Here is a 115,343-nt window from a genome sequence, read left to right as displayed (position 1 = left end):
GGTTACATGGCCCGCGTCGCCTTCATCATGGACCGCGTGTTCCGCCGCTTTGGCCTGTCCGGTAAGTCCTTTATCCCCATGCTCGTGTCCTCGGGCTGCGGCGTCCCCGGCGTCATGGCTACCAAGACCATCGAGAACGAGAAGGACCGCCGCATGACGGTCATGACCACCACGTTCATCCCTTGCGGCGCCAAGCTGCCGATCATCGCCCTACTTATGGGTTCCATCATTGGCGACTCTTCTACCACCGCTGCGTGGATCAGCCCGCTCTTCTACTTCCTGGGCGTCTTTGCCGTCATTGCCTCGGGCCTCATGCTCAAGAAGACCAAGCTCTTCGCCGGCCGCCCGACGCCGTTTGTTATGGAGCTTCCTGCCTACCACTTCCCGGCGATCCGCTCTTGGGCGCTGCACGTGTGGGAGCGCTGCTTCGCCTTTATCAAGAAGGCCGGCACGGTCATCTTTGCGTCCACCGTCGTCGTTTGGTTCCTCTCCAACTTTGGTAGCTACAACGGCGCCTTTGGCTACCTGCCTTCCATGGAGGGCATCCCCGAGGAGTTCATGGATTACTCCGTGCTTGCCATGTTCGGCAACCTGGTCGCTTGGATCTTCGCCCCGCTCGGCTTTAGCACCTGGCAGGCCACCGCACTGACCGTCTCGGGTCTCGTTGCCAAGGAGAACGTTGTCGCCACCGCCGGCTCGCTGCTGTCCGTTGCCGACGCCGGCGAGACCGACCCGAGCCTGTGGACCGCGTTTGCGGCTATGTTCCCGACCATGGGCGCTTGCGTCGCCTTTGGTGCCTTCAACCTGCTGTGCGCTCCGTGCTTTGCCGCTATCGGCACCATCCGTAACCAGATGAACTCCGGTAAGTGGACCGCGATTGCCATCGGCTACGAGTGTGCCTTTGCTTGGGTCATCGGCCTGTTCATCAACCAGTTCTATAACCTGCTTGTTCTTGGGCAGTTTGGTATCTGGACGGTTGTGGCCATCGTGCTGCTGGCTGCGATGCTCTTCCAGATCTTCCGTCCCATGCCCAAGCATGCATGGACCGACGAGGACGAGACCAACACCGCTTCTGCCACGGTTTCCGCCTAAGTCCGAATAAGGATTAGCCCCTTTTCACGAGCCCGGGTGTCCCAGCGACACTCGGGCTTTTTGGTGAGGGAGATGTGGCGTTTCCGCAGATAAAACCGACCAAAATAAACCTGCCCCTTTTTGGTAGGTGGAGAATGGGGTAAAGTAAGTGATGGTTAACTAGAGGAGGCTTGCTATGGCACCTATCGATATTGTTGTACTGGCTGTTATCGGCATTGCGTTTGTCGCCGTGTGCGTGCGCATTTATCGTAAGGGCACTTGCGCCGACTGCGCTCAAGGTGGCGTTTGCACAGGACATTGCTCCAACAAAAAGACCTGCGCCGCACTTAAGGGCGTAGACAAAATCGCCGAAGACTTGGGCCGCGGTATCAAGTAAGGTCCGTCATCCAAGCGCCCCGCGAGCATCCGTTCGCGGGGCGCTTTGCACATTTGGGGGAGAGCGCGGCGAGTTGAAGAGTGATTTTGGGGTATCGTTACCTGTACTGTTAATTGGCAACTTATCTATAACGGAGTAACCCCATGAGCGCTCGCGTAACCATGAAGGACATAGCCGCCGAGCTTGGCGTTTCCATCAATACCGTGCATAAGGCCCTGACGGGCAAGGCCGGCGTGAGCGAATCCGTGCGTGCCAAGGTGAATGCCAAGGCCGAGGCCATGGGCTACCATCGCAACACAAGTGCCTCAAGCCTGCGGCGCAAGGATATCAACCTGGTGTTTTGCCTGCCCCGCGCATCGCGCGAGGGGGCGTACTTTTTCCGTTACCTTTGGGAAGGCTGCAACCGCTTTGAGCAGGAGGTCATCGATCAGGGCATTACGGTTGAGCGCGTAGAATTTGGCGTGGGCGGCTACGCCGATGCGCTCGAGCAGATTGATGAGCGTCTGCAGGTAGGCGAGAAGATTGACGGTCTGCTTGCCTATGTTCCGGGCGATGACCGCGCAACCGAACTCTTGAGGCAGATTGCCGAGGCGGGTGTGGCGATCGAGCTCGTCGACGGCGACCGACCGCACCTCGATCGCCTGGGTGCCAGTCTGGCGGACTATTCCGCGGCGGGCAGTCTTATGGCAGAGCAGGCGGCTAACCTGGTCCACGCTTCTGGGGCTGACGCCCGCGTGCTCCTGTTGGCGGGCGACCCTTATACCGACTCGCACTATCTGACCGCCCGCGCCTTTCATAATTACCTGCGCGAGCACGATATTCCATGGCGGGTTGAGGACCTTGCCGGTGCCCATGCGCAAGTCAAACAGCTCGAGCGCGAGCTTGAGCAGCGCTTGAGTGCGCCGGATGCTCCCGAGCTCATCTGTAGCGTTTTTGCCGTTGGTTCCGAGGTGGTCGCTGACGCGCTTGTTTCGAGCGGCAAGGCCGGCAAGGTCATGGTAATCGGCAACGACCTGTTCCCCGAGAGCGCCCTGGCCTTACGCCGTGGCATTTTTACCAATATCGTCTATAAGGACCCGGTGAGCTTGGCCTACCGTGGTGCCAAGACCTTGGGCGAGTATTTGCTGTGGGGTAAAACTCCGGCGGAGCCCGTGCAGAAGGGTGCTGTGGAGATGGTGTTTGCCAGCAACGTCGACCGCTACTGCGAGCTTGCGGGAATTTAGCCGTTTGGTCAGGTACCCCCTCTTGCGACGTGCATTTTTTGGAGTATTCAGCAATGGCGTGTTCCGAAAGAGGCTCAGAACGACTGTTTTAAGTGCCTCCGATGGCGTAAATCGCCATCGGAGGCACTTTTTTATGCCGATCGGGCGCGATATGCGCATCAAATAGGGCGTCGAGGACGGTGCGCAGTACGCCCCGATGCTGAATATTCCCAAAAATGTACGCCGAGACATGACCCACCTGAGCAAAAACGCCCAGGTTCGGTGTTCGGGGACGTTAGTCCATCCGCAATGCATGCGTGTCACGGCTCCAACAACCGTTGAACGGACAAAATCGACCGTTCACCCCATGGTGGTTAGGTGAACGTTCACCTTTTAAGTCGCAATGAATTAGTATAGTGAACGTTCACCTAGAGGATAACGAGCGCATCGTGCGCCCGCTCCGCCAACAAAGGGGTTGTTTGATGAAAAACTTCATGGACGATCAGGATTTCCTGCTGAGCACCAAGACCGGCGAGGAGCTGTTCCACAACTTTGCCGAGGGCATGCCCATCGTCGACTACCACTGCCACATTTCTCCCAAGGAGATCTGGGACGACAAGCGTTTTGAGAACATCACCGAGGTTTGGCTGGGCGGTGACCACTACAAGTGGCGCCTGATGCGTGCCAACGGCGTCGACGAGCGCTTCATTACCGGCGATGCCCCTGCTCGCGAGAAGTTCCAGAAGTGGGCCGAGACCCTGGGCCGTTGCGTGGGCAACCCCGTCTTTGAGTGGAGCCACCTGGAGCTTAAGCGTTACTTTGGCTACGAGGGTGTCCTGAACGGCAAAACCGCTCAGGAGGTCTGGGACCTTGCCAACGCCAAGCTCGCTGAGGCTAGCTTTACCTGCCGCAACCTGATCAAGCAGTCCAACGTCCGCATGATCTGCACTACCGATGACCCCGCCGACAGCTTTGAGTGGCACAAGAAGATTGCCGCCGACGACAGTTTTGACGTTCAGGTCGTTCCTGCCATGCGCCCCGATGCCGCCCTGCGCATCGAACGTGGCCAGGAGTTCGCCGACTACTGCAAGCATCTCTCCGAGGTTGCTGGCGTTGAGATCAGCGACTTCGAGGGCATGAAGGCCGCCATCTCCAAGCGCTACGACGTTGCCCACGAGCTGGGCTGCCGCGCTTCCGACCACGCGCTCGACTACGTTATGTACGTTCCGGCTACCGCCGACGAGATCGAGACTATCTTTGCCAAGGGCCTTGCCGCCGAGCCGCTTGCCGAGGACGAGATCCTCAAGTACAAGACGGCCTTTATGCGGTTCGTCGCCGGCGAGTATGTCCGCCTTGGCTGGGCCATGCAGCTGCACTTTGGCTGCAAGCGTGACAACAACCGCGCTATGTTCGCCAAGCTCGGTCCCGACACCGGCTACGACTGCATCTCCAACTACACGCCGTCCGACCAGCTGGCCGATTTCCTCAACTCCATCCAGGAGTCCACGGGTCTGCCCAAAACCATCCTGTATAGCCTGAACCCCATTGACAACACCATGATCGATACCGTGATGGGCTGCTTCCAGGAGGCTCCGACCGCCGGCAAGATCCAGAACGGCTCTGCCTGGTGGTTCAACGACAACGAGGTCGGTATGCGCGAGCAGCTCACGGCTCTGGCTAACGAGGGCGTGCTGGGCAACTTTGTGGGCATGCTTACCGATTCGCGCTCCTTCCTGTCCTACCCGCGTCACGAGTACTTCCGTCGCGTGCTGTGCGGCGTGATCGGCGAGTGGGTCGAGCAGGGCAAGTATCCGGCCGACATGGAGCTGCTGGGCGACATCGTGCGCGACATCAGCTACAACAACGCAGTCCGCTACTTTGGCTTTGACCTGGATACCGTCGAGGCTTAAACCCGCATCGAATCACACCGAACTCGGGAGCGCCGTTGCCACACGCGGCGCCCCCGTTTTGCCTGCACGCTAACAGCAATCTAAGGAGAGACATCGATGGAGAACATCAGCTACGAGACGCTCGAGAAGATCGGCTACAAGGGCTACCTGCTGCCCAAGGACGCGCCCGAGAAGGTTCTGCAGTTTGGCGAGGGCAATTTCCTGCGCGCCTTTGTCGACCGCTTCTTTGACATGGGCAACGAGGCAACCGGCTGGAACGGCAAGGTTGTCATGGTCCAGCCCATCAGCGGTGCCTTTGGCTTTGCCGACGGCATTAACGCTCAGGATGACCTGTACACCGTGCTGGTGCGCGGCAAGGAGAACGGCAACACGGTCGACGAGTCTCGTGTGATCAGCGCCTGCAGCCGCTGCCTCAATCCGTATCGCGAGGACGACTACCGTGCCATGATGGAGGTCGCCGTCTCCGACGATTTGGAGATTATCGTCTCCAACACCACCGAGGCCGGCATTGCCTACGATCCGTCTTGCAAGGCCGACGACATGCCGCCCGCGAGCTTCCCCGCTAAGCTTGCCCAGGTGCTCCACACCCGCTGGGCCGCCGGCAAGCCGGGCGTCATCGTGCTCGCCTGTGAGCTCATCGATCACAACGGCGAGGAGCTGCTGCGCATCATGAACCAGTACGTGAGCGACTGGGGCTGGGAGGACGAGTTTGCGCAGTGGATGGCCAACGACTGCACCGTCTGCACCACGCTCGTCGACACTATCGTCCCCGGCCGTATCCGCGACCCCAAGGAGGCCGCTGCCGTGGCCGAGCGCCTGGGCTACGAGGATCCCTTCCTGGCCGTGCGCGAGCCCTTCCAGATGTGGGGTATCCAGGGCGATGAGTCGCTCAAGGAGCGTCTGCCCTTCGTGAAGGCCGGCCTGCCGGGTGTCTTTGTGACCCCCGATGTCACCCCGTACAAGAAGCGCAAGGTCCGCATCCTCAACGGCGCCCACACTGCCTTTGTTCCGGGCTCCTGGGTTGCCGGCTTTGACATCGTGCGCGATTGCATGCACGACGAGACCGTTCGTGGCTTCATGAACACCATGCTCTACGACGAGGTCATCCCGACGCTTGCCGCCGATCTTGATGTCGAGGACTGCAAGGCCTTCGCCGCCGCCGTCGAGAACCGCTTCGACAACCCGTTTATCGACCACGCGCTGCTCTCCATTTGCCTCAACTCAACCGCCAAATGGCGCGCTCGCGACCTGCCCACGCTCAAGGACTATGTTGCCGAGACCGGCAGCCTGCCCAAGTGCCTGGCGACGAGCCTCGCTACGCTCATTGCCTTCTATACGCAGGAGCTCGTTGCTCGCGAGGGCGATGGCCTGCACCTGCGCCGCGCCGACGGCACCGAGTACACCGCTCAGGACGATGCCTTCGTGCTCGACTTCTACGCCGCCCACGCCGGTGCAGACGATGCCGAGCTGGTGCACGACGTGCTCAGCAACGAGCAGATGTGGGGCGAGGACCTTACGCAGATTGCCAGCCTTGAGGAGTTTGTCGTCAACGCGCTTGCCGTCGTGCGCGTCGAGGGCGCCAAGCAGGCCTTCGCCAACGCCCAGGCCTAAATCCTTCTGTGCGCCCGCCGGGCAACTGGCGGGCGCCCGCTGACTTCTGCTCAACCTGTAGGGTTAGGACTCTTTGTAATGAATACTATCCAGATCAATCCGGCCGACAACGTGATCGTCGCGCTGTCGCCGCTTGCCAAGGGCACCGCCGTCGCGGTTCCCGGGGTGGGCGAGGTCGTTGCCGCGGAGGATATTCCGCAGGGCCACAAGATGGCCGTGCGTGCCATTGCGGCGGGGGAGGACGTCGTCAAGTACGGTCTTCCTATCGGTCACGTGACGGGCGACATCCAGCCCGGTCAGTGGCTTCATACGCATAACGTCAAGACCAACCTTTCGGGCGAGGTCGAGTACGCTTACAACCCGACGCATCCGGTCGTTGAACCGGTTGAGCCCGAGACCTTTATGGGCTTCCGCCGCGCTGACGGCCGCGCCGCCACGCGCAACGAGCTGTGGATCATCCCCACGGTCGGCTGCGTCAACGAGGTCGCACGTGCCATGTGCGAGCAGGCTCAGGATCTGGTCGAGGGCTCGCTGGAGGGCGTTTACTACTTCCCGCATCCCTTTGGCTGCTCGCAGACCGGTGCCGACCATGCCCAGACGCGCCGTCTGCTGGTGGCGCTCTCGCGTCACGCAAACGCTGCGGGTGTGCTGTTCCTGTCCCTCGGTTGCGAAAACTGCACGCACCAGCAGGTACTCGACGAGCTCGGTGACTTCGATCGCGAGCGCGTTCGATTCCTCGCCTGCCAGGATGTAGCCGACGAGCAGGTCGAGGGTCACAAGATCCTGTCCGAGCTTGCCGACCTGGCCAAGCAGGCCAAGCGTGAGCCCATTCCTGCCTCCGAGCTGGTCATTGGCCTTAAGTGCGGCGGCTCTGACGGTCTTTCGGGCATTACCGCCAACCCCACGATCGGTCGCGTGAGCGATATGGTTGTCGCCCGCGGCGGCACGTCGGTGCTCACCGAGGTTCCCGAGATGTTTGGCGCGGAGAGCATTCTGCTCGATCGCTGTGAGAGCCAGGACGTCTTTAACGCAGCTGCCGACATGCTCAACGGCTTTAAGGACTACTTTATCAGCCACGGCGAGGTCGTCTATGAGAACCCGAGCCCCGGCAACAAGGACGGCGGCATTACCACGCTCGAGGACAAGAGCTGCGGCTGCGTGCAAAAGGGCGGATCTGCCCCCATCGTCGACGTACTGCCGTATGCCGGTCAGGCTACCAAGCATGGCCTGAACATGCTGTGCGGTCCGGGCAACGACATGGTATCCACCACGGCCCTGACGGCTGCCGGCTGCCACGTAATCCTGTTCTCGACCGGCCGCGGCACGCCGTTTGGCGCACCGGCGCCTACCCTCAAGGTGTTCACCAACCAGCGTCTGTGCGACCACAAGGCCAACTGGATGGACTTTAACGCCGGCGTGGTGGCTACGGGCGAGCGCACGCTCGATGAGGCTGCCGACGACCTGTATCAGATGGTGCTGGACACGGCGAGCGGCAAGCTTACGAGTGCCGAGCGTCGCGGCTGTCACGAGATCAGCATCTGGAAGGATGGCGTCTGCCTGTAGCGGTAAATGGGTTCGCATAGGGCGCTATTGACCATGGCCCCGTCGGGAGTGTTCCCGGCGGGGCCATGTTTGTTCTGTCTGTTCGGGCGTGTCTTTCTGAGAGTACGGGAGCGGCGAAAACAATAAACGTTCACCTAATCGACCTCAAATTTAAACCCACTCAATACCCATGTAATCGTGATTTTTTTCAAGTCAGATGTCCGTTTAACGGCAAAAAACGACCGTTCAAGGATAATATACAAGTGAACGTTCACCTATCATATTCAATCGCGCATAATCTAGCTAAACGTTCACCCTACGAGTGGGCGATATGCAGACAGACATCGGTATGGACTCCAATGTCTTGTTACAAGACAATCGAGAAAAGAGAGGGAGCTCGATGACTAACAAGATCGGTAAAAAGCGCAAGATCACATTCTGGACGCGCTTGGGCTTTGGTATGGGCGGCATGCTCAACTCCGGTGCCCTGAGCTTTACGCACAGCTACATGGTGCTGTTCCTGTCCACGGAGTGCGGTCTGTCCGCAGGCGAGGCTGCGCTGATCAGCTCGTTCGCCATCTATCTCAACGCCATTCTGTGCCCGCTCATGGGCTTTGTGGCCGATAACTTCTACGCTACTAAGATCGGCCGCATCTTTGGCCGCCGCCGTTTCTGGATCTTGCTGGCTATCCCGATGATGGTCGCCGAGCCGCTCATCTTTGTGGCTACGCCGTTTGGTTTCCCGTACTACTTTGTGTTGTACCTGATCTACAACGTCGCGTACACGTTCTGCACCGCCAACCTGTCGCCGCTTACCATCGAGATGACCGATGACTTCAAGGAGCGTACGTACCTCACCGGCTACAAGCACCTCTTTGGTAACGCCGCCGGCTTCCTGATGGCAGCACTCGTCGGCTTTGGCTTTGGCACCTTCGGCGAGACCAACCCGTTCAGCTACTTCATTATTGCTACGATTAACGCTTCGGTCATGGCAATCTCGCTGCTCTGCGTGTACCTGTCTACGTGGGAGCACACCCCCGAGGAGGTCGCTCAGGAGAAGATCGAGAGCGTCGGCGAGGGTATCAAGAAGTTTTTCATCGACGTTATCTCTACCTTCCGCAACAAGTCCTTCCGCAAGGTCCTGTATGCGCAGGTCTCCACGAAGCTCGCCGCTGCCTGCTGGTCTGCGTGCCTGTCCTTCTTCATCGTCTACTGTCTGCAGATTCCTAAGTCCTACGAGTCCGTGATGGAGATGCCCGGCAAGGTCGTCGCTATCGTCTGCACCGCCATCTGGGTCGCCCTCATGGCCAAGAAGGGCTTCCACAAGTCTTGGTACCTGGCAAACGTCGGTTGCGCCGCGTGCATCATCGCCTACAACTACTTCGCCTTTGGTCAGATCAACGGCACCTCCACGGTCGCCATCGCCATGATCGCCTACCCCATCATCTTCGCCATCTGGAAGTTCTTCTACGTTGGCTTCCAGTATCTGCCCGATGTTCTGCTCAACTACATCCCCGATGTCGATGAGCTCATCACCCTGCGTCGTCGCGAGGGCATCTACAGCTCCGCACAGCAGCTCTGCCAGCAGATCGCCCAGGCTGTTGCCGTCAACGTATGGGCTATCGTCCTTGCTGCCTCCGGCTTCATTCAGACCGCCGGCAACAGCGACGCCGTGACCCAGCCCGCCACCGTGCCTCTGTACATCTGCGGCTACATGCTCATCGGCTGCGCCGGCTTCTTCCTGCTCGCGGCCGTCCTTGCCCGCGGCATCAAGATCGACAAGGAGCAGTGCGACATCCTTTGCGACGAGATCCACCGTGTCAAGGAGGGTGGCAAGATGGCCGACGTCAAGCCCGAGGTCAAGGCGCTTTGCGAGGAGCTCTCCGGCTTTAAATACGAGGACTGCTTCGCCCACAACAATGTTGGCTTCCAGGACGGCAGCGTAATTCCCGCCGAGTAGGGCAGGCGCATCGTCCAAACCACAGGGCCGTGCCACCGGAGATCCACCGGCGGGTACGGCCCTTTTTTAAAAACGACTAGTATGAACTTCTGATTACATTTGAGGGAGAGACCCATGGAGACGAACGTTATCTGGCGCAATGCCCGCGCGGCCGTTATCGAGCTCGACGATGGCGGCTACTTTACCTGTGCCGATACGTGGGAGATCTTTGTCAACGATGAGCCCGCCGGTACCACGAATACGGTCGAGACCTATGTCGATGGCCTGACTCCCGGCAAGCGCAACCTGATCCGCTTTGTCTGCGGCGAGCGCGAGTTGAGCGTAGGCGTCACCACGCCGGCGGAGCCCTTTACCATCAACGTTCGCGACTGCGGAGCCAAGGGCGATGCCGAGCACGATGACACCACCAACATTCAGGCTGCCATCATGGCCTGCTCCAAGGGCGGGCGCGTGCTGATCCCCGCCGGCAACTACCGCATCAAGTCCCTCCTCCTTAAGAGCAATATCAACATCGAGCTTGCCGAGGGCGCGGTGCTGCTGGCCCGTCACGACCGCGCGGCGCTTGCCTACATTCCGGGCACGGTCACGGGCGACGAGGGCGCCGGGTATGCCGGCACCGACATGCTGCCCCTGGGCCGCTGGGAAGGCGAGAGCTTTTCGACCTACTGTTCGACCTTTACGGGCCTGAGCGTGCACGACGTGTGCATCTATGGCCGCGGCGCCATCGACGGCCAGACCGATTTTGCCGAGGACAACTGGTGGAACAAGGACTTTAAGAACATCTTCCGTCCCGAGGAGGGCCGCGAGGTCGCCCGCCCGCGCATGATTTTCCTGTCCGAGTGCGAAAACGTGAGCCTTGCCGGCTTTACCGTGCGCAACAGCCCGTCGTGGAATATCCATCCCATTCTGTGCGAGCACGTCGATGCCCTGTGCCTGTCCATCGAGGGTCCCAAGAACTCCCACAACACCGACGGTTTCGATCCCGAGAGCTGCGGTTTTGTCCGCATCCTTGGCTGTCAGTTCTCGGTGGGGGACGACTGCATCGCCATCAAGAGCGGCAAACTGGGCATTGAACCCGAGCTCCGTCCCGCCACGCACGACGTGCTGATCTCGCACTGCTACATGCACGACGGCCACGGCGCCGTGGTGCTGGGATCCGAGGCCGCCGGCGGCATCAAGGACCTCACCGTGAGCAAGTGCCTCTTTGAGCGCACCGACCGCGGCCTGCGCGTCAAGACACGCCGCGGACGCGGCAAGGACGCCGTCAACGAGGGCATCACCTTCGAGCACATTCGCATGGATAAGGTGCTCACGCCCTTCGTGGTCAACTCGTTCTACTTCTGCGACAAGGACGGCAAGACCGACTACGTGCAGTCTCGCGAGGCGCTGCCCGTCGACGACCGTACGCCCGGCTTTGGCGCCACGACGTTTTGCGATATCGAGGCCACCAACTGCCATGCGGCCGCGGCCTATATCACGGGCCTTCCCGAGAGCAAGGTGACGCGCCTGACGTTCCAGGATGTCCATGTGACCTTTGCCGCCGATGCCGAGCCCTTTGTGCCGGCCATGGCCTGCGGCGTGGAGCCCATGGTGCGCCAGGGCATCATCGCGCAGAACGTGAAAGTCCTCGACCTGCAGAACGTGCGCATCGAGGGTCAGGATGGCGACGAGCTGCAGCTGCAAAACGTCGACAAGGTTATCCGCGCGTAGGGTAGTGCTCCTGCACAAGTGAATACGGCATGTTGAGGCGTGCGACGGTCGGGTCTGCCCGGCTGTCGCACGCAATCTATAGGTGCCGGTACTGCACGGTGGGTGTTCTGTGACAGAAAGCGTAATGACAGATGAGTGGTAAAGAACAGCTCTTTGAGGTATCGCTCGAACGCGAAGGCGCGTATCGCAGCATTTCGGCGGCGCTCGAGGCGGCGGAGCGGTGTGTGCCCGATGTGACCGTGCCGGTGCGAGTGCTGGTGGCGCCGGGCGAGTATCGCGAGCAGGTCGAAATTCGTCGTCCGTATGTGACGCTCGAGGGCGAGACGGCCGACAGCGTGCGTATCGTGGGAGGCCTGGGTGCCAAGATGCCTTCGGAAGATGGTAGCGGCCAGGATGGAAGACTCGGCACCTTCCGTACGTACACGGTGCTGGTCGATGCCGACGACGTGACGCTTGCGGGTCTAACAATCGAAAACAACGCCGGTGATGGGCGCGAGGTCGGCCAGGCGATTGCCCTGTATGCCGATGGTGACCGCCTGGTTGTCGATGCCTGCTGCATTAAGGGACACCAGGACACGCTCTTTTTGGGGCCGCTGCCGCCGCGCGAGGCCAAGCCGGGCGGCTTTATAGGCCCCAAGCAGTTCGCCCCGCGCCGCGTGGGGCGGCAGTATTTTCGACGTTGCCGGATCGAGGGCGATGTCGACTTTATCTTTGGCGGCGCGCGTGCTTACTTTGAGGGGTGTGAGATTCGCTCGCTCAACCGCGATATGGATGTCAACGGGTATGTAACGGCAGCCTCCACGCCTCAGGGCGAGCCGTACGGATTTGTGTTTCATGGCTGTTCGTTTACAGCCGATGAGGGCATTGCCCCCGGATCGGTCTATCTGGGTCGTCCATGGCGCGAGTGGGCCCAGACCGTTTTGCTCGAATGCTGGCTGGGCCCCCATATTTCACTCGAGGGTTGGTGGGATTGGAATAAGCCAGCGGCACATGACGGCACCCTGTATGCCGGCGGTGCCCTGTTTGGCCCGGTGGGTGATACTGCCGCTTGGGTGCCGTGGGCGCATTGCCTGACCGGTCAGGATTCCGAACGCTATGCGCGTGACCAAGTGCTTGCCGGCACGGATGGTTGGGATCCCGAGGGCGGCGACGGTGATGCGGTAGAGACGGCCGGGCTATCTGCCAATGGCCGCACCGTGCACATCGAGACGTACTACGAGGACGAACCTGCGCTGCGCGCCCGACTGAAGCGCGAGGGGCGCTCGGCCGCATTTACGGGCAAGACTCCCACAGACTTTGAGGCATGGAAGGCTGCGACCAGGACTCGTCTGTACGATATTTTGGGTCTTTCGCTTATGGACCGCGCCCCAATTGAGATTCGTGAGCTCAATCGCGTACGGGTTGCCGGCAGCATCGTGCGTACTCATGCGGTGTTGCAGGTTGAGCACGATGTGTGGATGCCGTTTTACCTGTTGGAGCCGTCCCGCCCCAAGCTTGACGAGCGGGGACTCAAGCGCTGCTATATCTGCCCGCATGGTCACCAGGGGGCGGGTGCTGCAAGCATAGCCGGCGTTGCGGGCGTGCCGGCGGTCGACGATGCCGTGCGTAAGTTCAATTACGACTACGGTCTGCGTTTGGCGCGCATGGGTTACGTGACCGTCTGCCCCGATGCGCGTGGTTGGGGATACCGTCGTGACTGGAAGGGTCAGGGCGACGACGAGAACAGCTACCTGCGCGGTACGTGTCTGAATCAAGCACGTATGGCCGAGCCGCTGGGTCTTACGGTCGCGGGCCTCAACGCCTGGGACAACATGCGCTTGATTGATTACTTGGAGACACGCGGTGACATTGCCATGGGCGACCTGGGCTGCTTTGGTTTTTCGGGCGGCGGTTACATGACGTTGTACCTGTCCGCGCTCGACCCGCGCGTGCGCAAGGCGTTTGTCTCGGGCTATCTGTACGGCGTTGATGATTCGCTACTGCACCTCAACGGCAATTGCAGCTGCAATTACACGCCTGGACTCTGGCGTCTACTCGACATGGGCGACATTGCATCGCTTGTTGCGCCACGGCCGCTCTTGGTTCAGAGCTGCGAGAAAGACCATCTCAACGGCGCCCGCGGGCTTGCGAACGTAGACGAGCAGCTCGATATCGTTCGCGACGCCTACGCGCTGCTGGGCAAGGACGAAAACCTTCTGCACGAGGTCTGCCCGGGTGGACACCACCTGGGCGTGGCGCATCTTGCCGAGGATATCGAATGGCTCGATTCGCAAGTTGCGGAATGCGCCCACGCATAGCCCCTCGGATGTTGCGAATGAACGGTATGTACCTGTATGACCGCCGGTGTGCGGGTGAGGAGAAGAATATGGAAACGAAAAACTTGAGCGAATCGACCATCTGCTGCTTTGGCGATTCGACCACCTGGGGCGATAACGGATGCGGCGGGGGAGGCAACGATATCTCCTGGACTTCGCACCTGGGTGCGCTGCTGGGCGGCGCTACGATCGAGAACTTTGGTATTAAGGGTTCGCGTATTGCCGTCAAGGCCGACCGTAGCGATTCGTTTGTCGAGCGCTTGGACGGCATCGATCACACGGCAGATATCTGCATCGTCTTTGGCGGCGTTAACGACTTTAGCCGTAACGTGCCGCTGGGAGAGCTGGGCAGCACGGACGTGCACGAGTTCTACGGTGCGCTCGACTACCTGATCCGCACCATCACGGCGCGCTCGCCTCAGGCAAAGCTGGTGTTTATGACGCCGTGCAAGACGAGCGGCAAACACGAGAAGGATATTCCGGCAAGCAACGAGGCCAACCATCTGGGCCTGACGCAAGACGCCTATGTGCGCGCGATGCTGGAGGTCTGCGATCGCTACTCGGTGCCGGTGATCGACCTGTATGCGCAAAGCGGCATCAGCCCGTTTTTGCCGGAGCACCGCGAGCTCTACATGCCGGACGGTCTGCATTACAGCCCTGCCGGCTATGAGCGCCTGGCGCATCGCATCGCTGCGGGCCTCACCGCCGTTTGCCGTTAAAAGTTTGCCGTTCGCGGGGATTATAGGGTTAACGTTCACCCTATAATCCCCGTTCGCGTTACACTAGGGGAAACGTTCACCCATCAATAACGTCAGAGGGGACAGCAATGGGTTGCAATCAGATTCTGGACCGTTATATCGAGCAGTTGATCGAGACCTCTACGCCTCAGGCACCGGCCTGGAATATCGAAAAGCTTCGCGCCGGCAAGGAGAACACCTGGAATTACATTGACGGCTGCATGATCAAGGCACTCATCGAGCTGTACGAGATCACCGGCGAGCAGCGTTACCTGACCTTCGCCGACGACTATATCGACTTCTTTGTCCAGGATGACGGCACCATCAAGCATTACGATCCCCAGGAGTACAACCTCGATAACGTCAACGCGGGCAAAACCCTCTACAAACTCTATGACCTGGTGGGCAAGCCCAAGTACCGTGCCGCCATGGATACCATCTATCGTCAGCTCGAAACCCAGCCGCGTACCAAAGAGGGTGTGTTTTGGCACAGGGCCGTCTACCCCAACCAGATCTGGCTCGACGGCATGTACATGGCGCAGCCGTTCTACATGCAGTACGAGCTGAGCTTCCACAACCGCCGTGCCTGCTCGGATAGCTTCCATATGTTCCAGGTCGTGCATGACCTGATGCGCAACCCCCTCAACGGCCTGTACTATCACGCTTACGACGCGAGCCGCAAGCAGTTCTGGTGCGATCCCGTCACCGGCCTTTCGGCCAACTTCTGGCTGCGCGCCGAGGGCTGGTTTGCCATGGCGCTCATCGATACCTGGGAGCTCATGCCGCCTTCGATGTCGGCCGAGAAGGACGAGATCCGCAAGATGTTCCACGACCTGATCGACGCCATGCTGCCGTATCAGGACGAGAAGACCGGCATGTGGCACCAGGTCATCAACCTGCCCAATATCGCCCCCAACTATCTGGAGGAGTCGGGCAGCGCCATCTTTGCCAACGCCATCATGAAGGGCGTGCGCCTGGGCGTGCTGGGCGAGCGCTACTACCAGTACGGCCGTCGCGCTTTTGATGGCATCTGCGACACGTGCCTGTCCGAGCGCGACGGGCAGTTGGCGCTTGACAATATCTGTCTGGTGGCGGGCCTTGGCAACACCGCGCACCGCGAGGGCACGTTTGGCTACTACATGAGTGAGCCCGTCGTCAAAAACGACGCGAAGGGCGTGGCGCCGCTGGTGCTCGCCTATATCGAGACCATGCATCATGACAAGCTTGCCGGTAAGCGCGATCCGCTTGCCCCTTCGGGCGTGTGCTCCATCGACGACCCGTTTGGCGGCTACACGCCGGGCATCAATGCTCATAAGGGGCGTGAATAGCGTGGGGGCCATTACTCCGGGCGTGCGTTTACACGACCTTCCGCAGGGGACCGTCGAGGAACGCATTCGCATGGCAGGAGAGCTGGGCTTTTCGTGCATTCAGCTGCCGAGCAAGGTGCTCTATGCATCAATGGGAATCGATCGATGCGGTCTGACCCGCGAGCTCGCCGACCATTTGCGTGCGGTGCTCGATGAGGCGGGCGTTTCGGTCGCCGTGCTCGGCTGTTATAAGAATCTGGCGACGCCCGATCGACAACAGCTCACGGATAACTTTGCCGAGTACGAGGCGTGCTTGAACTTTGCTCAGATGCTCGGCGGCTGTCCGGTTGGCACCGAGACCGGTCGTCCCAATGCGCAGAACCGCGTTGCTGACGACCGTATGACCGACGAGGCACTCGATGCGTTTATGGATGGACTCGCGCGCGTCTGCGAGTGCGCCGAGGCCGTGGGTGGGCAAATACTGATCGAGCCCGGCTGGAACGAGACGGTCAACACGCCAGATCGCTGCCGTGAGGTGCTGGAGCGCGTCCCGAGTCCGGCGCTCGGCGTGATCTACGACCCGGTGTCGCTGCTGCATCCCAGCGTCGTTGGCGAGGCGCAGGAAATCACCGCGCGTATGCTCTACTTATGCGGCAGTAAGATTCGCGTGCTGCACGCCAAGGATTTTGAGGTCGTCGACAACGAGGACGAAGCCGGCTGGTGCGACGGTACGGGTTCTCGCCTGGTGTGCCACGGCGTGGGCGAGACGGGCCGCTATGACTTTGAGCCCGTGGTGGCCTGGGCGGCTGCCGCCTGTTCGGGGATTCCTTGCGTGGTCGAGAACAGCGTGCCGGCGACGGCGGCTAGCTGCCTGGCGACACTCGAGCGCATGTCCGCTCGCTGCGGGGCTCCGCATCGCGAGATATAGCATTGGCTTTTGCCGTGGCGGCATATTGAGTTTGCTTGACTGGGGGCGGCGGTGAAGGGTTTTTATCGTCGCCTCATTGGATTACATCAAAAAGGGGAGTTGCGTGGCTATCCACATTATCGAAGAGGCGAACCGTTGCCTTGGGTGCAAGAAGGCGTTCTGCCAGCTTAAAGGCTGCCCGGTGCAGACGCCTATTCCGCAGGTCATTGACTTGTTCAAGCAGCGTCGTCTGGAAGAGGCAGGTGAGCTGCTGTTCCAGAACAACCCCATGAGCGCGGTCTGCTCCATGATCTGCAACTATTCGGGCCAGTGCGAGGGCGCGTGCATTCAGGGCCGCAAGGGCGCACCGGTGCATTTTTCGAGTATCGAGAACTATATCTCGACGGCATATTTGGACCGTAAGGAGTGGAAGCCCGCGCCGTCGTGCGGCAAGCAGGTTGCCGTGGTCGGTTCCGGTCCTGCCGGCATTACCGTGGCCATTAAGATGGCCCAGCTGGGCTGTGCCGTCACGGTGTTTGAGCAACGCCCCGAGATCGGCGGCGTGCTGGAGTACGGCATCCCCGAGTTTCGCCTGCCCCGTGCTCTCGTGCAAAAGTACCGTCACGTGATGTGCTCGCTTGGCGTACGCGTCCGTCCCTCGACCACCATTGGCGGCGCGCTGCATATCGACGACCTGTTGCGCGACGGCTACGATGCGGTCTTTGTCGGTACCGGTACCTGGCGCGCCCGCAAGCTGGGTATTCCCGGCGAGTCGCGTGGTAACGTACTGTTTGGTATCGATTACCTGGTCGATCCCACGAGCGTGGCGATCGGTCAGAACGTGGCGGTTATCGGCGCCGGCAACGTGGCCATGGATGTTGCCCGCACGGCTCTGCGCTCGGGCGCTCGCAAGGTTACCGTGTATGCCCGATCGCGCCATATCTCGGCCATCGATGACGAGGTGGAGCTGACCGAGCTTGACGGTGCCGAGATCGTGCGCGGCAAGGCGATTTGCGCCATCGACGATAACGGTCCGGTTTTCGAGACGGCTATCTTTGACGAGGACGACAACGTGGTGGGCTACGAGGAAGAACTTGACCATGTGCCCGCCGACACGGTTGTGATTGCGGCCTCGCAGGTGCCCAAGGACAAACTGGTGCTTACGACGGGCGGTCTGGAGACCGACCATCGCGGTCTTCTTTCGGTCGATGAGTGCGGCATGACCACCGTGCCTGGCGTCTTTGCCGCCGGCGACGTGGTCAACGGCCCGCTCACCGTGGTCCATGCCGTAGCCGGCGCCAAGCTCGCCGTCGAAGGCATGACCAGCTATCTGGGCCTCTAACCCACCCCGCCCATCAGTTGCGGTGGAATACGGACTGTTTTGGCTGTCAAAGGCCTTATCTACTCCGTATTCCACCGCAACTTTTTGTGGGCTGAGTAAAAGCCGGGGGAGCGTGTACGGTCGGGTACAGCGCAGTTGCTGATACGATAAGTACGTTAGCAACTGCCGCCGAGCGGCTCAAACGAAAGGAACCCTGTATGGAGTCTTCCGCCTACCCGATGCTCTTTAGCCCGATCAAGGTCGGTACGACCGAGGTCAAGAACCGCGTCTTTATGCCGCCGGTGTCCACGAACCTGGCCGATCATGGCTATGTGACCGACGACTTGGTCGATCATTACCGTGCCCGTGCCAAGGGCGGCGTGGGCCTCATCATCACCGAGGTCGTGACGGTCGAGCCCACCTATACCTATCTACCGGGTGACATGTGCTGCTACGACGACACGTTTATCCCTGGCTGGGAAAAGCTCGCCGCGGCCGTCCACGAGTATGGCTGCAAGATCATGCCGCAGCTCTTCCACCCCGCCTACATGGCCTTTAACATTCCGGGCACGCCGCGCCTGATCGCTCCGTCCTTTGTGGGCCCGTCCTATGCCCGCGAGGCGCCGCGCCCCATCACGGTCGATGAGATCCACGAGCTCACGCATCAGTTTGGTGACGCTGCTGTGCGCATGCAGAAGGCCGGTGTCGACGGCGTCGAGGTCCATGCGGCACACGCCCACGGCATGCTCGGCGGCTTTTTGACCCCGCTCTATAACAAGCGCACCGACGAGTACGGTGGCTCGCTCGACGCCCGCATGCGCTTCCTGCTCGAGGTCATCGCCGAGATTCGCGAGCGCTGCGGCAAGGACTTTATCATCGACGTCCGTATCTCGGGCGACGAGTACACCGATGGCGGCCTGACCCTCAACGACATGATCTACGTCTCGCGTCGCCTGGAGAAGGCTGGCGTCGACATGATTCACGTGTCGGGTGGCACTACCATCAAGCGCGGCTCCGCCATTCCCGCCGCCGGCACCCAGCAGGCCTCGCACGCCGCCTGCTCGCGCGAGATCAAGAAACACGTGAACATTCCCGTCGCCACGGTCGGCCGCATCAACGAGGCATGGATTGCCGAGGAGCTGATCGAGGACGGCGCCGCCGACATCTGCATGATGGGTCGCGCCAATCTGTGCGATGCCGAGTTCTGCAACAAGGCCGCTGCCGGCAACGCCGATGACATCCGCCCCTGCATCGGTTGCCTGCGCTGCCTGAACGGCATCATGTTCGGCAAGCGCATCTCCTGCACCGTCAACCCGGACGTGGAGCGTGACGAGGCTGGCTACGAGCCTGCCGCCGAGGCAAAGAACGTGCTCGTTGTGGGTGCCGGTCCCGCGGGCATGGAGGCAGCCTACATTGCCGCCAAGCGCGGCCATAACGTGGTGCTCGTGGATAAGCAGGACGAGCCGGGCGGCGAGATGCGCATTGCGGCCGTTCCGCCGGCAAAGCAGGAGCTCACGCGCGTGATCAAGTATCAGTACCGTCGCCTGGCCGAGGCCGGCGTCACGTGCGTCTTCGGTACCGAGCTTTCGGCCGAGGACATCCAGCGCGACTACGCGGGCTACGAGGTTGTCCTGGCCTACGGCGCCGAACCCATCGCGCCGGCCTTTATGCAGAGCTTTAAGCAGGTCATGACGGCTGATGACCTGCTGGGCGGCAAGGCTTTCCCGGGCAAGAAGATCGTCATTGTGGGCGGCGGCACCGTTGGCTGCGAGACGGCCGATTACCTGGCCCCGTTGGTCAACGATCTGTCGCCGGCCAACCGCGATGTCACCGTCATCGAGATGACCAAGACGCTTGCCGCCAACGAGGGTGGCGCCGGTCGCGCGGTGCTCATCACGCGCATGCTCTCCAAGGGCGTTCACGTGCTGACCGAGGCCAAGGTGACTGAGATTACCGAGGACGCCATCAGTTACGAAAAGGACGGCGAAGTCCACACCATCGCCGACGCCGATACGCTGGTGCTTGCCATGGGCTACCGTCCTAACACCAAGCTGGCCGATGACCTTGCCGCTGCCGGCGTTGCCATCCACGTGCTGGGCGATGCCCAGAAGTGCGGCAACATCCGCGACGCCATCGGCGATGGCTACAAGGTCGCCTGCGAGCTGTAGGCTCTTGGCAAATAGGGGAGCGGCCACCTTGCAGTGGCTCAAGCGATAGCCAACCAAAAAAGGCGCCGCGACACATGGATTGTCGCGGCGCCTTTTGCTTGGCGGTTTGTTGGGGGGTTGGTGCGCCCCGTGGGCCTTATTACAGACCCAAGAGCTCCTTGACCTTGGCGATGATGGCCTCGTCGGTAGCGTTGGCAAAGAAGTACTCCTGGAAGTGCTCGCCGGCAAGTGCGCCCTTCACCAGGTCCTGATCGATCTCGCCCAGGACGTCGACGAGCGGACGCATGGTCACAGCGCGCACGCCGTCGAGGATCTTCTTGTTGCGCTGCTCGGGCTCAACGCGCTCGGCGGGGTAGCCGTTGCCCGAGCCAAAGCCAAAGAGCTTCTCGAAGGTGTACTCGAGGTTGAGCTCCTGGCCCCAGCCGTTCTTGAGCGCGAAGGGCATGGCGACGGCGTTGCCATCGTTGACCTGGGCAAAGGTGTAGGCATCCAGCGGATCGGCAACGTGGCCGCACAGCACGCCGGGGAAGGAGTTGCAGGCGAGCATGGCGCCCTCGCCGGTGCCGCAGCCGGTCACGACGTAGTCGGCAGCGCCGGAGTTGAGCAGCACGGCGGCAAGGATGCCGTTCTGCACGTAGGTGAGGGGCTTGGAGTCGGCGTCGGCATACATGCCATAGTTAAAGACGGTGTGCCCCATGGGCTCGACAACCTTCTTAAGGGCAGCCTCGATCATAGGGTTCTTGGAGTTCTGAGAGTTCTCGTTGATCAGAGCGATCTTCATTTGAGTTAACCTTTCAACCAAATGTTTCTTTTTTTGTTTCTGTATGCGGGCGGCGGCTAATCCGACCCGCGATGAGCTGTGCGGGCGGTCGGCAGTTAAGTCTGTCGCGAGTTCCGCACGCAAAGGAAAGCACTTAATGTGCTTTCCGTCTTGCGCAGGACTGTCCGAGCAGCAGACTTAACTACCGACCGCCTCGCCCAGTTTCCTTATTGCGGCTGTTTGCCGATGTACGCCAGAATGCCGCCGTCCACGTACAGAATGTGCCCGTTGACGAAGTTCGATGCGTCGGAAGCCAGGAACACGGCGGGGCCCTTCAGGTCCTCGGGCGTGCCCCAACGGGCTGCGGGCGTCTTGGCAATGATGAACTGGTCAAACGGATGACGGCTGCCGTCAGGCTGCGTCTCGCGCAGCGGCGCGGTTTGCGGCGTGGCGATGTAGCCGGGCCCGATGCCATTGCACTGGATATTGGCCTCGCCAAACTCGGAGCAGATGTTCTTGGTGAGCATCTTGAGTCCGCCCTTGGCGGCGGCATAGCCGGCGATGGTCTCGCGGCCGAGCTCGCTCATCATGGAGCAGATGTTGATGATCTTGCCGTGGCCCTTGGCGATCATGCCCGGCAGGCAGGCCTTGGACACGATAAACGGGGCATTGAGGTCGATGTCGACGACGCGACGAAAGTCCTCGGCGCTCATGTCGAGCATCGGGGTGCGCTGGATGACGCCGGCGTTGTTGACCAGGATGTCGGGCGTGGTGCCAAAATCGGCTTCGATCTTGGCAACGAGCTCGGCGACGACAGCCTCGTCGGTGACGTCGGCAACATAGCCGTGAGCATAAAAGCCCAGCTCGCGGTAGTGCTTCTCGGCTTCGGCAACTTTGTCGGCGTGACGGGCGTTAAAGGCAATCTTGGCGCCTGCCTCTCCGAGCGCCTCGGCAATGGCCATGCCGATGCCATAGGTGGCGCCGGTCACGAGCGCGACCTTGCCGTCTAGGCGGAAGCTGTCCATAAGGTTAGACATTACAATCCTTCCAAAAGAAACGTTCATCTATATAAGTCTTGCTTCTATTACAAGTTCAGTATAGGAGAAGCGGAGGAATTAAAAGTCAGGTTTTCCTAGAATCAGGTGAACGTTCACTTTTAAAAGGTGAACGGTTGTAGCCGCTCGTCGCGATATCTGCTACATGGAGTAGCGCCCGTGCGCATCGCATTTCTCCTCTCATAGATGCGCGGCGCAAGAGGTCCCGAGTTCAACACGAGCTCGGGGCCTTTTTGTTTGGATTACGGACGCATTGCCGGACGAAAACACTATGCGTTTGGTAAATAGTCGTATGAACGTGAAATTTGTATCTAGTTTCCGTACGCAAATAAGACGAAAACAGTTTGCGTCTGGTTCTAAGCCGTACGCAAATGTTTTTCGTCTTATAATACGGTTCAGATGAGCATGAAAAGGAGAGGGACCGTACGTATGGTTGTCAGAGAGAGTCCTACCGTCGAATACAAGGAAAGCGTAACGCCGACGTTTCTTAAAACGGTGAGCGCCTATGCAAACTACGGGACGGGCAAGATAGAGTTTGGCGTTGACGACGGTGGTGTTGCAGTCGGTCTTTCTGACCCGGTTGCGGAGTGTCTGCGCATCGAGAACATGATTAATGACAGTCTGGATCCTGCGCCTCGTTACACGCTCGAGCTCGACGAGAACCGCGGAACTGTAACGCTTACGGTTTACGAGGGGCAGGACAAGCCCTATCGAAGCAAGGGGAAGGCCTACAGGCGAAATGATTCGGCGACGGTAGAGGTCGACCGTTTTGAGTACGGCAGGCTGACGCTCGAAGGCAGCAATCTGACGTTCGATGCGCTCACCTCGGCTCGCCAGGACCTGAGTTTTCATACGCTCGAACACAAGTGCATCGAGCATCTAGGCATTTCTGAGCTCACGTCGGATATCATGCGAACGCTTCGCCTGCTCGGCAAGGATGGCTATACCAATGCCGCGGCGATATTGGCGGATAACAACGAATTTCCGGGCATCGACTGCGTTCGTTTTGGCGACACCGAGGACGTGCTTTTAGATCGTGAGACGACGACGGGCCTGTCTGCAATTGAGCAGGTTGATAGAGCAGTTGCCATGTTCGCGCGCTACTATCGTTATGAGCGCATCGAAGGTGTCGAGCGTGTTCAGACCGACCGGATTCCCCTCGAGGCATTCCGCGAGGCAGTTGCAAACGCTCTAGTGCATCGGACGTGGGACGTGCAAGCGAATGTTCAGGTTGCTCTGTATGATGATCGCGTCGTTGTGACTTCACCCGGGTCGTTGCCCGCTGGCTTGACGACGGAGCAATACCTGTATGGACAGATATCCGTGCTCAGAAATCCCATCGTTGCCGAGGTCTTCTTAAAGTTGGACTATATCGAGAAGTTTGGAACGGGAATTGCGCGCATTAGGCGTGCCTATCGCGATTCGATTAATCAGCCGGTCTTTGATATTCGTGGCGGCGTGGTAGCTGTCGCGTTGCCCGTTACCGATGCCTTTGAAGGGTCTGGAGAAGAGGCTCAGGTTCTTAAGGCCTTGTCGGGCGGACGAATTATGTCGCGAAGTGAGATTGAGAAACAGACGGGGCTGAGCCGTGCGCGAACACTGTCCGCGCTCGAATCTCTGCTCAGCCGAAACGCGATCATGAAACAGGGGACAGGCCGCGCCACGAAATACGAGCGAGCGTAGTCCGAAAGACCTGTGTTACCAGGCAGGCCCCAAGCCGCGAATGGCTTGGGGCCTTTTGCATGCCGGCTGGCAATGGACCAATTTATGTCAAGTTATAGCAACATATAGCTCCGCTTGCGGGGTTTGCGACGGGCTATTCCTCATCGTCCGTATAGCGCGTGCGTCGTTATTTGCGACATCGATATGCCGGGCACTCGAGCCTCGTTTGCTCCGCGGCTGTTCGCTATTTGGCGCCAAACGCCATGCGGACGAATCGCTGGGCAAACAGCTTGTTGGCGAAGTTGATGATGTGGCCCAAGAACAGTGCCGAGATGGCGGTGGTTACGCCAAAGCCGCCTAAGTTGTGCATGCATACCAGCGACAGCGTGAACGAGGCGGCGACATGCGAGCAATCGAACATGACCTTTACGTCTCCAAAACGGCGCTTGAGCTTTTCCGCAATGACCTGCACCAAGCCGTCGGGTGCGTTGGGGACAACGCCCATGTTGACGACGAGACTGACGCCAAATGCGGTGATAGCGAGGGAGAGCAGCATGGTCGCAACCTGCGCGGGGAGCGCCGTGGGATGCAGCGGGTTGAACGCCATGAACAGATCGGTGAAGCCGCCCATTAGCGTTGAAAAGCAAAGCTCGAGCAAAATGCGCGGTTGAAATTCGCGTCGCAAGATGGCGAGCTGCGCCGCGATGTAAGCGACATAGGTAGTTGTAATCCAAAAGCCGAGCGTCTTGCCCGTGAGCATGGATAGGGTCGTGGCAAAGCACGTGAGCGCGGCGACGCCCAGGCCAGATGCCGTCTGGAGGCTCATACCGAGTGCCAGCACGGCAACGCCCGCCTGATACATCAGCATTCTTATGACGGTATGACGCCAGTCGATCTTCTCGCCATGCATGATGATGAGCGGTCGCATGCTGCTGCATCCTTTCGATTGAAGGATATTTAAAGAGAAATGTCTGACCTGGGCCGGCAAAAAGAGGGTTATCGGAGGCACTGCCTCAACGGCAGAAAAGCCGGCCCCATGGTCAGTCGTCTAGGAATGTCTCGTTGTGCCAGAATGGGACTGAAGGGCTCAACAAGACGGGAAGAAAGCAAATGGCATGGCATGGGCAATAGGATGCCAAGATGGTAGGGTGCGTCTTAGCATCCTATTGCCCAGGCTTGACGAAATCGGTTTCGTTGAGATTTAGTATACGTATGGGAATCCATTTGCAAAGCGAAATAGAAGAAATTAGGTGAACGTTCACCTAATTGCAACAACTTATCGGTCAAAAGCCGAATCCCGGCCCTACCCCTCAAACATCGCCGTGGGATGGGGGATGCGATAGTATTACGTGGAGTTATTCGACAAACCGTGGGCTTCATTCGAGGGCTTTATGGAACAGCACCAGCATTATCAGAGCCTGCAAGATCAGGCATACAACGCATTGCGCTCCAAGATCATCTATGCCGAGCTCAAGCCCGGCACGCGCCTTTCGGCGATTGGTCTGGAAAAGGAGACGGGAATCGGGCGCACGCCCATTCGCGAGTCCTTTGTGCGCCTGCGCGAGCAAGAGCTGGTGGAGACGCGTCCCAAAAGCGGCACCTATGTCTCAAAAATCAGTATGGAACGCGCCGAGAACGCCTGTTTCTTGCGCGAGAAACTCGAGAGAAGTGTGCTCATTAAATGCTGCTCTGCCGCCACGCCCGAGCAAAAGCATCGGCTCGAGCAGATTCTTGCCGAGTCCGAGTCGCTCGACCACAGCGAAACGCGTCGCTTTTTTGACCTGGACAACCTGTTTCATGAGACATGTTTTGAGATTGCCGGCCGCCACATGTTGTGGGATTGGATGAAGAGCGTCAACACGCATTTTGAGCGATACAACTGGTTGCGTATGGTGTCGCAGGATCTGGATTGGGAGCCGATTCGTCGGCAGCATCGCCGGATTCTCGAGGCCATTAAAAAGGGCGATACCGACACGGCGAGCTACCTGGCAGAGACGCACCTGCATCTGATGCCCGAGGAGCAGGGCCCGGTTATCGCCTTGCATCCCGACTATTTCGAGCTGTCCAAAGACTCGGCCATCTAACTCGTTCCCTACATTAGTTGCGGTGAAATAGGGACTGTTTTGCGGCTTTGACGACGTAGGCAGTCCGTATTTCACCGCAAGTGCGGGGGTGCAATCGGGGCATGAAAAGGCTGCGGCGCCGCTTGGAGGAAAAGACCGGAAGCAAGGGTCCATTCCCCCAGACGGCGCCGCAGCTGTTTTGGTGGACTGGATTATGTTGAGTCGGTTGATTGACCGGGAAAGCAAAGCGGCTTGGGGGCGTGTCGCTTCCGTCACGTTCTATCAGCATACAAGACGGTTTCGGTTCTTGTTCGTGACGGAAACGGCGCGCTTCCGAGCCGCTTTAAAAGAAAGGGGGCGAGGTCTAGGACACGCCCCCTTTCACGATAGAGAGCTAAACCTAGCCGCGGACCTTCTTGACGACGTCCATGGCCTCGCGGGCGATCTGCTCGACCTTGGAAAAGTCGCCGTCGGCGAACAGGGCCGGCTTGACCATCCAGGTGCCACCACAGGCGATGATGGCGCTGGAGCTCAGGTACTCCTCGACGTTGGCAGTGTTCACGCCGCCGGTGGGCATAAAGCGATGGCCGACAAACGGAGCAGCGAGGGCCTTGATGGTGTTGAGGCCCCCATACTGAGCCGCGGGGAAGAATTTGGTGACCTTGAGGCCCAGATTCTCGGCAGCAGTGACCTCGGAGGGGGTCACGGTGCCGGGAAGGACGGGCAGGTCGATGTCGATGCAGTGCTTCACGACGTCCTCGTTGTAACCCGGCGAGACGATGAACTTGGCACCGGCGGTGCGGGCCTGCTCAACCTGCTCGACGGTCAGGACAGTGCCGGCGCCGACGCACATCTCGGGCTCGGTCTCGGCCATAGCGGCGATGCACTCGGCGGCGCAGGCAGTGCGGAAGGTGACCTCGGCGGACTTCATGCCGGCTGCCATAAGGGCATGGGCGAGCGGTGCGGCGTCTTCGACCTTGTCGAGCACGACGACCGGCACGATGCCCAGGGATTCAAGCGTGGTGTAGAACTGATCGAACATAGTGTTCCTTTCGATGTGAGGCGCGCACGGGCGCGTGATTGCCAAAGAAGATTGGCCATGAGCCGGTTCCGGATTGGTTATCGGAGGCACTGCTTGGGTCACAAGCAATTTCGGAACCGGCTACGAGGCCAGTCGTGAAGGAATGCCAGACAAAACCGGAATGGGGCTAAGTGGTTCTACCTGGCCGGAGGAATCGGGGAGCGGGCTGCAGAGGTATGGGTATGGAAAGCTGCGGCCCGCGGAATGGGGACGGCTTAGCGCGCGACGCGGGTGCCACCGTCGGCGGCGGATGCCACGGCTGCGATCTCGTCTGCGGTCACCAGGTTGGAATCGCCCTTGATGGTGAGCTTGAGGATCGAGGCGGCGATGGCGTAGTTGACGGCGTCCTGCGGGGCAAAGTCGTTGATGAGGGCATGGACGAGGCCGGCGTTGAAAGCGTCGCCGGCGGCAACGCCCTCGAGCACGTGCACGTCGTGAGCAGGGGAGAACCAGTGCTCGCCGCTCTCGGCGTCAAAGAGCATGCCCATCCAAATGGAGCGCTCGACGCAGGAGATGTTGCGGACGACCGAGGCGACCTTCTTGCAACCGTACTCGGCGCAGATCTGACGGGCCATCTCGACGTAGGTGTCGCGCTCCTCGATGCCGTGGGCAAGGGAGCCGGAGACGCAGGTCATACCGAGGCCGGCAGGAGCGTCCTCGTCGTTGGCAATGCAGATGTCAACGAGCGGCAGGAGTTCCTTCATGGTGGCCTGCGACTTCTCGGGCGACCACATCTTGCCGCGATAGTTCACGTCGCAAACGGTGGTGATGCCCTTGGCGCGGCAGGCGGTGAGGGCATCCTTGCAGGCGGCGGCCATCTCGTCGGAGACGGCGGGCGTCACGCCGGAGAAGTAGAAGACATCGACACCCTTGAGGATCTCGTCCCAGTCAAAGACGTCGCGCTTGGCCATGTTGATGGCAGAGTACTTGCGGTCGTAGACGCAGCCGTTGCCGCGCTGCGAGGCGCCGACCTCAAACACATAGGAACCAAGACGGTCGCCCTGGCGCACGACGCGCGAGGTATCGACGTCGTAGACCTTCAGCGAACGCAGGGCGCACTCGCCCAGACGGTTGGCCGGGACAACGGAGACGTAAGCTGCCTTGTCACCCTGGTAGGCCAGGGAAAGCGCGGTGTTGGCTTCGGCGCCGCCGTAGCGGACATCAAACTCGGTCGCCTGCTCAATGCGCAGATGGTCTTTGGGCGAGAGCCTCATCATGATCTCGCCGAAGGTAAGAACCGTTTTACCCATGGTCGCGCAGCTCCTTCTTGCTCGTGCGTACACCTTTGATATGGCGTTGGCACGGAGGTGCCAAGACGGTAGGGTACATCTTTGCACCTCCGTGCCAACGCTTGCCGAAATCGGTTTACGAAATCGGTTTCGTTTCGAGTTGTAGTATACTCACCTACAGCGTTTTGCAAGCGAGATTTTTAAAAAAATGCCTAAAATGGCTCAGACTGCCGACAATTGGGAAACGGGGTGCGCTATGGCGCAGATGAGGATTAAGGACATTGCCGCCGAGGCGGGCGTGAGCCCGGCCACGGTCTCGCGCTATCTCAACAACCGCCCCGGGCAGATGACCGAGGAAACCCGCGCTCGCATCGCGGCAGTTATCGAGCGCACCGGCTATCGTCCACGTGCCGCCGCGCGCAATCTGCGCAGCTCGCGTACCAACCTCATCGGCGTGATTTTGGCCGACATCGCCAACCCGTTCTCGAGCGCCATGCTCGAAGGGCTTTCCGCCAGTGCCGCCGCGCGCGGCTGCTCGCTCATGACGGCCATTAGTGGCAACGACCCCGCCAAGGAGGCAGAGTCGCTCACCAGACTTATCGATGCCGGCGTGGACGGCCTGGTCGTCAATACCTGCGGAGGCAACGACAAGGCGATCGCCGCGGCTGCGGGACGCCTGCCCGTCGTGCTGCTCGACCGCGATGTTGCCGACGGCGGTGTCGATCTGGTGACCTCCAACAACCGTGAGCTGGTCGCCGGCCTGGTAGACGCCTTGGCCTCTGCGGGCAGCGAGCGCCTGTGCCTGCTCACCGAGGCAAGCGACGACAGCCCCGTGCGTCGCGAACGCGCCGAGGCCTTTGTCGACGAGCTTTCGCGACGCGGCCTTGCGGGTGAGGTCGTCACCCTGGCCGATGGTGGCGTCGAGGGTGTCAGTCGCCTGGACGAGACCATCCGCGGCTATGCGGGTAAAAAGCTCGGCCTCATTGCCGTCAACGGCCTGGTCTTTCTGCGTCTGACCGAGGCGCTGGCACAGTTGGGACCCTCATTGCCGGCTGGCCTCAAGATTGCGACGTTTGACGACTATCCCTGGAACCACGTCCTCTTTGGCGGTGTGACCACGGCAGCGCAGGACACTCTTACCATTGCCGAGCGCGTAGTCGAGCGCCTGTCCGAGCGTATCGACGTCGTTACCACTACGGTGGGCGATGCCGCAAAGCTCGCCCCCAAGCGCATCGAGGTCCCCGGCCACATCGAACACCGCGCTTCGACCTCGCGCTAACTACTCGTTCGCAACTGCCTGTTCGCACACGTTTTTTGAGCGCTTGATACGCTTTAACCCTGCGGAAACATTTTTCTGCGATAGTATCTGCGATATAGACCAGTCGAAACCCGCCCGAAAGAAAGGGGAGCGACATGAACCAGCAGAACATCGATTACGTACTCCGCTCCGTAGAGCAGCGTGACATCCGCTTTGTGCGTCTGTGGTTTGTCGACATTCTCGGCCGCCTCAAGAACTTTGCCATTAGCCCCGAGGACCTCGAGGTCGCTTTTGAGGAGGGTATTGGCTTTGACGGCTCCGCTATCGAGGGCTTTGCCACGCCCGAGGAAGCCGACATGCTGGCGTTCCCCGATGCTTCGACCTTCCAGATCCTGCCGTGGCGCCCGAGCCACAACGGCGTAGCCCGCGTGTTCTGCGACGTGTGCACTCCCGATCGCAAGCCCTTCGCCGGCGACCCGCGCGATGCCCTGCGCCGCATGTTCCGCAAGGCCGAGAAGGCTGGCTATCTGCTCAACGTGGGTGCCGAGCTGGAGTATTACTACTTCCCCGACGAGCACACCCCCGAGCCGCTCGACAACGTGGGCTACTTCGATCTTTCGGTGAGCGATGCCGCCCGCGACCTGCGTCGCAACACGGTCCTCACGCTCGAGAAGATGTCCGTGCCCGTGGAGTACACCTTCCACGCCGCCGGTCGCTCGCAGCACGGTATGAGCCTGCGCCATGCCGAGGCCCTGAGTATGTCCGACGCCATCACTACGGCCAAACTCATCATTAAGCAGCAGGCCTACGAGAGCGGTTGCCACGCCTCCTTTATGCCCAAGCCGTTGGCTGGCGAGGACGGCAGCGCTATGTTCCTGTGCCAGTCGCTATTCGACCACGACGGCAACAACGTGTTTTGGGGCGAGGACGACGAGAAGTACCACCTCTCCGAAATCGCCAAGCACTACATGGCCGGCATCTTGGCGCACGCGCGCGAGATCAGTGCCATCACCAACCCCACGGTCAACTCGTACAAGCGCATCACCACGGGTGGCGACTCCGTGCCGCAGTACGCTACGTGGGGCCTGCGCAACCGCGCGAGTATGGTCCGCATTCCGGTCTACAAGCCCGGCAAGCCGCTGTCCACGCGCATCGAGCTGCGCAGTCCCGACCCCATGGCCAACCCGTACCTGGTCAACGCCGTCACGCTGGCGGCTGGTCTGGACGGCATCGAGCGCAAGCTGGAACTCCCGCCCGAGGCCACGGCCGAGACGCTCAAGCTTACCGACCGTCAGATGGTCGAGGCCGGCTACGCGCCGCTGCCTCGCTCGCTCAAAGAGGCGCTCGACGTGTTTGAGGACTCGCAGTTTATGAAGGATGCTCTCGGCGAGCACATCCACAGCTTCTTCCTCAAAAAGAAGCGCGACGAGTGGCATAAGTTTGAGTCTACGATCACCGAGTGGGAGATCAAGCACTATCTGGCGAACTCCTAATCGCGCTGGCTTGTTCCAGTACGATTGAGCTCATTTCTTTGGAGGCCGATATGTCCGAAAAGAGTGCCCTGTTCATGGCGCGCACGACGCGCTTCCACGAGTTTGCCCGCAGCCTGACGACCACCCTGGGTGTCGAGGTGAGCCTGGCAACCCCCGATTCGCCGACTGCGGCGCACGACTTTGACCTGCTGATTCTCGATTCAGATGGCATCCGCAGCGACCGCATCGATCAGATTGCCAAGTGGCTTGACGATCGTGGTGGCGTCCCCATGTTGGTGATCGTTGACGACGAGGCGCTCGGTACCCTGCGCCTGCCGAATCACGCGCATGCCGACTTTGTGTGCCCCACGGCGACGCCCAACGAGCTCAAGGCTCGCGCGCAGCGCCTGATGGGCGAGGAGGAGACCGTCACCGCCGATGATGTGCTCAACATCGATAACCTCGAGATTAATCTGGCTACCTACCAGGTGACACTCGATAACGAGCCCATCGACCTGACGCTGATGGAGTACTCGCTGCTGAGCTTTTTGGCGACGCACCCCAACCGCGCCTACAGTCGCGAGGTGCTGCTGCACCGCGTATGGGGCTTTGAGTACTGCGGCGGCACGCGCACCGTCGACGTGCACATCCGACGCATCCGCTCCAAGGTGGGCCCGCAGATCGCGGCGCACATCACCACCGTCCGCGGCGTGGGATATCTGTTTAAGGACTAGATTTCCACCACAAAGGGGACAGGCACCTTTGTGGTGGTTTTGCCGCAGGTGCGGGTTCCCTTCGAGTTTGCAGCAGAACTTAAGCCTTCCTAAAAGATTGCGTTCTCGTACACGTACGCCCGCATATTGGGGTACAACTCAACGTGAACAATGATGGCCCGCCACGTGTTTGGCGGGCCATTGGTTATTTGACGAAAGGATCGCAGCTATGAGCGAGAACGATTCCCAGCGTCCCCAGGATGTTGGCAATGCCGGCGAGACTCAGCAGCAGCCGCGCGTGCAGGTGGAGTCGACGCCTGCCGACGGCAACAACATTCCCTACGTGCAGGCCTACGACACGCAGACCGGAAAGCCGCTGGGCAGCCAGCAGGTTGTAAACAAGCACACGGTGGTCAAGACCAAGACCAAAAAGCTGCCGATCTTTATTACGGCGCTCGCCGGCTGCGCCTGTGGCGCCCTGCTGGTCATTGCGCTCATTATGAGCGGTACGCTCAACATTGGCGGCGGCAAGAATGCCGTGACGGCGGGTGCTTCGGGTTCATCGACGCAAAAGATCACCATCGATTCCGAGGACACCACGCTGGCCGAGGCCGTTTCTGCCAAGGCCCTGCCCTCCGTGGTTTCCATTACCGCCACTTCGAGCGGCGGCCAGAATGGCTCGCTTTCGCAGTCTGCCGACGAGTCGGACAACTCGGGCAGCGTCGGTTCGGGCGTGGTGCTCGATACCGAGGGCCACATCCTCACCAACAACCACGTGGTCGATGGCTATGACCAGTACGTGGTGACCATGGACGACGGCACCACCTACGAGGCCGAGTTCGTGGGCAACGATGCCTCGAGCGACCTAGCCGTCATCAAGCTCAAGGACGCCGACGCCTCCAAGCTCACGCCGATCGAGATTGGTGACTCCTCCAAGCTCAACGTGGGCGAGTGGGTCATGGCGATCGGTTCGCCGTTTGGCAACGAGCAGTCTGTCTCCACCGGTATCGTCTCGGCGCTCTACCGCTCCACGGCCATGAGCTCTACCAACGGTAACACCATCTATGCCAACATGATCCAGACCGATGCCGCCATCAACCCGGGCAACTCCGGCGGCGCGCTCGTTAACGACAATGGCGAGCTTGTGGGCATTAATTCGCTCATCGAGAGCTATTCGGGCTCCAGCTCGGGCGTGGGCTTTGCCATTCCGGTCAACTATGCCAAGAACATTGCCGACCAGATCATCGACGGCAAGACGCCGGTGCATCCGTACCTGGGCGCCACGCTTTCGAGCGTCAATGCACTTAACGCCCGCACCAACAAGCTGAGCACCGATAGCGGCGCGTATGTGGCAAGTGTCGTCGAAGACGGTCCTGCCGCCAAGGCCGGCATTCAGGAGGGCGACGTCATCACCAAGCTGGGTGACGACGAGATTACGAGCGCCGATGGCCTGATCATCGCACTGCGCAGCCACGAGGTGGGTGAGAAGGTCGAGATCACGCTCATGCGCGGCAAGGAAGAGAAGAAGGTCACGGTTGAGCTGGGCTCCGACGAGGAGCTGCAGAACCAGCAGCAGAACGACAGCGCGACCGATACCGGCAACGGCGGTATTACCGACGAGCAGCTGCGCCAGTATCTGGAGGAGCTGCTTGGCCAGCAGGGCCAGGGTCAGGGCAACGGCCAGGGTTTCTAACGAGCTGTATCGCACATATCGAAGCCAGAGGGGCTGTTCCGCCAGCGCGGGACAGCCCCTCTTTTCGCGATGATCCCTTGGAGACGGAGGAAAACGGATCATTTAGAAACGGCAAGGGCATGGTTTGAACGCGCGATCCACTCCAGTTTGATGGCTGCCGATTCGGTGCGGTTTGAGACCGCTATTCGGCCCCATGGTGACCGGTGGTACTCTTGTATCCGTTTGAAATCGAGCGAAGGAGTGCCGCTATGGAGCAATCGAGCCTGTTTGGTGACGGCGTGGACATCGATACCGAAACGCCCGCGAGCACGGATACCGCTGCACCGGCCGATGCCCGTGCCCAGGCGGCAGCGCGTGCGGCCGAGCTGCGCCACGAGCTCGATTACCACGCCTATCGCTACTACATGCTCGATGCGCCCGAGATCACGGACGCCGCCTTTGACAAAATGCTCGTTGAGCTGCAGCAGATCGAGGCGACCTACCCCGACCTGGTGACGCCCGACAGCTATACCCAGCGCGTGGGCGGCTACGTGAGCGAGCAGTTTACGCCGGTCACGCATATGGCGCGCATGTATTCCATGGACGATGCCATGGATCTGGACGAGCTCGACGCATGGCTCCAGCGCACCGAGGATGCGCTCGGTGCCGGCAGCGTCACCTATACCTGCGAGCTTAAGATCGACGGTCTGGGCGTGGCGCTTACCTACCAAAACGGCACCTTTGTGCGCGCCGCTACACGTGGCGATGGCACCACGGGCGAGGACGTGTCGCTCAACGTCCGTACCATCAAGGATGTGCCCATGCACCTGTCCGAGCCGGCGCTCGCCCACATGGGCATCGACCGCGAACGTACCATCGAGGTACGCGGTGAGGTCTACATGCCCAAGGGCAGCTTTGTGCGTCTGAACGACGAGGCCGATGCCGAGGGCCGTGGCCCCTTTGCCAACCCGCGCAACGCCGCTGCAGGATCCCTGCGCCAAAAAGACCCCAAGGTCACGGCGCGTCGCGACTTGGCCACCTTTATCTACGCCATCGCCGATACCGATCCGCTGCACGTCCACAGCCAGCGCGAGTTTCTGGACTGGCTGCGTAGCGCTGGCTTTAGCGTCAACCCCAACGTTGCCCGTTGCGCCACGCCGGCCGAGGTCCACGAGTTCTGCGCCCAGGCCCTCGAGCATCGCGGTGACCTGGACTACGACATCGACGGCGTGGTCGTAAAGGTTGACAGCTTCCAGCAGCAGCTCGACCTGGGCTTTACTGCCCGCGCACCGCGCTGGGCCATTGCCTTTAAGTTCCCACCCGAGGAAAAGCAGACCGTCCTGCGCGAAATTCGCATCCAGGTGGGTCGCACCGGTGTGCTCACGCCGGTCGCAGAGTTCGACCCGGTGACGGTCGCCGGCTCCACCATCGCGCGCGCCACGCTGCACAACATCGACGAGATCCGCCGCAAAAACGTGCGCGAGGGCGACACTATCATCGTGCACAAGGCAGGCGACGTGATTCCCGAGGTCGTGGGCCCCGTGCTCGACAAGCGCCCGGCCGACAGCGTTGACTGGCAGATGCCCGAGGTCTGCCCCGTGTGCGGTAGCCCCGTGGTCCATGAGGACGGTGAGGTGGCCTACCGCTGCGTGTCCATTGATTGCCCCGCGCAGCTCAAGGAGCGCCTGCTCCACTGGGTGAGTCGCGGCTGTATGGACGTGGACGGCTTGGGCGACGAGATCGTCGACAAGATGATCGCCGCCGGTCTGATCCATGATGTCGCGGACTTCTACCAGCTCACGGTCGACGACATCGCCGGCCTGGACACGGGCCGCGTGTACGCCAGCTCCAACAGCAAAAAGGGCGTCAAGAAGGGCGACCCCATTCCGGTGGGCCTCAAGACGGCCGAGAAAATCATCGCCGAGCTCAACAAGTCCAAGAGCCAGCCGCTCGGTCGCGTGCTGTTTGCCCTGGGCATCCGCCATGTGGGCAAGAGTGTGGGCGAGGTTATCGCCGAGCGATTCCTGTCGATTGACAAGCTCATCTTGGCGAGCGAAGAGGACATCGCCGAGTGTGAGGGCATCGGTCCCAAGATTGCGGCGAGCGTCAAGCAGTTCCTGGCCGTGCCCGAGAACCTTGCCGTGCTGGAGCGCCTGCGTCAGACGGGCCTGTCGCTCGAGGTCGACTTGGGCGCCGCTCATGCGCAAGCCGCAGCCGACGCTGGCGTGGCAGGCGAGCTCGCCGACACCCAGCCGCTCGCGGGCCTGACGTTTGTGCTGACTGGCACGCTCGTCAACCGCACTCGCGACGAGGCGGGCGCGGCGCTCAAGGTGCTTGGCGCCAAGGTTTCGGGCAGCGTGTCGAAGAAGACGAGCTATCTGGTCGCCGGCCCCAAAGCGGGCTCCAAGCTCACCAAAGCCGAGCAGTTGGGTGTGCCCGTACTGGACGAGGATGCGCTCGAGCGGATCTTGGCTACTGGCGAGGTGCCCCGGGCTTAGCGCATCGATAACCAAATTGAAGATCCGCCCGGAAAGCATGATACCTTTCGGGCGGATTTTATTTGGACGGGGAAACGGGCACCGTGATCTGCGTCACGTAGGTTGCCGGGTCGTCGCTGATGATGTCGTCGATGAGGGCGATCTCGCGCGAGGGGCCGGCGGGCGTCAGGTTGTGTTCGTGCATGTAGCCGAGCAGCCGCTCGTAGCGAGGGGCTGCTTGTCCGTGCGTGCCACGGAAACTTATGGTCAGGCAGCGCGCGGCAGGTCGCGTCTCAACATCGCCCAAGTACTCATCGGTGTCATCGAGCAGCAGGAAGACCTCGTCGTAGCCATCAAAGTCGCCGGCGGCGAGGCGTTCGGGCGCGATGCCCACACCCAGATTGCCCAGATAGGCAAAGGTTTCGTGCTGCCCCTGCTGAAGCTGGCGGATATGCCATCCCAGCGAATAGGCGTCGGTGGGATTGACGCGCTCGTGCAGCGTGGCGCAGCGAAGTTCGGGTTCCTCGATTTCGCTAATGGTGTCGAGATCAGCATTCAAAGCGCCATGAAGCAAGGCAAGCCGCTGGTCAATCTTGCGCGACATGCGCTCCAACTCACGCCGCCTGTGCTCAATTAACTCCTGTTGCTTGGTCAGTTGCCGTTGTATCAAATCCATATCGCGCGTAGTGACAAACTCGCGAATCTGCGCCAGCGGCAAGTCGAGAACGCGCAGGTTGCCGATGGTGTTGAGGGTGGAGAGCTGCCGCGATCCGTAGTAGCGGTACCCACTTGCCGGATCGACATATGCCGGCTCCAACAGCCCCATCTGCTCGTAATGACGCAGTGTGCCCACGCTTAAATTGAGCAGGCGCGCCACCTCGCCAATGCGGAGCAGGCCCTCGGTGTGTTCACTTGGCATGTCGGTCACAGGACCACTCCTTTCGGTAAAAACAGGGGAGAGGCGCTAGGCCCGCGTCGCCCCGCTACGCCACCAGCTTGTCAAAAGCCCCGCGCCGGTTGAGCACGGTAAATGCAATCACGCAGATGCCCGCCGACAGAATCGACCCGCACGGTGAGGCGATGCCCATGGGGAACAGCGTGTCGGAATAGGCGTTCGACAGCAGCCATGCGCCGGGCACGCGAATGAGCACCACGGCCAGCACGTTGTGCGCAAAGCCAATGTAGCTCTTGCCATACGCAGCGAAAAAGCCGCTAAAGCAAATGTGGATGCCGGCAAAGATCGCGTCGAAAATATAGCTGCGCATATAGCCGGTACCGGCGGCGACTACTGCAGCGTCCTTGGCAAAAAAGCCGATAAACGCCGGCGCCACCAGCCACATCAGCACCGTGATCAGGCAGCCGTACACCACCGAGATGGTCATGGCGTCCTTGAGTACCTGACGCGCGCGGTCGCCCTTGCCCGCGCCGGCGTTTTGCGCCGTGAGCGCGCTGACGGTAGCGCCCATGGAACTCGGCACGATAAACAAAAAGCTGATCATCTTCTCGACTAGGCCCACGGCGGCGGCGTCGACTAGCCCACGGTGGTTGGCGATGACAGTGATGAACATAAACGCCACCTGGATGCAGCCGTCCTGCACAGCCACGGGCACGCCGATTTTAAGAATGCTGCCGAGCACCTCGGGCTGGGGGCGCAGGTCGCTGCGCTTAACGTGGATGTTTGTGCGACGGCTCTTGAGCCACACGAGCGCGAGGGCAACGCTGGCCGTCTGTGCGATGACCGTGCCGAGTGCGGCGCCCACGGGGCCGAGCCCCATGTGGCCGATAAACAGAAAATCAAGCGCGATGTTGATGATGCATGCCACGCCGATCACGTACATAGGCGAGCGCGAATCGCCCAGCCCGCGAAAGATGGCCGAAAGAATGTTGTACGCGGCAATAAACGGAATGCCGACAAAGCAGATACGCAGGTAGGCGGCAGTGCCTTCGACGGCTTCGGCGGGAGTGCCAATGAGCGCCACGATCTGCGGGCAAAGCGCGAGCAGGACAGCGGCCAGTACCACCGAGACACCCATAAAGAGCGTGATGGTATTGCCGATGGCGGTCTCGGCGCGATCGAAGCGGCGCGAGCCCACGGCGTGGCCGACGATGACCGTCGTTCCCATGGCCAGACCAACGAGCGTCACGGTAATGATATAGAGCGTCTGTGCGCCGTTGCCCACGGCGGTGATGCCGGCAGCGCCGCTAAACTGCCCCATCATGTACAGATCGGCCATGCCGTAGAGCATCTGCAAAAAGTACGAGAGCATATAGGGCAGGGCAAAGACCGCGATGGTCTTAAGGACATTGCCGCGTGTGAGGTCGTGTTCCATGGGCGGGGCTTTCTGGCTTGGTCTGTTTACGTACCAGTGTAGTGAAAACCCTACAACGATTGTAGAGTCAAGGTTTGTGTTGGCGGCGGGGAGAAAAAAGTCACGCTCGCGTTCATTTCCAATTGAATACAGGGGCGCGTCCTGCGAGCTTGGCGCCTGCACTAGCATTGCAGAAATCGATTTCGGAGCACTTGACACCGATGCACGGCGCGCCATAATACCTGGGTTTGCGAACAACGTTTGATGGGGGATGAACCTGCGTGCGCAATCTCAAGATTTTGTTTTCCTATCTGGGGGCATACCGTCGCGATGCCATACTCGGCGTGTTCTTTGTGACGGCAGAGACGGCGCTCGAGCTGTTTATCCCGGTCATCATGGCAAATATCATCGATGTGGGCGTGCCCGCGGGCGACATCAACTACATGCTGTTGCAGGGCACGTATATGTTGGTATGCGCCGCATGTTCGCTGGTACTTGGCTTGGGCTATGCACGCACGTCTGCTCGCGTCGCCTCGGGGCTGGGCGCTAACTTGCGCGAGGCGGAGTACCGCAAGATCCAGACGCTCGCTTTTGGCAATCTGGATAACTACGACGCCAGCTCGCTCGTCACCCGCATGACTACCGATATCACCGTCATCCAAAATGCCATCGGCAATGGCTTTCGCCCCATGGTGCGCGGTCCCGTGACGCTCATCGTCGGCTTGGTCTATGCGCTGGTGCTGTCGCGTCCGCTCGCCACCGTTTTCGCGATCATCCTGCCGGTGCTGGCGATCGTGCTGGGCGTTATCACCTATCGCGTCAGTCCGCTCTACCGCCAGCTGCAGACCTCGATGGACCATCTCAACGGTGTGGTGCAGGAGGACCTCACCGCCGTGCGCGCCGTCAAGGCGTACGTGCGTGCCGAGCACGAGGAGGCCAAGTTCGATGCCGTCAATACCGAGCTTGCGCGCACCGCGACGAAGACCTTTGGCAACGCCGTGCTCAACCTGCCGGTGTTTCAGCTGTCGATGTACGTGGCGGCGCTTTCCATTCTGTGGATCGGCGGGCGCATGATTCTTGCCGGCGAGCTCGGCGTGGGCTCGCTCACGGGCTTTATGAGCTATGTGCTGCTGATCATGAACTCGCTCATGATGATTTCCAACGTGTTTTTGCTGCTCACGCGCGCACTTGCCAGCGTGGAACGCATCTCGCGGGTGCTCGACGAGCGTTCGCTTATCCAGGCGCCCGACGCTGCCGCTGCCGTGCACGAGGTGGCCGACGGAAGCATCGAGTTTCGCGACGTTTCCTTTAAATACCGCGCGGATGCAGCCGAGGATGTGCTCGAGCATATTGACCTTTGCATTGAAGCAGGCTCCACGGTGGGCGTGCTCGGCGGCACGGGCTCGGGCAAGAGTTCGCTTGTGCAGCTGATTGCGCGCTTGTACGACGCCACCGAGGGCACCGTGCTTGTGGGCGGACACGACGTGCGCGACTACGACTTGGCTACCTTGCGCGACGCCGTGGGTATCGTGCTGCAAAAGAACGTGCTGTTTACGGGTACCGTGCGCGAGAACCTGCAGTGGGGCAATCCACAGGCGTCGGACAATGAGCTCCTCGCGGCTTGCCGCGCGGCGTGCGTGGATGAGTTCCTCGATCGCATCGGCGGGCTGGACGGCTATCTGGGCCAGGGCGGTGCCGGTGTCTCGGGCGGGCAGAAGCAGCGCCTGTGCATCGCGCGTACATTGCTCAAGCATCCGCGTGTGCTCATCTTTGACGATTCGACCAGCGCGGTCGATATGGCGACCGACGCCAAGATCCGCGAGCATATCGCTCAGATTCCCAACACGACGGTGATTGTCATTGCGCAGCGCATTGCGAGCGTCATGGATGCCGATTGCATTGTGGTGTTGGACGACGGTCGTGTCCACGGCGTGGGCACGCACGAGGAACTGCTGGCGGGCGATGCCATTTATCAGGAGATTTACGCCTCGCAGATGGAGTTTGCGGGGGATGCGGGCATCGTGGATGGCGCAAATGCCCTGTCTTCCTCTGGCCCCAGTGGATCGCTTCAGGCTGCGAAAGGAGATGAGCATCGTGCCTAAGACATCCGCTCAGGCCCGTCCCGCCAATCTGGCGCAGACGCTTCGCCGCCTGCTCTCCTACATGGGGCATGCCAAGTTCTCGCTGCTCGTAGTGGGTGTGCTTGCCTCTGTGGCCGCCATCGCAAGCCTTGCCGGTACCTACATGGTGCGCCCCATCGTCAACGGTTTGGCAACGGGCGGCGAGGAACTGCTCGCCAAGCAGGTTATCTTTACCGCTGCCATCTACGCCGCGGGCGTGCTCTCGGCTCTGGGCTACTCACAGATTATGGTGCGCGCGGCCCAGCGCGTGGTCTCCGATATCCGCCGCGACCTGTTTGCGCACATCCAGATGCTGCCGCTGAGCTACTTCGACAGCACGCGCTCGGGTGACATCATGAGCTTCTTTACCAACGACGTCGACACCGTCTCCGAGGCGCTCAACAACAGCTTTGCCAACGTGTTTCAGGCGAGCATCCAGGTGGTCGGCACCACGGCCATGCTCATCATCCTCAACTGGCAGCTCACGATTATCACGCTCGTGTGCGATGTGGCCATTGTGCTGTACGCGCGCTACTCGGGCATGCGTTCCAAGCGCTTTTTTGCCGCCCAACAGGCGTCGCTGGGCGATTTGGACGGATATATCGAAGAGATGGTCTCGGGCCAAAAGGTCATCAAGGTCTTTAATCACGAACAGGCCAACGTGGCTGGTTTTGACGCGCGCAACCAAGAGCTGCGCCGCACCGGTGGTGCCGCGCAGGCCTACGCCAACTCGATGGTGCCCATGACCGTGGTGATCGGCTATGCCAACTACGCCATCGTTGCGGTGGCAGGCGGCATGCTCTGCATCAACGGTCTGGCCGATGTAGGTGCGCTCGCAAGCTACCTGGTCTTTGTGCGTCAGGCCGCCATGCCCATCAATCAGTTTACGCAGCTGGGCAACTTCTTGCTCAACGCGCTGGCCGGAGCCGAGCGCCTGTTTGCCGCCATGGATCTTGAGCCCGAGGTGGACGAGGGCTGCGTGGAGCTGGTGCAGACGGGCGACGCCGCGTGGGCATGGAAGATTCCCGAGGGCCAGGGCGTGGGCGCGTACGGGCACCTGCATGATGTGGCTGCCGTTGATGAGTCGGGCCGTGCGGTGGCTGCCGACGGCACCGAGCTCACGTGCGGCTTGGTCCCGCTCGCCGGCGACGTGCGCTTCCATGCCGTGGACTTTTCCTACGTGCCGGGCACCCGTGTGCTCACGGACCTCAACCTGTTTGCCAAACCGGGGCAAAAGATCGCCTTTGTGGGCTCCACAGGCGCAGGTAAGACGACCATCACCAACCTCATCAACCGCTTCTACGAGGTCGATGACGGCGAGATCACGTACGACGGCATTGACGTCAAGCACATTGCCAAGGCCAGCCTGCGCGGATCGCTCGGCATTGTGCTGCAGGACACGCACCTGTTTAGCGGCACCATTGCGCAGAACATCCGCTTTGGCAAGCTCGACGCGACTGACGAGGAGGTGCGCGCCGCAGCCGAGGCAGCCTGCGCGGATTCGTTTATCCGCCGCCTGCCTAGAGGGTACGACACACCGGTTACGGCCGACGGCGCCAACCTGTCGCAGGGCCAACGCCAGCTGCTCGCCATTGCGCGCGTGGCTGTTGCCGACCCGCCCGTGCTCATCTTGGACGAGGCCACGAGCTCTATCGACACGCGCACCGAAAAGCTCATCGAACGCGGTATGGACCGCATCATGCGCGGACGCACCACGTTTATGATTGCGCACCGCCTGTCCACCGTCCGCGACGCCGACGCCATCATGGTCCTCGAACACGGCCGCATCATCGAGCGCGGTACCCACGAAGAGTTGCTCGCCCAGCACGGCGAGTACTGGCAGCTGGCGCATGGCTTAAAAGAGTTGGATTAACCCGTTCGAGCACGATGCTTTGGCCCTTCCGTGCCCCTCACCTCGCCTCAAACCATCACAACATTCGACGTTTTTTGCCAAAAACGGGAAAAGCATCGAATGTTGCGATGGTTTTTCTACCACTCGATCGGGCGGAATCGCTTTCTTGCGCACGAAGGTGTGCGGACCCGTGGGCAGGGGAATAAGGTTGGTTATCCGACTCCATTGGAGGGCTCATGGACCTGCCGATCGTCCTGTCCCATAAGACTGCTTGGCTGTACCACAACGTGGCGCGCCCGTCCGAGCCGCTCTCGCGAGCAAGCAGCCTATACGACGAGGACTCGCTTGCTAGCGAGGCGGAGCCGGCTGCGAGCCTGTCCAAATTGGGACTCGATGTCAAGGGGCTGAGGGCTTCAGCGGCAGTTGGGATCGTTACCGACTATCTGGTTTCGCTTGGTATTCCACGAGAAGAGCTCGGTCATATCGACACGCTCGTCAACTTCGATTTTGAGCGCTCGACGCCGGCTGGATTTAGGTGCCACGTGTTTGGGGCACCGGTACCTCCAGACCATCTTCTTGAGGTGGCAGAGGGCCTTCTAGTGGTTGATGAGGTCATGTGCTTTGTCCAAGCGGGTTCGTGGATGAGCGAGCCCGAGCAGCTGGAATATGGGTATGAAATCTGCGCCCGATACCATTTGAATCATCTGTCGACAGACGATTATATCGAGATGGGGCAGAGGTATACCGTTGCCGACTTGATTGCTTATTGCGATGAGAATCGATCTCGTCAGGGGGCCATACGCGCGGCCGCCGTGCTCAAACGCGTGCACGATGGCGCGCGATCGCCCATGGAGACGGCCACCGCAATCATGGTCGTAGCAAAACGTTCCCAGGGAGGGCTGGGATACGCCAAGATCGAGCTCAACCATCGGGTCGATGTTCCCAGCGAGTTCAAGTATCTCGCTAAGGCCGGGTATTTCGAGATTGACGTATATGCGCCTGCGAGCGGTACGGGAATTGAATACAACGGTTCGGACCATCTTGATAAACAGCGCAGCGCGTCGGATGCGGAGCGTATGACCGTGCTGAGCGCGCTGGGCTTTAGGATGATCGTCCTCACCGGGACTCAGTTTGCCCACCAGCTGCAATTGCACCGGGCGGTGAACGCCATCGCACTCGCTATGGGTCTCACGTGCGACCGAAGCGAAGCGTTCCAGAAACGTCAAAACGACCTGCGAGAATTCGTGATTCGACACTGGGGTGGTGGCCTTTAGGGGCGTTCTGGCCCTTCTACGGGGTGCTGTGGGCAGGCAGACCATCACAACATTCGACGTTTTTCGCCAAAATCGGAAAAAGCATCGAATGTTGTGATGGTTTGTATGCTGAGGATGGGCTTGGAAAGTCCGTTTTGCTCGAAGCGACCTGTCCTGTCGTACGGGTGTCGGCATGATTCTCTCGTGCGGTATTATGTTTTCCGAAGAATAAAACGCCGCGTGAGGGGAGGCTGCGTGGACGGGCACGTGCAACATGACGGCTTTGGTCGCGATATCAACTACCTGCGCATTGCCGTTACCGACAAGTGCAATTTCCGCTGCATTTACTGCATGCCGGCCGATGGCGTGGCGCCCCGCGCGCACGACGAGCTGCTCAGCGCCGAGGAAATCGCCCGCTTTGTGCGCCTGGTGGCGGGGGAGGGAATTCGCCGCGTACGCCTGACGGGTGGCGAGCCGCTGGTCAGCCGCCGTATTATCCCGCTCATTCGCGACATCCGCGCGATTCCGCAGATCGAGGACATCTCGCTTACCACCAACGGCGCCCTGCTGCCCAAGCTGGCGCCGCAGCTCAAAGACGCGGGGCTTAATCGCGTCAACATCTCGCTCGACACGCTCGACCCTACGCTCTTTGGAAAGATCACGCACCTGGGCCGGCTCGAACAGACCATGGCCGGCATCGACGCGGCGCTGGCTTGGGGCTTTGAGCCCGTTAAGGTCAACTGCGTTGTGGTGCGTCGGCTCAACCAGGATGTGGCGGCTCTTACGCGGCTGACCGTCGACCGCCCCATCCACCTGCGCTTTATCGAGTACATGCCCATCGGCGACGAGCGTACGAGCTCGCATTGCGCTGTGGACCCGCATGCGCCCGCGCTCAATCCCGAGCTGTGGGACGCGAGCGATACCGTGCCGAGCGACGAACTGCGGGCGCGCATCAATACCGGGGTCGCCGCGACGGGGCTGGCCGAGCTCGAGCCGCTCGACATCAACGACGCTCCTGCCGGCGCGGGCCCTGCGCGCTACTGGCACTTTCCGGGTGCGGCGGGAACGGTCGGCTTCATTAGCGCCATGTCCAACCATTTTTGCGCGAATTGCAACCGTCTGCGCCTGACGGCCGATGGCAACGTGCGTCCGTGCCTGTTCAGCGATGCTGAGTATTCGGTGCGTGAAGCGCTGCGCCGTGGTGATGATATGCAGGTACTTTCGATTTGGCGCGATGCCGTGGCCCACAAACCGCAGGAACACGCGATAATTGAGGGCACGCAACGATTTATGTCCCAAATCGGAGGATGATCATATGGCCAAGAGCAGGTACGCCGATGCCACCAAGGCCGCTCGCAGGGCCGCGATGTCTGCCCACAAAGTCACGGCTGCAGCGAATGCTGGCAACGCCGCCGTGCCCGCGCAGCCGACTGCCAGCGCTGTCACCGAGCCCGCCCGCGACGCCCGTCGCGACGAGCTGACGCATGTGGACGCCAAGGGCGAGGTTCGCATGGTCGACGTGTCCGACAAGGCCGAGACCCATCGCATTGCCATCGCCGAGGGCACCATCCTCATGCATCCCGAGACGCAGGCCATGGTGCTGCAGGACCGCGCCAAAAAGGGCGACGTGCTTGCCTGCGCGCGCGTGGCGGGCATCATGGCCATCAAACGCACGAGCGACATCATCCCCATGTGCCATCCGCTGCTCATTACCAAGAGCAAGTGCGACATTGCGCCCATCGCTCCGGCGGGGACGCCGGCCGAGGACGTGCCCGAGGGCTGGGCGCCGGCGCGCACGGATGGGCAGGTTGGCTTTCACGTACTGGTTACGGCCGGCGTGACGGGCAAGACCGGCATCGAGATGGAGGCCCTGACCGGCGCGAGTGCCGCGTGCCTTACGATCTATGACATGTGCAAGGCCGTCGATCGCGGCATGGAGATCGTCGACGTGCGCCTGCTGCACAAGGAGGGCGGCCGCTCGGGCGTGTGGGATCGCGCAGAGCGTCAGGCCGCTGCTGTTGAGGCCGTGGGAGCCGCGGGCGACGCACCCGCAAGCGCACCTGCCGCCATCGCGCCCGCAGCTCCCGCTCCGGCTGTCCCCGCGATCGCGTTTATCGGCTACCAAAACTCGGGCAAGACCACGCTCGTCGAGAAGGTCATCGCCGAGCTCACGCGCCGCGGCCTGCGTGTGGGTTCGCTCAAGCATCATGGACACCATGGCTTTGATATCGATGTTCCCGCTAAGGATACGTGGCGCCATCACCAGGCTGGCTCCAAGCACGTGGGGCTCATTTGCGCCACGCGCTGGGCGGAGTACGCCGACACGCGCGAGGAGGACGAGATGCCCGCGCGCGAGCTGCTGTCGCGCTACAACGATGTCGACGTGGTGATCATCGAGGGCTACAAGACCGAGGGCTTCGACAACATCGTCGTCGCGCGCTCCGGTGTCGACCGTCTGCGCGGCAAGAGCTCGCTCGACCTGGTCGACGGTCACACGCTGGCCCTTGCCTGCAACGAAGCCCTGGCGCGTCAGGCCTTCGACGCCGGCTTTGCGACCCGAGCCATCAACATCAACGACGCCCGAGCCATCTGCGATCTCATCCAAGACCACCTTTAAGGCTTGACGCTGCGCCGGCCCCAAGCACCCCATCTCGCCCCTCAAGCCGTCGCTCGCGTACCAAAGTACGCGTCGCTCCTCTTTCGGGGCGACCTGGGGCACTTGGAACCGGCTCGCTGCGCTGCCATAACATGCCAAAAAGGGACAGGCATCTTTGTGGTGGTTTTTGCAAAAAAGCTTTGACTTAAAGTTAGCTCAAGGTGTCATAATCGCTGACAAACGATTGCGATCACGGAGGCCTCATGTCAAAACTGTACTTTATGCGTCACGGTCAAACGCTCTTTAACTTGCTTCGTCGCAAGCAGGGCTGGTGTGACTCGCCGCTCACCGAGCTGGGAATCGAGCAGGCTAAAACTGTCGGTGCGACCCTGCGAGGGCGTGGCCTTACGTTTGACCATGCGTACAGTTCGACGTCCGAGCGTGCGTGCGACACGCTTGAGCTTGCGTTCCCCGGTCAGCCTTACGAGCGCGTCAAGGGCCTTAAGGAGTGGAACTTTGGCAAATTTGAGGGCGCGAGCGAGGATTTGAATCCGCGCCTGCCGTACGGCGATTTTTACAAGCAGTATGACGGCGAGGGCGAAGTCGAGTTTCGCGAGCGTATGATGGCGACCATCACCGAGTTCATGCAGCGCCCTGGACATGAGAGCGTGTTGTGCGTGAGCCATGGCGCCGCAGCGGCTCAGGTCATGCGCGGCGTGGGCGTGGAGCCGCTCAAGATGAAGCACCGCATTGGCAACTGCTGTGTGCTCGAACTCGACTTTGATGCTACTACCGGCACATTTGCTCTTGCAGATTTGTACAACCCCTACGGCACCCCGCGCGAGTAACATCGGGGCATCAGCCAAAACCACCACAAAGGGGCCAGGCACCTTTGTGGTGGTTTTGCCGTTTACAGGCGATTTCCTACCGTTCAGCGGACTTTCGCACCAATGGGGCTTACGCTGCATGCAAGTTTCATCCTACAATCGCCCACGTGCTCACAAGTTTGTTACTCCTCTGGAGGCATCACTTGCGCATAATAGAAGACGAGGAATATCGCCCCGTCGTCTAGCGCCGATGTCCGAGGAGTTTTTTCATGCTCATTTTAAAGAAGATCAACAATAACGTTGCTCTCGCCGCCAGCGATGACGGCCGAGAGGTTGTTGTCTTTGGCAAGGGCATCGGTTTTCACGAGATGCCCTACGAGCTTGCCGATGAGTCGCTCATCCAGCGCAAATTCTATAACGTTCCCGAGAGCCTGCAGGATATGGTCGGCACACTTCCCGACGACGTTCTGCTCGCGGCAAGCGACATTGCCTGCTTCGCATCCCAGCAGCTTGGTTGCAAGCTGTCCGGTGGCCTGCCCTTTATCCTGGCAGATCACCTGCAGTTTGCCGTTCAGCGCGACGACGACCAGATCAGCGCTCCCAACCCGCTCGAGCATGAGGTGGCTTTCATCTACCCGCGTGAGCTCGAAATCGGTCAGGCCGCGCTCGCCATCGTGCAAAAGCACACCGGCGCCAAGCTGGGTCAGAACGAGGCCACGAGCATCGCGCTCCACATCGTTAACGCCGAGGTCGACGGCATGGGCCGCGCCAAGGACATGGACTTCATCATGAAGAGCACCCGCGTGCTTGACGAGGTAACCCATTCCGTGGAAAAGCAGCTCGGCTGCTCGCTCGACACGGCGTCGTACTGCTACATTCGCTTTCTTGCGCACCTGCGCTTTTTGGTTCGCCGCCTTGTTAAGGGCAGCTGCACGCAGACCGAGAACTCCTCACTGTTTATGCAGGCCGCCCGCGATTTTCCCGAGGCCTACCAGTGTGCGTACGCCATCAACCGCGTGTTCGAGAAAGAGTTCAAGCAGAGCTGCTCGGACGAGGAGCTCTTGTATCTGATGATGCATATCAACCGTCTGCGATCGGCTTCGCAGACCGAGTGAGTAAAGCCGCCAGCCCGGCGGCAATCGCAACAATTCTTTTTGGTTTCTAACTGCGGGCAAGGTACCGGCTCGCGGTAGGGGATATTTTTGTCGAAATTTGGAAAAGAGAGGACAGATCATGGCAGGTAAATACGACGATCTTGCTGCCCAGATCGTAGAGCTGGTTGGCGGCAAGTCCAACGTCAAATGCGTCGCACACTGCATTACCCGTGTTCGTTTTAAGCTCAAGGACGAGTCGAAGGCCAATGACGAGGCAATCTCCGAGCTGCCCAACGTCATCAAGGTCATGCACGCCAACGGCCAGTACCAGGTTGTTGTGGGCAACATCGTCGAGGACGTCTACGACGCCGTTCTCAAGGCCGGCGGTTTTAGCGACGGCGGCGCCGTCGACGCCGATGACGACGATGCCGCTCCCAAGGGCGTTACCGATGTGATCATCGACCTCATCTCGGGCATCTTCGCCCCCATGCTCGGCACCTTCGCCGCTGCCGGTATCATGAAGGGCCTGCTGGCGCTCGCTACCTTCCTGGTCCCGAGCTTTGCCAACGACGGCGCCTACACGCTGCTCTACACCGTCGCTGACGGCATGTTCTACTTCCTGCCCGTGGTGCTTGGCTTTACCGCGGCCAAGAAGTTCAAGATGAGCGAGTTCAACGGCATGGCCATCGCCTTTGCCCTGGTGTATCCCACCATGGTTGCCCTGACCTCGGGCGAGGTTGTCGGCTCCGTCGAGCTCGGCTTTGCTGGCACCTTCTCTTGGTACACCACGTTCCTGGGCCTGCCGCTCATCATGCCTGCCTCGGGTTACACCAGCTCCGTTATCCCCATCCTGCTCATGGTCTGGTTTGGCTCCACCCTCGAGCACTGGGTTAAGAAGTGGATGCCCGCTTCTATGAAGATGTTCTTCACCCCGCTGATCGTCGTCACCGTTACCGTCACCCTTGGCTATCTGGTCATTGGCCCCATCGCCACGCTCATCACCAACCTGCTTGGTGAGTTCTTCGCGCTGCTGTTTGGCCTGCCCATGATCGGCTCCCTCCTGGGCTGCACCCTCGTCGGTGCCTTCTGGATGTGCCTGGTCATCTTTGGCTTCCACTGGTCGCTCGTGCCCATCGCGCTGGTCAACCTGTCCACTCTGGGCCACGACTACATCCTGGGCTCCGTTATCGCCCACTCCTTCTCGCTGGGCGCCGTGCTCTTCGCCATGTATCTCAAGAACAAGGACGAGAAGTTCCGCGGTATCGCGCTGCCGGCCATGATCTCCGCCTTCTTCTTTGGTGTCACCGAGCCCGCTATCTACGGTGTCGCCCTGCCCGATAAGAAGGCCTTCATCAACGCCAGCATCGGTTCTGCTGTGGGCGGCCTCATCATTGGTCTCTCCGGCGCCGTGGTGTACATGTCCGGTGGTCTGGGCGTCTTCAACTGGCTGTCCTTCATCGACCCCTCCGGTGTTAACGGCATCAACCACATGATCTGGGCTATCGTTGCCTCTTTCGTGGGTGCCGCCGTGGGCTTTGCGATCGAGTTTGCCACCTACAAGCCCGAGGCTGCCAAGTAGCCCAAACGACAAAGACTCGGTACCAAGCCGGCGGGGGGGGGAGCGCCCCGCCGGTTTTTTTCAAAGGGGCTAGATGCCATGCGCTCGTCCGAGCGACTGCCCAAATCAAAACCATGCCGGATTACGGGGCTGAAACGGTGAGTGCTGACCATACCCCGTTTTTCCGTAAACTGACAAGCCTCCTACCTGCGGTTTTGTCCTTGCCGTTTCTGGCATGCTCAAGGGGCACTGGTTCTGCCCCGTAAACCGGCATGGTTTTGAACCTGCCAATAAGGGACAGGTTTATTTTGGTCGGTTTTATCTGGGCAAACGTCGTCTCCGTCAGCTCCGTCCGCATATCTTAAGCCGGCATAGTTTCGATGGGTCGGTCCGTGCGCGTCCCGCAACATGCCTCGCCACGAAACCGGCCCATCTACTACGTTTAAGTGGTAGGGGCCAACCACACGGTGGTTTTTCGAAAACCGCCAAGCCGTCTACCTGCGGTTTTATTTTTGACAATTGCGGCGTGGTCGGGGGTTCACGACTAAACGTAGTAGATGGGCCGGTTTCGTGGCGGCCGACTCAACGCGAACTCCGATCGGGACGCAAATTACCTCGTGGACGCCGCTTCGGCGTCCACGCAACATCCCAACACGTACGAAAGGAGCCAACATGGCTTTTCCCGATGGATTTCTGTGGGGCGGTGCCACTGCCGCCAATCAGTGCGAAGGCGGATACAACGAGGACGGCAAGGGCCTCGGCGTTCCCGACATCATGACCGGCGGCACGGTCTCCGAGCCGCGCCACATTACCGACGGCATTCTGCCCCAGTACCACTATCCCAGCCACGAGGCCGTGGACATGTACCATCACTATCTCGACGACATCAAGCTTTTTGGCGAGATGGGCTTTAAGTGCTACCGCATGTCCATCAACTGGAGCCGTATCTTCCCCAACGGCGACGAGGCCGAGCCCAACCAGGCCGGCATCGAGTTCTACCGCCGTGTGTTCCAGGCCTGTCAGGAGCAGGGCATCGAGCCCATGGTCACCCTTAGCCACTATGAGCTGCCTTATGGTCTGTCCAAAAACTACGGAGGCTGGAAGAACCCCAAGCTCATCGATTTCTACCTCAACTACGCCCGCACCGTCATGACCGAGTACAAGGGCCTGGTGCGCTACTGGCTCACCTTTAACGAAATCAATTGCCTGCTCATGGGCGGCTTTGGCGGCGTGATGGGCGGCGGCATGGTGCCCGAGGCAACCGACACGCCCATGGCCTTTGGCGACTGCGACTGGGACGACCCGCAGGCGCGCTTCGATGCCCTGCACCATCAGTTCCTGGCGAGCGCCAAGTGCGTCACCATGGGCCATCAGATCGATCCCCAGAACAAGATCGGCTGCATGATCGCCGGCAACGCCTGCTACCCGCACACGTGCAATCCGGCAGACGTTCTGGCCGCACAAAAGCAGCAGCGCGAGATGAACTTCTACTGCGGCGACGTGCAGGTGCGCGGTGCGTATCCCTCGTGGGCGCCCAGCGTGTGGCGCCGCGAAGGCGTGCACGTGGAGGTTTCGCCCGAGGACGCCGCCACGCTGGCCGCCGGCAAGGTCGACTTCTACAGCTTTAGCTACTACATGAGCGCCACGGCCACGGCTGACCCGGTGCTGCTGGAGCAGGGCAACATCTTTGGTGGCGCCGGCAACGAGTACCTCAAGAAGAGCGATTGGGGTTGGGCGATCGACCCCGAGGGCCTGCGTTACTACCTGGAGGAGGTCTACGACCGCTACCAGGTGCCGCTGATGATCGTCGAGAACGGCCTGGGCGCGGTGGACGAGGTCGAGGCGGACGGTGCGATTCACGACGGCTACCGCATCGATTACCTGCGCGAGCATATCAAGCAGATGGAGATTGCCATCGAGGACGGCGTGGACCTGATGGGCTACACCATGTGGGGCTGCATCGATTTGGTGAGCGCCTCGACCGGCGAGATGAAGAAGCGCTACGGCTTCATCTACGTCGACAAGGACAACGACGGCAACGGCACGCTCGCCCGCAGCCGCAAGGACAGCTTCTTCTGGTACAAGAAGGTCATCGCCACCAACGGCGCCGACCTGGCCTAGCCAAGTCTCAACCAGCGTAAACGTCGCAACCACCACAAAGGGGCCAGGCGCCTTTGTGGTGGTTTTTGCTTTGGTAGATGTGTGGGACATGCCTTACAATCTACCAAGTAGTTCATGACGGGCGAAAAACGGAGAGAAGGGTCCTGATGCGTCCTTAATGTTTCATGCGGATAGATTGATTTGACAGACGGTGGCGAATGCCCACCGCCCGTATTCGTATGAAACAAGGAGTCTCCATGCTCGCATCTCTTTTCTCAAAGCCTCAATCATCGCTGTCCGTGCAGGCCAAGCGGCTGGTGGCGATGCGCTTTCTCATCTACACCGGGTTTCAGACCAGTTATTTTATCGGCGTCATCGGAACGCTCACCTATGCAGACGATGCCTCAGTCGTGGCGACATCGCTGGCCGTTCTGTTTATGAACGTTTTCGTGATCCTGGGATCCTTTGCGGGTGGCGCTGCGCTCGACGCCTGGGGTCCGCGCCGCCATTTCTTGCTGAGCATCATCGGCGCTCTTGCAGCTGGCACGGCAATCATCGCCTTTGGTAGCGCGACCGGCGTCGTCCTGCTCGGCGCGGTGTTTCTGGGCTTTGTGATGGGATTCGCCCAGCCTATCGCCACGTCCTATCCGGCCTACCTCACCGACGATCCTGTCGAGCTCAAAGACATCAACTCCGCCATCGCCATGTTTTCAAACGTGAGTATCATCGTTGGCCCCACGCTGGGTGGCTTTGTCGCGGCTGCTGCGTCGTCGCGCGCGGTGTTTGTTCTCATGATGCTCTTTACCGTGCTGGCGCTCATCGCCGGTTGGGGCTTTAGGCCGCAGACCAGCCATGTCGCCGGGGATGCGGATGCCGATTCGGCGGAGGAAGGGGAGCGTGCGGGACAAAGCTCCAACCCCAGCACATCCACCCGCGCCACCTTCGCAGCCAGCATCAAGACAGTCTTCACCAACAGTGTCCTCGCGCTACTTTTCTGCATCATTTTTCTTTCGAACTTTGGCTACGGAGCCTTCGATCCGCTCGAGTCGTTTTTCTATCGCGATGTCCTACGCGTCGGCGTTGAGTGGATGGGCTGGCTCTCGTCGGCCTCGGGCGTGGGCGCGGTACTGGGTGCCGTGCTCGCGCTCCGCTTGCCGCCGCACTTGGTCAACCTAAAAACGCTGCTCGTGGCACTTATGTCCGTGGGCCTGGGAAGCCTGCTCTATGTGGGGACGCCGTACGTGGGTGTGGCCCTTGTCGGTCAGGTCGCCCTGGGCATAGCTTGGGGTGTCGTCAACCCGCTCCACAACACCATCGTGCAGACGACGGCGCCGCTCGAGCAGCTTGGTCGCGTCAATTCGGTCATGGGCTTTGGCAATATGTTCGCTGGCGTGGCCCCGCTGGCGATTGCTCCGTGGCTGGCGGCGACGTTTGGCGTGCAGCAGACGCTCATCGGAGCAGGCATGGTCGTGACGGCAGTCCCCGCGGCGTTGCTGCTGTTTGGGCGCCGGCATTTTGATCGTGCCGCAAGGCAGTAAAGACCATCACAACATTCGATGAAAATCGCGATTTTGCCGAAAAACATCGAATGTTGTGATGGTTTGGCCCACAAACGCCACTTCCCCCACAAAGGGGGCCAGGCACCTTTGTGGTGGTTTTTGCTTTGACGGGCCGCGCCTGTGCCTTGGTATACCATGTACGCCGTTTGCGAATACACCCCACACCGCCGCACAACTCAGAAAGGCCCCCATGGACGCCACCTTCAGCCATATCAAAGCCGTGTTCTGCGATATCGACGGCACGCTGCTCACGAGCCAGCACACGGTGTCACCGCGCACCGTGGCGGCGATTCGCGCCCTGCGCGAGCGCGGCGTGCTCTTTGGCCTGTGCACCGGGCGCGACGCCCACGCGACCGAGGCCATGTACGAGCTCTGGGGCATCGAAGGCCTGGTGGACGTGATGGTGGGCTGCGGTGGCGCCGAGGTCATCGACCGCGCGCACGACATCAACGAGCTGAGCTATCCGCTGCCGGGCGAGACCATCGCGCGCATCTGCAAGCACATGGCGGACCTTCCGGCAACGCCCGTCTGCCCCCGAGACGGCGTGTTCTACGTACCCGAGAGCAACGCGTGCGTCGAGCACCTGTCGCGCGTCGACGGTGTGCCCTACCAGGTGGTCGATTTTGCCGAGTTTTTGCGCGAGCCGCAGCCCAAGGTGATGTTTACCATGGCGCCCGAGGTAATGCCGCGGGTGATTGAGCGGGCGTCGACGTTTGCCGATAACACTGTTAAGGCGGCGGCTCTGCAAACCACGCAGCGGCTCTACGAGTTCATGGATCCGCGCGTGTCCAAGACGCGCGGCCTTGTGCGCGTGGCAGAGCTCAACGACATGGATCTCCAGGACATCTGCGTGTTTGGCGATGCCGATAACGACACCTGCATGGTGGCTGACGCCGGCGTGGGCGTGGCTATGGCAAACGGCAGCGACGCCACCCGCGCCGCCGCCGATTTTGTAACCGCCAGCAACGACAAAGACGGCATCGCGATCTTTATTGAGGAACATCTGCTGTAGCGGGGGGGGGGGAACTACCACAAAGGGGGCAGGCGCCTTTGCGGTGGCCTCAGGCGATTTGGGCGAATTGATACCTAAAATCTGCGCGCAAATTCAAATATGGTCGTCAGAACATCATGCTTCTAACCACCGATGGGTTTTTAGATATTCTCATCAATTTGGTAGGATATTCATCCCGGTTAATGACCCCCGCTCACGGTCGATTTTCGACCGTTCACAGGATGCTCGCTCTTGAGCAAAATGTTGTGCAAATAAAACTAATGCCATTAAAAAATAATACGCAACTAAATTACCAGCAGAAACAAAAAATAGATAGCGAATAAACGAAGGTAAATCTGAGCAAATGTCAAGAGAATTGAGAACTCGCTACAAAAATGTCGGTTTTGTTGCTCAGATGTTTAAACAATCGTTAATATTGCATTACTAAACGAGCGCAATTACAGATTGCGCAGATACGTTTGATGGTGAAAGAGCAAGATCGCGGTCTCTTGGGGAGGAGACATCGATGAAAGCGAATTCGGACAAATCTAAGCAGAGTAATAAAGCGACGCGCCGTGTACTGGCAGGCGTTTTGTGCGGAGCCTCCGTTTTGAGCCTGGTACTGTCGCTCGTCATGCCCCCGATCTCGCAGGCCATTGCCAACGATGCCCAGACGGTTTCTACCGAGGAAACTGTAATGGGGGGGGGTTCCTCAAGTGAGTCCGCTGCTGTAGATAACACCAGCGAGGATGCCGAAAACCAGAATAGCGACGAGACCAATGGCGGCGAGGCTGGCTCTTCAAATAGTGCTGAGCAGGCTCAGAGTGCGAATGCGGCTTCAGCGAGAGCGACGGCCACCGTGGAGAAGGGAATTTATGTTCCCACGTCTATCGGTATCGGTACGAATATCGATGTCTCCACCCCCGATCCCGGCGTGGCCACCTACGTCGGCCGCGACATGTACATCGGTGGTAAGCCGAGCGACACTAGTAATCTTGATGCGAAGAACGCCCCCACCGGCTCATATGCCGCTGAGGCGGAGGGCCTTACCTTGGTCCGTGGCAAGCTTGCCATGAATCCAGTCAAAGAGAGCTGGCCCTATCAATCAATTGGTGCTGGTTTCCGCTTTGGCACCGTTGGTTTTGGTTCCCAGTTCCGTCCTGTCGCCGGCAGCACCGTGCTTGCGGTGGCCGGAATTAAAAGTGCGATCACCAAGATGAGCGTTGGTTATAGCGGCGACTCGCCGGAGACGACTACCGTTGGCGCTTGGAAGAAAGGCGCTTGGGTCGGACGGCAGAAATCTTCTGAGGGCGCGACTCCTTCCGGCTTTGCCTACACTGCGCAGATCGCAGGCCCCATCACATACTGGCGCGATAACAATGAACGCCAATCCGTGGTGACAACGCAGGGTAATTGGTACGAGGGCATGAACTCTCAGGAAAGCAACCTGTTCAATCAAACTGTTGATTTGACTAATGTCAACAATAACGATTATTCGAGCTACAACGGTGAAGATGGGTACCTCTCGAAGCTATCGAAACAGCTCAACTCGTTTGCAAATACCGGCACGCTCGAGGTTGGTTTCGCGAGCAATCACAACAACTACGTAATCAACAAGTACGACAAGACGGATTGTAATTATGGCCTGGTGTTTGATGAGTCGTATAAGACCATATATTCGGACTGCGCCGATACGTCGCTCAATGGTAAGAAATTCAAGAATAGCGAGCGTCTTATCACGTTTAAGGGCGACAACACCTCTATGCAGCAGGTGTTCACCATCGATGCTTCTCAGCTGAGCAATACATACAACAACGAGTATTATCGTGGCGTTGATTTCGCATTCGAGGGCATTCCCAAGGGCGCCTCGGTTGTTGTGAACGTTACCGGATCTTCGAATATTGAGTTTCACAATGGCTGGCGCTTTTGGTGGAACGGTACCGAGATTTCGCGTGGTTACGAAACTCAATATTCCGGCAAGGAGCTGGGCGAGGCATACGCGACGGCTTCCCAGTCCATCATGTGGAACTTTGTCGATACGCAAAGCCTTACCATTCGAGGCGGCATCGCGGGAGAAAACCGCGCGGACTGGGGATACGGCGGCACAGCCACCGGTGCCAAGTGGACTGACGACGATCCTGCGGCGGCTATGATCGGATCGATTCTCGTTCCCAACGGAAGTTTCGACGACCATGTGACTACCAACGGCCGCGTTTATGTGGGCGTCGATTTCTCAATGAACAGCCCGAAGGTTGCCGCAGCATTTGGTGAGGGTAACTCGGCTTCCGTCATCGATATGGATCAGGAGCGTCACAACTTCCCGTGGTCTGGGTCGTATACGCCCGACGGCTCCGCCGTTGCGTGGAGCAAGGTCGATGCGGCGAACGGCAACACGTCGCTTCCTGGTTCCTCGTGGGCTATCTATGGTTCTGTCGAGAATGCTGTCGCGGGCAAGGACGCTATCGTGACGGTGACTGACGGTGGCGCAAATGATTACGCTTCGGGTGATGGCAAGCTTCAGTTCAACTATCTGAACCAGAAGGCAAACATCGGCAATTCCAACGATACCAACTACTTCACGTATTACATCAAAGAGGAGACGGCGCCGGCTGGCTACCAGAAGTCAGACACCATCTACTATGCCACTATGAACAATACTGGCGAGAAGCCGAACTACGTTCAGGGTTACGTGGATGAGAACGGCAAAAATGTTCCGTTCGAGAATAACCCCACAGGTGCCATTCCCAACACCAAGATCATCACCGGTACGGTGTCTTGGACCAAGGTGGGGGAGGGCGACACAAAACACACTCCTTTGGCTGGTTCTGAGTGGAAACTCACCAAGACTAATGACGCCGATGGTGCGGCCGTTAACCAGTCCTGGACCGTGAGAGATCAGGTGAGCGACCAGTCGACTTCGAGCGATACCACGTGGGTAGACACCGACACCGCGCCTGGCAAGTTCAAGCTCGAGGGCCTGCTGCCGGGCACGTACACGCTTGTTGAGACCCAGGCTCCGTTTGGCTACGAACTGAACAAGAACACCTACAAGTTCACGGTGGACAGCACAAACGGCTCCATTACGTGGAAAGAGAACGAGCAGCCGAACATCGTTGGCGGCACTACGTACATCTCCGACAAGTGCAGTGCTACGTCCGTGAAGATCCCGGTGACCAAATCCGTTCGCAATACGGATTGGCCGAAGGATGCTGACGGCAACTATGTGCCGTTCGAGTTCAGCATTGTGGCTACGGGTGACTATGCAGCCAAAGCCCCCATGCCCGAAGCGCCCAAGATTTCTGTTGCCCCAAAGGCAAGGGAGACCGACGCCGACAAGCCCAACAACATCACGGCGACCTTTGGCGCCATGACGTTCAACAAGTCGCACCTGTCCGATACCCCCGGTACGGCGGGTGACTACGCCAGGACCTACACCTACACGGTGAAGGAGGTCGCGCCTACCACCGGTGCCATCGATAAGCTCCGCTACTCCAAGGCCGAGTACCAGGTTGCCGTCACGGTGGAGGCCGAGCTGAATAAGGCCGGCAAGTACTCCGGCCTCACCACTTCCACCACGGTCACGCAGATGAAGGACGACATGGGCAACGCCCTGGGTGAGAACGGGCAGGGCGTCGTGGTTCAACCCTCCGCCGCCGCGCCCGACGCCATTCCCGACTCCACCTTCACCAACACCTACTCCACCACTCTGCCCCTTTCTGGTATGTCGGGCGTCACTCTGACGTACCTTGCCGGCGCGGCGGCGCTTTGCGCTGCTGCGGCCTGGATGCACATTCGTCGCAAGGCGAATGCGAAGGGAGGCGAGCGTCGTGAATAAGAAAGTTTGCTCCTTCCCGATCTTGTTTGCGCTGCTCGCCCTCTTGATCGGCACCTGCGCGGTTGTGTTCCCCGCATCCGCGCAGGCCGCGCCGAGCGCGACCGGATCCATCACGGTGACAGGCACCGTGGCGCGCAGCTACGACGCCTACCAGATCTTTGACGCCAACGTCGTCGATGACGACAACGACGCCAAGATCGCCACCGACCTTGTCTGGGCAAGCGATGCCGTGCGCGACGCCGCGCTGCCTGTGTTGCACAGCGCCGGCATGCCCAATTCCCAGACCACCGCACAGGAAGCTGCCGAGTGGCTCAACACCGATTCCCGCCTTACGAGCGCGCTGAGCGCACAGCTCGCTCGTTCCCTCCAGAGCTCTGGCGCCGTGTCCGTGGCCCTTAACGCGGGCACGACGGCCGAGCTGCCCTGTGGCTACTGGCTCATCGTCGCCAAAGACGACGCCATCTCCCAAAACGAGGCCGGCACCGCGCCGATCATGGCCCTGGTCGGCGGCAGCGCCGTCACCGTCAAGCCCAAGGCCGCGACGCCCAAGGTCCAAAAGCACGTGCTGGAGGACAGCACCGCCGCATGGCAGAAGGCCGCCGACGCCACGGTCGCCGACGACCTGTACTGGCGCCTCTCGGCCACGGTCCCGGCCGGGCTCACCGCCTACGACACCTATACGGTGCGGTTCGTCGACACCATGAGCGCGGGGCTCGACCCCTCCAAGGTGGCCGCGAGCATGCGTGTGTACGTGGCGGCGGGCGCGGACGGCGGCTTCGACGCCGTCTCGGCCGGCAAGGACGGACGCGCCGGCACCGAGCCCGCGAAGGGCTGGACCGACATCACGGCCCAGTGCGCCACCAAGGTAGCGGCTGACGGCAAGACCTTCACCGTGCGCACCGGCGACCTGATCGCCGCGCTCGGCGGGGCCGACGCCTTCACCGCGGGCGCTCGCGTGGTCGCCGTGTACAATGCGCCGCTCAGTAGCGCGTGCAACCACGGCATCGCGAAGGGCAACCCCAACGAGGTCTACCTGCGCTACCCGCGCTCTCCCTTTGCCGACCAGTCCGGCGACGCCGGCTTCACCCGCACGCCGAGCGACGACGCGTGCGCCTACACCTGGGATCTCGCACTCACCAAGCGCGGCAGCGACGGCGACAAGCCGCTTGCCGGGGCGGTCCTGAGCATCGCCGACGACCGCGGCCGCACACTGGCGGCCGACGGCACGTGGGATGCGGAGGGCAAGGCCACCGTCACCACGGGCGAGGACGGCCACGTGACCGTCTCGGGCGTGGACTCGGGCAAGCTGGAGGTCCGCGAGCTCAAGGCGCCCAAGGGCTACACCGCCTTTGAGGGCACGCGCTCCGTGATGGTCAAGGCCGAGGGTCTGGACGTCGACCAGGTGGCCGCCGCCAAGCCCAAGCTCACCATCACGGCCGAGTCGCCCCTGCGCGCCGACAGCGCGGACGGGTCGACGGGCAGCCTGGAGGCGTCGCTCATCAACACGCCCACCGGCACACCCCCTAGCATTACCACCGGAGGCTTTATGCCCTCGACTGGCGATATGGCAATGTACGCCGCGGCCGCCGCAGCGGTCGCCGGAGCCGCGCTCGTCGTGGTCGCGCTCCTGGTCAAGCGGGGAGGTGGCAGCCATAAAGAGTAGCTGGCAGCCCCACAGAGAGCGGGGCGAGACGTAGCGAAGTAGATGCTAAGACACAGACAGATGATGACCGATCGAATGAGAATCAAACGGAAAACGGAGGAAAAGAAGATGAGCATGAGCAAGAACATCGCACGCCTGGCAGTAACCGCCGGCCTCACGGCAGCGCTGAGCTTCGGCGGCGTGATGGCGCCCGTGACCATGGCGTTTGCTGAGGGTACGAGGTCGACCGTCACGTTCGAGGACGCCGATTACGCTGCGTCCACGACCTATAAGGGTATCCAGATCTTCAAGGCAAAGGTCACGACGACCGGTGGGAATACGACGGTGAGTAGCATCGAATGGGCCAGCTCCGATGCCCAAACTGCTGTCGTAAACGCCATCAAGAAAAAGGATGCATCCTACAAAAGCGAGAACGCACAGGATGCTGCCGATTGGCTTAGCACCAAATCTGAAGTTACCGGGACCGATTCGAAGGTTGCTAGCGACAACGTTCTCAGTCTAATTGCCGATGGCCTGAAGAACAGCACCACCTGGAAGGTGACGAGCGAGGGCAGTGCATCCCTTTCCGGACTCGGCGCCGGCTACTGGCTCTTCCTCACCGCTACTCCCGGTAAGCCTGCTGACAAGTCGACCGATGTGTCCACCTCTCCCGTCTACGCCGTGATCGACGGCGTGAACGCGACGACCGTTACGCCAAAGAAGGGCGTGCCTACTGTCGAGAAGAAGGTCCTCGACGATGCCGACGCCGCCGATGCCACCGACATCAAGGGCTCCAACAAATGGAATGATGTCGCCGATTCCCAGATCGGCCAGGAAGTTAACTACAAGCTTACCGGCACGATCGCCAGCAACTACGCTACCTTTGGCACGTATGCTTACAAGTTCACCGACGGGCTTTCCAATGGCCTTGACTATGTCAAAGGCTCGGTTAAGGTGTACGCGCTGAACGGCGAGACTTACAGCGAGATTGAGTCGAGCAATTATACCGTGACGGATGCTGATGCTAGCAACAACAACACGCTGACGGTCGAGTTCAAGACCGGAGACGGCAAGAAGGGCCTCAAGGACGTCGCGAGCGTGACCGCCGACACCAAGATCGTTGTCTTCTACAAGGCAAAGCTCAACGGCAACGCCGTGATTGGCAATGCAACCGACGGCAACAAGGGCGGTAACCCCAACACCGTCAAGCTCGAGTACTCCAACAACCCGTATGCCGAGGGCACGGGCGAGACGATCGAGGATACCGTCGCCGACTTCGCGTTCAAGCTCAACCTCAACAAGGTCGACCAGGGCACCGAGAGGGGCCTTGCGGGCGCCGTCTTCACCATCCAGTCCGCTGATTCGAACACTCAAGACCAGTATATCGCCTCGAAGGACGACCCCACCGCGGGCGTCGTCGCGGGCCAGCTCGTGACCGTTGCCGACGTCAACCACCTGCCTGACTACGTGACGTTCACGTCCGACAAAGACGGCAAGATCCCCGTCTCCGGCCTCGACGCCGGCTCCTACAAGGTGACCGAGGTCAAGGCCCCCGGCGACTCCTACACCAAGGCCAAACCCTTCACCTTCAAGATCACCCCGACGTATGACGCCGTGACCATGAAGGTGACGGAGCTTAAGGCGGAGGTTTCCGAGTACGACAAGGGCCGCAACGACATCGCCTTCGGTACGCTTGACGACACTGCCGGTGACAACAAACTGAACGGCACGGAAGGCGCCGGCACCAACGCCGCCACCGGTGAGATCACCATCAACGTCGGCAATACCAAGTCCGTCGGCCTCCCGCTGACCGGTCTCAACGGTGTGACCTTCACTTGGATCGCTGGTGGCGCGGTGCTGTGCATCGGCGTGGCGCACCTCATCCGCAGCCGTAAGCAGGCCGAGGAGTCCGAGCAGGAGTAACGCTCGCTCACCCATCCCTTTGGCAGGTGGGATGCGATGGCCATGAGACTTGCGGACACTTTTCTCGTCCATTGACGCTCTTGCTTTGCCATTCTCTTTTCGGGGCAGACTCCGCACTGGAGTCTGCCCCGTTCTTTTTGGGATAACGCAGTCAGCCTCCATCGTCCGATGCGGGCACGCTCGTCATCGCGTTTCTTGACTCGTATGAGGTTCGGTTTAAGGTCCGTAGGCGCACGCGCGATACGGACGGTGGACGGCATTTGCGCCGAAAGCGCAAATAAGAATGCCCGGGGGTCGGATCCCGGGCATTTAACAAAAACTGAAAACTAGGCCGCCCGCGCTCCCAAACATTTACGCGGGGTGCGTCGTTTTCTATTGAGATTGTATCCCGAATCCCCCCGCCGATCCGGGATATTTTGAAAACTCAAATGTAGGCTTAGGCACGAACGGTATCTCTTTAATTCCGAAAATTATGTATAATTCCAATACAAACTGGAATCGAACGAAAACAATGGAAATGAACGAAGCGTTAATCTACTTACAAGAAGCACTAGGCCTCTCCGCCAAGACCAAAACTTGGCCTGGATCCGCACGCTTGCCGCTGCATCTGCGGGCGATTGAAGTCCGCGCTGTTGACGCAAACGGTTTTTCGTTTTTGCTTGCAAGTTTGCCTACTGGCGTCGGGCTTCCCGAGGCTAAGAGGGTCTATAGTCAGCTAGCCTTGCGTGCGGAGACTCCTGTTGTCGTTTCGTTTCCTGATGCCGATGCACGTCAGCGCAAAGCATTGGTCGCACAAGGGATTCCGTTTGTTTGCCCCGGCAGACAGGCTTTTCTTCCATTTATGGGCACGGCCTGCACGGAGAGGGGCGGTGCCCGGTTTCGCAATCACGCGACCAAGATGTCACCCAACGCACAGGCTGCCGCAATCTGGGGAGCAGCCCAGGAGCCATATCGCCCCCATGACCTTTGTCGTGCGCTTGGGATCTCGGCAAGCCGCGCGAGTGAGGCCATAACCGAGCTTGTTGACAGGGGGCTCGCGAGGCGCGAGCGTTGCGAGCGACGTGTCGTCGTGTTCCCTGTTGCCGTTGATCTTCTGCTCAGTGAGCACATGGCAGAGCTCTCCTCGCCTGTCTTGAAGGTCTTATTTGCAAGGAAGACGCCGCAGATCGAGTATCTTGTTGACGCCGGGGAGACGGCGCTCGCTGCGCGTTCGATGCTCGCTGCGCCGGGTATGGAACAAAAGGCCGTCTTAAGAAGTGCATGGCGTCAACTGAGTGACCTCGAAGTCGCAGACGGGGAGTTGCCGGATAACGAAACGGCGATGATCCAAGTGTGGCGCTATGCGCCCGTGTTTGCCAACTCCTCCCGTGTCGATGACATTTCGCTTGCGCTATCTTTGGCGGCAATCGACGATGAGCGAATTCAACTCGAAGTCGATCGCATGTTTGGAAAGGAATATCCATGGCAAGAAGCGCTGTAGAAGGTCTCCAAGAATTCGAACCGTAGGCGGCGTTTCGGTCCTAGCTGCGTTGTCCGGTGCATGAGTTTGCTAATCGGCTATTATTTGTTTAGACAACCTGAGTTGTAGAGGAGTGACCGGCGATGGTGCAGGGCGCCAAACATATGAAGAGCAATAACGCTGCGGCCAACGGCGGCTCAAGCCCTCAGCCCAAACCTCAACCAAAGCCCAAGCGCCGCCGCAAGCGTCTGCCGCGCTGGGCCGACCGGCTCATCACCATCGTCATCATCCTTATCGGCGTGGGCCTTATGACCTGGCCGTGGATCTTGGACCGGCTCGAGGCCTCGGGCGTGTTCAACCAGATCAGCACCGTGTCCAGCACCGTGGACGCGCTGTCTGCCGAGGAGCGCGAGCGCATCCTGCTCCAGGCGCGCTCCTTTAACGAACAGCTGGCGGGCGAGGCCACCGAGCTTCCCGCCGACCAGATCGAGCCCTACGCTCAGCAGCTCATCTTTGACCGCGACCCTATGATGAGCTGGGTCGAGATCCCCTCCATCGACGTGAGCATGCCCATCTACCACGGTACGAGCGAGGAAGTCCTTATGGCGGGCGTCGGCCACCTGGAGGGCACGAGCCTGCCGGTGGGCGGCACCTCGACGCATTGCGTGCTCACCGCGCACTCGGGCATGCGCAACCTGAGCATGTTCGACGACATCCACTCGCTGGAGCCCGGCGACCTGGTGCTGCTGCACACCATGAACAAGACGCTCGCCTACAAGATGGTGGACTCCGAGGTGGTGCTGCCCGAGGAGATGGAGTCGCTGACCATCGAGCCCGGCGCCGACAAGGTGACGCTCGTCACCTGCACGCCCTACGGCGTGAACGACCATCGCCTGCTGGTGCATTGCGTGCGCACCAAGTACAACAAGAAGGACGTCGACAAGCAAAAGTCGCTGGCCGGCCGCCACTGGGGCAAGCGCGAGTTTGCCGTGCTCATCGTGGTCCTAGCCATTGTGCTGTTGCTGCTGGACATCGTGATCCACGCGGTCCGCAAGCACCGCAAGGCCAAGGCCTCGGCATAAGACATCGTCCAGAACCACCACAAAGGGGACAGGCACCTTTGTGGTGGTCGGGGCTTCCAAACCATCACAACATTCGATGAAAATTTCGATTTTGGCGAAAAGTGTCGAATGTTGTGATGGTCTTCGTTGTGGGCGAGACGGTTTTCATTGCGGGCGGGATGCTTTTCGTTGCGGACGGGACGGTTTTCGCTATGGACGGTGCGGTTTTGCTGCAGAATCGCCGGCCCGTCGCCTGCCAATCCACCGCTCTCGTTACGTTTTCGCTGCATTTGGGTAAAGCACCTGCTCCAAGCGGCGTTGCCCTGTATACTAGAGCGGTTTAACTGTTATGCGGAAGGGAGCGCCTATGGCACTCAGCGAGAAAGACGTGCGCGGCATCGCCGAGTACGCAAAGATCGCACTGACCGATGACGAGCTCACCCAGATGACGTCCTACATGAACGACGCCGTCCAGATGCTCGAACCCGTCCTGCAATATGACTTGCCCGACGTGGAGCCCACGTTCCATCCTATCGGAAGCCTGTCCAACGTGATGGGCGATGACCTGCGCGAGCCCGAGCGCGATCTGCCGCTCGACGTCGCGCTCGAAAACGCCGGCAGCGCGCGCGACCGCTACTTCCGCGTGCCGTCCATTTTGGGAGAGGGGGAGAGCGAGTAATGGCGCTAAGCTTCGATTCCCTTACCGCCGCCCAGATCGCCGCGGGCGTTGCCGCCGGCGACTTTACCGCTACCGAGGTGGCCCAGGCCTCCCTTGCCGCCATCGAGGCGCGCGAGGGCGGGGTCCAGGCATTCCTGCAGGTGGCGCCCGAGCTTGCGCTCGAGGCCGCTGCGCGCGTGGATGCCGACCGTGCCGCAGGCAAGCCGTTGCCCCCGCTCGCGGGCGTGCCGCTGGCCATTAAGGACAACATGAACCTCGTGGGCACGCGCACCACCTGCGCCTCCCGCATGCTCGGGGACTACCAGAGCGTCTACACCGCCACCTGCGTCCAGCGCATGCTCGATGCCGGCTGCCTGCCCATGGGCAAGGCCAACATGGACGAGTTTGCCTTTGGCAGCTCCACCGAGAGCTCGGCGTTCCACCGCACCAACAACCCCTGGGATACCGAGCGCGTGCCTGGCGGCTCCTCGGGCGGCTCCGCTGCCGCCGTCGCCGCGGGCGAGGTCGCGCTCTCGCTGGGCTCGGACACCGGCGGCTCCATTCGCCAGCCGGCGTCGCTGTGCGGCGTGGTGGGCTTTAAGCCCACGTATGGCGCCGTGAGCCGTTACGGCGTGGTCGCCTTTGGCTCGTCGCTCGACCAGGTGGGTCCCTTTGGCCGCACGGTCGAGGATGTCGCGCTGGCCATGAACGCGCTTACCGGCGCGGGCCACGATCCGTACGACTGCACCAGCCAGGATTGCGCCGTCGACTTTACCGAGCATCTCAACGACAGCATCGAGGGCAAGCGCGTGGGCATCATCCCCGCGTTTATGGAGGCCGAGGGCCTGACCCCCGAGGTCAAGGCCGCTGTTCAGCGCGCCGCCCAGGAGCTGCAGAACCAGGGCGCCGAGCTGGTCGAGGTCGACCTGCCGCACCTGGACGCCGCTATCGCCGCCTACTACGTCATCGGCCCGGCCGAGGCGTTCTCCAACCTGGCCCGCTTCGACGGCATTCGCTACGGCTATCAGGAGGAGGGCTGCGCCAACCTGTCCGACCAGAGCTCGCTTTCGCGCGCCCACGGCTTTGGTGCCGAGGCCAAGCGACGTCAGATGCTCGGCGCCTACCTGCTGAGCTCGGGCGTGTACGACAAGTACTACTACGCTGCGCAAAAGGCCCGCACGCTCATCACGCAGGACTACGACGCCGCGTATGCCAAGGTGGACACCATCCTCATGCCCGCCTCGCCGCGCACGGCCTTTAAGTTTGGCGAGATCAGCGATCCCACGCAGATGTACCTCTCCGACCTGTACACCATTTCGCTTAACATCTGCGGCAACGGCGGAATCTCGGTGCCGCTGGGCCTGGGCGAGGACAGCAAGCTGCCCGTTTCTGCCCAGCTGGTGGGTCCGGCCTTTAAGGACCGTCAGCTGCTCACGTTTGCCCGCGCCTTGGAGCGCGGCTTTGCCGATGCCGCCACGGGTGCGCCCGCGCTTTCCGTCGCGCCCGATTTTGCTGGGAAGGGAGGCGAGCTGTAATGAAGGAGCTTTCCGAGGTCCTGCAGGATTGGGAGGCTGTGATCGGCCTGGAGATCCATACCGAGCTCACCGCACTCGATACCAAGATGTTCTGCAACTGCAAGCTCAGCCACGATGACGAGCCCAACGCCAACGTGTGCCCGGTGTGCCTGGGCCTGCCCGGCGCCCTGCCAGTGCCCAACAAGCGCGCCATCGAGAGCATCGTCAAGGCCGGTCTCGCCACCAACTGCGAGATCCAGCGCCACTCGATGTTCTACCGCAAGCACTACTTCTATCCCGATATGGCCAAGAACTTCCAGACCACGCAGGGCCCGGTCGCCTTTGCCATGTACGGTCACCTGGACCTGGACGTGACCGGTCGCGGTGCCGCCGAGCGCCCCGACTGCGCGTTTGGCGAGGCCGAGGCTCAGAGCCTGGCGAGCGCCTCGGCCAATGCCGAGGGCCTGTCCACGTCCATGTCCTCCACGATGCGCGAGGGCAATCAGCGCGCCGGCCACCTGGCCAGCTATGACGCGTCCAACCTGCAGATGCCCGAGCGTCGCGAGGACGGTTCCTACACGGTGCCCATCCGCATCCTGCGCATCCACATGGAGGAAGACGCCGCCAAGATGGTCCACGTGGGTGGCGCCGAGGGTCGCATTACCGCCGCGGCCGAGTCGCTCGTCGACTACAACCGCTGCGGCACGCCTTTGATTGAGCTCGTGACTGAGCCCGACTTGCGCACGCCCGAGGAAGCACGCCTGTTTATGGAGAAGCTCCGTCGCATCTTTGTGACGCTGGGCATTTCCGATTGCTCCATGGAGAAGGGCTCCATGCGCTGCGACGGCAACGTGTCGCTGCGCCGCCGCGGCGAGACCAAGCTGGGCACCAAGACCGAGCTCAAGAACCTTAACTCGTTTAAGAGTCTGCACGATGGCCTTGCCTACGAGATCTGCCGCCAGGCCGAGGTGCTCGAGGAGGGCGGCATTATCTACCAGGAGACCCGCCACTGGGAGCCCAGCCGCAAGCGCACCGTGGTCATGCGTGTGAAGGAGACGGCCGATGACTATCGTCTGTTCCCCGACCCCGACCTGGCGCCGTTCGACCTGGACGACGAGTTTATCGACCGCTGCCGTGGCGAGATCCCCGAGCTGCCCGATGCCAAGCGCGTCCGTTTTGAGGCCGACTTTGGCATTAAGGCGGCCGACGCCGAGCAGATCGCCGGCGACCCGGAGTTTGCCGACTTCTTTGAGGCCGCCGCTGCCGGTATGGCCGGCAAGGAGGCCCAGACGGTCGCAAACCTGCTGGTCAACGAGATGATCGCCTACCTTAAGGGCGCGGGCGTGTCGCTCGCCGAGTCCGGCATCGCGCCGGCTCAGGTGGCGGCACTCGCCAAGCTGCTGGCGACCGATGCCATCAGCTCCAATCAGGCGCACGAGGTCTTTGAGGCCATGGCTCAGACCGGCGACGATCCCAACAAGATCGTCGACGAGCGCGGCATGCGTCAGGTGAGCGATGCCGGCGCGCTGCAGCCGATCGTGGACGAGGTGCTGGCAAACTGTGCCGATCAGGCGCAGCAGTATCGTGACGGCAACCAGAAGGTCATCGGCTTTTTGGTGGGCCAGTGCATGAAGGCGAGCCGCGGCAAGGGCAACCCGAAGCTCTTCAACGAGTTGCTGAGAACGTCGCTCTCGTAGCTGCGAGGCCGGGGAAGCCCCGAGTCGCCGGGGTATTTCCTCCAAATTTCAAACAGTCCTATGCAAGACGAAGGCCACATTTAGTGGCCTTCTTTGCATGCGGAACTCATTTGGAGCAAACACCCCGGCGACTCGGGGCTTCCCCGGCCAGACGACTCGGCCGTTCGGGTCAGGTGGGCTGGATTGAATTTGGTGAATGAGGGCGTCGTTGGCGCCCTCATTCTTTATAAATGTTGGGAGCGCCAGGTGGTGGGGGTGGTGCCGGTGTGTTGCTTGAAGGCTTGGGCGAAGGCGGCCTGCTGAGGGTAGCCTAGACGCTCTGCCACCTGCGCTATCGTGAGCGCGCTATCGGCCAAAAGGTCCTGTGCTCGCTCCATACGGCGTCTGCGAATGTAGACGCCCAGGGACTCGCCAGTTTGGGCTTTAAAGGTGGCGCATAGCTTGGAGCGGCTTGTGTAGAGCCTCTCGGCCACCTCGTTGATACCCACACGCCTGCCTTTGTCGAGCGCGCGCTCAATCATTACCGTTGCTTCCTCGGCAATGGTCACGCTGGCGCGTGTGTCTGCCGCCTGCTGCGCCTGCTTGTGGGCCGCGCGCGAACAGGCGAGCTCCGCGACCATGGTCTCCACGATGCCTTGCATATAGACGTGTCCGCCTACGGTGCGGGCGCGGTCCTCGTTAATCCGGTGCAGTGTGTGGCAGATGGCGGACGTCGCTTCCTCGTGCCATGGCTCGGCAAACGCCTCAAAGACCCCTGCGAACTCGGTGGGATAGCGGTGCTCCAGTTCGTCAAAATATCCAGGCAAAAAGAGGACCGAGCGCGAGTGGTAGAGCTGCCCTGCAAACAGCGGGCTTAGCTCCTCACCGCAGCTATCTTGGACAAAGCTGCAGATCGCGCTGTTCGGCCACGGTCCATGCAGCGGCTTGAGGTTCGCAGGCGTTATGCCGGCTTCGGGCATGCACATGAGCGTGGGCGCGCTGACCTCGCTCACGCACGCGTACGGTTCGGGCGTGTATTCGGCTAGCTGCATGTTGTGCGTCGGGGTAATGAAATGCTCCATGACGATGCAGGTGGGGGAAAGGGGCATGATCCATGCGCGTCCGTGTGCCCGATCGTTTGCCACCTCGCCGGTAAAGACGGCGCCCTTGCCGGAAAGCTCCAGGCCAAACTGCTCAAACTGCGGTGCGTAGAGCTCGGTTATATCGGTTGCTGCCCGCCGCATTTTCAAAAGCGTCCCCTTCATTTGCGAAAACGTCCACGCCTGGCCCAATTGTGTGCCCTGGCTAACACGCCCATGATAAGTTTCTTACGGTTAACTCTCAAGCCGTTAGAAAGGAATCTCATGGCAAAGGGATCAAAAAAGGAAGGCGGCGGCATCGGCGAGCTACTTGCACATGCCGGTGACCGTAAATTCCTAACGTATTTGGGCATGGCCCTCTCGGCGTTCTCGCAGCTGTTGAGCTTTGGCCCGTACGTGTGCATCTGGCTTGTTGCGCGAGACCTGATTGCCGTGGCGCCCAACTGGAGCGAGGCCGCCGACATCGCGATGTATGGTTGGTGGGCTGTTGGTTTTGCCCTGGCAAGCATCGTGGTCTATTTCGTGGGGCTCATGTGCACGCACCTGTCCGCGTTTCGCTGCGCATCCAATATCCGCAAGGCTACGAGCGAGCATCTGCTTAAGCTGCCGCTCGGCTACTTTGACGCGCACGCCACCGGTGAGCTGCGCCGTATCGTAGACGGCTGTGCCGCCTCCACCGAGACGCTGCTCGCGCACATGCTGCCCGATATCGCCGGTGCCACCGCCATGGTCGTGGGTCTGCTTGTGCTGCTATTTGCCCTCGATTGGCGTTTGGGCGCGGCATGCTTAATCTCGGTCGTCGTTTCGTTTTGCGCCATGGCCGCCATGATGAGCGGCAAGGGCGCCGAGTTTATGAAGGCTTACATGGGCGCGCTGGTCAAGATGAACAAGACCGGCACCGAATACGTACGCGGCATCCCCGTGGTCAAGGTATTCCAGCAGACGGTCTACTCCTTTAAGGCGTTCCACGATGCGATCGCCGAATACGCCGATATGGCACAAAGCTATGCGGGCACGTTTTGCCGAGGTCCGCAGGTACTCAACCTTACCGCGCTCAATGGTCTTGTGACATTCCTGTTGCCCGTGGCGTTGCTGTTGGCGCCGGGCGAGACGGACTTCGCGCATTTTATGGCAAACTTCACGTTTTACGCGATCTTTTCGGCCGTGGTACCGACGGCCATGACCAAGCTCATGTTTGTGGGCGAGGCCTCTCAGATGAGTGCCGATTCGCTGGCTCGCATCCGAAGCGTTATGGATTCCAAGCAGCTCTCCGTGCCCGCCCTGCCCAAGCACCCTGCTGGCAGCGATGTGCGATTTGAGGACGTGAGCTTTACGTACGAGGGTGCCGAGGCGCCTGCCGTCAACCATGCGAGCTTTAGCGTTTCCGCGGGTAGCACCCTCGCCCTGGTGGGTCCCTCGGGCGGCGGTAAGTCAACCTGCGCCAGCCTGATCCCGCGTTTTTGGGATGTTTCCGCAGGCCGTGTGCTCGTAGGCGGTGTGGACGTTCGCGACATGGACCCGCACGAGCTTATGGACCAGGTCGCCTTCGTGTTCCAGACCAACCAGCTGTTCCGGCAAACACTTGCCGATAACGTGCGCGCTTCCAAGCCTACGGCCACTGACGACGAAGTGCGTGCGGCCCTCTCCGCAGCTCAGTGCGACGACATTGTGGCCAAGCTTCCACAGGGCATCAATACCATACTCGGTGCCGGCGGAGCATATCTTTCGGGCGGCGAGGTCCAGCGCGTGGCACTCGCCCGCGCGATCCTTAAAGACGCGCCTATCGTGGTGCTCGATGAGGCCACGGCGTTTGCCGACCCCGAGAACGAGGCGCTCATCCAGCGCGCCTTTAGCAAGCTGGCGGCGGGTCGCACGGTCATTATGATTGCGCACCGACTCTCGACTGTAGTGGGGGCCGACAAGATCGTGGTGCTCAACCAGGGTAGCGTGCAGGAGTCGGGTACCCATGCCGAGTTGCTGTCCCAAGAGGGTCTGTATGCCAAGATGTGGGCCGAATACGAACAGGCCGCGAGCTGGAAAATCACTGCAGCGACCGCGGATGCCGCTGTCACGAAGGGAGGCGAGGCCTAAATGTTCGCCTCATTCCAAAAGAAGTACTTCCTATCCGATAAAGGCGTCGCCGGCGTAAAACGCGGCATTTTCTGGACCACGCTCACCAATCTCATTACCATGGCCGGCATGGGCTTTTTATTCCTGGTTATGGCCGGCTTTGTCGAGCGTCTCGCCAGCGGGGCTGACCTGCCGGATGCCCTGCCGATCGTGGGCGGCCTCCTGGTCTTTTTTGTGTTGCTCTTTGCTTCTAACTGGCAGCAGTATTACTACACCTACTGCATCTTTTACGAGGAGTGCGGCAAGCAGCGTATGGAGATCGCCGAGCGCTTGCGCAAGCTGCCGTTGTCGTTTTTCGGCCGTCGTGATCTGGCCGATCTAACCGAAACCATCATGGGCGACGTTCAGACTATGGAGCACGCCTACAGCCACGTGCTGGGAGAGCTTTGGGGTGCCATCATCGCAAGCGCCATTGTGTTCGTGGCGTCGCTGTTCTTTTGCTGGCAGCTGGCGATCGCGGCGTTTTGGAGCGTTCCCGTGGCCTTTGCCGTGCTGTATCTGACGCGCGGCCCCATGATCCCGGTGTTCGACCATGTGCGTGCCGAGAAGGTCAAGGTCACCGAGGCGATCCAGGAGACGCTCGACTGCGTGCGCGAGATCCGCGCCACCAACCAGGAGGCCCATTATCTTGAGGGACTCAACGCCGTGATCGATGCCGAGGAGCGCGAGACCACCAAAGGCGAGCTCGCCAACGGGCTTTTGGTCAACTCCGCCTTTGCCATCCTGCGCCTGGGGATTGCCACCACGTTGGTCACGGGCGCTGCGATGGTCGCCTCCGGCCAGGTCGACTTTTTGATGATGTTTGCCTTCCTGCTTATGGTGAGCCGCATCTATGCGCCCTTTGATCAGGCGCTGATGCTGATGTCCGAGCTGTTTGCCGCCGAGTCGTCGGCCAAGCGCATGCGTTCCATCATGGAAGAGCCCGTGGCGCGGGGCAGCGAGCAGTTTGAGCCCGTAGGCCACGATGTGGTGTTCGATCACGTGGCATTTGGCTATGGTGCGGGCGAGGACGGCCGCGCCGGCGAGAAAGTTCTTACCGATGTGAGCTTTACCGCCAAGGAAGGCGAGGTCACGGCACTGGTCGGTCCTTCGGGCTCCGGTAAGTCCACGGTGAGCCGCCTGGCCGCGCGCTTTTGGGACGCCACCGAAGGCACGGTCACCGTGGGCGGCGTGGATGTTGCGAGCGTGGATCCCGAGGTGTTGCTGCGCGACTACGCCATTGTGTTCCAAGACGTGCTGCTCTTTGACGACACGGTGATGGGAAACATCCGCCTCGGGCGTCGTGGCGCCACCGATGAGCAAGTGCTTGCGGCTGCGCGTGCCGCCAACTGCGATGAGTTTGTGAGCCGCATGCCGCAGGGTTACAACACCATGATCGGCGAGAACGGCTCCAAGCTGTCCGGCGGTGAGCGCCAGCGCATCTCTATCGCCCGTGCGCTGCTCAAAGACGCGCCTATCGTGCTGTTGGACGAGGCGACGGCGAGCTTGGATGTGGAGAACGAGACCGTGGTTCAGCAGGCGCTCTCCCGTCTGCTTGCAGGTAAGACGGTTATCGTTATTGCCCACCGTATGCGTACGGTGGAAAATGCCGATAAGATCGTTGTACTCAAGGATGGTGTGGTTGCCGAGCAGGGCACTCCGGCGCAGCTCAAGGCGGCAGGTGGAGAATTCGCCCGCATGGTGGCGCTGCAAAAGGAAGCAGCTACCTGGCAGTTGTAAGAAGGGGCAAAGGGACAGTCCCTTTGTCACATTGACAATCGGTTACTCCGCATCGTTAATTTTCAAAAGGTTAGCCATGGCTGACCTAGATAGTTAGATAAAATTGAGATATTTCAAAAGCGTGCTCGAGCAAACTTATTTACTCGGGTGCTGAGGCACCGTGCCGCGTCCAATGCGGCAAAAGGGAGAAGCAACATGAAGAAGTCGACGTTCAATACCCTGCTTGTCGGTGGCGGTTTTCTGCTTGGCACGGCCGGCATCAAGCTGCTTACCAGCGCTCCGGTCAAGAATGCCTGCGTGCAGGGTATCGCGTGTGGCATGCGCATCAAGAACGGCTACCAGGACATGGTCGAGCAGGCCAAGGCTAATGTCGACGACATGGTTGCCGAGGCTGCTTACATCACCCAGAGCGAGGCCGCTGCTGACGAGGCAGCCGAGTAACGCTCCCAGGCACAAACTATGAGATTCTCGATTATTAGCGAGATCCCCGGCAGGACCCGTCTTCAATTGGCGGGTCCTGTGCCAGAGAGCGATCTCGATGCACTTCTTAAGCTTGGCGGCGACATCGACGGCGTGCACAAGGTGCGCGTCTACGGCCGCATCGGCCAGATGGCACTCGAATACGACGAGTCGCGCCGCGATGCCGTGCTGGCCGCCGTCGGTGCGCTCGACGCTCAGGCCATTGCCGACGCAAAGACAGGCTACGTGATGCAGCTTGAGCCACGCAAGCACAAGCTCGTCATGGATCTTGCCACACTTATCGGTGCCCATTACGCACGTCGCTGGTTCTTGCCGACGCCTCTGCGTGCGGTGTTTGTCGTGGCCGGTTACATGGCATTTTTGCGCGCTGCCCTTCATGAGCTCGCGCAGCCGCGCCTGACCGTTCCCGTGCTCGACGCTTCGGCCATCGGCATTTCGTTCGTCAAGCGTGATGTCGACACCGCGGGCCAGACGATGTTCCTGCTCAACGTGGGCGAGCTGCTCGAGGACTACACCCGCGCCATGAGCGAAAACGAGCTCATCAACTCGCTGCTCGATGTGCCCGACAAGGCGCAAAAGGTCGTCGGCGACACCGAGGTAAGCGTTGCCGCCACCGAGCTCGAGCACGGCGACTTGGTCGCCGTGCGCACCGGCATGTCCATCTGCATCGACGGTGTTGTCGAGCAGGGGAGCGCTATGGTCAACCAGGCGACCCTGACCGGCGAGCCGCTGGCCGTCGAGCGCAGCGTGGGCGACGACGTGTTCGCCGGTACCGTCGTGGAAGACGGCGGCATCTTGGTGCGCGTGCGCGCCAATACGGCGCAAACCAAACTGCGCTCAATCGTCTCGCTCGTGCAGACGGCCGACTCGCTCAAGTCCGAGGGCCAGTCGCATATGGAGGACCTTGCCAACAAGATCGTCCCGTGGAACTTCCTGCTCGCGGGCCTGGTTGCGCTTACTACCCGCAGCCTCATCAAGACCTCGGCGGCACTGACGGTCGACTACTCGTGCGCACTCAAGCTCACGGGTTCCGTTGCCGTCATGACCGCTATGAGCGATGCTGCCAAGATGGGCGTCATGGTCAAGGGCGCGAAGTACTTTGAGTCGTTTGCCAAGGCCGACACCATTGTGTTTGACAAGACCGGCACGCTTACCGAGGCGCAGCCGCGTCTTGCCTGCGTGCTCACCACCGATGGCTGGAGCGAGGACGAGGTCCTGCGCCTTTCCGCTTGCTTGGAGGAGCATTTTCCGCATCCGGTGGCGCGTGCCGTGGTCAATGCGGCACGCGAGCGTGGGCTCGAGCACCGCGAGCGCCATGCTGCTGTCGAATACATCGTGGCGCACGGCATCGCTTCGTCCATTGAAGGGCGTCGCGCGATTATCGGCTCGGCACACTTTGTGTTTGAGGACGAGGGCGCGCAGCTCGATTCCGACATTAAGGAGCGCATTGAGTCTCAGATGCAGGGCCTGTCACCGCTGTATCTGGCGGTCGATGGCAAGGTCGTCGGCGTGCTCGGCATCGAGGATCCGCTCAAGCCCGGGGTCCGCGAGGCAATCGCCGACCTGCATGCGCTGGGCGTCAAGCATGTCGTTATGCTCACGGGCGACTCCGAGCGCACGGCCGAGCGCATTGCGCGAGAGGCGGGTGTCGACGAGTTTAAGGCCGAACTGCTGCCCGAGGACAAGTACGCCTATGTGGAGCGCATTAAGAGCGAGGGGCGCCATGTTGCCATGGTGGGCGACGGCGTCAACGATTCGCCGGCGCTCGGTTTGGCCGACGTGGGCTTGGCGATGGGTGGCGGAAGCGACATCGCCAAGGAGGTCGCCGATATCATCCTGACCGATACGGATCTTGCCGCAATCGTGCGCCTGCGCCGCATGAGTCAGGGCCTCATTGATCGTCTGACGAGCTCCTACTCTAAGGTGATGCTCACCAACTCGGCGCTGTTGGCATTGGGTATTACCGGCATGATCACTCCGCAGACGTCGTCACTGCTGCACAACGGCTCAACGATCGCCTACAGCCTGGGCAACGCAAAGGCGTACCTGCGTTAGCAGACGTGTTCGCCCACGTTATCTGGCCTGCGCCCAGACGGCATCGGTGTCGTCCGAGCGCAGGCCTTTTGCGTTTGACCATGTGCTAGCTTCTCTATATAGTGTTGCTAGCAGGGCTAGCAATTGAAGGGAGCGGGATCGGCGTGGGTGCTGTTAGCGGCATGGCGCAGGTGAACGTTCGCGTAGATCGCCAGGTCAAGAACCGTGCCGAGGAGGTGCTGCGGCTTTCGGGTGGGTCACTGCCCGAGCTCATCAAAAAGGTGGTGGCTAAGGTCGCGCAGGGTGGCGGGCAGTGCGAGGAAGTGCTTGCGGCCGTCGACGACCGGCAGCAGACCGTCGCGCCCGATGCACCGTTCGCCGCATCATGGGCGGTGGCGGATCAGCTTTACGCGGATCTGGGCATCGCTACGTCGCCCGTATCCGACGATCGCGATTGGGACACAATCTATTCCGAAGCCATGGACGAGCGCTATCGCCAAAAGGGGATGATCCTGTGAGCAGGGCTTCCCTCAAAATAATGGTGGATGCCAACGTATGGGTTGATTCGTTTTGCGTCGACCATGCCGAGTCGCTTGCCGCGCGTGCGTTTATTGGGCGGGCGACGGAATCGGGCGCAACGTTGCTCTTTCCGGTACATATCGCCAAGGACGTGCTGTACGTTGTCCAGCACGAACTGAAGCGTAGCGTTCTTGCCAGCGGGGGAGCGCTCGACGAGGCTTCTGCCCGCGCGATTGGCGATGCGGCGCTGGCGTTTGTTCGGAATATGACCGAAAACGCCACGGCCGTGGGTGCAGATGCGTCGGACCTTTGGCTGGCCGACAAATACGTAGCGCTCCATCGCGATTACGAGGACAACTTGGTGCTCGCCGCGTGCAAGCGCGCGCAGGTCGATTACTTGGTGACCAACGATCGCAAGCTGCTCGAACATGCCGATCTTGCAGCAAAGACCCCGCGCCAAATGATGCCGATTCTGGCTTTGGCCGAACGCGGCCGCGCGGCTATCGGTTGACGCAAACTGTTTGCGGGCCTCTTGGACGACGATGCGCCAAGGGGCCCGCGTCTGCTATTTACAAAAGCTCGGCCTTAATGGCGGGACTTTCTGCGAGCTGCTCGGCTGCCTTTTCGTCGGAGCTATCGAGTGCTGCCAGGCTTCGGTAGACCCACTCGTTGACCTGGGTGTTCTTGACGCCTGCGGTCTGCATAAGGGCGCCTACCTCGCGGATTGCTGCGAACAGATCGGCCTTGGGGCCCGCGAGCTCGACCTCGATACCGTGGTAGGCAGCCACGCCGCGGTTCTCACTCACGTGGTCGATAAAGCCCTCGACGGTCTCAAGCCGCTGAGTGAGAGCTGCATCATCGTCAGCGTCCAGCGCGACGAGTGCGTTCGATACCGTGAGGGCGGGATGTCCGCAGGGGACAAAGCCCTCGATGACATCCATAGCTTCGGTAATGGTTGCGCCTAGGCCTGCGAGGGCATTGACGAGTTGCTGCTTGGTATCCATAACGGTCCTTTCGACGGGTCAATTTTGCTTGGCGAAAATATACGTGACGCGATCGGTAGCAAAAGTGCGAAGTGTGGCGCACATTGGGGTCTTCACAGCTCGTGCATAGAACAGCTGTCCGCTTTCAGAACGTGGTAAGATAACACTCCACAAGCGGGGCTTGCCCCGCATGTTCCTTGAAAAGTCGACGGTTATCGGGTGTTTGCAGGCCCGATACCATCCAGACTTTCCCGACATTCGGGGGCGACTGGTTTCGACACGATAGCTCTGAGAGAGGAAGCAAGCCGAGGTCTCCTCGCCTCGTTAAACAGGGGTACCGTCAAATTGAATTGACAACAACTCTTCTTTTGAGCCTATGGCTCTCGCTGCTTAGTTTATAGCGGCGCGTCAACCCGGTGATTTCCCCGACACCGGCGCGACGTCATGTTAGGGGAATGCTCCTGCGCACGTAATCGGTATGGCGCAGGCTAAGACCGAACCGGTTAGGACACCGCGAGCGTGTCGCTGCGCGCAAAGCGTCCGAGACTAAACCAGCGACTGAGCTTGGAGATGCCAATCAGGGGGCTTTCGTGGACCGGAGTTCGATTCTCCGCGCCTCCACCATAAGTAACAGGCAGGTAGATACTCATATCTACCTGCCTTTTATTTCTTGTCCGCACCGCGGAGAATCGAACTCTGTGCAGGGCGCGGGCGTAAAGAAAACGCGTAAGCGTTTTTAGCCCGCGGGCGAGGACGCCGGCAGGTGGCCGAAGCCGGTGCGGATTTGCGAAGCAAATACGCGGATTCTCCGCGCAAAGCCCCAGCCAAAACAGATGTGCTGCCGACGGCATTTCTGCTGGCTGTGCCCCGCGCCGACAGATCCCCTTCATCCGCGGAGAATCGAACTCTGTTTAGGGCGCGGACGTTAAGCAAACGCTACGGCAACGCAGGGTGGGACACGCTTTCCTAACGGCGGCCCAGGCGGAAAATCCATCCCGGAATTCCGGCTCAGACTGGGGTGCAGTTTCCGGATGACGCCTCAAGCGGAAACTGCATCCCGGAATCTTCATTCGGAATGGGATGCAATTTCCAAATGAATGGCTAGCGGAAAGTATATCCCGGAATCCGCGCTCAGAACGGGTCGCGCTTTCCCAACGGCGGTCCAAGCGGAAAGCGCATCCCGTAATCCCGCCTCAAACTGGGACGCACTTTCCGCTGCACCTGCCGCCTCGAAAAACCTGCGCGCCCTCCATTCCAAAACTGGGTAGAAGAAAGCCAAAACGCAATCGCAGGAGGTCAATATGACTGCAGAAGATAAGGCAAAGAACGCCGGCAAGGTCGCGCTCGTCTTGGAGGGTGGCAGTTTTCGTGGGCAGTTTACCGCCGGCGTGCTCGACGTTCTCATGGAGGCCGGTGTCGAAATTCCGGCGGTATATGGCGTATCGGCCGGTGCGCTCAACGGCGTCAACTACAAGTCACACCAGATCGGTCGCGTCAATCGCATCAACCTGACCTTCTGCAATGACAACCGCTACATGGGTGCCGCATCCTTCGCATCCACGGGCTCCATCGTGGGTTACGACTTTATCTTCAACGATATCCAGGACCGCCTGGATCCCTTTGACAACGAGGCGTTCGACGCGAGCCCCATCGAGATGTACGCCGTCGCGACGGACATGCTGTTTGGAACCGCTGCCTACCTGCCGGTCAAAAGCGCCGTGCTCGACCTCGATGCTGTGCGCGCCTCCACCTCGCTGCCGCTGGTGACGCCGCCGGTCGAGATCGACGGGCACAAATACGTCGACGGCGGCGTGGCCGATTCGGTTCCTATCGAGCATGTGCTCGAGGAGGCGGGCTTCGACCGTGCGGTCGTCATCGTCACCCAGGACCGCTCGTACGAGAAAAAGCCCTACGAGTTTATGCCTGCCGCGCGCGCCCGCTATGCCGACTACCCCTACCTGCTCGAGGCTATCGAGACGCGCCACGACCGCTATAACCTCCAGCGCATGCACCTGTGGAAGTATGAGCGCGAGGGCCGCGCGCTGGTCATCGCTCCGCAAAAGCCGGTCGAGGTCGGCCATGTCGAGCACGATCCGGCAAAGCTTTTGGACCTGTATATCCAGGGCCGTCAGGAGGCAAAGCGCCTGCTCGCGGAAATCCAAGAGTTCGTTGAGCGCTAGCGACGGCGAACCCTCAAAAAATGACAACAGCTAAAGAGTTGGAAAAATCACGGCTCGTGGATGACATGTGCAGAAACTCTGGTCGGAGCCAAAATACCTGTTGACTCGTACGGCGAGCGGGGTAATATGGACGGGTTACTTGCAGAGCCCCGTGAATCTCTGTAACAACACGTACTGTACATGGAGGAGTCTAAGTGATTTCGAAATCGACTCACTACGCCAAGCAGGGCGAGGTCCAGCGCAACTGGGTTCTCGTCGACGCCGATGGTGCTGTCCTGGGCCGTCTTGCCACCCAGATCGCAATGATCCTGCGCGGTAAGAACAAGCCCCAGTTCACGCCCAACAGCGACTGCGGCGACTTCGTTGTCGTCATCAACGCCGATAAGGTCCAGCTTACCGGTAACAAGGCCGACACGAAGACCTATTATCGCCACAGCGGCTACAACGGCGGCCTCAAGGCTGAGAGCTTCCGCCAGGCTATGGAGAAGCACCCGGAGAAGGTCATCGAGCGCGCCGTTCGCGGTATGCTGCCCAAGACCACCCTCGGCCGTGCCCAGATGACCAAGCTTAAGGTCTACGCTGGTGCCGAGCATCCGCATGCTGCCCAGAACACCACGAAGATTGAGCTGGAGGCTTAAAGATGGCTGAGAACACCGTTGTCTACCAGGGTACCGGCCGTCGTAAGAACGCCGTCGCCCGCGTCCGTCTCGTCCCCGGCACCGGCAAGGTGACCATCAACAAGCGTGACGCCGAGCAGTATTTCGGCCGTCATCAGCTCGTTGAGAACGCCCTTGCTCCCTTCAAGGTGACCGACACCGCCGGTCAGTTCGACGTTATCGCTCTGTGCGATGGCGGCGGCATCTCCGGTCAGTCCGGCGCTCTGCGTCTGGGCATCGCTCGCGCTCTTCTGAACGCTGGCGACTACCGTGCTGACCTCAAGAAGGCCGGTTTCCTTACGCGCGATGCTCGCGTGGTCGAGCGCAAGAAGTACGGCCTCAAGAAGGCCCGCCGCGCTCCCCAGTTCTCCAAGCGCTAAGGTTTTATCTCCTTTCGAGATACAATGTACAAGCGGGGCCTGCCGATTCCTCGGCGGGTCCCGCTTTTCTTTTTCGACTAGGGCGGGCGGTTGTATATCGCCTGCTAGGGAAGGAGCGATCCTATGCCCCAGAACATCTTCGGTACCGACGGCGTCCGTGGCGTCGCCAATGCCGACCTCTCGTGCGACCTCGCGTTTCGCCTGGGCCGCGCGGCGACCAAGTTCCTTGGCCCGGACATCTGCATCGGCCGCGACACGCGCCTTTCGGGTACCATGCTCGAGAGTGCTCTGACCGCTGGCATTATGGCAGAGGGCGGCCGTCCGCATTGCTGCGGCGTTATCCCTACGCCGGCCGTGGCGCTGCTCACCGTCCAAAACGAGCTCGACGGCGGCATCGTCATCTCCGCTTCGCATAATCCGCCGGAGTTCAACGGCATCAAGTTCTTTAGCCGCAAGGGCATGAAGCTTCCCGATGCTGTCGAGGAAGAGATCAGCGCCTGGGTCATGTCCGAGGAGGCCATGGCTGCCGACACGCTGCCGACCGGCGCCTGTGTGGGTCACATCATCAAGATGAAAGACGCCCGCAAGGCCTATGTCGATCATGCCATCAGCACGCTCGACGGCCTTAAGCTCGATGGCCTGGTTGTTGCCGTCGACTGCGGTCACGGTGCTTCCTGCCAGACCACGCCCGCTGCGCTGCAGCGCCTGGGCGCCACGGTCCATGCCATCAACACCGATTACTGCGGCACCGACATTAACGTTGAGTGCGGCTCCACTCACCTTGAGCCCCTGCGCGAGCTCGTGCTGCGCACCCACGCCGATATCGGCCTGGCCCACGACGGCGACGCCGACCGCGTGCTGTTCGTCGACGGCGAGGGCAATGAGATCGACGGTGACTACATCCTGGCTATCTGCGGTTCTGACCTCGCCGCCCGCGGCAAGCTCGCCAACTCCGAGATCGTCTCGACCGTCATGTGCAACCTTGGCTTCTCCATCGCTATGAAGGAGCAGGGCTTCGAGATGGTTCAGACCGCCGTGGGTGACCGCTACGTTTTGGAGCGCATGCTCGCGGATGGCGCCGTCATCGGCGGCGAACAGTCCGGCCACATCATCTTCCTGGAGCACAACACCACCGGTGACGGCCTGGTGACGGCTCTGCAGCTGCTGGCCGTGCTCAAGCGCACCGGTCGTACCCTCACCGATCTTGCCGGCATCATGAAGAAGTACCCGCAGGTACTCGTCAACGTGCATTCCGACAACAAGGCCGGCCTGGACGATTGCCAGCCCATTTGGGACGCCGTCGCTGCCGCCGAGAAGGAGCTTGACGGCCGCGGCCGCATTCTGGTGCGCCCGAGCGGTACCGAGCCGCTGGTCCGTGTTATGGCCGAGGCGGAGACGCACGAGCTCACTCAGCGTGTTGTCGACGACATCGTCGAGGTTGTCAAGCGCGAACTTCCCTAATGGTCAAAAACGGGTGCCAAGTGGTAAACTGTTAAAGCTATTTTGATTGATTGGTATGTCCGAGGGGGAGCATGTTCACTAAAGTCCTAAGGTCTTTTGGTATGCGTGGACGAGTTCTTACGCTGGATGCTCCCATCTCGGGCGACGTCATTCCGTTGTCCGAGGTCAATGACCAGACATTTGCCACCGGCCTTTTGGGCCAGGGCGTGGCGATTCAGCCTACCGGCACGCGTGTGATTGCGCCGGCAGACGCCAAGGTCGAGGCCATTTTTCCCACGGGTCACGCCGTTGCGCTCAACACGGTCGATGGCCTAGACGTGCTCATCCACGTTGGCTTGGACACTGTTCAGCTTGAGGGCAAGCATTTTAGCGTGCATGCACAGGTGGGCGATGTCGTCCATAAGGGTGACGTGCTCATCGAGTTCGATCGCGAGGCAATTGCTGCCGAGGGCTACGATGTGACGGTTCCCATCTTGGTGTGCAACTCCGTTGAGTTCTCGAGTATCAAGGGCTCCGTTGGTGCGCATGTCGAAGAGATGGACCAGCTCATCGTTGCTCGCGAGCGCTAGTAAGTGCACGTGGCCATTAGCCTACAATTCAAACACGTTTATGGAGGGCGCCCTTGAAAGAGGGCGCCCTCCGTGGCAAGATGGGATTTGTCCGAAGCTAAACGGCTTTGGGTCACCGTGGACGGGCAGGGGCCTCGACGCGGCTAGACACGAGACACATACATTACGCGACCTCGCCCTGGTGGCCGCACACGTTGGTTGCGGCCGACGCGGGCCGCGGGCAAGTGCTTGTAAGGGGAGCCTTGCCTCTCTTGTACGAGAAAGGACGCGTAATGAAGATCATTAAAGCTAAAGACTACGAGGATATGAGCCGCAAGGCCGCCAATATCATCTCGGCGCAGGTTATCCTCAAGCCCGATTGCGTGCTGGGTCTTGCCACCGGCTCCACCCCGATCGGTGCCTACAAGCAGCTCGCTGCTTGGTACGAGAAGGGCGACGTCGACTTTGCCGAGGTCAGCACTTACAACCTGGACGAGTATCGCGGCCTTTCGCACGACGATCCCCAGAGCTATCACTACTTCATGCGTGAGAACTTCTTCGATCACATCAACATCGACCTGAACAACACGCATGTGCCCGACGGTTCCAACCCCGACGCCGCCGCTGCCTGCTCTGAGTACGACAAGATCGTCGCCGCCGCCGGTTACCCGGATCTGCAGCTGCTCGGCATTGGCAACAACGGCCACATTGGTTTCAACGAGCCCGATGACCACTTCTCCAAGGGCACGCACTGCGTCGACCTCACCGAGAGCACCATTCAGGCCAACAGCCGCCTGTTCGACAGCATCGACGATGTTCCCCGTCAGGCCTACACCATGGGTACCCAGACCATCATGTATGCCCGCATGATCCTAGTCGTCGCCAACGGCGAGGCCAAGGCTCAGGCCGTGCATGACATGTGCTATGGTCCGGTTACGCCCGCGTGCCCGGCTTCGATCCTGCAGCTGCACACCAACTGCGTTGTCGTTGCCGACGAGGCCGCCCTTTCGCTCTGCGAGTAGCGCGAATCCTGCATCTCGACATAGCCTTGCCTAAGGCCTCCGCTTTGCGGGGGCCTTTTTGTTATCCCTCTCCGCCCGCTTGACCAAAATCTTGCCGCAAGCTTGACGAATGCCGGATGCCCAACAGCTTGATTCATTCCATACCAGATTCTATGCAAAAATGCCACTAAAAGGTCGTAGACGGTAGCGGGTGCTAGGCGAGTTGAATGACATAGCTGAACCTTGTTCATTTGCGTTACACTGCCGCTTAGATGGGACAAGCTGACAAGCTCATTTACCTGCTTAAAGACCGATTAGTCGGGGGATTAATAACAATCGGCCCTCGCTGTACAAAAACTTGCCGCTTGCGTACCAAAAGACAACCTAGAACACAAGGTCGCTCTATTCATAGCGCGGCTTGTATGGTCTTGCGGTTACAGTGTCCATACGGTCGAGTTGAGGAGCGGGCATGGTAAACGATTTGGGCAGTATGGACGACCTCGAGCTGATGCCGCTGGGCGGTGGCTATATGGTGCGACGCGAACGCTTGATGAATGAGCTTCTCGCCAAGGGCCGAAAGGCCGGCATCGTGGTTCTTTATGCGCCCGACGGGTTTGGGAAGACCTCGGTGCTGCTGCAGTACACCCATGAGGTTAAATGCGACCCGACGCGAGGCCCCGTGCGGATTATCGAGGCCGATCGCGCCACTGGGCGCGAGGTGTTTATGCAGCTCGAGGTGGTTACCGAAGAACTCAAAGACAAACCGCACTCCCTTATCGCGATTGATAATGTGCCAAACCTCGATCAGCACGATACCGAAGACCTCATCGACAGGATTCGCGGCCTGCGCGCTATGGGGGTGGGGGTCTTTATCTCCTGCCGTCCTTCAAATCGTCAACTGATTCATGGGCTGGGCGATTCGGTTAAGATCAATGCGCAGATGCTCAAGGTGCATGCCTATGAGTATTCGGCGTGGGCATCGGCGTTTTCGATCAGCACATCGCTCGACTTTTATCAGCTCACGCAGGGCGTGCCCGAGCTCGTTTCGGCATTGCAGACGGGTCTGTATGGCCAAGGCGACGTAGCCGGTCTGCTCGAAAACGAGATTGTCAACGTATATGGCGCGGCACTTGTCGACCTGGCTTCGCTCGACAATAATGCACTGTTTTGCGTGGCATGTCTCATGATTTTGATGGGCGAGGGCAATATCGCAGAACTCGAGGCTTGCGGGGTGAGGCTATCGATGGTCGACCAGTCCTACTTCGTACGCGACTACCCGATCTTTGGCTTGGACCCCGCCGAGCGGAGTTTTACGTGTCTGGGCACGGAGGATAACGGACGCTTGCGCTTGCGTAAGTTGGTGGCCGAGGTTCGCCCCGAACTTGTTCCGAGGGCGGCCCGGATTTTGCTTAAGGCGGGCCGATCCGATGCGGCGATGGGCCTGGCGGACGCCTTTTTGGACCGTGATGCGGTCCTTGAACTTGCTGGGCAGTATGGGGTCGATCTGGCTCTGACGGGGCACGGGGCCGATATCTGCCGAGCAGCGCTGGGCACGATCGATGCCGAGGATCCGGCTCCAGAGCCAACGCCTGCCGAGGCGCTTGGCGTATATCTGGCAGCGGTCAGCGTGTCCAATACAAAGCTCGCTCGCTATATGGCATCGGTCATCGAGCGCGGGGGCGAACGGGCGGCCTGCGAAATAGACCCTGTTTCATGGAGGGTGGCCCAGACACTGACGGCTGTTTGCTATGGGGACAACGGGCTTGGGCTTCCTACGAACCTGGCCGTGCCAGAAATAGAGACGTCCCACACCGCACTCGACATGCTGTCCGCGCATATCGAGGTCAAGCGATGCCTGACCGAACGGGGAGATGACGGCGGCGTTCTACAGCAGCTCAAAACGAGCAAGGCCTACGACTGTGAGCTCGACATCGCGGGGATTGTTATACGGGCCGATAGCATGCTGGTGGAGCTCTTTGACGGGTCGTTTGCGGGAACCGACGAGCGCGACGACGAGATGACGGTGGTGCGGGAGGCGCTCGACGTACGTGGGCTTAAGGCGATGGCTATCTGGGTGCGCATGGTGCTGGCGGCACGGCGGCTCCTTTCCGGCCTGCCGGTAACCGACGACGCGGCGTTCAACGAGCTCGATCGTTTTGCCGTGCGCATGCGCGATAACCAGATTCAGCTGTTTGGCCTGTTGCTAGAAGGCTGGCAGTCGCTGGCAGAGGGACGGCCGGTTAATGCAAAGTTCCGTGCGGTCCAAGTGCTCAAACTTGCCGAAGAGTCGATTGCGTACATGCGCGATAACGCATTGCTGCTGGAGCGCGCGGCGTATCTGCGTAACACCTCGATGGTTTCGGTACGTGAGGAAGCGGAGTTGCTCGATATAAGCCAGACGCAGGTTGGTGGAGCGGAGGCCTGGATGGTGGCGCTGCATTTGGCCTGTGCGGGGCGAGATAGCGATCTTGCGGCCTGGATGTCCATGAATCGTGCGGGGATTCTAGAGCCATCGTATCGGCTCTTTGCGCGCCTTGCCATGCATTGTCTGGGCGAGCCGGCGACCAGGATTCGCAAGAAGCTTCCCGTGCGCGAGCTGTCGCGGTACTCGCTGCGCGACGATTTGGAAGGGGAGGGCGAGCGCCTGTTCCAGGCCGGCGAGGTTGAAGCCGTTGATACCATCGACCATATCGAGATTCGCATGTTTGGCGCGTTTCGCGCCGAGCGCGACGGGTTTCCCATCACGGACAAAATGTGGCGCCGCAAGAAGGCGGCGACACTTGCCGAGCGGCTTGCACTGGGCATGGATGCGCTCGTCGATCGTGAGACGCTGGCCATGGAGCTGTGGCCCCATGCCGAGTTCAATAGCGCCCGCAACAACCTGTACTCGACGATATCGCGCTTGCGGTCGGCTTTGGGACCGACGCCGGATGGCAAGTCGTGTGTGCTCATCCAAAATGAATGCATCGGACTCAACGGCGACTACGTCAAGACCGATGTACGGCTGTTTGACCAGATAAGCCGCGAGGTTTTGGGAAATCGCACGGGCGCACGCGGGCCCCATTTAGTTGAGCTGTGCCTTAAGATTGAGCAGCTTTATGCCGGACCGCTGTATGTTCCCAATGGCTGTAACCCCACCTACTTTTTGCGTATGCGACGCATTATGCAGTCAAAGTACATCGATTGCATGATTAAGGGAGCAAATGCCGCTCTAGAAGAAAACGATCTGCAGTCGGCGATTTGGCTGGCGGAGTCGGGGCTTCGACAGGAAACGGCGCGTGAGGATATGGTGCGCTGCGCCATGCGCGTCTACAGTGCGGCGGGGCGGCGGCGCGATATCGTCGAGCTGTACAGCGGGCATATGCACCATCTGAGGGAGCAGGTCAATGGCGTGCCCGAGCCCGAGACGCGGCGTCTATACGAGCGCTTGGTGGAGGGGCGGCTCAATCGCGTGCTGGTCGAGCGATAAAAAACGGGCGCCCGAAGTACTTGGGCACCCGAAAGCTTGCTATGTGTTGGCTCGCAGAATCATTGGCTCTTAGACGAGCTTGATCTTCTCGATGTCCTTGCGCGAGGACTCGCGATACAGCGAGAACTTGCGGCCGATGACCTGGACGACCTCGGCGTGGCAACGCTCGGAGAGCTCTTCGGCGGCCTCGCGGGCGGAAAGACTGGAGCCATCGAGCACGGAGCACTTAACGAGCTCATGCTTCTCCAGGTAGGCGACCGTCTGCTCGACGGTGCCCTCGTTGACATCGGACTTACCGATGATGATGGCGGGGTTGAGGTGATGGGCCATGCTGCGAAGCTGCTTGACCTGGGCTCCTGTCAGTGCCATGGGTTCTCGCTTTCTATGTATGGGGTGCCCCGCGACGGGGCCTTAATCTACGTGAGCTGTCCCACGATAGCGCAGGAACGGCGCGGTGTGGAGCGCGTTTGCCCAGTTCGCAAAGAATGCGGATGCCGAGGTGATGGGCAGCTCGGGCTGTGAACGGGCTACGAGCGGGATTCAGAGACCGGTTCCCATGCAATAAACGCCCAGCGAACCTTACGGATATGGTCGAGCATATAGCGCCCCTGCGGCACGCCCTTGGACCCTGGCTCGCCGGCATGGGGATTTTCAATCATATGCTGAGCGACGTAGACGCGCAGACGGTCGATCTTATCCTCGTTACCGTGCTCGAGCATGCGGGAGAAGTCCGCCACGCCCGCCTCAAGGCTATCGAAGGTATCGCGACGAGGCGATTCAAAGTACGTAACCTGCGGCAGGGCACCCATCTGAATGAGGATATTAAAAGCATACACAAAGCCATTACTGCAGGTAACCGAGGCGCCGATAGCGTTCATCAAGTGCAGATCATAGCGCGGGCTGGAGTTGGCGACCATCGTGACAGCACAACGCCGACGAGCCGTTCGATCAAGCTTGGCAAGCGCATCTTTTAGATTGGTCGTCGTAACCGACCGACTGGCAAAGGCAACATCCACCGCTTTCGCGACCGGTCCAACCAAATCCCAATCATCATCCCAAGCAAGCTCAAGCGGCGTAATGCGATCCTCGAGCCCATAGTACTCAATGCCAGCATCAAGCGTGCCCAACATGGCAGGGGAAAAGTCAGCAGCAATCACAGGATGCCCAGCCTGAGCAAGCGGAATGGCAATCGACCCAGCCCCACACCCCATATCAAGCACCGATTCACCAGGCTTTAACGCCAACAGCTTCATAAAGTCCCGGGCATACGGAGCAGTCTCAAGCGGCCGAAAATGCCGAGCCCGCTTATCCCACTCAAAAGAGTCATCAGCCCGCCGCCGACCAGCCTGCAGGCGCATCCATTCCTGGTTCCAATCTGTGGAAAGCAGCTCAGAGCGAGCATCCCCATCAACCACGGGCCAACCTCCTAGCAACAAAAAAGCGACTCCTCCCAAAAGAAGAGCCGCAACCAGCATATATCAGAAAGAACCGATCCAACGCCAAACCGCCGTATCAACCATGTGGTGCAGGAGCGAAGCAACTGCAACCGGGATAGAACCCAACCGAGGTCCCGTTGTGCGGGAGCCCCGGGGAGGGCAAATATATAAGGTCGATCGCGAGTTCCGCACGAGCCGGAGAGCACTTAATGTGCTCTCCGTGCGAGTCAGGACTGTCCGAGCAGGCGACCTTATATATTTGCCCTCCCCGGGGCTCCTCGCCCGAACCCCTCAGCTAGTTCTTCAGCGAGTTCAGCGGTGCCGGGAAGCGTCCACCACGGTGGGCGAGCACGGTGCCGGCGTTGGGGTTCACCGGCATGATGGGTGCACGGCCGAACAGGCCGCCGTACTCGACGCAGTCACCCACGCCCTTGCCGATGGCGGGAATCACGCGGACGGCCGTGGTCTTGTTGTTGATGACGCCGATGGCCATCTCGTCGGCGATGATGCCGGCGATGGTCTCGACCGGGGTGTCGCCGGGGATGGCGATCATGTCCAGGCCGACGGAGCACACGCAGGTCATGGCCTCGAGCTTCTCGAGCGAAAGCGCACCGGCTTCGACGGCGGCGATCATGCCGGCGTCCTCGGACACGGGGATGAAAGCGCCGGAGAGACCGCCCACGCTGGAGCTGGCCATGACGCCGCCCTTCTTGACGGCATCGTTGAGCATGGCGAGCGCGCAGGTCGTGCCGGGGCCACCGCAGGTGCCCACGCCGATGATCTCGAGGATGCGCGCGACGGAGTCGCCGATGGCGGGCGTGGGGGCCAGCGACAGGTCGACAATGCCCTTCTCGACTCCCAGGCGATGGGCGGCCTCGCGGCTCATGAGCTCGCCGGCGCGGGTGATCTTAAAGGCGGTCTGCTTAATCTTTTCGGCGACTTCCATCATCGAGGCGGAATCGGGCAGCGTCTCCAGGGCTGCGGCCATAACACCGGGGCCCGAGACGCCTACGTTGATGACGGCGTCGGCCTCGCCACCGCCGTGGACGGCGCCCGCCATAAACGGGGAGTCCTCGACCATGTTGGCAAAGCAGACAAACTTGGAAGCGCCGACGGAATCCTGGTCGGCCGTGAGTCTAGCGGCATCGATGATGGTCTGGGCCGCCATAAGCACGGCGTCCATGTTGATGCCAGCGCGCAGGCTAGCAACATTGACGCTGGAGCAGACGCGGCTGGTGGTAGCGAGCGCCTGGGGGATGGACTGGATAACGCGGCGATCGGCGTCGCCGATGCCCTTCTGGACGAGTGCGGAGAAGCCGCCCAGGTAGTCGATGCCGAGCGTCTCGGCCGCGCGGTCGAGGGCGTGCGCGATAGGGGTGAGGTCCTCATCCTTGCAGCAAGCGGCGATCTGCGCCACCGGGGTAACGGAGACGCGCTTGTTGACGATGGGGATACCGTACTCGCGCTCGAGGTTCTCGGCGGTCTCGACCAGATGCTCAGCCGTGTGCGTCACGTGGTCGTAGATCTTCGTGCACATGCGGTCGAGGTTCTCGTCACCGCAACCCATGAGCGAAACACCCATGGTGATGGTCCTGATGTCGAGGTTCTGCTCCTCAACCATGCCGCGGGTTTCCGCGATTTCTGCGGGCGTGATCGCCATCCTTGCGCTCCTATCTGCCAAAACGAGCATAGTCTTTTCTATTCTAACGTGCCGCACGTGCCAAGTGGCGCATGCGGCACGTTTTGGTGCTCGGTTGTTTCCGTTGTGTTACTGCCCAAAGACCTCTTCGGCGATGCGCGCGCTTTCGGCGGCATCCTTGGCGTAGTAGTCCGCGCCGATCTGCTTGGCGTATTCGGGGGTGAGCACGGCGCCGCCTACGATGATCTTGACGCCCGGCACCTCGGCATGGAGCAACTTGATGGTCTCCTCCATGGCGACGACGGTGGTGGTCATAAGCGCCGAGAGGCCGACGAGCTTGATGTCACGCTCCCGCACGGTCTTGAGCACCTCTTGCGGGTCGACGTCGCGGCCTAGGTCAAAGACGGTATAGCCGTAGTTATCGAGCAGCATCTTGACGATGTTCTTACCGATGTCGTGGATGTCGCCCTTGACGGTGGCCACGCAGATCTTGCCCTTGTCGGCAATCTCGCCGGCGGGCATCAGGCGCTTGATGGTGTCGAAGCCCACGCGCGCGGCCTCGGCCGAGGCCATGAGCTGCGGCAAGAAGAACTTACCCTGGTCAAAGAGGACGCCAACCTCGTCGAGGGCGGGGATAAAGTGATTGTTGATGAGGTCCATGGCGTCGTGGTCTGCCAGCAGGCGCTCGGTCTCGGCAGCGATCTCGCCTTTGCGGCCCGAGACGACCATGCGACGAATCGGGTCGTCGTTGCCGTCGGTGCCGGCGGTGCCAGCAGCGGGCACGGTGTCGGTCGATGCGGCCTGAGCTGCTGCCGGGTTTGCGGCAATCTTGTACGGATCGGTCCAGCCGGCGTAGCGCTCGATGTATCCGGTCGAGCCCTCGTCCTCAACGCTCAGGACGCGATAGCTGTAGACGGTATCCATAAAGCGCTTGGAGCCCGGGTTCATGATGGGGGCGTCCAGGCCCGCGCCAAAAGCGGCAGCCAAAAAGACTGAGCCCAGCAGCGGGCGGGCAGGCAGGCCAAAGCTGATGTTCGATACGCCGAGCGCGCATTTGACGCCCAGACGCTCCTTGCACAGGGACATGGCGCGTAGGATCTGCTCGGCCTGGCGTTGATTGGTCGAGGCGGTCATGACCAGGCAGTCGATGAGGATACGGTCCGGGCCGATGCCGTAGCGGGCGGCCTCGGCCACGATGCGTTCGGCGATGGCAAAGCGGGCCTCGGCGGTATCGGGGATGCCGCCTTCGTCGAGCGTAAGGCCGACAACGTTGGTGCCGTAGTGGGCGACCAGCGGAAAGATCTCATCCATGATCTTTTGCTTGCCATTGACCGAGTTGATGATGGGCTTGCCAGCGTAGCGGCGCACGGCGGCCTCGACGGCTGCGGGGTCGGTGGAGTCAATCTGCAACGGCAACAGCGTGGAGCCCTGGAGCTGTTCGGTCGCCTGTTGGATGATCTTGACCTCGTCGATCTCGGGCAGGCCCACGTTGACGTCCAGGATGTCGGCGCCCTGTTCCTGCTGGCTGATGCCCTGGCTCACGACGTAGTCCAGGTCGCCGTCGCGCAGGGCCTGCTGCAGGCGCTTTTTGCCGGTGGGGTTGATGCGCTCGCCGATGACGGCAATCTTATGGCCGTCGCAGGGAAGGTCCACGACCGTCTGGGCGCTCGTGACCGACATACTGGGCTTGCGATGGCGTGGGCTGGGCGTGTGGTTGTCAATAAGCGTGCGTAGGGCCGCCATGTGCGCCGGCGTGGTGCCGCAGCAGCCGCCCACGACGCTTACGCCGTCCTCAATCATACCGGCGACGGCCACGGCGTACTCGGGCGCCTGGATATCAAAGACGGTGTTGCCGTCGTCGTCCACGTGGGGCAGTCCTGCGTTGGCCTGCACCATAACGGGCTTGTCCGTAACGGTGAGCATGCGAGCGGCGAGTCCTCGGAGCTCGGCCGGTCCCTGGCTGCAGTTGATGCCCAAAACGTCGGCGCCGATGGCATCGAGCGTGATGGCGGCAACCTCGGGACTCGTGCCCAGGAAGGTGCGACCGTCTTCCTCAAAGGTCATGGTGGCAAAGACGGGCAGGTCGGAGTTCTCGCGGCAGGCGAGGACGGCCGCCTTGATCTCGGCCAGGTCGGTCATAGTCTCGATAATAAAGAGGTCCACGCCCGCGGCGACGCCGGCGCGCACTTCCTCGGCAAAGAGGTCATAGGCCTCGTCGAAGCTGAGGGTACCCAAGGGGCGAAGCAGCGCGCCGATGGGGCCGATATCGCCGGCGACGTAGTGGGCGCCGGCCGCGCGGGCGCAGGCGACAGCGGCGGCAAAGACATCTGCCACGGTGGCGGTACCGTCGAGCTTGTGGGCGTTGGCGCCAAAGGTGTTGGCGGTGATCACGTCGCAGCCGGCCTCGACGTACTGTCGCTGAATGTCGGTAATGACCTGGGGCTCCTCAAAGTTGAGCAGCTCGGGCAGGGCGCCTGCCTTCATACCAGCGGCCTGCAACATGGTGCCCATGCCGCCGTCGAACAGCAAGTGCCCCGTGCCCTCGATGGCCGCACGCAGGCGATCGTCCTTAATGCGCAGATCGTCGATCGTGCGCGTCTTGTACGCGGCGCCGTTGCAGCGCGCGGCATTGACAGGTGCCGCCAGCGCAGCACCGTCCAGATCATGAGTGATAAGCGGAGTAAACATCGAGGGCTCCTAATGGCTGGAATAGCAGGTGGTGTGGGCGGCACGGAAGCGGCAGTGCTCGCGCATGCGGCAGATATTGCAGGTGGGGCGGCTCTGGGCGTCGTGGACTTCGCCGTCAAACAGACCAATCACCGCGGTCACGCTCTTGGTGGGCATGAGCAGGCTGGTGGGCGTGACGGTAAGCCCGATGAGCCGCGTGGCGTTGAGCGCATTCACGATCGAGCGCTGGGCCGAGAGCGGGCAGTCGCCATAGCCGGGACTAAAGCGCCAGTTGCCGGCGAGCCCATGAACGGCGGCGTCCGTCTTGACCTGCTGGTCCATTTGCTCAACGGCGGCTTCTACATAGGCAGAGCATGCGGCGTCGAGCACGGCTCCCTCTAGGGGCTGCTGAGCTCCCGTGGTGCGCAGACGACGCTCGGCGTCCATGCCGAGGGTGCATGCCATGAGCGCGGCCATGCGGGCGTCCTTGAGATGTCGATAGATGTCGCGACCGCGCAGCTCAACGTTGGTGCCAACCAGACGGATGCAAGGCTCTCCCTGCTCGTCCACGCCCGTGGCATCGACGGTAAACACGCGCCGCACGCCGCGGGGCTCAATGTCCAGCTCAAGGCGCTCGACCACAAGCTCAATACGTCGTGACAGCTCGGGCTCAATCTGCTGGCCGCCGTAGCCCAGATACCGCAGCATCTCGGCACGGTCGACACGGGGATGGTGCGCAGCATCGACACGGTAAAGCGCCGGCGACGCAAGGTCGGCCGGCACTTCGACAGCGGTTGTATCGATGTGCGGTTTTTCCATTACCCCAGGCGCTCCATAATGGTCGCGGCGATCGCAGGACGATTCATAGTGTACAGGTGCAGACCGGCGGCACCGTGCTCCTTAAGGTCGCAAAGCTGACGGGCGGCATAATCTACACCGGCTGCCTGCAGGCTCTCGGGGTCGTTCTCGTACTTGGCGAGAATCTTGATGACGGGGGAGGGCAGCGACGCGCCGCACATAAAGACCATGCGGCTGATCTGGGACTTGCCCATAAACGGCATGATGCCCGCGGTGATGGGCACCGTGATGCCCGCCTTGTCGGCAAGCTCGCGGAAGCGGTAGAAGCACTCGTTGTCAAAGAAGAGCTGCGTCACAAAGAAGCTCGCGCCGGCGTCCTGTTTTTGCTTGAGGTATTCGACCGAAGCGTTGAGGTCCTCACAGGCAATGTGGCCCTCGGGGTAGGCCGCGGCGCCCACGCAAAAGCCGGCGTCGACGAGCTCGGGGATGAGGTCGCGGGCGTAGGCGTAGTCCGAGGCGGGCTTGTCGTCCTCGGTCGCGCCAGCAGGAAGATCACCGCGCAGGGCCAGCACATTTTCTACGCCGGCGGAGCGGTATTCGTCGATCTTGGCGGCGATGTCGGCATGCGTGCGGCCAACGCAGGTAAGGTGCGCCACCGAGGGCGTGTCGAATTCGCTCGAAATCATATGCGCGATGGGGGCGGTGGTGGCACCGTTGCCCGAGCCGCCGGCCGAGCAGGTGACCGAGACAAAGCTCGGCGAAAGCTTGCACAGATTGCCTGCCACTTCGCGAGCCGTGTCGAGGGTCAGCTCGCCCTTGGGCGGGAACATCTCAAACGAAACGGGTGCGGTGCCCTGGGATGCTGCCTGCTTAAAAACCTCGTCGACGCGCATATCGTGCTCCTTTAGATACTTAAATAGTGTGATGTGTTGTAAGGATTCTACAGCACCACTATGCCACGGTGGAGTTTCACTCACTATTTGGGGGATACCAATCAAAGATGCCTTGCTATCGACATTCCCTATAGCAGAGCGGCCAATCTAGGATGGGGCTATAAAGACTGGTATCTGATGCGAAATACCAGTTAATAGAGCCCCATCCCAAATTGACTACCCTTAAACCATGGGGAGAGGTCTGCAATTTATACAGTTGATTGGCCGTTGAGGGCGGCAACGCCGCCGCGATGCGGTAACCTCATTGATTGGTTTCGTGACAGCAACATAACGGTAATGTCGCGGAAACACGACGAGCCTAATCTATGACTCGTTCGTTAGTAATCAACACCGCTTCTCACGCGGTGCCGATACGAAGGGAGTTCCGTATGGCCGAACTTACTGACCGCTTCGGGACCATGGTGTTCTCTGAGGAAGTCATGAAGGACTACCTCCCCAAGGACATTTGGAAGCGCCTTGCTGCAACCCTCGAGGACGGTGAGCCGCTCGACCTGGATGTGGCCAACGCCGTTGCCCACGCCATGAAGGTCTGGGCCATCTCCAAGGGCGCGACGCACTACGCGCACTGGTTCCAGCCGCTTTCGGGCATTACTTCCGAGAAGCACGACAGCTTCCTCGAGCCCAACCACGACGGCACCGCCATTACCAAGTTTACGGGCAAGAACCTCATCCAGGGCGAGCCCGATGCCTCGAGCTTCCCCAACGGCGGCCTGCGTGCCACCTTCGAGGCCCGTGGCTACACCGCTTGGGATCCCACTAGCCCCGCCTTTATCAAGGACGATGTCCTGTGCATCCCCACGGCTTTCTGCTCCTACACGGGCGAGGCCCTGGACAAGAAGACCCCGCTGCTGCGCTCCATGACCGCGCTCTCGCGTGAGTCCAAGCGCGTTTTGGCGCTGTTTGGCAAGACCCCCAAGAAGGTCGTTCCTTCCGTGGGCGATGAGCAGGAGTACTTCCTGATCAAGAAGGACGCTTACCGCAAGCGCAGGGACCTAGTCATCACCGGTCGCACCCTCTTTGGCGCTGCTCCCTGCAAGGGTCAGGAGCTCGAGGAGCACTACTTTGGCGCTATCCGCCCCACCGTCTCGGCCTATATGAAGGACCTGGACGACGAGCTGTGGGCGCTTGGCATTCCTGCCAAGACCAAGCACAACGAGGTCGCTCCCTGCCAGCATGAGCTCGCCCCTGTCTACGGCGAGGTCAACGAGGCCATCGACCAGAATCTGGTCATGATGGAGAAGATGAAGCTCATCGCCTCCCGCCACGACTTGGTCTGCCTGCTGCACGAGAAGCCCTTCGAGGGCATCAACGGTTCGGGCAAGCACAACAACTGGTCGCTTGGCACCGAGTCCGAGAACCTGCTCGACCCGGGCGACACCCCGCTCGACAACCTGCAGTTCATCGTCTTCCTCACCGCGGTGATCGAGGCCGTCGATAACTATCAGGAGCTCCTGCGTGCCTCCGTTGCCTCGGCCGGCAACGATCATCGTCTGGGCGCCAACGAGGCTCCTCCGGCGATTATGTCCATCTTCCTGGGCGACCAGCTTACCGAGGTTGTCGAGAAGATCATCGACGGCAAGGCTTCCGTCCACGCCACGCGCGGCGTGCTCGACCTGGGCGCTGATACCCTGCCCAAGCTGATGCAGGACAACACCGACCGCAACCGCACCTCCCCGTTCGCCTTCACCGGCAACAAGTTCGAGTTCCGTGCCTGCGGCTCCGAGCAGAACGTCTCCGACTCCAACCTGGTGCTCGATGCTGCCGTGGCCAAGTCGCTCAAGTCTTTCGCCGACGCACTCGAGGGTACGCCCGAGGATAAGTTCCAGGACGCCGCGCTCGAGTACTGCAAGAAGGTGCTGACCGATCACCAGCGCATCCTGTTCTCCGGTGACGGTTACTCCGACGAGTGGCCCATCGAGGCCGAGAAGCGCGGCCTTGCCAACAACAAGACCACGGCCGACGCTCTTCCCGCCTTTGTTTCCGATAAGGCCATTGCGCTCTTTGAGGAGACGGGTGTCCTGACCAAGGCCGAGGCCCAGTGCCGCTACGACTGCAAGCTCGAGAAGTACAACAAGCTCATGAACATCGAGGCCACCACGATGGTTCGCGAGGCGCGTCGTACCTATCGTCCGGTCATTACCGCCTATGCCACCAAGGTTGCTAAGGGCCTTGAGACTATTCGTGCCGCCGGTGCTGAGGCCGCCATGCAGTGCGAGCAGAACACGCTCAACAAGCTCTGCAACGGTATCACCGCCATCAACGATTCCATCAAGGCGCTCGACGCCGTGCATCAGAAGGCCGAGGCTCTTGATGGCCAGGAGCAGGCCAACGTGTATGCACACGAGGTCGTTCCCGCTATGGATACGCTGCGTGCCGCCGTGGACGCAATGGAGGAGATCGTGGCCGCCGACTACTGGCCGGTTCCGACCTACGATGACATCCTGTTCTACGTGTAGGACGTAGCTGACATATCGTCACGGTATTGAGCCGGGGTCCGCATCGCGCGGGCCCCGGTTTTTGTTTGCGAAGGACGCTTTGGATCCCGCTTTGCAACTGATTCGCCCACGCAATAAGGGGTCGTGGGCAAAAAACGTCAAATATGAGTACTGTCACAAGCCCTGTAGCATTATCTTTTTGCAAAATATGCAGTGTTACGCAACATATGTCCAAGTACTTAGCTGATAAATGCCTGCAATTCCTCCGCCGTAGGACGCCTTGTGTCCAAATCGCCTTCTGATGGCATGAAATCGCTGTTACTAAATTGGTAACAGTACTCATATTTGCTATTTTTTGTCCACGGGCCCTTGGATGACAGTGTGATTTTATGCCTTCGGGGTTCGAATCCCGGCGTATGGGTAGCAAAAAGCCCGCTACCGAATTGGTAACGGGCTTCTCAGATTCTGTGGTGCCCCCAGCGGGATTCGAACCCGCGATATCCACCTTGAAAGGGTGGCGTCCTTGGCCGCTAGACGATGGGGACAGCGGGAAAGAGTATAGCAGACTTTTTTGCCGGCGCGTATATCGTTGGCAAACTGGAAAACCACCACAAAGGTACCTGTCCCCTTTGTGGTGGTTGGGGCGTTAGGGGAGGAGCTTCATGGCGGCGTCGTGGGCGGCGTGCTCGTAGGTGTCGTCGAGGGGTTTGAGCGGCAGCAGGGCGGCGGCCTGTGTGTCGCCACGGCGCTCGAGGGCGTGCGCGATGAGCCAGTCGGCGAGTTCGGGGTTCTTGGGCAGCGCCGGGCCATGCAGGTACGTGCCGATGACACCCTTGTAGATGAGACCCTCAAAGCCATCGTCGCCGTTGTTGCCGGTGCCCGTGACGACGGACGTTCCGAGCGGCGTGGCATCGGCGTCCAAAAGCGTGCGGCCACCGTGGTTCTCGAATCCCACAAAGGGCTCGGGTGCCAGGTCGGTCTTGACGGCGACGTTGCCGATCAGGCGGTCGGAGCCGCGTACGGTCTCGGCGGCAATGACGCCCAGGCCCTCGATGCGATTTTCGCCCATATAGTACGAACGGCCGAGCAGCTGATAGCCGCCACAGATAGCAAGCAGTGTGCCGCCGTCCTCAACATAGGCCGCGACCTTGTCTTTTTGAGCGAGCAGTTCGTGTGCCACGGCCAGCTGGTCGCGATCGGAGCCGCCGCCCATCATAACGATGTCGGCGTCGGTCAGGTCGAGCGTCTCGCCCATGTGGACTTCGTCCACACGCACGGGAATGCCGCGCCAGGCGCAGCGGCGTTCGAGCGCGATAACGTTGCCGCCGTCGGCGTAGAGGTTGAGCGCATCGGGATACAGGTAGACGATGCGCAGGGGGCGCGAAAGCTCGACCGGCGCAATATCGGTGGGGACAGCGCTACCATCGGCGCGCGTTACGGCGTGGGAGACAATCGAGCTTGTATCGTCGTCTTTAAGCCCGTCGAGCTCCTTGACTAACGGCGGGAAGGCCGTGTAGTTGGCGACGGCGTAGAAGGTGTCATCGGCGGCCTCGTCTGCCACGGCGCCGATCGCCTGCGCGACGTCCGAGATAATCGCGGCATCGATGCCGGCGTACTTGAGGCGTACCTGCATGTCGTGCGCACGCGTGCCTCCGGCAAAGGCGACAAGACCCGGCGTGTCGGCGATGCGCTCGAAGTCGACATCGTAGATCCACGAGACATCGTGGCCGTCGGCATCGTTATCGTTTAGGAAGAAGGCGCAGAGCCTGCCACCTGCCGTTTTAATGGACTGGATCTGGCGATCGAAGCCCACGGGATTCTTGGCCAGGTTTGCCTCGACGGTGCGACCGGCAATATCCCAGCGGCCCATGCGTCCGCCGGCAGGCACGTAGGCATCGAGCGTGGGCTGCAGGTGCGCCGCGTCCACGCCCAGCTCGTGCGCCGCAAAGAAGGCGGCGGCGACGTTATAGACCATGTACAGGCCGTTGTAGCGCGTGGCGATGTGCGTTGCGGGTGCGTCGGTATTGGGTCCAAAGACCAAGTCAAATTCGTAGCCGTCGTAGGTAAGCTCAACGTCCGTCACGCGACGGACAAGCGCAGGGCGGGCCCAGCCGCACGAGGGGCAATGGTAGGCGCCGAGCTGGCCGTATTGCACGTAGTCATACTCCAGCGGCGCGTTGCACTGCGAGCAAAAACGCGAGTCGCTAATGCGGTCGGACTCGGTGCCCGTGGCGCCGTCGATGCCAAAGGCGATGCTCGTGTTGGGGACGCGCGCGGCGATCGAGGCGCACAGCGGATCGTCGGCGTTGTAGATGAGCGTTGTCGTCGGAGAGAGCTCCAACGCATGGGCGATGACGTCTTGGGTATGGTCGATCTCGCCGTAGCGGTCTAGCTGGTCGCGGAACAGGTTGAGCAGCACAAAGTACGTCGGTTTGAGCTTGGGCAGAACGCGTACGGTGTAGAGCTCGTCGCACTCAAAAACGCCCACGCGCTTGCCGCTGCTGGTGTGCTTAAGGCTGCCGCGGGCCTCGAGCAGAGCACCCACCACACCAGGCTCCATATTGTTGCCGGCACGGTTGCACACCACGGTAGCGCCGCTGGCAGCAACGGCGTCAGCGATGAGGTTGGAGGTGGTGGTCTTGCCATTAGTACCGGTAATCACCACGCTGCGGTCGACCAGGCTCGCGAGGTCGCTTAGCAGCTCGGGGTCGATCTTCATGGCGATGCGGCCGGGAAGCACGCCACCCTGGCGTTTGAGGACAGAGCGCAGTCCCCAGCGGGCGATATCGCTCGAGGTGCAGGCGAGAGATGAGCGGAGGTTCATGAAGCCGTTCCTAACATAGATGACATGGTCGGGGCGATCGCGTCGCTAAAAGCCGTAGCGGCGCGCAAATTCCTGGGCGAGCTGCGATACATCTTCGCAGGCGTTGGCCCAGGGGGCAAAGTCGGGGGTGTCCGAGATAATGCCGTCGGCCTCCCAAACTGCCTGGTGCGAAAGGTCCCAGGGGTCGCGCGGCTCGGGTCGGCAGGGAAGATACGGCGTCTGGTACATGGGATTCAGCAAGAAGAACGCGCCGCCCTCGCAGCGGTTAGCGAACTCACGCAGCGCACGCACCGCCGGGCGCATCTTGTTTGTTTTGAACAGCAAGATCGTGCGGGCGAGCAGGTACCAAGGAGAGTTTTCGAGTGCGTCTGCCCCCATCTGCTCCTCGAGCTGGTGGGCCAGGGCAAAAAAGCCGTCCTGGTCTTCTAGGCGGGCGAGGGCGAGCAGCACGGTGCCGGCGGCCCGGGTAGGATAGCCTTCCGCCTTAAGAACGCGGCGAGCATAGTTGGCGGCGGCGCGGTAACGAGCGCTCGCCATGCACAGCTGCGAGATGGCCTCGAGTGTGTGAAGCCACCCGATAAGGGCCGGCTCGCTCACGGTAAGGTCCGCTGCGGTGACACCGTCGGCCAAAACATTATTGGCCCAGTAGTGCGGGGCCTCCATATCAAACCCGGGCACGCCCTGTTGCAAGTAGTCGGCCGTGCTCGTCTCGAGCTTCATCAGGTCGCCCAGGCAGGCGTCGACGGGCGTGTCCGCCAAAATGATGGCGAGCAGCTGGGCATCGACGGCCAGCGCATCGATGCGGACGATCTTGAGCAGCTCATCACGCATATCGTCGAACAGGCGGTTGCGCGTCTGCTCAAACTCCTCGTCGCTGCCCATGTCCTCGATGCGATGGAGCTCGTCGAGCAGGTGGCGATGAACGCCGGCATAGGACAGCAGTGCCTGGGCATGCTCGGCCTGCGCATACTTTTGAGGATTCGCGCTAATGTCGTTATGGACAAGCTCGCGTGCTGCATCGGTGAGCTCGGGGTGCGACGCCAGATAGGTGCGCTCCAGGTAGGCGGGGATGTAGACGCTCGGATCCATTAGAGGTCCCCTCCCTTAAATGGAAGCCCCTGCTCGGCCGCGCGCAGGATGCGCTCGTCGATCTGGGAACGCACGATGTCGTTGGTGGCGATCCAGGCGGCAAAGCTGGCGTTGTCGGGGGCGCCCAGGCCCTCCTGCAGTACCGGCGTCGCCTCGGACAGCGCAAGGACAAGCTCGTCGGTGGAGCCTGCACCCACGTTGACGCGGGCATAGACGCCATCGGGAAACTCGGTTTGGAAGTAGAGCGCCTCGGCTGCGTGCGGACACGAGCGCGCAAGGATGCGCAGGTAGTGCTCGGCGCCCTCGTAGTCCAGCTCGCGCCAAGCAGCGCTCATCAGCGCGATGAGCGTCCATGGGTCCAAGTCACGCTCCGCATCTTTGGGGCGGCGGCGCAGCGGGGTATTCGCGAGGTACGGCACGGAGTGAGCGGAGCGAAAGCGCTTGAGCTCCTCGGCGGGGTATTCGAGTTTTGCCATGGCGAGCATCGCGGTGTGGCGGACACCAGCGGGGTCGTTGGGCGCAAAGTCCAAGCTGCGATTTGCGGCTTCGAGCGACATGCGATAGCGGCCGCTAATGAGGGCGCGCGATGCCAAGGCGGCAAGCCAGCGCAGATAGGGGCGGCGCGTGAGGTCGCCAGCGGCCTCGCGCTCGTAGGGGTCCTGAGCCGAGGCGATCTTGAGCGCCAGGTCATGCTCGACTTCATCGCACTTGGACACCAGGTACTGTACGTATTCCTCGTTGGATTCGGCGGTGAGCGCCGTCAGCATGCGCTGGGCATCCCAGTTGGCCGGATCGAGCGCGGCTGCCTCGCGGAGCATGTTCTCGGCTGCGGCTTCTTCTTGCTCTGCCTGGGCGTCGTCGGGGATAAAGGGGATGCGGTAGTCGACAGCCTCGACCACCTTGGCAATGAGGTGCCCGGCGCGGTCGCGGTCGTGCACGATGAGCGGTGCAGGGTTGCGGGTGAATTGTTCCATCAGACGCTCTACGGCGGCACCGTCGGTGAGCGGGATATTGTCGCGGCGCAAGGCCTCAAGAACGAGGCGATGGCAATCCTCTTGAATGGGATCGAATGCCATGGGGCCTCCTTTGCTGCGGTTAGGGTTCAAATGTCTCTATATAAGGTTCTAGTTTACCCGCATGTGGCACACCGGGGGTGCCGCACTTGGACTTGCACCTTTGCACCACGAAGACGGATGTCGCACAAATGTCGGCACCTTGGACGACCGAGTGGTATCACGGTGCCTCAAACGGTCGATTTTTGGCGGCGAACGGGGCACATTTTGGAGGAGCACCGTCCTGCCCGGGATATGTGGTCAACCTTGATAAAACGTTTGCCCAGCTTGGGAGTATGAATGCCCCACAAGGGTCTTCAGGGATAGAAAAAACGTTTCATCATTGTCGGCTTTAGGTGAATAACTGACCAACCAGAACGGTAGAATAGTGTTTGTCTGAGCGTTGAGACGTTTAGACATCGCGCATTGTCATCGCCGGCAACGCGCAAAACGGTCCTAACGGAGCCAATCGGGTGCTCCGTTATATACGCAAGTCTAAGAGGGGCTTGTTTAGGAGGCACAGTATGGGACGTTTTACCAATCCTCGCGATCTGTACTTTGGTGAGGGCGCTCGCCACGAGGTGAAGAACCTCAAGGGCAAGAAGGCCATCATCGTTTCTGGCGGCAGCTCTATGCGCCGCGGCGGGTTCCTGCAGGACGTCGAGAACGACCTTAAGGAAGGCGGTTTCGAGGTCAAGCTGTTCGAGGGCGTCGAGTCCGACCCGTCCATCGAGACGGTCATGAAGGGCGCCGAGGCCATGCGCGAGTTCGAGCCCGACTGGATTATCGCCATCGGCGGCGGCTCGCCCATCGATGCCGCTAAGGCCATGTGGGTCTTCTACGAGTATCCCGAGGAGTCCTTCGATAACATCATCCAGCCGTTCAGCTTCCCCGAGCTGCGTCAGAAGGCTCATTTCTGCGCCATCTCCTCTACCTCCGGCACCGCTACCGAGGTCACCGCGTTCTCCGTCATTACCGACTACGCCAAGGGCATCAAGTACCCGCTGGCCGACTTCAACATCACCCCTGATGTCGCCATCGTCGACCCCGAGCTCACCTACACCATGCCCGCCAAGCTGTGCGCCCACACCGGCATGGATGCTCTGACCCACTGCATGGAGGCCTACGTTTCCACCTGCGCCTCTATGTTCACCGACGCCAACGCCCTGCACGGCATCCGCGAGATCGTCGAGTGGCTGCCCAAGTCCTATGCTGGCGACCATGAGGCCCGTCAGCACATGCACGAGGCTCAGTGCATCGCCGGTATCGCCTTCTCCTCGGGCCTGCTCGGCATCGTTCACTCCATGGCTCACAAGACCGGTGCTGCCTTCGAGAACGGCCACATCATCCACGGTGCCGCTAACGCCATGTACCTGGGCAAGGTAATCCAGTGGAACTCCAAGGACCCGCGTGCTGCTGAGCGTTACGCTTACGTGGCCAAGGAGATCCTGCACCTTCCCGGCGAGACCAACGAGGAGCTCATCGCTGCGCTCGTCCAGAAGATTCGCGATCTCAACGACCAGCTCAACATTCCGCAGTCCATCAAGGATTACGCGAATGGTGGCGTGAAGGTCGACGCCGAGAACCCGCAGATGGTTTCCGAGGAGGAGTTCCTCGCCAAGCTGCCCGAGATCGCTGCGAACGCCGAGACCGACGCCTGCACGCCCGAGAACCCGCGTGAGACCAAGGCTGCCGACTTCGAGAAGATCCTCAAGGCCTGCTACTACGACACCGACATCGATTTCTAATCGACTCTTGTTATCGTAACGAGGGGCTCCGCACGTATCTGTACGGAGCCCCTTTCTTTTTTCTTTTAGAGAATGGGATAGTTATGGCTGCAATTTTCAATAGCCCCAGCAAGTACATCCAGGGTCCGGACGAGCTCGCCAAGCTCGGCTCCTATGTCGAGCCGCTCGGCGCTAAGGCCCTCGTCATCGTGACGCCTTCGGGCAAGAAGCGCGTCGGTGCCAAGATCGAGGGTGGTTTTGCCGAGGCTAAGGCCGAGTTGCTGTTTGAGGACTTTAACGGCGAGTGCTCCAAGAGCGAGGTCGATCGCCTGGTTGCGCTCGCGCGCGACAACGGCTGCGACATCATCGTCGGCGTCGGTGGCGGCAAGATCCTCGACACCGCCAAGGCCGTCGCCTACTACCTGGAGTCCCCGGTCATCATTTGCCCCACCATCGCTTCGACCGATGCCCCGTGCTCGGCGCTCTCCGTGCTCTATACCGATGACGGCCAGTTCGATAAGTACCTGTTCCTTAAGGCGAACCCCAATATCGTTCTTATGGATACGACGGTTATCGCGGCGAGCCCGGTACGCCTGACGGTGGCAGGTATGGGCGATGCGCTCGCAACCTACTTTGAGGCCCAGGCGACGCACGATGCCGACGGTGGCACCTGCGCTGGTGGCAAAGGCGGCATGGCCGGTCTGGCGCTTGCCAAGCTCTGCTACGAGACGCTTATGGCCGATGGCGTCAAGGCCAAGGTCGCGCTGGAGAAGGGTGCGCTCACGCCTGCCGTCGAGCATATCATCGAGGCCAATACGCTGCTTTCGGGCATTGGCTTTGAGAGCTCGGGCCTTGCTGCTGCTCATGCCATCCACAATGGCCTGACGATGCTGCCCGAGTGCCACGGCATGTATCACGGCGAGAAGGTCGCCTTTGGCACCATCGTTCAGCTGGTACTCGAGGATGCTCCGACTGAGAAACTCGAGGAAGTCTTGGGCTTCTGCATTGAGCTGGGCCTGCCGGTCACGATGAAGGAACTTGGCGTTGCCGAGCTTACGCGCGAGCAGGCCATGATTGTTGCCGAGGCCGCCTGCGCGCCCGATGACACCATGTGCAACATGCCGTTTGAGGTGACGCCCGAGATGGTCGCAAACGCCATCCTGGGTGCCGACGCGCTGGGTCACTACTACCTTATGGATGAGTAAATCAAGCTAAGGAAGGGGCAAAGCCAGCAGACGGCTTTGCCCCTTTTTGCTATGGTGCAAACCAACCTGACCCCATCGCACCAAGTTGGTGCAAAGGGGTCAGGTTACTTTGCACCAATCGTTGTTTGATGAAGGGCGGATTCTCGTATGGCGCTTCCTATGGTTTACGGCGGTCCCGGTCGGTATGTTCAGGGGCCGGGCGAACTTTCGCGTCAGGGCAGGTATTTGTCATGGTTGGGCTGCGCTGCCTATGTCTTGTTTGACCAGGGCACCGAGGATCGGCTGTGCAGGCAGATTGTCGATGGATTTCTGGACGACGATCTAAGCGAGCCGTTCTTTAAAATTTACAACGGTCCGTGTACGGAAGAGGCTGTTGCCGAAATGGCTAAGGAAGCCCAGGCTGAGTATTGCGACATGGTGGTGGGTATTGGCGGTGGCAAGATGCTCGATATCGCCAAGGCAGTAGCGTTTTATGCCGAGTTGCCGTTGTGCGTATGTCCCACGGCGGCCTCAATGGATGGTCCGTGCAGCGCGATTTCGGTGCTGTATCACGAGGATGGGTCGTTCGACCGCTACCTGATGCTCGAGAAGAATCCAGATCTGGTCGTGGTCGATACCAACGTGGTCGCAGCGGCCCCACTGCGTATGACGGTCGCTGGTATGGGCGATGCGCTGGCAACGTACTTCGAGGCGCGTTCGTGCGCCGCGGCGCACGGCGCCAACGAGCACGGTGGCGCGCCGGGGCACTTGGCTCTGGTTGCGGCTCGTGCCTGCTACGACACGCTTATGGAGTGCGGTGTCGCTGCCAAGCGCGATCTCAAAAAGGGGCGTACGTCGCCAGCGGTTGAACGCCTGATCGAGTGCAATATTTTGCTCTCGGGTGTCGGCTTTGAGAGTGGCGGCTTGGCGTTGGCGCATGCCATCGCCAACGGGCTGACGATTCTGCCCGAGTGCAAGGCCATGCATGGTGAGGCCGTGGCATTTGGTCTGGTGGTGCAGCTGCGCCTGGAGCGTGCACCCGAGCTTGATCAGGTGCTCGAGTTTTGCCAGCGCGTCGGTCTGCCGACGACGCTTGAGGAGCTGGGGCTTGATGAGATTACCGATGCCGATTTGCTGAGCGTTGCTGACGCAACTTTTAAGAACGAGCGCAACATGGCCAACGAACAGACAAAGGTGACCAGGCAAAAGCTCGTGCAGCTCATGTGCGAGGCATAGTTTGGCGCTTGATTGGCCTTGTGCAATCGAGGCGGCGATAGGCCATGGGCTATTTGCCGCAAAGATGCTCCGCGTGTAATTTGCCCGAGGCGTGGGCCGATAGCGTATCATTATCTCTTGCTTGTTTGCACTGCTCAGGGAGGGGCCGCGCATGGCGCAGGAACACGATCTGTTTGATGACATTATCGAGATCAGCAAGGGTTTCGACTTTCTTAAAAACCCGCTTGGCGGTGTGACCGATGCGCTCGATCCGTCGGCGCCGCAGTGGAATCCTGCTGACTACAAGGAGCGTCCGCGCGGCAACACCATTCCGTGCTTGACCTGCAAAAACGAAAAGAGTGGCTGCACCGCGTGCATGGACGTGTGCCCGGTCAACGCCATCGAGGTCGAGGAAGATGCCATCGAGATCCTCGATTCCTGTCGCAAGTGTGGCCTGTGCGCCGCTGCCTGTCCGACTGAGGCGATCATCTCGCCGCGCCTGGCGCCCAAAAACCTGTATGACGACATTGTCTCGGCGGCTACAAGTCACGAGACCGCCTACGTTACCTGCACGCGCGCCCTTAAGCGCATGCCGCGCGAGAACGAGGTCGTCGTTGCCTGCGTGGGCGATATTACAGCCGAGACCTGGTTCTCGGTGCTGGCCGACTATCCCAACGTGAGTGTGTATCTGCCGCTGGGCGTGTGCGATAAATGCCGCAACACCGGTGGCGAGGACATGCTGGGCGAGGCGATTGCGAAGGCCGAGGAATGGGCTGGTACGGGTATGGGCCTGGAGGTCGACCCCAAGAGCCTCAAATGCCATAAGCGCCGCGAGTACGAGCGCAAGGAATACATGGAAAAGATCGCCCGTACCACGGGCCTGACCGTGACCAAACTCAATCCGGCGACGGCGGCACTGGCTTCGGTGACGCAGAAGCTCAAAGCCCATCGCCATCAGATCACCCAGCTGGAGCGCACGCTCAACACCATGTGCGGCACCACGACGACCAAGCGTCGCCGTTCGCTCACCCATGGGCGCCAGCTGGTGCTCTCGACGCTGCAAAACCACCCCGAGCTTGCCCAGAACATGCAGGTGAGCACGCCGGAGTGCGATTTTGACAAGTGCACGTCGTGCGGCGAGTGCGTTAACGCGTGTCCCACGTCCGCCTGCGATTTGGTGGGAAGCGGTCGCTTTGCACTGGAGTCCACGTATTGTTTGGGTTGCGGAGCCTGCGTCAAGGTTTGTCCCGAACATGCGCTCAAGCTGGTCGAACACGATGCGTCCAATCTGGTCGTCGCCGATCCCGAGGCCGAGGAAAAGGCCGCCCAGAAGGCGAAGGCTCACGAGGAGGCCGAGAAGGTCAAGGCCGAGGCAAAGGCCAAGCTCGATAAGATGCTCGATCAGGTGGAAAAGCTCGCAGACTAGTCAGCGACCCCTATCTCTGCTTCATTTGCGCCGCCGTGGCGTCCGGGTTCGCCTGGATGCTGCGGCGGCGCTATACTTATGCAGTTTGAAGTACCTGTATCAAAAGGAGCTGTCGTGTCCCTTTCCATCGGTATCGTGGGCCTGCCCAACGTGGGCAAGTCGACGCTGTTCACCGCGCTTACCAAAAAGACCGGCCTTGCCGCCAACTACCCGTTCGCCACGATCGACCCCAACGTGGGTATCGTCGATGTGCCCGATAGCCGCCTGCAAAAGCTCGCCGACATCGTCAACCCGGGTCGCATTGTGCCGGCTACGGTCGAGTTCGTCGACATCGCAGGTCTGGTGAAGGGCGCTAACGAGGGCGAGGGTCTGGGCAACCAGTTCTTGGCAAACATCCGCGAGACCGACGCCATCTGCGAGGTCGTGCGCTACTTTAAGGACCCCAACGTCATGCGTGAGGTGGGCCGCACCGGCGAGTTCGTCGATCCCGCCGGCGATGCCGACACCATCATGACCGAGCTCATCCTGGCCGACATGGGCACGCTCGAGAAGCAGCTGCCCAAGCTCGAGAAGGAGGCCAAGCGCGACAAGGAGCTCATGCCCAAGTTTGAGGTCGCCAAGCGTCTGCTTGCCTGGCTCAACGAGGGCAAGCGCGCCGCATCCATGGAGATGACTGACGAGGAGCGCGCCGCCGCCAAGGGCCTGTTCCTGCTCACCATGAAGCCCATCCTGTATGTGGCCAACGTGGACGAGGATATGCTCAACGAGGACCTGGCGCCCATCGATGGCGTCAAGCCGCTGCCGATCTGCGCCAAGATTGAGGCCGAGCTTTCCGAGCTCGATCCCGAGGACGCTGCCGACTACCTGGAGAGCCTGGGCCTGGAGCAGCCCGGCCTGGACGTGCTCGCGCAGGCCGCCTACAAGCTGCTTGGCCTGCAGTCGTTCTTTACGGCTGGTGAGATGGAGGTCAAGGCCTGGACGGTTCGTCAGGGCGCAACCGCTCCGCAGGCCGCCGGCGTCATCCACACCGACTTTGAGCGCGGCTTTATTAAGGCCGAGGTCATTGGCTACGACGATTACATCGAGCTCGGTGGCGAGCAGGGCGCCAAGGCCGCCGGCAAGCTGCGTATCGAGGGCAAAGAGTATGTCATGGCCGATGGCGACGTCGTGCACTTCCGCTTTAACGTGTAAGGACGACGCATATGTTTAAATATGGCAAAAAAGCTGGCTACATGGGTATTGCGTTGCTCGTACTTGCGGTGATTCCGCTGGTGGTTGCAGCGTGTGTTATCCCCAACATTGGTCCCGAGGTGGCAACGAAGTTTAACGCGGCCGGTGAGGTGACGCGCTGGGGCAAGAGCTACGAGCTGCTGGCACTGCCGGTGCTCAACCTGCTGCTGAGCGTGGCGACGTACTTTACGGCAGGACGTCAGGCTAAAAACAATGATGACTCCGCCGCCATGGCGCGCATCGTGTGCGAGCGCTACCTGCGAAACGGCTGCATCACGGGTGTGTTCCTCAATGTAATCAACGTCTACTTTATGTACTCGGCTATTACCGGAACAGGCTTTGGCTTTGGTTTCTAGCCTGTCCTTTTAGGCAACGAGCCTGCACGCATATTCAATGGCTGTTGCGAGGCCGCCGCTCGATCGTGGTTTAAAGACCATATCGGCGGCGGCCTCGTTTTCGTATCCGGAGCCGCGGAGGGCGAGTGCGATACCGGCTTCTAAAAGGAGCGGCAGGCCGCGTTGGCTGGTTGCGATTACGGCAGCCTGATTGAGCGAGCAGCTGTGCGCTTGGCATTGGATGGCAAGTTCGCCTTGCGCCGGGCAAGGGACCAGAACGGCGGCGACGCGACTTGATAGTAATGCAAATGCTGTGCGCTCATCGGGCGAAAGGCATTCGGCTTCAACGACGACGAGCTTGGGCGGTGCGCTGTTTGTGCGAAGCGTGGCTCGGTACATGCGGACCGAAGAACCCGACATAGAAAACTCCTGTGTATTCGGCAAAACGTAAACTATAGTTTACGTTTTTGTTCAGCTCCATTTCAAACTCGGCTGCATGGACGAACGTGCGAAACAGATTCTTGGCAGGCGGGTCGAAGAGACACGCAGGGACCTTGGTATCTCCAAGGTTGATTTTTGTGTGGCGACAGGAATCAGCCGACCCTACCTCGACCGAATCGAAGATGGGACGGCAAATTTCACGCTCAAGGTTCTATTTAAGATCGCGCCCGCACTCGGCATGACGGTGTCAGAGCTTCTCGAGGGGATCGAATAGGGGATACCCGTCGACAACTGAATTACGCCATCGGGATGCGGTCGTGGTTGACTTGGCTGTAGAACAGGCGCTGAATCTCGGCCGCATCACGTGACTGGCCGAGTGCCCACATGGTTTTGGCCACGAGCGTCTCGGTGGTCATGTCGTCGCCGCGCAAAATGCCCGGATGATCGGCGTAGGCACGGCCGACCTCATAAACACCCAGGTCAAGGCCCTCTTCGGGGACCTGCGTGGTCATAACGACAGTGCGACCCGAATCGACCCAGCGGAAAATTGCCTCTTGGAACGACTCGCCCGACTCACCAAACTCGGGGATACCGCCAATGCCAAAGGTCTCCAGAATCACAGCGTCGTAGCTATCGGCAAGAGCGTCCAGGATACCCGGGTTCACGCCGGGTGTCAGCTTAAGGGCAAATACGCGCGGGTCGATGCTGTCGTAGAAGCGAACCGGGTTCTCGTCCTGGTGAGTGCCGTGGAGTCCGTTGCGAACGATGCGGTCGTTGCGGATATAGGCAATGGGCGGATAGTTGACGCTGATGAACGCGTTAAAGCTCATGGTGCGCTGCTTGCGGGCGCGCGTGCCGGCAATGGCTACGCCGCCAAAGACAATCGAGACGTCGTGCGAATGCTCGTCGAGCGCATAGAGCAGGCTCTGGTACAGGTTGAGCTTGGCGTCGGTAAAGGGATTGCCCATGGGCTTTTGCGAGCCGGTGAGTACGATGGGCTTGGGGCTGTCCTGAATCAGATAGGAAAGCGCCGCCGCGGTGTAGCTCATGGTGTCGGTGCCGTGCAGAATCACGAAGCCGTCGTGGTCGGCATAACCCTCGACGATGACGTCGCGGATACGCATCCAGTCGCTCGGACGCATATTGGTGCTGTCGATGTTCATGGGCTGCACGACGTCGAGCTCGCAGAGGCCCGAGATCTCGGGGACGCTCTGGGCGAGCTCCTCACCGGTCAGGGCGGGGGAGAGGCCGTTGCCGTCCTCGGTCGATGCGATGGTGCCGCCCGTGGCGATGAGAAGGATGCGCTTCATGCTGGTATTCCTATCGTATTTGCCGCCGCAGAGGCGGAGTCGTTCGGCAGTATTGTGGCACAGGGCGTCCAATGTTCAAACGTATTACATCATCTGTAACGTTTGGTAACACTTCAATTGCCGTCAAATAGGCCCCGGTCGTGCGTTTGCCGTGCGCTGATGGCTGCGAGGGACGAGAAACCCCATATAACGTGTACACTATGTAAGCTGTTTTCGTTTATTCGCGCGGGTGGGCACAGGCTCCCCGCCAACAAGAGGGGGAAACCATGGATCAAAAGGCTTCCGCAAAGGTCCTCGTACTCGACTTTGGTGCGCAGTACGGTCAGCTCATTGCCCGTCGCGTCCGCGACCTCAACGTGTATTCCGAGATCGTTCCCTGCGACATCTCGGCCGATGAGATTCGCGAAATGAACGCCTCTGCGCTCATCCTCTCTGGCGGCCCGGCTTCTGTGTATGCCGAGGACGCTCCGTCCATCGATCCCGCCATCTTTGACCTGGGCCTTCCCGTTCTGGGCTTTTGCTACGGCCATCAGATCACGGCCGTGACGCTCGGCGGCAAGGTCGGTCACTCCGAGGTGGGCGAATACGGCCGCGCCACCATCACGCGTACGGCCGGCGCCAAGCTCTTTAACTCCACGCCTATGGAGCAGACCGTGTGGATGAGCCACCGCGACGCCGTGTCCGAGGTGCCCGAGGGCTTTACCGTTACCGCCAGCACCGACGTGTGCCCGGTTGCCGCCATGGAGTGCGTCGAGCGCAAGATCTTCACCACGCAGTTCCACCCCGAGGTCAAGCACTCCGAGTACGGTCAGCAGCTGCTGAGCAACTTTCTGTTTGAGATCTGCGGCCTGGAGCCCAACTGGAGCATGGATAACCTGGTCGAGACCATGACAGCCGAGTTCCGCGAGAAGGTCGGCGACGACCGCGTGATTCTGGCCCTGTCCGGCGGCGTCGACTCCTCCGTCGTGGCTGCGCTGGGCGCTCGCGCCGTGGGCAAGCAGATGACCTGCGTGTTCATCAACCACGGCCTGCTGCGCAAGGGCGAGCCCGAGCAGGTGGAGGAGGTCTTCACCAAGCAGTTTGACGTCGACTTTATCCACGTCCACGCCGAGGACCGTTATGCCGAGCTTCTGGCCGGCGTGACCGAGCCCGAGGAGAAGCGCCGCATCATCGGTACGCAGTTCTGGAAAGAGTTCTTCGCCGTGGCGCAGCAGCTCGAGACCGATGGCAAGCCGGTCAAGTACTTGGCTCAGGGCACCATCTACCCCGACATCATTGAGTCCGGCGCTCGCAAGACGGGCGGCAAGACGGCTACCATCAAGAGCCATCACAATCTGATCCCGTTCCCCGAGGGCGTGCACTTCGACCTTATTGAGCCGCTCGACCACTTCTTTAAGGACGAGGTCCGCGCGCTTGGTCTGGCGCTCGGTCTGCCGGGTCATATCGTGTTCCGCCAGCCTTTCCCGGGCCCGGGTCTGGCCATCCGCATCATCGGTGCGGTCGACAAGGAGAAGCTCGAGATCCTCAAGAATGCCGACGCCATCGTGCGCGAGGAGCTCGACGCCTATAACCAGCGTCTGTTTGAGCAGACCGGCGAGCGCAACTCCGAGCATAGCTGCTGGCAGTATTTCGCCGTCCTGCCCGACATTAAGTCCGTCGGCGTTATGGGCGACGAGCGCACCTACCAGCGCCCAATTATCCTGCGTGCCGTCGAGTCCAGCGATGCCATGACCGCCGACTGGGCCAAGCTGCCCTACGACGTCCTGGCCCGCATCTCCGGCCGCATCGTGGCCGAGGTTCCCGGCGCCAACCGCGTGTGCTACGACATCACGTCCAAGCCGCCCGCGACGATTGAGTGGGAATAGAACATACGTTCGATAAAATAATATAGTATCAGATAGCGGGCACGGTTTCAATTGAATCCGTGCCCGCTGCTGTATGCGTGTCCTTGCACGCCCAATATGCGCCGTAAAAGCCGTCTTCTTCGACGTCAAAGTGAATGCGCTTCGTTTTCGCCTCTCAAAATCTTATTTTCACGATTTGCATTTTCATCCCGTTGTCACCGACCCTTGCGAGAAACCGGAAAAAGCAGCTGACAGAAGAGTCTCTCAAATCGTTGTAGCCCAGCATATAGCCGCGACTTGTGACCTGCAGACGGCTGTCCCACGTGCCGATTTCCTTGGCGGCATCCGAAACCGCAAAATATGCCCCCACATCCTTGATTTTTGCAGTCTTAAGCCATGTTTTTGCGATCATCTTTACCGCCGTCCGATTGGCAGCATCAAAGACCAGCACACTGCCGGGGAAAGCGTCCGCCATCCCCCGCACCAGTTCCCGGACCTGCTGGGTCAGAAAGTAATAGAACACCCCGGAGGCAAAGAACACCGCCCCGCGGGAGGCATCGATTTTGCTAAACCATGCGGTGTCTTTCAGGTCGCAGGGGATATTTTGTTCTCGATCCCCGGCGGGCAGTAGCTGCTGCCGCAAGGCAATCACATCCGGGAAGTCCAGATTGTAGATCTTGCATCTACCGTTGTCGCAGGTTCTGCCGGTGTTGTCCAGCCCGCAGCCCAGATTGACCACCGCCGCATTGGGGTGGCCTTTCAGGTAATCCCGCACCTCGAAAGCAAGATCACTCTGCCGTGTGGCCACCTCCAGCGCACCAAAGCGCTGCATCAGGTTGCGGGAGTTTTTCTCTGCCTCTGAAAAGTCGTAGTCGATCTGGTCGAGCAGACGAACCGCTGTTTCATCCCTGTAAAGGTTCGGGTACAACTCCGTACACAGCTTCCGGGAATACAGCGGGAGGATCAGCGTCTCCTGCACGGTGTTTTTCTCAATTTTACATTTCATAGGTTTCTTCCTCAGTGAATAAAAACTGTCATAATTGCCGCCAGCATAGCCGCTATGACCGTCATGCCTATCGCCATGTGCAGGATGGATGCAAAAATGCCCGTGCTTGATACCCCTACTTCCGCGCCGTGACGCAGAGCCACTTTTTCTTTTTGTGTATCTGCACCTCGTGAAAACCCGCCTGCTCCAGACATGCCTTTAATTCAATGTCCTTGTAGATGGTCATGCCGCCGATGATCTGCGTCCACCTCTCGTCCTTGTCCGTATCGCCATTGCTCTCGTTGCAGATAAGAATTGTCCCGCCTGGCTTCAGCGTCCGCCAGACCTCACGGAAGCATCGGGGCAAATCAGGCCAAAAATAGACGGTCTCAAAGGCCGTGGCGGCATCGAAGTAGCTATCCTCAAACACCATATCCGCCACACTGCCTTGCAGAACGGCGCAACGCCCCTCCTGAATTGCAATTCGGTTGAGCTTTCTAGTCTTCTCCACGCTGACGGGCGAATAGTCGACGCCCTTGACGACGCCATGCGGGCATTTTTTCAGCAGCCGTTTTATGTTCGCCCCGCCGCCGCAGCCGCAATCCAGCACCTTGGCATTTGGCGCAAGTCGTAGAAATCGAAGTCCCCACCGCGCCACAGGGCTGTGGCCCAGATTCATCATGGCAACCATAAGTTTTCCGCCGAGGCCCACGGGCTTGCGGGTGTTTTCAAAGAACGACATCTGGCCCCTCCGATTTCGTGCATTCCGCATAGGTCAATGGGAACGAGGCCTTCAGCACCGCGCTTTTCTGCACCGCCCAGCCGTTTTGACGCAGGAAACGCAGGTATTCCTCGCTTGTCCACCTGCTGTGGAGGGGGAATCCCGCCATACTCATGAAAAAGGCTTTTGCCTTGCCGGAAACCGAGTTCCCCGCGTGGGTGAAGGTTGGCGCGATGAGCACGCCGTCGTCCTTCAGTACCCGCCTGATTTCTTGCAGTGCCTTTTCCGGATGCGGCACTATGTGAAGCGCGTTGGACGCGATCACCACTTCGAAGGACTTCTGTGCATAGGGCAGGCGGAACATATCTTGTACGGAAAAGTGCAGCTTTGCGGATTGATTGTCCCGCTTTGCTTCAAGGATCATCTGTGCAGAAGCGTCCGTAGCCTCGATGTGCACCGCCGCATCCACGATGCTCTTTGCGATAAGCCCCGTGCCGGTGGCAACCTCCAGTACGGTTTTTGCTTTCACCACCGGCCTGATCAGCTCATACATCTTCTCATACGCCGCCCGGTCCTTTCGCATGAAACGGTCGTACCGACCGGCATTCTTGTCCCAGAAGCCCTTGCGTTCGTGCATGGCTATCGCCCCCCAAACAGTTAGAGCAATCTAACTATAACACACGAATCATGCAGTAAGATAAGGCTAACCTTATTTCTTGGCCAAGACGCATCTCTTCGGTTTTGCTTATAACGGTGTGAGTCAGATACTAAGCTGGAGCTGAAGAAGGAGCTTGGCGGACAGGTAGGTCGATACCGGTTCCCGGAACGGTGATCCAGCCAATTACACCAGGGCCCTAGTCATCGAGTGGGAGTAAGCCGATAGGGCTTTGACCTGCACTTTTAGTTGCTTCCTAGTACCGCTTGGTGCTGTTTCGGCAGCACAGCAGGGCGAGGCCATCAGCGAAATGGTGAAGGTTCCCAGGAGCAACACCACGAGGAAAACCCAGTCGGTGCGGGGTGCTGGCCCTCCTATTCGCCGTTGCTTGGCGCGATGCCCTCATCGACTTTCGGAAGGACGCACTCCGAGATCAGGCGCGCCACGCACCCCACATCATCCTCGCAGCCGTTTCTCACCCATTCCTGCACTATGGCGTTGATCCCCGTGAGGTAGAAGACCGCCCGATAGCGTCTTTCTCTTTCTGGCACCCCGAACCTTGCCAGGACAGGGCTTATTACGTCTTCGTAGAGGCGCTGGAATACCAAGTCGGTCCTCATCGTATGAGGACGTTCGACATACGCCCGGAAGACGGGGAGGTTTTCTTTGACGAAGGAGAGGTAGGGGACCACGAACTCAGGCGCCATGGTGATGAGGCTGCCGCGGGGGCTCGTGCCGATCTCGGCTGCGAAATCAGGCCTGACTCCGTCGAAGGACGAGAGGAAGTCTCGCACGGCGCCCTCCTTGCACTCGTCGAGCAGGTCGCCCGTCGTGCGGTAGTGCAGGTAGAACGTCGAGCGGCTCACCTCCGCGCGTTCGCAGATCTCCTTGATGGTCACGAACTCGAAGTCCTTCTCGACGAGGAGACCGACGAGCGCCTCGTCCATCCGCTGCGCCGTTCTGAAGTACTTGCTTTGAGACCTGTCCAATCCTGGCCCTCCCCGTGCGTCCTAGTTGCCTTCCGCGATGTCGCGTGCGAGCTCGAGGATCTCGAACGCGTACTTCTCCTTGCCCTTCGCCAAGTTGCGCT

General features: G+C 60.4%; 87 protein-coding genes, 1 tRNA gene and 1 other RNA gene (2 of these 89 only partly in view). 63 read left to right on the top strand and 26 right to left on the bottom strand.

What is annotated here, in order from left to right; all coding sequences use genetic code 11:
• From DXD24_RS01400 to DXD24_RS01335, 14 genes are all read left to right on the top strand, one after another.
• Window positions 1–1,092, top strand: partial view of a ferrous iron transporter B gene (locus DXD24_RS01400; protein WP_117645923.1) — the 3' portion only. Its footprint begins 1,236 nt before the window's first position; the window shows 1,092 of its 2,328 coding nt (coding positions 1,237–2,328); its start codon lies off the left edge, out of view; the stop codon is at window positions 1,090–1,092.
• A gap of 175 nt (window positions 1,093–1,267) precedes the next feature.
• A complete protein-coding gene (locus DXD24_RS01395; protein WP_035136858.1) occupies window positions 1,268–1,468 on the top strand; it encodes a hypothetical protein in 201 nt (66 codons plus the stop codon).
• A 143-nt stretch (window positions 1,469–1,611) separates the two neighbouring features.
• Complete coding sequence (locus tag DXD24_RS01390; protein ID WP_117563666.1) at window positions 1,612–2,691, top strand: LacI family DNA-binding transcriptional regulator; 1,080 nt, start codon at window positions 1,612–1,614, stop codon at window positions 2,689–2,691.
• A 461-nt stretch (window positions 2,692–3,152) separates the two neighbouring features.
• On the top strand, window positions 3,153–4,580 hold the full coding sequence (uxaC, locus tag DXD24_RS01385; protein ID WP_117563665.1) for a glucuronate isomerase: 1,428 nt from the start codon (window positions 3,153–3,155) through the stop codon (window positions 4,578–4,580).
• Between the two features lie 96 nt (window positions 4,581–4,676).
• A complete protein-coding gene (locus DXD24_RS01380) occupies window positions 4,677–6,191 on the top strand; it encodes a tagaturonate reductase (RefSeq protein ID WP_117563664.1) in 1,515 nt (504 codons plus the stop codon).
• Between the two features lie 78 nt (window positions 6,192–6,269).
• Window positions 6,270–7,754, top strand: a complete 1,485-nt coding sequence (locus DXD24_RS01375) for a UxaA family hydrolase (protein WP_117563663.1) — start codon at window positions 6,270–6,272, stop codon at window positions 7,752–7,754.
• A 379-nt stretch (window positions 7,755–8,133) separates the two neighbouring features.
• Window positions 8,134–9,693, top strand: a complete 1,560-nt coding sequence (locus DXD24_RS01370) for an MFS transporter (RefSeq protein WP_157758022.1) — start codon at window positions 8,134–8,136, stop codon at window positions 9,691–9,693.
• Window positions 9,694–9,807: 114 nt separating this feature from the next.
• Window positions 9,808–11,403, top strand: a complete 1,596-nt coding sequence (locus tag DXD24_RS01365; protein WP_117645921.1) for a glycoside hydrolase family 28 protein — start codon at window positions 9,808–9,810, stop codon at window positions 11,401–11,403.
• A gap of 131 nt (window positions 11,404–11,534) precedes the next feature.
• Window positions 11,535–13,700 carry a pectinesterase family protein gene (locus DXD24_RS01360; protein WP_117645919.1) on the top strand — a complete coding sequence of 722 codons (2,166 nt, stop codon included), beginning with the start codon at window positions 11,535–11,537 and terminating at the stop codon, window positions 13,698–13,700.
• A 68-nt stretch (window positions 13,701–13,768) separates the two neighbouring features.
• Complete coding sequence (locus DXD24_RS01355) at window positions 13,769–14,437, top strand: SGNH/GDSL hydrolase family protein (RefSeq protein WP_233502287.1); 669 nt, start codon at window positions 13,769–13,771, stop codon at window positions 14,435–14,437.
• A gap of 107 nt (window positions 14,438–14,544) precedes the next feature.
• The gene (locus tag DXD24_RS01350) at window positions 14,545–15,783 is read left to right on the top strand and encodes a glycoside hydrolase family 105 protein (protein WP_117645917.1); all 1,239 of its coding nucleotides are present in this window, start codon (window positions 14,545–14,547) and stop codon (window positions 15,781–15,783) included.
• A 1-nt stretch (window position 15,784) separates the two neighbouring features.
• Window positions 15,785–16,690 (top strand): sugar phosphate isomerase/epimerase, encoded by a 906-nt coding sequence (locus DXD24_RS01345; RefSeq protein WP_158548902.1) that lies wholly within the window; start codon window positions 15,785–15,787, stop codon window positions 16,688–16,690.
• A gap of 103 nt (window positions 16,691–16,793) precedes the next feature.
• The gene (locus DXD24_RS01340) at window positions 16,794–18,011 is read left to right on the top strand and encodes an FAD-dependent oxidoreductase (RefSeq protein ID WP_117563657.1); all 1,218 of its coding nucleotides are present in this window, start codon (window positions 16,794–16,796) and stop codon (window positions 18,009–18,011) included.
• A 197-nt stretch (window positions 18,012–18,208) separates the two neighbouring features.
• Entirely contained in the window at window positions 18,209–20,158 is a 1,950-nt protein-coding gene (locus DXD24_RS01335; RefSeq protein ID WP_117563656.1) for an NAD(P)/FAD-dependent oxidoreductase, read from the top strand.
• Window positions 20,159–20,297: 139 nt separating this feature from the next.
• Here the strand turns inward: DXD24_RS01335 and DXD24_RS01330 are convergent, their stop codons facing one another.
• Window positions 20,298–20,939, bottom strand: coding sequence for an RpiB/LacA/LacB family sugar-phosphate isomerase (locus tag DXD24_RS01330; RefSeq protein ID WP_117563655.1), 642 nt, complete (start codon window positions 20,937–20,939; stop codon window positions 20,298–20,300).
• Between the two features lie 206 nt (window positions 20,940–21,145).
• Window positions 21,146–21,955 (bottom strand): gluconate 5-dehydrogenase, encoded by an 810-nt coding sequence (locus DXD24_RS01325; RefSeq protein WP_117563654.1) that lies wholly within the window; start codon window positions 21,953–21,955, stop codon window positions 21,146–21,148.
• Between the two features lie 447 nt (window positions 21,956–22,402).
• Between DXD24_RS01325 and DXD24_RS01320 the strand changes: the two genes are divergently transcribed.
• Entirely contained in the window at window positions 22,403–23,656 is a 1,254-nt protein-coding gene (locus DXD24_RS01320; RefSeq protein ID WP_158548901.1) for an ATP-binding protein, read from the top strand.
• Between the two features lie 223 nt (window positions 23,657–23,879).
• Here DXD24_RS01320 and DXD24_RS01315 read toward each other — a convergent pair whose 3' ends face one another.
• Entirely contained in the window at window positions 23,880–24,563 is a 684-nt protein-coding gene (locus DXD24_RS01315) for a YitT family protein (protein WP_117563652.1), read from the bottom strand.
• A gap of 463 nt (window positions 24,564–25,026) precedes the next feature.
• Here DXD24_RS01315 and DXD24_RS01310 point away from each other — a divergent pair, with 463 nt between their 5' ends.
• The gene (locus DXD24_RS01310; protein WP_117563651.1) at window positions 25,027–25,719 is read left to right on the top strand and encodes a GntR family transcriptional regulator; all 693 of its coding nucleotides are present in this window, start codon (window positions 25,027–25,029) and stop codon (window positions 25,717–25,719) included.
• Window positions 25,720–26,098: 379 nt separating this feature from the next.
• Here DXD24_RS01310 and eda read toward each other — a convergent pair whose 3' ends face one another.
• Together eda and DXD24_RS01300 are read right to left on the bottom strand one after the other, a co-directional pair.
• Window positions 26,099–26,740: a bifunctional 4-hydroxy-2-oxoglutarate aldolase/2-dehydro-3-deoxy-phosphogluconate aldolase gene (gene eda, locus DXD24_RS01305; protein ID WP_117563650.1), complete on the bottom strand. Its 642-nt coding sequence runs from the start codon at window positions 26,738–26,740 to the stop codon at window positions 26,099–26,101.
• Window positions 26,741–26,994: 254 nt separating this feature from the next.
• Window positions 26,995–28,029 carry a sugar kinase gene (locus DXD24_RS01300; RefSeq protein WP_117645915.1) on the bottom strand — a complete coding sequence of 345 codons (1,035 nt, stop codon included), beginning with the start codon at window positions 28,027–28,029 and terminating at the stop codon, window positions 26,995–26,997.
• Window positions 28,030–28,264: 235 nt separating this feature from the next.
• Here DXD24_RS01300 and DXD24_RS01295 point away from each other — a divergent pair, with 235 nt between their 5' ends.
• From DXD24_RS01295 to ligA, 5 genes are all read left to right on the top strand, one after another.
• Complete coding sequence (locus tag DXD24_RS01295) at window positions 28,265–29,287, top strand: LacI family DNA-binding transcriptional regulator (protein ID WP_158548900.1); 1,023 nt, start codon at window positions 28,265–28,267, stop codon at window positions 29,285–29,287.
• A gap of 134 nt (window positions 29,288–29,421) precedes the next feature.
• The gene (locus DXD24_RS01290; RefSeq protein ID WP_117563647.1) at window positions 29,422–30,759 is read left to right on the top strand and encodes a glutamine synthetase family protein; all 1,338 of its coding nucleotides are present in this window, start codon (window positions 29,422–29,424) and stop codon (window positions 30,757–30,759) included.
• Window positions 30,760–30,809: 50 nt separating this feature from the next.
• A complete protein-coding gene (locus tag DXD24_RS01285) occupies window positions 30,810–31,472 on the top strand; it encodes a response regulator transcription factor (RefSeq protein ID WP_006234733.1) in 663 nt (220 codons plus the stop codon).
• A gap of 208 nt (window positions 31,473–31,680) precedes the next feature.
• On the top strand, window positions 31,681–33,144 hold the full coding sequence (locus DXD24_RS01280; RefSeq protein WP_117563646.1) for a S1C family serine protease: 1,464 nt from the start codon (window positions 31,681–31,683) through the stop codon (window positions 33,142–33,144).
• 248 nt (window positions 33,145–33,392) lie between these two features.
• Window positions 33,393–35,621 carry an NAD-dependent DNA ligase LigA gene (gene ligA, locus DXD24_RS01275; RefSeq protein WP_117563645.1) on the top strand — a complete coding sequence of 743 codons (2,229 nt, stop codon included), beginning with the start codon at window positions 33,393–33,395 and terminating at the stop codon, window positions 35,619–35,621.
• Between the two features lie 58 nt (window positions 35,622–35,679).
• On the opposite strand, the gene DXD24_RS01270 is transcribed toward ligA, so the two are convergent.
• Complete coding sequence (locus DXD24_RS01270) at window positions 35,680–36,519, bottom strand: MerR family transcriptional regulator (RefSeq protein WP_233502298.1); 840 nt, start codon at window positions 36,517–36,519, stop codon at window positions 35,680–35,682.
• Window positions 36,520–36,583: 64 nt separating this feature from the next.
• Entirely contained in the window at window positions 36,584–37,930 is a 1,347-nt protein-coding gene (locus tag DXD24_RS01265; RefSeq protein WP_117563643.1) for an MATE family efflux transporter, read from the bottom strand.
• Between the two features lie 260 nt (window positions 37,931–38,190).
• On the opposite strand from DXD24_RS01265, the gene DXD24_RS01260 reads away from it, so the two are divergent.
• From DXD24_RS01260 to gatB, 19 genes are all read left to right on the top strand, one after another.
• Window positions 38,191–40,011, top strand: coding sequence for an ABC transporter ATP-binding protein (locus DXD24_RS01260; protein WP_233502286.1), 1,821 nt, complete (start codon window positions 38,191–38,193; stop codon window positions 40,009–40,011).
• Entirely contained in the window at window positions 39,995–41,902 is a 1,908-nt protein-coding gene (locus DXD24_RS01255) for an ABC transporter ATP-binding protein (protein ID WP_199407865.1), read from the top strand. Before DXD24_RS01260 ends, DXD24_RS01255 begins: the two co-directional genes overlap by 17 nt.
• Window positions 41,903–42,117: 215 nt before the next feature.
• Window positions 42,118–43,155 (top strand): hypothetical protein, encoded by a 1,038-nt coding sequence (locus DXD24_RS01250; protein WP_117563642.1) that lies wholly within the window; start codon window positions 42,118–42,120, stop codon window positions 43,153–43,155.
• A gap of 234 nt (window positions 43,156–43,389) precedes the next feature.
• Window positions 43,390–44,445 carry a GTP 3',8-cyclase MoaA gene (moaA, locus tag DXD24_RS01245; protein WP_233502285.1) on the top strand — a complete coding sequence of 352 codons (1,056 nt, stop codon included), beginning with the start codon at window positions 43,390–43,392 and terminating at the stop codon, window positions 44,443–44,445.
• 4 nt (window positions 44,446–44,449) lie between these two features.
• Window positions 44,450–45,751 (top strand): molybdopterin-guanine dinucleotide biosynthesis protein B, encoded by a 1,302-nt coding sequence (mobB, locus tag DXD24_RS10315; protein ID WP_117563641.1) that lies wholly within the window; start codon window positions 44,450–44,452, stop codon window positions 45,749–45,751.
• A 242-nt stretch (window positions 45,752–45,993) separates the two neighbouring features.
• Entirely contained in the window at window positions 45,994–46,578 is a 585-nt protein-coding gene (locus DXD24_RS01235) for a histidine phosphatase family protein (protein ID WP_117563640.1), read from the top strand.
• Between the two features lie 248 nt (window positions 46,579–46,826).
• Window positions 46,827–47,672 carry a PRD domain-containing protein gene (locus DXD24_RS01230; RefSeq protein ID WP_117563639.1) on the top strand — a complete coding sequence of 282 codons (846 nt, stop codon included), beginning with the start codon at window positions 46,827–46,829 and terminating at the stop codon, window positions 47,670–47,672.
• 118 nt (window positions 47,673–47,790) lie between these two features.
• The gene (locus tag DXD24_RS01225) at window positions 47,791–49,230 is read left to right on the top strand and encodes a PTS transporter subunit EIIC (protein ID WP_117635881.1); all 1,440 of its coding nucleotides are present in this window, start codon (window positions 47,791–47,793) and stop codon (window positions 49,228–49,230) included.
• Window positions 49,231–49,881: 651 nt separating this feature from the next.
• Window positions 49,882–51,330: a glycoside hydrolase family 1 protein gene (locus DXD24_RS01220; protein ID WP_117563637.1), complete on the top strand. Its 1,449-nt coding sequence runs from the start codon at window positions 49,882–49,884 to the stop codon at window positions 51,328–51,330.
• Between the two features lie 236 nt (window positions 51,331–51,566).
• Complete coding sequence (locus DXD24_RS01215; RefSeq protein ID WP_158548899.1) at window positions 51,567–52,847, top strand: MFS transporter; 1,281 nt, start codon at window positions 51,567–51,569, stop codon at window positions 52,845–52,847.
• Window positions 52,848–53,058: 211 nt separating this feature from the next.
• On the top strand, window positions 53,059–53,880 hold the full coding sequence (locus DXD24_RS01210) for an HAD family hydrolase (protein ID WP_117563635.1): 822 nt from the start codon (window positions 53,059–53,061) through the stop codon (window positions 53,878–53,880).
• A 505-nt stretch (window positions 53,881–54,385) separates the two neighbouring features.
• Window positions 54,386–57,694, top strand: a complete 3,309-nt coding sequence (locus tag DXD24_RS01205; RefSeq protein ID WP_117563634.1) for a SpaA isopeptide-forming pilin-related protein — start codon at window positions 54,386–54,388, stop codon at window positions 57,692–57,694.
• Window positions 57,687–59,357, top strand: a complete 1,671-nt coding sequence (locus DXD24_RS01200; RefSeq protein ID WP_158548898.1) for a SpaA isopeptide-forming pilin-related protein — start codon at window positions 57,687–57,689, stop codon at window positions 59,355–59,357. Before DXD24_RS01205 ends, DXD24_RS01200 begins: the two co-directional genes overlap by 8 nt.
• A 114-nt stretch (window positions 59,358–59,471) precedes the next feature.
• Entirely contained in the window at window positions 59,472–61,259 is a 1,788-nt protein-coding gene (locus DXD24_RS01195; RefSeq protein ID WP_158548897.1) for a SpaA isopeptide-forming pilin-related protein, read from the top strand.
• Between the two features lie 511 nt (window positions 61,260–61,770).
• Window positions 61,771–62,739 (top strand): MarR family transcriptional regulator, encoded by a 969-nt coding sequence (locus DXD24_RS01190; RefSeq protein ID WP_117563631.1) that lies wholly within the window; start codon window positions 61,771–61,773, stop codon window positions 62,737–62,739.
• Between the two features lie 143 nt (window positions 62,740–62,882).
• Window positions 62,883–63,800 carry a class C sortase gene (locus DXD24_RS01185; RefSeq protein WP_158550115.1) on the top strand — a complete coding sequence of 306 codons (918 nt, stop codon included), beginning with the start codon at window positions 62,883–62,885 and terminating at the stop codon, window positions 63,798–63,800.
• A gap of 346 nt (window positions 63,801–64,146) precedes the next feature.
• Window positions 64,147–64,458, top strand: a complete 312-nt coding sequence (gatC, locus tag DXD24_RS01175) for an Asp-tRNA(Asn)/Glu-tRNA(Gln) amidotransferase subunit GatC (protein WP_055250987.1) — start codon at window positions 64,147–64,149, stop codon at window positions 64,456–64,458.
• Window positions 64,458–65,972 carry an Asp-tRNA(Asn)/Glu-tRNA(Gln) amidotransferase subunit GatA gene (gatA, locus tag DXD24_RS01170; RefSeq protein WP_117563628.1) on the top strand — a complete coding sequence of 505 codons (1,515 nt, stop codon included), beginning with the start codon at window positions 64,458–64,460 and terminating at the stop codon, window positions 65,970–65,972. The genes gatC and gatA overlap by 1 nt, the downstream gene beginning before the upstream one ends.
• On the top strand, window positions 65,972–67,648 hold the full coding sequence (gene gatB, locus DXD24_RS01165) for an Asp-tRNA(Asn)/Glu-tRNA(Gln) amidotransferase subunit GatB (protein ID WP_117563627.1): 1,677 nt from the start codon (window positions 65,972–65,974) through the stop codon (window positions 67,646–67,648). Before gatA ends, gatB begins: the two co-directional genes overlap by 1 nt.
• A 224-nt stretch (window positions 67,649–67,872) precedes the next feature.
• On the opposite strand, the gene DXD24_RS01160 is transcribed toward gatB, so the two are convergent.
• Window positions 67,873–68,871, bottom strand: coding sequence for an AraC family transcriptional regulator (locus tag DXD24_RS01160; protein ID WP_158550113.1), 999 nt, complete (start codon window positions 68,869–68,871; stop codon window positions 67,873–67,875).
• A gap of 120 nt (window positions 68,872–68,991) precedes the next feature.
• Between DXD24_RS01160 and DXD24_RS01155 the strand changes: the two genes are divergently transcribed.
• The 6 genes from DXD24_RS01155 (at window position 68,992) to DXD24_RS01135 (ending at window position 76,120) form a co-directional block, all read left to right on the top strand.
• The gene (locus tag DXD24_RS01155; protein ID WP_199407959.1) at window positions 68,992–70,818 is read left to right on the top strand and encodes an ABC transporter ATP-binding protein; all 1,827 of its coding nucleotides are present in this window, start codon (window positions 68,992–68,994) and stop codon (window positions 70,816–70,818) included.
• On the top strand, window positions 70,819–72,576 hold the full coding sequence (locus DXD24_RS01150) for an ABC transporter ATP-binding protein (RefSeq protein WP_117563625.1): 1,758 nt from the start codon (window positions 70,819–70,821) through the stop codon (window positions 72,574–72,576).
• Between the two features lie 195 nt (window positions 72,577–72,771).
• A complete protein-coding gene (locus tag DXD24_RS01145; protein WP_055250999.1) occupies window positions 72,772–73,017 on the top strand; it encodes a DUF6110 family protein in 246 nt (81 codons plus the stop codon).
• Window positions 73,018–73,095: 78 nt separating this feature from the next.
• The gene (locus DXD24_RS01140; protein WP_233502284.1) at window positions 73,096–75,111 is read left to right on the top strand and encodes a heavy metal translocating P-type ATPase; all 2,016 of its coding nucleotides are present in this window, start codon (window positions 73,096–73,098) and stop codon (window positions 75,109–75,111) included.
• Window positions 75,112–75,254: 143 nt separating this feature from the next.
• Window positions 75,255–75,608 carry a hypothetical protein gene (locus DXD24_RS10065; RefSeq protein ID WP_055251003.1) on the top strand — a complete coding sequence of 118 codons (354 nt, stop codon included), beginning with the start codon at window positions 75,255–75,257 and terminating at the stop codon, window positions 75,606–75,608.
• A complete protein-coding gene (locus tag DXD24_RS01135) occupies window positions 75,605–76,120 on the top strand; it encodes a PIN domain-containing protein (RefSeq protein WP_158548894.1) in 516 nt (171 codons plus the stop codon). Before DXD24_RS10065 ends, DXD24_RS01135 begins: the two co-directional genes overlap by 4 nt.
• Window positions 76,121–76,178: 58 nt before the next feature.
• Here DXD24_RS01135 and DXD24_RS01130 read toward each other — a convergent pair whose 3' ends face one another.
• On the bottom strand, window positions 76,179–76,613 hold the full coding sequence (locus DXD24_RS01130; RefSeq protein ID WP_117645908.1) for a hypothetical protein: 435 nt from the start codon (window positions 76,611–76,613) through the stop codon (window positions 76,179–76,181).
• A gap of 239 nt (window positions 76,614–76,852) precedes the next feature.
• Between DXD24_RS01130 and ssrA the strand changes: the two genes are divergently transcribed.
• From ssrA to DXD24_RS01090, 8 genes are all read left to right on the top strand, one after another.
• Window positions 76,853–77,216: a transfer-messenger RNA gene (ssrA, locus tag DXD24_RS01125) on the top strand.
• A 677-nt stretch (window positions 77,217–77,893) separates the two neighbouring features.
• Window positions 77,894–78,772 (top strand): patatin family protein, encoded by an 879-nt coding sequence (locus DXD24_RS01120; RefSeq protein ID WP_055251009.1) that lies wholly within the window; start codon window positions 77,894–77,896, stop codon window positions 78,770–78,772.
• 194 nt (window positions 78,773–78,966) lie between these two features.
• Window positions 78,967–79,410 (top strand): 50S ribosomal protein L13, encoded by a 444-nt coding sequence (gene rplM, locus DXD24_RS01115; RefSeq protein ID WP_117645906.1) that lies wholly within the window; start codon window positions 78,967–78,969, stop codon window positions 79,408–79,410.
• 2 nt (window positions 79,411–79,412) lie between these two features.
• Window positions 79,413–79,808, top strand: coding sequence for a 30S ribosomal protein S9 (gene rpsI / locus DXD24_RS01110; protein ID WP_022094634.1), 396 nt, complete (start codon window positions 79,413–79,415; stop codon window positions 79,806–79,808).
• A gap of 123 nt (window positions 79,809–79,931) precedes the next feature.
• Window positions 79,932–81,269 carry a phosphoglucosamine mutase gene (gene glmM, locus DXD24_RS01105; RefSeq protein ID WP_117563621.1) on the top strand — a complete coding sequence of 446 codons (1,338 nt, stop codon included), beginning with the start codon at window positions 79,932–79,934 and terminating at the stop codon, window positions 81,267–81,269.
• Between the two features lie 101 nt (window positions 81,270–81,370).
• Window positions 81,371–81,838 (top strand): PTS glucose transporter subunit IIA, encoded by a 468-nt coding sequence (locus tag DXD24_RS01100; RefSeq protein WP_316242586.1) that lies wholly within the window; start codon window positions 81,371–81,373, stop codon window positions 81,836–81,838.
• Window positions 81,839–82,110: 272 nt separating this feature from the next.
• Window positions 82,111–82,839: a glucosamine-6-phosphate deaminase gene (gene nagB, locus DXD24_RS01095; protein ID WP_055251013.1), complete on the top strand. Its 729-nt coding sequence runs from the start codon at window positions 82,111–82,113 to the stop codon at window positions 82,837–82,839.
• Between the two features lie 448 nt (window positions 82,840–83,287).
• A complete protein-coding gene (locus DXD24_RS01090) occupies window positions 83,288–86,287 on the top strand; it encodes a BTAD domain-containing putative transcriptional regulator (protein WP_117645904.1) in 3,000 nt (999 codons plus the stop codon).
• A 69-nt stretch (window positions 86,288–86,356) separates the two neighbouring features.
• Here DXD24_RS01090 and DXD24_RS01085 read toward each other — a convergent pair whose 3' ends face one another.
• The 6 genes from DXD24_RS01085 to DXD24_RS01060 all read right to left on the bottom strand — a co-directional run bounded on the left by DXD24_RS01085 (window position 86,357) and on the right by DXD24_RS01060 (window position 93,720).
• Window positions 86,357–86,656 carry a YhbY family RNA-binding protein gene (locus DXD24_RS01085; protein ID WP_117563618.1) on the bottom strand — a complete coding sequence of 100 codons (300 nt, stop codon included), beginning with the start codon at window positions 86,654–86,656 and terminating at the stop codon, window positions 86,357–86,359.
• Window positions 86,657–86,814: 158 nt separating this feature from the next.
• A complete protein-coding gene (locus tag DXD24_RS01080; protein ID WP_117563744.1) occupies window positions 86,815–87,540 on the bottom strand; it encodes a methyltransferase domain-containing protein in 726 nt (241 codons plus the stop codon).
• A gap of 478 nt (window positions 87,541–88,018) precedes the next feature.
• Window positions 88,019–89,383, bottom strand: coding sequence for a PFL family protein (locus DXD24_RS01075; RefSeq protein WP_117563617.1), 1,365 nt, complete (start codon window positions 89,381–89,383; stop codon window positions 88,019–88,021).
• Window positions 89,384–89,491: 108 nt separating this feature from the next.
• Entirely contained in the window at window positions 89,492–92,050 is a 2,559-nt protein-coding gene (locus DXD24_RS01070) for a homocysteine S-methyltransferase family protein (RefSeq protein WP_199407958.1), read from the bottom strand.
• Window positions 92,051–92,059: 9 nt separating this feature from the next.
• Window positions 92,060–92,848, bottom strand: coding sequence for a hypothetical protein (locus DXD24_RS01065; protein WP_089573171.1), 789 nt, complete (start codon window positions 92,846–92,848; stop codon window positions 92,060–92,062).
• Window positions 92,848–93,720, bottom strand: coding sequence for a methylenetetrahydrofolate reductase (locus tag DXD24_RS01060; RefSeq protein ID WP_089573170.1), 873 nt, complete (start codon window positions 93,718–93,720; stop codon window positions 92,848–92,850). Before DXD24_RS01060 ends, DXD24_RS01065 begins: the two co-directional genes overlap by 1 nt.
• A gap of 428 nt (window positions 93,721–94,148) precedes the next feature.
• On the opposite strand from DXD24_RS01060, the gene DXD24_RS01055 reads away from it, so the two are divergent.
• The gene (locus tag DXD24_RS01055) at window positions 94,149–96,236 is read left to right on the top strand and encodes a glutamine synthetase III (protein ID WP_117645902.1); all 2,088 of its coding nucleotides are present in this window, start codon (window positions 94,149–94,151) and stop codon (window positions 96,234–96,236) included.
• A 447-nt stretch (window positions 96,237–96,683) separates the two neighbouring features.
• On the opposite strand, the gene DXD24_RS01050 is transcribed toward DXD24_RS01055, so the two are convergent.
• The 4 genes from DXD24_RS01050 to DXD24_RS01030 all read right to left on the bottom strand — a co-directional run bounded on the left by DXD24_RS01050 (window position 96,684) and on the right by DXD24_RS01030 (window position 101,204).
• Window positions 96,684–96,760, bottom strand: a tRNA-Glu gene (locus DXD24_RS01050).
• 101 nt (window positions 96,761–96,861) lie between these two features.
• Window positions 96,862–99,039 (bottom strand): MurT ligase domain-containing protein, encoded by a 2,178-nt coding sequence (locus DXD24_RS10210; protein ID WP_233502282.1) that lies wholly within the window; start codon window positions 99,037–99,039, stop codon window positions 96,862–96,864.
• Window positions 99,040–99,084: 45 nt separating this feature from the next.
• On the bottom strand, window positions 99,085–100,128 hold the full coding sequence (locus tag DXD24_RS01035; RefSeq protein WP_117645900.1) for a hypothetical protein: 1,044 nt from the start codon (window positions 100,126–100,128) through the stop codon (window positions 99,085–99,087).
• Window positions 100,128–101,204, bottom strand: coding sequence for a hypothetical protein (locus DXD24_RS01030; protein WP_117645898.1), 1,077 nt, complete (start codon window positions 101,202–101,204; stop codon window positions 100,128–100,130). The genes DXD24_RS01035 and DXD24_RS01030 overlap by 1 nt, the downstream gene beginning before the upstream one ends.
• 500 nt (window positions 101,205–101,704) lie before the next feature.
• On the opposite strand from DXD24_RS01030, the gene DXD24_RS01025 reads away from it, so the two are divergent.
• From DXD24_RS01025 to DXD24_RS01000, 6 genes are all read left to right on the top strand, one after another.
• Window positions 101,705–102,928 (top strand): iron-containing alcohol dehydrogenase, encoded by a 1,224-nt coding sequence (locus DXD24_RS01025; protein ID WP_089572776.1) that lies wholly within the window; start codon window positions 101,705–101,707, stop codon window positions 102,926–102,928.
• 83 nt (window positions 102,929–103,011) lie between these two features.
• Window positions 103,012–104,112: a glycerol dehydrogenase gene (locus DXD24_RS01020; RefSeq protein ID WP_117635909.1), complete on the top strand. Its 1,101-nt coding sequence runs from the start codon at window positions 103,012–103,014 to the stop codon at window positions 104,110–104,112.
• A 147-nt stretch (window positions 104,113–104,259) separates the two neighbouring features.
• Window positions 104,260–105,327 (top strand): glycerol dehydrogenase, encoded by a 1,068-nt coding sequence (locus tag DXD24_RS01015; RefSeq protein ID WP_117645896.1) that lies wholly within the window; start codon window positions 104,260–104,262, stop codon window positions 105,325–105,327.
• 151 nt (window positions 105,328–105,478) lie between these two features.
• On the top strand, window positions 105,479–106,732 hold the full coding sequence (locus DXD24_RS01010) for a 4Fe-4S binding protein (protein WP_089572782.1): 1,254 nt from the start codon (window positions 105,479–105,481) through the stop codon (window positions 106,730–106,732).
• 114 nt (window positions 106,733–106,846) lie between these two features.
• Complete coding sequence (gene ychF / locus DXD24_RS01005) at window positions 106,847–107,923, top strand: redox-regulated ATPase YchF (protein WP_089572784.1); 1,077 nt, start codon at window positions 106,847–106,849, stop codon at window positions 107,921–107,923.
• An 11-nt stretch (window positions 107,924–107,934) separates the two neighbouring features.
• Window positions 107,935–108,318 (top strand): DUF1648 domain-containing protein, encoded by a 384-nt coding sequence (locus DXD24_RS01000; RefSeq protein ID WP_089572786.1) that lies wholly within the window; start codon window positions 107,935–107,937, stop codon window positions 108,316–108,318.
• Window positions 108,319–108,327: 9 nt separating this feature from the next.
• On the opposite strand, the gene DXD24_RS00995 is transcribed toward DXD24_RS01000, so the two are convergent.
• Window positions 108,328–108,717: a hypothetical protein gene (locus DXD24_RS00995; RefSeq protein WP_117645894.1), complete on the bottom strand. Its 390-nt coding sequence runs from the start codon at window positions 108,715–108,717 to the stop codon at window positions 108,328–108,330.
• Between the two features lie 76 nt (window positions 108,718–108,793).
• On the opposite strand from DXD24_RS00995, the gene DXD24_RS10320 reads away from it, so the two are divergent.
• On the top strand, window positions 108,794–109,012 hold the full coding sequence (locus tag DXD24_RS10320; RefSeq protein ID WP_035136926.1) for a helix-turn-helix domain-containing protein: 219 nt from the start codon (window positions 108,794–108,796) through the stop codon (window positions 109,010–109,012).
• Window positions 109,013–109,034: 22 nt separating this feature from the next.
• Here DXD24_RS10320 and DXD24_RS00985 read toward each other — a convergent pair whose 3' ends face one another.
• The gene (locus tag DXD24_RS00985) at window positions 109,035–110,048 is read right to left on the bottom strand and encodes an asparaginase (protein WP_117645891.1); all 1,014 of its coding nucleotides are present in this window, start codon (window positions 110,046–110,048) and stop codon (window positions 109,035–109,037) included.
• Window positions 110,049–110,314: 266 nt separating this feature from the next.
• Between DXD24_RS00985 and guaA the strand changes: the two genes are divergently transcribed.
• Window positions 110,315–111,913, top strand: coding sequence for a glutamine-hydrolyzing GMP synthase (gene guaA, locus DXD24_RS00980; protein ID WP_035136929.1), 1,599 nt, complete (start codon window positions 110,315–110,317; stop codon window positions 111,911–111,913).
• Window positions 111,914–112,067: 154 nt separating this feature from the next.
• Here guaA and DXD24_RS00975 read toward each other — a convergent pair whose 3' ends face one another.
• From DXD24_RS00975 to DXD24_RS00955, 5 genes are all read right to left on the bottom strand, one after another.
• Window positions 112,068–112,898 (bottom strand): class I SAM-dependent methyltransferase, encoded by an 831-nt coding sequence (locus DXD24_RS00975; RefSeq protein ID WP_117645889.1) that lies wholly within the window; start codon window positions 112,896–112,898, stop codon window positions 112,068–112,070.
• Between the two features lie 115 nt (window positions 112,899–113,013).
• The gene (locus DXD24_RS00970) at window positions 113,014–113,619 is read right to left on the bottom strand and encodes a class I SAM-dependent methyltransferase (protein ID WP_055251058.1); all 606 of its coding nucleotides are present in this window, start codon (window positions 113,617–113,619) and stop codon (window positions 113,014–113,016) included.
• Entirely contained in the window at window positions 113,606–114,235 is a 630-nt protein-coding gene (locus DXD24_RS00965; protein WP_117563603.1) for a class I SAM-dependent methyltransferase, read from the bottom strand. Before DXD24_RS00965 ends, DXD24_RS00970 begins: the two co-directional genes overlap by 14 nt.
• Window positions 114,236–114,627: 392 nt before the next feature.
• The gene (locus DXD24_RS00960; RefSeq protein WP_147326341.1) at window positions 114,628–115,200 is read right to left on the bottom strand and encodes a TetR/AcrR family transcriptional regulator; all 573 of its coding nucleotides are present in this window, start codon (window positions 115,198–115,200) and stop codon (window positions 114,628–114,630) included.
• 63 nt (window positions 115,201–115,263) lie between these two features.
• Window positions 115,264–115,343 carry the 3' portion of a dihydropteridine reductase gene (locus DXD24_RS00955; protein WP_117645885.1) on the bottom strand. The gene runs 274 nt beyond the window's last position, so only the last 80 of its 354 coding nucleotides appear in the window; its start codon lies beyond the right edge, outside the window; the stop codon is at window positions 115,264–115,266.

The sequence above is a fragment of the Collinsella sp. TF12-2AT genome, assembly GCF_003436735.1.
GTDB lineage: Bacteria > Actinomycetota > Coriobacteriia > Coriobacteriales > Coriobacteriaceae > Collinsella.
The sequence above is the reverse complement of the archived record's forward strand: the minus strand, read 5'-3'. Positions and strand labels throughout refer to the sequence as shown.

Excerpts from the sequence above, each read along its gene's own strand:
- DXD24_RS01395 (WP_035136858.1), top strand. The coding sequence starts at position 1,268 with ATGGCACCTATCGATATTGTTGTACTGGCTGTTATCGGCATTGCGTTT.
- DXD24_RS01390 (WP_117563666.1), top strand. The coding sequence starts at position 1,612 with ATGAGCGCTCGCGTAACCATGAAGGACATAGCCGCCGAGCTTGGCGTT.
- uxaC (WP_117563665.1), top strand. The coding sequence starts at position 3,153 with ATGAAAAACTTCATGGACGATCAGGATTTCCTGCTGAGCACCAAGACC.
- DXD24_RS01380 (WP_117563664.1), top strand. The coding sequence starts at position 4,677 with ATGGAGAACATCAGCTACGAGACGCTCGAGAAGATCGGCTACAAGGGC.
- DXD24_RS01375 (WP_117563663.1), top strand. The coding sequence starts at position 6,270 with ATGAATACTATCCAGATCAATCCGGCCGACAACGTGATCGTCGCGCTG.
- DXD24_RS01370 (WP_157758022.1), top strand. The coding sequence starts at position 8,134 with ATGACTAACAAGATCGGTAAAAAGCGCAAGATCACATTCTGGACGCGC.
- DXD24_RS01365 (WP_117645921.1), top strand. The coding sequence starts at position 9,808 with ATGGAGACGAACGTTATCTGGCGCAATGCCCGCGCGGCCGTTATCGAG.
- DXD24_RS01360 (WP_117645919.1), top strand. The coding sequence starts at position 11,535 with ATGAGTGGTAAAGAACAGCTCTTTGAGGTATCGCTCGAACGCGAAGGC.
- DXD24_RS01355 (WP_233502287.1), top strand. The coding sequence starts at position 13,769 with ATGGAAACGAAAAACTTGAGCGAATCGACCATCTGCTGCTTTGGCGAT.
- DXD24_RS01350 (WP_117645917.1), top strand. The coding sequence starts at position 14,545 with ATGGGTTGCAATCAGATTCTGGACCGTTATATCGAGCAGTTGATCGAG.
- DXD24_RS01335 (WP_117563656.1), top strand. The coding sequence starts at position 18,209 with ATGGAGTCTTCCGCCTACCCGATGCTCTTTAGCCCGATCAAGGTCGGT.
- DXD24_RS01330 (WP_117563655.1), bottom strand. The coding sequence starts at position 20,939 with ATGAAGATCGCTCTGATCAACGAGAACTCTCAGAACTCCAAGAACCCT.
- DXD24_RS01325 (WP_117563654.1), bottom strand. The coding sequence starts at position 21,955 with ATGTCTAACCTTATGGACAGCTTCCGCCTAGACGGCAAGGTCGCGCTC.
- DXD24_RS01320 (WP_158548901.1), top strand. The coding sequence starts at position 22,403 with ATGGTTGTCAGAGAGAGTCCTACCGTCGAATACAAGGAAAGCGTAACG.
- DXD24_RS01315 (WP_117563652.1), bottom strand. The coding sequence starts at position 24,563 with ATGCGACCGCTCATCATCATGCATGGCGAGAAGATCGACTGGCGTCAT.
- DXD24_RS01310 (WP_117563651.1), top strand. The coding sequence starts at position 25,027 with ATGGAACAGCACCAGCATTATCAGAGCCTGCAAGATCAGGCATACAAC.
- eda (WP_117563650.1), bottom strand. The coding sequence starts at position 26,740 with ATGTTCGATCAGTTCTACACCACGCTTGAATCCCTGGGCATCGTGCCG.
- DXD24_RS01300 (WP_117645915.1), bottom strand. The coding sequence starts at position 28,029 with ATGGGTAAAACGGTTCTTACCTTCGGCGAGATCATGATGAGGCTCTCG.
- DXD24_RS01295 (WP_158548900.1), top strand. The coding sequence starts at position 28,265 with ATGGCGCAGATGAGGATTAAGGACATTGCCGCCGAGGCGGGCGTGAGC.
- DXD24_RS01290 (WP_117563647.1), top strand. The coding sequence starts at position 29,422 with ATGAACCAGCAGAACATCGATTACGTACTCCGCTCCGTAGAGCAGCGT.
- DXD24_RS01285 (WP_006234733.1), top strand. The coding sequence starts at position 30,810 with ATGTCCGAAAAGAGTGCCCTGTTCATGGCGCGCACGACGCGCTTCCAC.
- DXD24_RS01280 (WP_117563646.1), top strand. The coding sequence starts at position 31,681 with ATGAGCGAGAACGATTCCCAGCGTCCCCAGGATGTTGGCAATGCCGGC.
- ligA (WP_117563645.1), top strand. The coding sequence starts at position 33,393 with ATGGAGCAATCGAGCCTGTTTGGTGACGGCGTGGACATCGATACCGAA.
- DXD24_RS01270 (WP_233502298.1), bottom strand. The coding sequence starts at position 36,519 with ATGCCAAGTGAACACACCGAGGGCCTGCTCCGCATTGGCGAGGTGGCG.
- DXD24_RS01265 (WP_117563643.1), bottom strand. The coding sequence starts at position 37,930 with ATGGAACACGACCTCACACGCGGCAATGTCCTTAAGACCATCGCGGTC.
- DXD24_RS01255 (WP_199407865.1), top strand. The coding sequence starts at position 39,995 with ATGAGCATCGTGCCTAAGACATCCGCTCAGGCCCGTCCCGCCAATCTG.
- DXD24_RS01250 (WP_117563642.1), top strand. The coding sequence starts at position 42,118 with ATGGACCTGCCGATCGTCCTGTCCCATAAGACTGCTTGGCTGTACCAC.
- mobB (WP_117563641.1), top strand. The coding sequence starts at position 44,450 with ATGGCCAAGAGCAGGTACGCCGATGCCACCAAGGCCGCTCGCAGGGCC.
- DXD24_RS01235 (WP_117563640.1), top strand. The coding sequence starts at position 45,994 with ATGTCAAAACTGTACTTTATGCGTCACGGTCAAACGCTCTTTAACTTG.
- DXD24_RS01230 (WP_117563639.1), top strand. The coding sequence starts at position 46,827 with ATGCTCATTTTAAAGAAGATCAACAATAACGTTGCTCTCGCCGCCAGC.
- DXD24_RS01225 (WP_117635881.1), top strand. The coding sequence starts at position 47,791 with ATGGCAGGTAAATACGACGATCTTGCTGCCCAGATCGTAGAGCTGGTT.
- DXD24_RS01220 (WP_117563637.1), top strand. The coding sequence starts at position 49,882 with ATGGCTTTTCCCGATGGATTTCTGTGGGGCGGTGCCACTGCCGCCAAT.
- DXD24_RS01215 (WP_158548899.1), top strand. The coding sequence starts at position 51,567 with ATGCTCGCATCTCTTTTCTCAAAGCCTCAATCATCGCTGTCCGTGCAG.
- DXD24_RS01210 (WP_117563635.1), top strand. The coding sequence starts at position 53,059 with ATGGACGCCACCTTCAGCCATATCAAAGCCGTGTTCTGCGATATCGAC.
- DXD24_RS01205 (WP_117563634.1), top strand. The coding sequence starts at position 54,386 with ATGAAAGCGAATTCGGACAAATCTAAGCAGAGTAATAAAGCGACGCGC.
- DXD24_RS01195 (WP_158548897.1), top strand. The coding sequence starts at position 59,472 with ATGAGCAAGAACATCGCACGCCTGGCAGTAACCGCCGGCCTCACGGCA.
- DXD24_RS01190 (WP_117563631.1), top strand. The coding sequence starts at position 61,771 with ATGGAAATGAACGAAGCGTTAATCTACTTACAAGAAGCACTAGGCCTC.
- DXD24_RS01185 (WP_158550115.1), top strand. The coding sequence starts at position 62,883 with ATGAAGAGCAATAACGCTGCGGCCAACGGCGGCTCAAGCCCTCAGCCC.
- gatC (WP_055250987.1), top strand. The coding sequence starts at position 64,147 with ATGGCACTCAGCGAGAAAGACGTGCGCGGCATCGCCGAGTACGCAAAG.
- gatA (WP_117563628.1), top strand. The coding sequence starts at position 64,458 with ATGGCGCTAAGCTTCGATTCCCTTACCGCCGCCCAGATCGCCGCGGGC.
- gatB (WP_117563627.1), top strand. The coding sequence starts at position 65,972 with ATGAAGGAGCTTTCCGAGGTCCTGCAGGATTGGGAGGCTGTGATCGGC.
- DXD24_RS01160 (WP_158550113.1), bottom strand. The coding sequence starts at position 68,871 with ATGCGGCGGGCAGCAACCGATATAACCGAGCTCTACGCACCGCAGTTT.
- DXD24_RS01155 (WP_199407959.1), top strand. The coding sequence starts at position 68,992 with ATGGCAAAGGGATCAAAAAAGGAAGGCGGCGGCATCGGCGAGCTACTT.
- DXD24_RS01150 (WP_117563625.1), top strand. The coding sequence starts at position 70,819 with ATGTTCGCCTCATTCCAAAAGAAGTACTTCCTATCCGATAAAGGCGTC.
- DXD24_RS01145 (WP_055250999.1), top strand. The coding sequence starts at position 72,772 with ATGAAGAAGTCGACGTTCAATACCCTGCTTGTCGGTGGCGGTTTTCTG.
- DXD24_RS01130 (WP_117645908.1), bottom strand. The coding sequence starts at position 76,613 with ATGGATACCAAGCAGCAACTCGTCAATGCCCTCGCAGGCCTAGGCGCA.
- DXD24_RS01120 (WP_055251009.1), top strand. The coding sequence starts at position 77,894 with ATGACTGCAGAAGATAAGGCAAAGAACGCCGGCAAGGTCGCGCTCGTC.
- rpsI (WP_022094634.1), top strand. The coding sequence starts at position 79,413 with ATGGCTGAGAACACCGTTGTCTACCAGGGTACCGGCCGTCGTAAGAAC.
- glmM (WP_117563621.1), top strand. The coding sequence starts at position 79,932 with ATGCCCCAGAACATCTTCGGTACCGACGGCGTCCGTGGCGTCGCCAAT.
- DXD24_RS01100 (WP_316242586.1), top strand. The coding sequence starts at position 81,371 with ATGCGTGGACGAGTTCTTACGCTGGATGCTCCCATCTCGGGCGACGTC.
- nagB (WP_055251013.1), top strand. The coding sequence starts at position 82,111 with ATGAAGATCATTAAAGCTAAAGACTACGAGGATATGAGCCGCAAGGCC.
- DXD24_RS01090 (WP_117645904.1), top strand. The coding sequence starts at position 83,288 with ATGGTAAACGATTTGGGCAGTATGGACGACCTCGAGCTGATGCCGCTG.
- DXD24_RS01085 (WP_117563618.1), bottom strand. The coding sequence starts at position 86,656 with ATGGCACTGACAGGAGCCCAGGTCAAGCAGCTTCGCAGCATGGCCCAT.
- DXD24_RS01080 (WP_117563744.1), bottom strand. The coding sequence starts at position 87,540 with ATGAAGCTGTTGGCGTTAAAGCCTGGTGAATCGGTGCTTGATATGGGG.
- DXD24_RS01075 (WP_117563617.1), bottom strand. The coding sequence starts at position 89,383 with ATGGCGATCACGCCCGCAGAAATCGCGGAAACCCGCGGCATGGTTGAG.
- DXD24_RS01070 (WP_199407958.1), bottom strand. The coding sequence starts at position 92,050 with ATGTTTACTCCGCTTATCACTCATGATCTGGACGGTGCTGCGCTGGCG.
- DXD24_RS01065 (WP_089573171.1), bottom strand. The coding sequence starts at position 92,848 with ATGGAAAAACCGCACATCGATACAACCGCTGTCGAAGTGCCGGCCGAC.
- DXD24_RS01060 (WP_089573170.1), bottom strand. The coding sequence starts at position 93,720 with ATGCGCGTCGACGAGGTTTTTAAGCAGGCAGCATCCCAGGGCACCGCA.
- DXD24_RS01055 (WP_117645902.1), top strand. The coding sequence starts at position 94,149 with ATGGCCGAACTTACTGACCGCTTCGGGACCATGGTGTTCTCTGAGGAA.
- DXD24_RS10210 (WP_233502282.1), bottom strand. The coding sequence starts at position 99,039 with ATGAACCTCCGCTCATCTCTCGCCTGCACCTCGAGCGATATCGCCCGC.
- DXD24_RS01035 (WP_117645900.1), bottom strand. The coding sequence starts at position 100,128 with ATGGATCCGAGCGTCTACATCCCCGCCTACCTGGAGCGCACCTATCTG.
- DXD24_RS01030 (WP_117645898.1), bottom strand. The coding sequence starts at position 101,204 with ATGGCATTCGATCCCATTCAAGAGGATTGCCATCGCCTCGTTCTTGAG.
- DXD24_RS01025 (WP_089572776.1), top strand. The coding sequence starts at position 101,705 with ATGGGACGTTTTACCAATCCTCGCGATCTGTACTTTGGTGAGGGCGCT.
- DXD24_RS01020 (WP_117635909.1), top strand. The coding sequence starts at position 103,012 with ATGGCTGCAATTTTCAATAGCCCCAGCAAGTACATCCAGGGTCCGGAC.
- DXD24_RS01015 (WP_117645896.1), top strand. The coding sequence starts at position 104,260 with ATGGCGCTTCCTATGGTTTACGGCGGTCCCGGTCGGTATGTTCAGGGG.
- DXD24_RS01010 (WP_089572782.1), top strand. The coding sequence starts at position 105,479 with ATGGCGCAGGAACACGATCTGTTTGATGACATTATCGAGATCAGCAAG.
- DXD24_RS01000 (WP_089572786.1), top strand. The coding sequence starts at position 107,935 with ATGTTTAAATATGGCAAAAAAGCTGGCTACATGGGTATTGCGTTGCTC.
- DXD24_RS00995 (WP_117645894.1), bottom strand. The coding sequence starts at position 108,717 with ATGTCGGGTTCTTCGGTCCGCATGTACCGAGCCACGCTTCGCACAAAC.
- DXD24_RS10320 (WP_035136926.1), top strand. The coding sequence starts at position 108,794 with ATGGACGAACGTGCGAAACAGATTCTTGGCAGGCGGGTCGAAGAGACA.
- DXD24_RS00985 (WP_117645891.1), bottom strand. The coding sequence starts at position 110,048 with ATGAAGCGCATCCTTCTCATCGCCACGGGCGGCACCATCGCATCGACC.
- guaA (WP_035136929.1), top strand. The coding sequence starts at position 110,315 with ATGGATCAAAAGGCTTCCGCAAAGGTCCTCGTACTCGACTTTGGTGCG.
- DXD24_RS00975 (WP_117645889.1), bottom strand. The coding sequence starts at position 112,898 with ATGAAATGTAAAATTGAGAAAAACACCGTGCAGGAGACGCTGATCCTC.
- DXD24_RS00970 (WP_055251058.1), bottom strand. The coding sequence starts at position 113,619 with ATGTCGTTCTTTGAAAACACCCGCAAGCCCGTGGGCCTCGGCGGAAAA.
- DXD24_RS00965 (WP_117563603.1), bottom strand. The coding sequence starts at position 114,235 with ATGCACGAACGCAAGGGCTTCTGGGACAAGAATGCCGGTCGGTACGAC.
- DXD24_RS00960 (WP_147326341.1), bottom strand. The coding sequence starts at position 115,200 with ATGGACGAGGCGCTCGTCGGTCTCCTCGTCGAGAAGGACTTCGAGTTC.